This window comes from Reinekea sp. (assembly GCF_046710285.1).
Lineage (GTDB): Bacteria > Pseudomonadota > Gammaproteobacteria > Pseudomonadales > Natronospirillaceae > Reinekea.
In genome coordinates this window covers 1-115,343 of sequence record NZ_JBKEGY010000013.1, presented here as the reverse complement: position 1 = coordinate 115,343, position 115,343 = coordinate 1, and the positions used below count along the sequence as shown (strand labels likewise).

The window sequence follows — 115,343 nt, the reverse complement described above, 5'->3', positions numbered from 1 at the left end:
TTCGTCATTCTAGTGAATGGTGAGAATTGTGCCAAAACGCCCGACAACCAAATATTCAGCATTGATTCTGTTAACGATAGAGCAAATTACCCACCTGTTTATGGACAGAAAGGTGCATCCTCTAATGCAAACCTATACATAAATAACGATCCGGGGATTGATGTTTATAAAAATAATGTTGAAGATTCTAAAGCACCTTATGCTACCGAGATGGATGGATTTACGCGGAAAATTCGCTGTGTCGCCGACGTTCATGCAGGTGTGACTAACAAGATTATTATCGGCATCGTTGATGATGGTGATGCAAAACTAGACTCGTGGGTTTTCTTCCGCGCTAATAGTCTAAGTTCAACAGTCATTCAAAAAAGCTATGACTCTGACCACGACGGTATTGCAGATATTATTGAAGGCAACAAAGATACTGACAACGATGGAATTCCTGACTATTTAGACTTGGATTCTGATAACGACGGCATTCCCGATGCTATGGAAGATATCGACTCACCCGTTTTGCTAGGTTTTGATCATGATAACGACGGCATAGTAGATGCATTGGATGTCGATTTGACTGGTGGGCTCGATGAAAATAATAATGGCATTGATGATGCGCTTGAGCCCACCGATACAGATAAGGATGGGATACCAGACCATATTGATTTAGACAGCGATAACGACGGTATTCTAGATGCAATAGAATCAGGAAGGTTACCTGAATTAACGGGTGTTGACACCGACTTGGATGGGCTAGATGACGCCCTCGATGTTGATCAAACCAAAGGACAAGATGCTAATCATGACGGTATTGATGACGCATTCGCACTCAATGATTCAGACAATGATGGAATGCCAGACGTTTACGATTTAGACAGTGATAACGACGGCATTCCCGATAGCGTTGAGTTTCAAGGTAATCCAAACATTGATGCAGACTTAGACGGCAGAATTGATGACGCAACAGACAAAAATAATGATGGCTTGGCCGATATCATCTCTCTCAATGCAGTCCCCGTAGACACAGACTCAGATGGTTTGCCAGATTACTTAGATTTAGATAGCGATAATGACGGATTAACAGATTTAAAAGAATCGCTACCGCTTGGTATCGTTCTAAGCGTTTTAGATGCAGATAAAAACGGTCAATTAGACAGTACCGAAGATAGAGATCACGATGGCCTGATAGATGTTGTCGATTCCATTGTTGTAAATGGTAAGGCGGGGTCATCGGTCAGTTTAATTGATATCGATGGTGATGGTCTCCCAGCCTATCGAGATGTTGATACTGATGGCGACGGGTTCACTGATGATATGGAAGATGGAGATTTCAATAACGATGGTATCAACGATCGTTTACAAAAAATGCCATCGTTAAAGACCGCCGTATCGGGCATAGGAATAGGTAGTTTGGGAATAGAATACTTAATGCTTTTGCCATTGCTCATACTATTGCGTAGAAAAAATGCAGCTAAAATTTAATATGAAAGCTGGCAATATCACAGGGTTATTATTGGTTTTGGCATTACCTTTGAGTCAGCTCCAAGCTCATGACTCTATCGCTGCAAGTTACGTTGTACCTGATGATGAGCTAGTCTGGCTAGTATATGATCCAGATGTTCATGGCGATCTAAGTTCAAACGACTTAACCTTTTTACCTGGGTGGTATGCGGGTCTAGGCGGAGGCTCAACCGAAGTAGCACCTGAAGGTAGCTCAGGTGGCTTTTTTGTTGAAGATGATCGAGATTGGGGTTTTAAAATATTTGTTGGTAGACGATTTTTCCCACATTGGAGTGGCGAGGTTTCATTCGTCGATACTGGTGAGGCAGGTTTAAGTAACAATAACCCTTCTATTGCTGCTACTCTCACAAACGCGACCATCAGCTATAAAATCCCAACGATATCAGGGAGCTATCATTTATTCGGACCGAAGAAAGACGTCGATGTATTTGGACGAGTAGGCTTGTCTGCCATCTTAAATACCGTATCAGATGAACGAATTACCTATGAAAAACAGACTCCGCTTCAGCTAAATATCGGTGGAGGTGTCCAGTGGCGTTTTGCGCCTAAGTGGTTTCTAAGAGCAGAATTTGATAGTTTTGACAATGATGCGAGCTTTATTGGATTATCCATAGGTCGGTATATTGGGCGGCACGATGAGCACCGAATTATTGAGCCTAAAGCGCTAGTGCCGGTAGTTGAAGTGCCCGAGCCGGTCGTTGTAGAGCCAGTTATGACGGTTGAAACCTGTGCAAAATTTAATGGGTCAATTGATGATATTCGTTTTGAAGTTAATTCCGCTGTTATTGTTGAAACAAGCTATCCTTTGCTTATAGAAGCAAGTGAAAACTTGAAGCAGTTCCCAGAAATTGTAATAGAGGTTCAAGCGCACTCAGACAGTACGGCATCAGATAGCTACAATTTAGAGTTGTCAGAGCGACGAGCCGGTGCGATAAAGGAATTTTTAGTACAACAAGGCATCGACTCTGAACGTATCGTTGCTAAAGGCTATGGTGAATCTCAGCCTCGGGCTAGCAATGAAACAGCAGAAGGTCGAGCACTTAATCGCCGAGTAGAATTTAAACTCATTGATAACTTGGCATGTGAATAAAACGTACTTTAAAAGGATGCAGCAAGCATGACTAAAATATTAGTGTTCGTTTGTTGCTTCCTACCCTTTTTTGCCTACGCAGAACGGACAATAGACTACATTCCGGTTTTCGAATCACTTCATTTTGACCGCCCTACCTTGTTAACGCATGCAGGGGATTCTAGTGAGCGGATATTTATTGTTGAGCAAGCTGGAAGTATAAAAGTTTTCCAGCAAAATAAAGAGGTTAAGCAAACCAGCGTCTTTTTTGACTTAGCCAAAATGACAGAAAATAAAATTTCAGTTAGTGGGGAAGAAGGCTTGCTTGGGCTAGCCTTTGATCCTGATTATAAAAACAACGGCTACTTCTATGTCTATTATTCTGCCAAAAGTCCTCGCCGTTCAGTTATCTCGCGTTTTTCTACTAGCAAACAAAATAAAAATATGGCTATGCATGGAAGCGAAAAAATATTGCTTGAGATACCGCAGCCTTATAGCAACCATAACGGAGGAATGATAGCCTTTGGTGCTGATGGGTATTTATATATCGGTACAGGAGATGGTGGTAGTGCGGGTGACCCACAACACTACGCTCAAAACTTAGCATCACTACTGGGTAAAATATTACGAGTCGATGTTAATGGCAAAGCTGCCAATGGCAATCCATTTGAGCAGCATCAAAAAGCAGAGCCAAGGGTTTGGGCTTATGGGTTGCGTAACCCTTGGCGCTTTAGTTTTGACCGAGCCACGGGCCAATTGTGGGCTGCCGATGTGGGCCAAAATGCCTGGGAAGAAGTCAATAGAGTCACTAAAGCTGGAAACTACGGCTGGCGTTGGTTTGAAGGTACACACGAGTATCGAGTCGATGAGCAAACTCACGCCAAAGTCATTGACCCAATATTTGAATACAGTCACAAAGACGGTAATTCTATTACGGGTGGGTATGTCTATCGCGGCAAAACCTACCCAGAGCTCGTTGGTTGGTATCACTTTGGTGACTTTGTAAGCGGCCAAATGTGGACATTGAATACGGCTGATTCCAATGCAACAGCTATTAAAACTGGCCGAATTAACAACCCATCTGGGTTCGGAGAAGATGAGCAAGGCGAGCTTTATGTTCTCAGTTATCAAGGAAAGCTGTTCCGAGTCGTCTCCCAGCCCTGAATCAGACCGACAACGTCGGCATGGCACCTAAACCTCTATTAGGTTAGAATTTCCTGCTTGTTATGATTGTGAAATTACCACGCTGAGACCTTTTGAATGACCGATTTGCACGATGATGATCTTCTTGGTGAAGATCAAGAAGTTTCCCGAGTAAAAGCACCACCACACTCCTTAGAGGCCGAACAGTCAGTTTTAGGCGCGTTAATGGTCGACAACAGCCAGTGGGATAACATTTCTGAACTGCTCGTGCCCGATGATTTTTTCCGCAATGAGCACCGTCAAATCTTTCGTATGATGATCAAGTTGGCTGAATCCTCTTCGCCAATGGATGTCATTACCCTTGGTGAGACCTTAGAGAAAGAAAAGCAACTGGAAGCAGTCGGTGGCATGCTGTATTTATCCGATTTAGCGGAAAATACACCCTCAATATCAAACTTAGTTGCCTACGCTAAAATTGTTCATGAACGGAGCTTGTTACGACAGCTGATTACCGTTGCCAATGATATCGCCAGCAAAGCCTATGACCCACGAGGACAGGACGCTAGTACTATCTTAGATGCGGCAGAGCGTGCGGTTTTCCAAATTGCAGAAGATAGGCCCAATCAAGGCGGATTAGAGCATATTAACCCATTGGCTGACGCTGCATTAAAGCGGATAGAAGAGCTCGCTAAGCAGGACTCCGATATTGTTGGGGTTTCGTCTGGGTTTAGTGATCTAGATAAAATGACCAAGGGCTTTAAAGGCGGTGAGTTGATCATTGTCGCGGCTCGACCTGCTATGGGTAAAACGACCTTTGCTATGAACTTAGTCGAAGAAGCTTTTTTGAACCAAAGCAAAGCCGTGGTAGTGTTCAGTTTAGAAATGCCATCTGAGCAGTTGGTAAACCGTTCATTTGCATCATTAGGGCGTATTGACCTAGGTCGAGTATCGACCGGTAAGTTACAAGATGATGACTACCCTAAACTGGCAAAAGCCATCAACTTAATGAAAGATAAAAAGCTATTTGTTGATGATACCGCAGGGTTATCGCCTTCAGATATGCGTTCACGTATACGACGGCTCGCACGTGAACATGGCGATATTGGCATGGTGATGATCGATTACCTTCAGTTAATGAGCATCAAAGGCTATACCGAAGGTCGAACTAACGAAATTTCAGAAATATCTCGCTCTTTAAAAGCACTCGCCAAAGAATTTGATTGCCCAGTCATTGCCCTGTCTCAGCTCAACCGTTCATTGGAGCAACGTCCAAATAAGCGGCCAATTGCGTCTGACTTACGTGAATCGGGCGCTATTGAGCAAGACGCCGACTTAATTACTTTTATTTATCGAGACGAAGTGTATAACGAAGACTCGCAAGATAAGGGCACGGCAGAGATTATTATTGGTAAGCAACGTAACGGGCCGATAGGTACTGTCCGTCTTGCTTTTCAAGGTCAGTATTCAACCTTTTCAGATCTTGCACCTGATTATGAGGGTTATAATCAAGACTAGTTCGAGCGCTGTTCGTGGTTCGTCTACGTTGTAATATCGCAAATTACCCTTTATACATTTTTTATATGCTGTATATCCATTTAGCATTATAACCCAAATGTATGATGGGTATTTCCTCCATTCATCAAGACTTTTGTGACTTAATCCGTATAATCTGCTCAAACTTAAAAATAGATGCTTAGCTGTGAAAAACAGGCAGTTGAGTGTATTTTGAATGAGTAAAAGGCGGTATTGATGAGTGTACGATCGGTAGATGTATTGTTAGTCGGTGGCGGTGTCATGAGTGCCACTTTGGGAATGCTACTGAAACAACTAGACCCAAATATCCGAATTTTAATGGTTGAACAAGGTGAGAAAGTTGCTCAGGAAAGTTCAGATGGTTGGAATAATGCCGGAACCGGACACGCAGCTTATTGCGAACTTAATTATACCCCTCTTAAAGATGGCGTGATTGACACCACTAAAGCGCTAGCGATCAATGAAGCCTTTGAAACCTCATTGCAATTTTGGTCCTATCTCGTTAAGAAAGAAATTTTTCCAAAACCAGAGCTCTTTATTAACCGCACCCCGCATCAATCATTTGTTTGGGGTGAAGAGAATGTTGAGTTTTTACGTAAGCGTTTTGAAACCCTCAGTGCGCACCCACTGTTTGCGGAAATGGAATATTCAGAAGATCCTGAGGTCTTGAAGTCATGGATGCCCTTGATCATGCAAGGCCGAGATCCTGAAGAGAAGGTTGCTGGTACTCGTATTGCTCATGGTTCAGACGTGGATTACGGCGCAGTGACGCGCGAGCTTATTTTTAAACTCAGTAAAATGCATGATTTTGAATTGATGGTTGGTCATAAAGTCACCGATATTCGTAAGCGGGGCGATAATGGCTGGTCTGTTGAGGCGAACAACTTGTACGACAGCGGTGGTGAATACATCAACGCTAAATTTGTCTTTTTAGGGGCTGGAGGTGCATCACTCAAGTTGTTGCAAGCTGCCGGAATTGACGAAGGTTTAGGATATGGTGGATTCCCTGTCAGCGGGCAATGGTTAGTATGCCGAAAACCAGAAATAGTTGAGCAGCACCACGCTAAAGTTTATGGTAAGGCGCCTATAGGCGCGCCACCAATGTCGGTGCCGCACCTCGATACCCGAGTGATCGAAGGGGAGAAAGCTTTATTGTTTGGTCCTTTTGCGGGCTTCACTATGAAGTTTCTGAAGAAAGGCTCTATTTTAGATTTAATTTCATCGGTTCGATTCAATAATATTTTGCCAATGATGCAAGTGGGTCTGCGTAACATGGACTTAACACGCTATTTGATCAGTGAAGTTATGCAATCGCATGAAAGCCGCATTGAGTCATTAAAACGCTATTTTCCAGAAGCTAAATCAGAAGATTGGCATTTGTCTTATGCTGGCCAGCGGGTTCAAATAATCAAAAAAGACCCTAAATTAGGCGGTAAGCTAGAATTTGGAACCGAAGTTATTACCTCGGCAGACAAGAGCTTATGTTGTTTGTTGGGTGCTTCACCAGGTGCGTCTACTGCAGTTCAGACCATGGTTGAAATTATTGAGTCAGCGTTCAAAGACAAAGTCGACACACCTGAATGGCAAGCTAAATTAAAAGAGATGTTGCCATCTTATGGCGATTCTTTAGCTGATAATTCAGAGTTGTTAAAAGAAGTGCGAGATTATACAACGTCGACTTTACATTTGAAGCCACAAGAATAATGTAACGGCAGTTGTAAATAAAAATGAGGAGTAATTAAGAACTCCTCATTTTATGTCTACTCAATAAAAATAGTCAGCTATCACTTCGCTCGGAACGTTTTGTGGCAAGAACCGCATGTGCTGGATAGCGTCTTAAAGGCTGCTTCAAACTGATCTGCCGAGTTGATTTTTGATAAATCGACAGCAGCTAGGTTTAGCTCTTCGGCTATGCCTGAGAACCTGTCCCAATCTTGCCAAATTTCTGCTTTCGCATCACTGTCACCGCCATCCGTGCCTTCTACAAAGAGCTCTAGTAATGAATCGCCAGAATGCTTTGCAATTGTTGCAGCTGCACTGGTGACGGTGTCTAAATCGAAATCCATACGACCCCGTGCAATACTAGCGAGTGATTTGTTAGCATCACCAATAGCTGACATGGCATCCATGCGTTGCTTAACAACACCCGTGGCCTCACCGTGGGCCATGCTTGCTGTAATAGACAACGCCAGAAAGGCTGAGCTAATAGTCACTAAATGTAATTTATTCATTTGGTACTCTCTTTTATCCAGAAGGTATTATTGTAGAATTAAACAAGCTTCGAATGAATATTAGTCAATATATGGATCAGGTGTTATGACAGAGTTCAAATCTTTACGTATTTTTGTTGAAAAGGGTGTAGTGACTCGCCGAGTCGAGCTGTGTCGGCTAGAAGACTTACCTGATCATGATGTGCTTATAAAAGTTCATTTTTCGAGTCTAAACTATAAAGATGCTCTGTCAGCCAATGGTCATACAGGCATTAGTCGTCACTATCCACATACACCGGGTATAGATGCTGCCGGCGTGGTAGTTAGTGATCAATCACATACGTTTAAAGACGGTGAGCAAGTAGCGGTGATTGGGTTTGACCTTGGTATGAATACCTGGGGCGGCTTGAGCGAATATATTCGAGTACCGAAGGAATGGGTCATTTCTTTGCCTGCGGGTATAAGCCTAGCGGATGCCATGCGTTTAGGGACGGCTGGCGTTACAGCAGGGTATTGCTTAGAAAAGCTGCTGCGTAATGGGCTTGCCGGCAGCCAAGCCAATGTTTTGGTAACAGGGGCAACGGGTGGCGTGGGTAGTATTACAGTGCATTTGCTTGCTTCGCTGGGCTACAAGGTGACAGCATCGAGTGGCAAGACGGATCAATACGAATGGTTAACCGCTTTGGGAGCCTCTCAAATAATTGGCCGACAAGACTTAAGTGCTGAAAGTGTTAAGGCTTTGCTGCCTGAAACCTATGATGCTGCTGTTGATACGGTCGGCCAAGATACCTTAGTCAATATTTTGAAGTCATTGAAATACGGAGGCTCAGTCGCTGCTTGCGGTATTGTAGGCGGTACTGCGGTGCCGCTCGATATTTATCCATTTATACTTCGTCATGTGAACTTACTCGGTGTCGCCAGTGCGACAGCGTCCTTGGCCGATAGGCAGCGAGTACTGGCTAAATATGCAAGCCACTGGCGGTTACGCTTACTAGAAAGCTTATGCGAGGAAATTAGCCTCGAGCAAGTGTCAGAGCGAGTTGATGCTATGTTGGCTGGCACAATAACTAGACGAGCCCTGGTGAAACTATGTTAGTGGAATCGTTATTGGCGCTCGTAACGGACACAGCTTGGCGCACAGCATTAACGCAAAAGGTACCCAAGCCAGTTTTTGAACATCTAGAAAGTTACTTAAATAATCGCCATCAACAAGGAGAAACAATTTTTCCAGATGTTTCCCATTGGTTTCGAGCTATTAATGACCTTCCGTTATCAAAAGTGAAGGTTGTGATCATGGGCCAAGACCCTTACCACGGTATTAATCAAGCTCAAGGTTTAAGTTTTTCTGTGCCTGAAAATGCAAAAATACCACCTAGCCTTAGAAATATATTTAAAGAAATCGAAAATGACTGTGGCATCAAAAATGTATCGGGTGATTTAACCGCTTGGTTAGAGCAGGGCGTATTACTATTGAATGCGACATTAACCGTTGAGCAAGGTAAAGCCGGCGTACATCAGAAGCAAGGTTGGGAGGTGATAACCGATGCCATTATTTCTATCGTCAATGAACAACAAGAGAGTTGTGTCTTCTTACTATGGGGAGGCTATGCTGAAAAAAAGATTGCTTTGCTCGATACCAATAAGCACCTAGTGTTAACTGCGCCTCACCCATCACCCTTGTCAGCACATCGTGGCTGGTTTAATTGCCGTCACTTTTCTAAAGTGAATGAGCATTTGAGCAAGTTGTCACAAGAGACTATAAGCTGGCAAACAGGCTCCATTGTTCAAGATTCACTTTTTTGAGCGATTGATATAAAACTGCTTTCCAGTTTCAGGTGGCTAATTCACCATTTATCGTCAAAAAGAATAGATAATTACCCTTTTTGCGACTTACCCCATTTAAATATTCAGTGACAGTCTCTATCATGTCGCCGCTAGTTCGATTGAGACTAACACATACAATTACTGCGTATTCAATTACGCCACACTTTAAGGAGTCGTTATGAAGAGGAACTTCATACAAACTGCCGCTATTGCTATTGCTTTAACGACAGTCTCATTGCCAAGCCAAGCCTTTAGCTTGTTCGGTTGGTTAAGTTCAGATAAAAACACTGTCGAGGATATGATTGAGTTCATTCCGGCATCTACACCTATTTTCTTCGGTTCTGTCAGTACCAAAGACATGGTGAAGAGCAGCGATGAAATGATGAAGTCTGTTGACATGGGTGAAGTTGGTGAAGAACTCGCCAGTATGATCTCAGAGTTAAGTGACGGTCCTACTGCAGAATTCGTTGAAACCTTGATCACGGATTACTACGCCAGTGCGAGCGAAGGTGGTGTTGCCTTATATGAAGCATACGGCTTAGATGTTGATGGAGCTTCGGTATTTTATATGAATGGCTTATACCCTGTCGTACGTATGGCAGTGGAAGATGAAGCCGCATTCTTAACTATTTTGAAGCAGGCTGCTGCCGATTCGAACTTCGAATTGACAGAAAAAGCGATTAACGACGATATTATTACACGAATAGAGCTTACTGAATTTGATGGTACAACACTGTCTTTGGGCTTTTTAGCTAAAGATGGCGTACTAACTATTTCAGGTTTTTCGAACCTAGATACCGATGGGTACATTGCTGAACGTTTTGCGTTAACAAAACCAGCATTGGCTTTAACTGCTAAAGATTGGAAAAATGATGGTAAAACCTATGGTTTCGATGAAACACTTCGCGGTTACTTTAGTCTTATTAAGCTAGCTGAAACGATCTTTGACCCAAGCTCGCTTGCTCATTCTCAATTCTTGCTTTTAACCGATTCAAATGAGCGTATATCAAATGTCGTGAGCGACCAATGCCGGTCAGAGGCACTCGCATTGATAGCTCAAGCCCCAAGAGTTGTATTTGGTACAGAGAATTACTTGGTTGAAGACAATCAAATGACGGTTGATTTCAGCTACACCTTGGAAATTAAACACCAAAAAATACGTGAACAGCTGTCTATGCTGCAAGGCTTTCTACCCGCGTTTATTACCAATGATAGTGAGCTAACTACGGGTTTAGCGTTGGGCTTAGATATAGACAAGCTGACGCCAGTACTTACCGAATTGTGGACTATGTTTACCACGGCCACATACGAATGTGAGCCAATTGTTGAACTTCAAAACCAGTTAAGTTCAACTAGCCCAGCAATCATGGCTATGTTCACGGGTATGGCTCAAGGTTTCAAAGGTGTCAGCATTGGTATTTATAATCTAGAAGCTGATGAGACTTCAATGTTAGGCGGCACTATTGATGCAATTGCAACCGTTTCAACTGAAAAGCCAGAGCTGCTTTTATCTCTACTAACTAGCTATGTACCAACGTTTCAAGGTCTTGAAATTGCAATGGATGGAACCCCTACGTCGTTAGAATCTCTGGGTTTGCCATTGCCAGCCAGCATTGCGGTACAAGGTAAGCATATCGTTCTTTATACCGGCGAGAAGAGTGAAAAAACAGCTTCAACCCTGAAAAACGAAGCGTTAAATGCGAAAGGCCTGATTGCAATCAATTTAGATTACACTCGTCTGGGCGATTTGATGATGGACGCTGCGCAAGCCTATGGCCAATTTGGCATGGGTGGTTCTTCTGAAACTTGCACCCAAGCTTACCAAGGTGCGCTTGCTCTGGGTCAGCTGCCAATGAAGCTAACCGCAATTGAAGGGTATAGCGAACACGGCATGCAGGCTAAATGGTCCATGAAAATGGACATGCTAAGCATGATGCAGACTTACAACAAAATTGATGGTGAATATGAACTTTCCTATTTAGATTATGATTGCTCATGGACGCCAATAGGTGGTGAAGATATTAATGCAGATGGTACCGGCCGTTTCTACGAACTTGATGAGTCAATGAGCTGTGAAGTAAGTGAATCGACCTATACTTATGAAAAGTCGATTAACTTTATGAATCAAGTGGGAGTTTCATCAAAGTATCGTGATACGTGTGACAGCGAATGGGTTGAAGATGAGCCGTTCGATTTCGATTGCATTATTTTAGGAACCACCGATTCAGGTTTTTACTGCTTAGAAACCTATGAAGGTGAAGACACCTTATACCGCTATACAAGAAAATAAACCCTATACGTTGATGCGAATCAACACTGTGTTTTTCTAGCATTAAAGAGTGAGTTTAACGACTTACTCTTTTTTTTGACTTTAAAAAGCACCAAAACGCACAATAAGCTTGTTCTCTTGGCTTGAATCAACTTATCCGCTTGTAAATTACGGGAACTCTTGGCTATTCTATCGTTAATTGATGTAATACTTATTTTTTACCCCTTTAGAGGTATTAACACGAGGCTAACTAAGAGTATTCTATAGATTCGAAACACCGAGCTGTATGACCCTAAGTCACTCCGATATGGGCATTTAGCCTCGCACCTAGATGCGACAGGGTAGTATGTAGAAATGCTATTACCTCCCGATATTAGGAAAGGTGAAATATGTTAGAAGATTCCTTTGGACGCAGGTTTTACTACTTGCGTCTTTCTGTAACTGACGTTTGTAATTTTAGATGCACCTATTGCTTACCAAATGGCTATGATGGGCTACCTGCTGAAGCCTTTTTGACGGTGCCAGAGATCGAAAAAACAGTACAAGCTTTTGCCCAGTTGGGGACGGAAAAAATCCGTATTACAGGAGGCGAACCTAGCCTGAGAAAAGACCTTTCTGAAATCATATCTAGAGCCCGCGCTGTCAAGGGCATCAAAAAAGTCGCCCTGACGACAAATGGCTACAAACTCGATAAAAAAATCGACGATTGGTACCAGGCTGGCCTAAGCCAAATAAACGTATCAATAGACTCCTTTGATCAAGAGACGTTCAAAGAAATTACTGGGCATGATCGCATCGAAGAGATTATGTCTGGTATTGACCGTGCAATCACCTTAGGTCTAAAAGTAAAAGTTAATGCTGTTTTAATGAAGGGTGTTAACGATGACTTAGCGCCTATTTTCCAATGGCTAAAAACTAATCCAGTGACATTTCGTTTTATCGAAGTCATGGAAACCGCAGACCAAGATGTATTTTTTCGTCAGCACCATGTCAGTGGTGGCGATATTAAGCAGCAACTAATTGAGAGTGGTTGGCAGTCTATTATTAGAGAGCAAGCTGCCGGACCCGCACAAGAATTTTGGCACCCCGAATACCAAGGTCGCTTTGGCTTGATCATGCCTTACAGCAAAGACTTTTGTGCCAGCTGCAATCGCTTGCGGGTATCAAGTTTAGGAAAAATGCACCTGTGTTTGTTTGCCGAACAAGGGATCGATTTACGCCATTATATGGCAGCAGATATTCCACTTGATGACATGGTAAGTGCCATCGTTGAACATGTGTCAGGCAAGGCGCTCAGTCATGAATTAATCAACCATAAAAGTGGTGCAATGAAAAACCTTAGTATGATTGGGGGCTAGCATGACACAAGCTGTTTTAATTCTAACGGGTGGGCAAAGTCGTCGAATGGGGCAAGATAAGAGCCAGTTGCAATATAAGGGCCAAGCTTTAGTTGATTGGCAGTGCAGTCGGTTTTCTGCTGTTGGTTTTCAAGTTGTGAGCCAACTTGCAGACCGATTCCCTGGATTTTTAGGGCCATTGGCAGGAATAGATGCTGCACTTGCGCAATTTCCACACATCAAGCATTGGGTAGTGGTCCCTGTTGATATGCCTAAACTCAGTACTCAAATAGTCGATACGTTATTTACTCAAGGTGCGCAGAAGAGCGCGCCAGTTGCCTTTGAAAATGCACCAATGCCCATTTACCTGAATAATAACCCTGAGTTAATTCAAACCTTAGAATCGTGGTTGAATGATGAGCAAGGCAAACGGTCAGTTTATGCTTTGTTAACACAGCTGAAAGGGCATTGGTTGCCGAATACAGATAAAGCAGAAGAGCTAGAGAATTTTAATACCCCAGCAGAGTGGCAAGCTGCTTTGTCGAATTAGTTTTAAAAATATTTAATAGTCTTAGAGAAGGAACAAACCATGAGTCATGCTGCTAAAACATTCGTACCATTAAATATTGCCGTACTCACAGTGTCAGATACCCGAGATGAATCAAACGATACTTCGGGTGCGCTACTCGTTGAGCGCGCAGAAGCTGCCGGTCATAAGATCAGTGAGAAGCGCATTGAAAAAGATGATGTGTTTCAAATAAGGTACCAGGTGTCAAAATGGATAGCCTCCGCAGATACGCAGGTTGTTCTTATCACCGGTGGTACAGGCTTTACAGGACGTGATTCCACGCCTGAAGCGGTAACGGTACTGCTCGATAAGCAAGTCGATGGTTTTGGTGAGCTGTTTCGTCAATTATCGTTTGAAGACATAGGAACCTCAACTGTCCAGTCACGGGCACTTGCAGGAATTTCAAATGGAACCTTAGTTGCTTGCATGCCAGGTTCAACCGGTGCTTGCAGGACGGCATGGGATGGTATTTTAGGCACTCAGCTCGATGCTAGAGCCAAACCTTGTAACTTTGTTATGCATTTAAAGCAAACCGATACAGAATTATGCGAGACACGAGGATGAGTGAGTTTTCTCATGTAAACCAGAACGGCGAAGCCAACATGGTCGATGTGTCTGGTAAGACCACTACGGTACGTGAAGCTCGTGCAGAAGCCTTTATTTATATGAATTCAGAGGCAATCTCACTGATCGAGCGTGGCGATCATCATAAGGGTGATATATTCGGTGTGTCTCGCATTGCAGGAATTATGGGCGCAAAAAAAACCAGTGACTTAATCCCTCTTTGTCATCCGCTAATGTTGAGTAAAGTGGGGGTTGAACTAGAGCTACAAGCAGACCAGCAAAGAGTGCGCATTGAAACGCTGTGCAAACTTGAAGGTAAAACGGGAGTTGAAATGGAGGCGCTAACGGCAGCCTCCATCACTGCACTCACATTATTTGATATGTGCAAAGCGGTAGACCCCAGCATGCGAATAGAAGGCATTAAGGTACTGGAAAAAGTAGGTGGTAAAACAGGACATTGGGTGGGTGAATGATGAACGAGTTTACATTAAAGTTTTTTGCAAAGTTACGTGAGGATATCGGATTAACTGAGCTGCATATTCCATGCAGTGAAGTTGCAAATTTATCTGATTTATCTGATTACTTAATTGAACAAAACCCGAGTTGGGCTCCGTTTCTAGATAAACAACTGTTAAGTGCAGTGAATCAAGAGATGGTTACCAGTGATAGAGCTCTAAAAGCCGGTGATGAAGTTGCTTTATTCCCACCGGTTACAGGAGGCTAATGTGCGTTGGGTTTCGGTTCAAGAAGCTGATTTTAATATTCAAGATGAATACGATGCGCTCGCATTAAATAACGCAGATGACGGTGCAATTGTATTTTTTGTTGGTCGCGTTCGTGATCTGAATGAAGGTGATGAAGTTAAGGCGCTTACCCTTGAGCATTACCCAGGTATGACGGAGAAAAGTTTGCATACCATTATTGACCAAGCAAGTAACCGTTGGGCGTTAAATCGAGTCAGGGTCGTACATCGAGTGGGAGTATTACTGCCCGCAGATCAAATCGTTTTCGTAGCTGTTTCTTCACCCCATCGTGGTGACTCCTTTCAAGGTGCGGAGTTTATAATGGATTATTTAAAGACTCAGGCTCCGTTTTGGAAGAAGGAAAACACATCAGCGGGTGATCGCTGGGTAGACGCCAAACAGTCAGATAACGAGCAGGCAGGGCAATGGTCAGAATCGTTTTAAGTTTTTACATTTTAGCAGGGTTCATAAGCAGTACTCTGTTTGCAGAATCATTGAATGTTGCTGTAACTGCAAGTTTTAAACCTGTCTTAGAAGAGCTAGAACCTCTTTTTAAGCAGGCAAAAGGCCACGATTTGGTACTATCGTCTGCCTCAACGGGAACTCTTTACCAGCAAATACGACATGGCGCGCCTTTTGACATTTTTTTGGCCGCGGATGATTTACGACCAAAGCAGTTGCAGCAGTTTCTAAAACTGCCCATAGAACGCGTATTTCTTTATGCCACCGGGCAGCTGGTTTTGGTGAGCAAAGATCCAAGTATTAAACAGCTTGAAGATTTGAAGCAGTCCCCCCATCAATTGGTTGTTGCCAATCCAGCAGTAGCCCCCTTTGGTGTTGCCGCGGAAGAAGTGTTAAGTAGTATTGGTTATCAAGGTGAAAAAGTTTTTGCCAATAATGTTAGCCAAGCGCAGCAATATTTAAACTTAGGGTTATCTCCGGTCGGTATCGTTTCGGCATCAGTAGCCACAGAGTTACCGCACATTAAAATTGACTCCGCACTTTATAAGCCAGTTATTCAGCAAGGTATTGTTTTAACTGACTCTACTGCCGCCCAAGAGTTTGTGTTATTTTTAGCATCACAAGAAGTCACAGAGCTATACCTACGCTTCGGCTATAGCCTGCCTGTTTCTAGCCAGTGATGATTCAACCTATGATGACAGACGCAATATTGTTAACCTTGAAACTAGCAGCTGTGACCACGCTATTGTTATTAGTATTGTGTTTACCGTTGGCGCATTGGCTTTCAAAAACACAGTCCATTATTAAACCTTTTATTGAAGCGATTGTTGCATTGCCGTTGGTATTACCGCCGACAGTCCTTGGTTTTTATCTGTTAGTTTGGATGTCACCCAACCACCTGTTAGGCCAGTGGTGGATTGCGGTTTTTGATCGACCATTAGCATTTAGTTTTGCAGGTCTCGTTTTTGGTTCGGTACTCTATTCATTACCTTTTGTTGTGCAGCCATTGCAGCGTACATTTGAAGGGCAATCTGCCGCTTTAAAGGAAGCCGCTTTCACACTGGGTGCGAATCCTTGGAAAACTTTTTGGCGTATTCAGTTCCCTTTGGCTAGGCCAGGTTTAATAGCCGCTTCTGTTTTAGGGTTTGCTCATACTGTCGGAGAGTTTGGAGTGGTGTTAATGATTGGTGGAAATATTCCAGGCTCAACCCAAGTATTGTCTATCTTACTCTTTGATCAGGTTGAGAGTTCGCATTATCAAGAAGCACATATATTAGCCGGTGGTTTAGTGGTGACATCGGTGATCACACTATTTAGTTTGTATCGTTGGAATCGTTACGCAAGCGTAAGAGTCGGCGCATGAAGGTTTCAGTAACGGGTACACTAGGTAAACAACCTGTGCATTTACAAGCTCAATGGCAGGCAGGTAGCCGTATTGCCTTGCTCGGTAGCAGCGGTGCCGGAAAAACAACGCTCTTACGAGCCATAGCTGGGTTCGACAGTTCGCTCAATATTACCAGTGACTTTAGCGGGCAGCCCGCGTGGCAGAGATCTGTTTCATATATTCATCAACAATCGGTGATGTTTCCACATTTAACAGTAGAGCAATCGTTCGAGTTTGCGGCAACACATCGTCATGCTAGTCATGGAAATCTACCTTTTGATGATTGGATACAATGGTTGGACCTAACCGAGCTGCTAAAAAAGAAAAGCGCGCAACTATCTGGTGGCCAACAGCAACGAGTTGCGCTTCTACGTGCATTATTTAGCCAGCCTGAATTGTTATTGTTAGATGAATCATTTTCCTCCCTTGATGCTGAACGAGTTACCCAGGCATGCCGAGTTATTGATGACTATTGCCAAAAAACTAATGCAGGTTTTTTTATGATTAGCCATCAAGATAAACCGGTCAGAATGTTATGTCATGAGGCAATACAAGTAGAAAATCTTCAAAGTAGCGGCGTTTTGCCAATTTTTGATGCATTAAATAAAGGGCAACCTGATCAATTAAAGACGACTTTGGTGGGGTTATGTACTGGCCAAGAACATCATTTCTTAAAGTCGACACTATGTGACCAAGTTGTTTATTCATCGTTGCCTATCGAATGGCAACCAGGTGCAGCACGCTTTACCATTGATGCTCATGCCATCAGTATCTCATTGGCTGATCGGGCACAAACATCTTTGGTTAATCGATTAGCTGTGATTGTTGGAAGCCACGAGCTACATGGGCTAGAGCATTATCGACTTTGGTTAACGTTGGGTGATATTGGGTTTTGGGCTATCGTGTCACACTGGTCATGGCAACGGCTTGGCTTAGCCGATCAGCAAAAGGTATTTGCTGAATTTAAGGTGGGTGCGTTAGAGTGGGCAGGTCAGTTCTCGGTTTAGCAGCCATTAACAGGAAGGAATCATGGAAGAGTTTTTTGTTGTCGTATTTGGTGGCCTCATGTTGGTTGCATGGGGTTTTGGATTAATTGGCGTGCCTATGTTATTTCGGCGCGTTAAAAAATTAGAGCAACAGGTTCAAGAGCTAAGTGCTTTTGAGAAACCCAAGGTTGAATTTCATACTGCCGTAGCAGAATCAGAATCAAGATCTACGTCCTCGCTGGCAACAGGGCCGAGCTACGACAGCGCAGTATCCGATACAGCAGATGTCGATTACGAAACGGAATTGGCTAACGCTTATCAAGCTATTTCAAAAACGATTCAAGAAGAATCAAGCTTGGAGATATCGGAGCACGCAACACCAGTGCAGGCTGTTGCTGAACCAGACGTTGAATCTCAGTTAAAATCGCAAGATAATGCGAAAACTCCTTCATGGTTGGAGCGACAGCTGTCAACCAATTTAACCGCCAAGATCGGCGCCATCGTATTAATTTTTGGCGCCGTCTTTTTAGCAAAATATGCAGCCGATATCGGCGTCTTTACTATTACAGCCCGCCTATGGGTGATGGGTCTTACTGCTATCGCAATTACTGCTGCAGGCTGGAGACTGGTCGGGTCACGCCCGTTGTATGCCGATATAATACAAGGCACAGGCTTTGCCGTTTGGCTGGCTACTTGGTTTGCGACCCACGTTTTATATGAGCAAGTTGGTTGGGTTATCACGTTAATTGCTTGTGTATTGGCAGTTATCTTTATCGGCTTCCGGGCACTCAAGCAAGACTCTCAAGTGCTTGTCTTTATTGGTTTGTTGGGCGGTTTTATTGCGCCCTTTATCGCGAGTTCTGAAGTCAGCTCTTTATGGCGATTGTTTAGTTATATGCTAGTGATGAACATTGCAGTGGCGCTGATTGCAGTTAACAAACCCTGGCGCTGGTTCTTGCGCTTGGGTTATTTAGGCAGCTTTCTTTTATTGTCTTTGCTTATGACAGCAGAGTACTTGCAAGGTGATTTAACAGCGACTGCCGTGCAAACGCCTATGTTAATTTTTATTGCTGGTTTAGTCGTGATTTATTCATTGTTAGCGACAAAATGGCTGAACAGTGAAAAGCTAATTTATCAAAGAGTCTTATCAGGCTTGCTAATCAGTGTGCCGAGTATGGCTGCATTGGCTGTTTATGGTCTATTTAAAGAACAAAGCTTGGCTACGGCGATAGTGTATATCTCTGCGGCGCTCTGGTATGCCGTGCTTTGGTTTAAATCTCGTCATTGGCCATTAATGGCGACAGCCATCGTTGCAGCCAGTATCGCCATTCCATTTGCATTAAATGACTCTTTATCGAGTTTGATCTACTCAATAGAAGGTGCTGCCTTCTTTGCTTATGCCGTGCGTCAGCAACGTTGGGTTTATATAGCTTGGGCCAGTGCCATACAAATAGCGGCGGCTGCATTTGCATTATATGTCTTCACCGATACTTCAATTCTTAATAATAGCCTGTATCTGGCATGGCCTTTGTTTGGTGCCGTCACTGCAGCAGGCTTGTTTAGTGCCTGGGTCTTGTTTAAGCAAAATAGCTTTGAGCGCTTTAATAACCTGATGCAAAAAGTACTCATCGGTTGGAGTATTTTTTGGTGGCTTTATTTGTGGGGCTTCTATTGCGCAGAAGTATTAACGCGTGAAAACCTGTTGCTACTATGCATCGGGATCATGCCTGCTACCTTGCTACTATTAGAGTTAGCGAACTTTAAATTTAGATGGCCTAACCTAGTCTACTTTCAAGTCATTTTTAGCTTATTCGTTTTCATAGGCGGCGTATTTTATTATTTAGATTACGATTGGTCTGGCACTATCGGCACTAAAATACTTGTCGTTCTTATGTTGGCGATACACTTTACTACGCGCGTGTATTTCAGCCAAAGACGGGTCTATTTATGGCTAGGTGAGGGTGTGTTTTTGTGGTTTGGGATGATCGGTTTAATGGGGCTGTTGCTCTCAAATTTAGGCAAAGTCAATACCGATTGGGATGTTGTTTGGGCATTACTGCCTCTGGTAATTGTATTTACTCTACACAAAAAACTCATCCCGATGTTATTTGAAAATACTAACGTGCGAGCTTGGGTCGTTAGGTACAGCGTCGGCGCGGCCTTGTTAGGCAGTTTAATGACCATGGTGTCGTTAGGAAACTATGCGCCTTGGCCGTTTATTTTCCTTATTCACCCAATGTCATTGTTAATTATGGTAATAGGGTTTGTGATATTTAAGCTAAGACATCAGGAGCCGTCAGTGTTACTGCCTGGTGTGATATGGGCTGCGCTCATGCTGACACTCGAAGCGAATAGGTTTCTATTTCACTACCTAGGTGTCGATTACGATGTTGATGCATGGTTAACTTCGGCTCTTACTCAGACAGTATGGTCATTAATGTGGTCAATAATGGGCGCAACTTTAATGGTTGTTGGCAGTCGCTTTCATATCAGCCGGCGAGCTTGGATTGCGGGTGCCATTGCATTGGCCGTTGTCGTGGTCAAGTTGTTCTTACTCGATTTAAGTAATGTCGACACCCTAAATCGAATATTGTCGTTTATTGGTGTTGGCGCCTTGTTGCTTGCGGTGGGTTATTTCGCCCCATTACCACAAGTAACTCATGACGAAGATGCCGCTGTTAAACCTTAAAGAAGGCGATAGATTTAACCAAGTTCTCACTGAGCGAATTTAACGATTCCGTTGATGCCAGTGACTGCTTGGCTCGTTCGGTGTTTTCCTCAGTGATGGTATTTACATCCGCAACGATGGTAGAAATATTCGACAAGGTAGCCGTTTGCTCTTCAGAGGCGTTCGCTGTTTGATGCGTCCATTGCGTGATTTGGGTAACTGATTGATCAAATGCCGAAATGGCTACCCCCGCTGCGCTGGCTTTTTCGACGGACTGGTTTGATTTATCATGGCTGCCTTCAATTACATTAACTGCGATTCCGGTTTCGTTTCTTAAATCGCCAAGCGTCTTTTGAATTTCTTCGGTAGATTCATGTGTTCGCGCTGCTAAGTTCCGCACCTCATCTGCAACCACGGCAAAGCCTCTGCCTTGTTCTCCAGCGCGTGCGGCCTCTATGGCTGCATTTAATGCCAGAAGGTTAGTTTGCTCGGCAATCGCTTGGATTGAAGAGATGACCGTTGTAATGTTTTCGGCTTGGCTATCTAGGTTTTTGATCACTTCAACAGACTTAACAATATCATCGGCAAGAGATTCTATAGATTTTACCGTATCGGTAACTGTTTCACTGCCAACTTGGGCTGCTGTACTGGCGTCCTTAGCAACAACCAGAGATTCTGCAGCTGCGGTATTGACCTGCTTCGAATAGGCGTCTAATTGCTCAATCGCAGTGGATAGCTGATGTAAATAGTCTTGTTGATTCTCGGCGTCTTTTAAGCGTGCTTCAGTATCACTTAAAATACCCTGACTCGATGCTCGTAAATGGTCTGAAATGTCGATGACGGACTCAACAATATTACGCAATTGTTGGTTCATTCGGTAAACCGACAGCTTAACCTCGTCGACTTCGTCGCCATTTTCTTGCGCGTCAACATGGGTGGTTAAATCACCATTGGCGAGTTGATTGGTCATCGCTACGATATTAGATAGGTCAGATTTTAATTTGCGTAAGACGATGATTGAAACAGCCAGTGAAAATAAAATCATAATCACCAATACAATGATCATATTTTGGATCGTTGCGCTTTGTGACGTAATGAGAGCTTGTGAACGCAAAGAAAACATATTGCCAAAGTAACTGCGAAAGTCATTTACATTGATATCAACCGGCTCCAGAGCCGCCGCAATACCCTTGTCGGCTGCATTACGTTGATTCCAAGAAGCGTTGTTAGTCCAGGCAGTTGCGGCATCGGCTAACGAAACCGTTAATGCCCCCCAGTCAGTATTAAATTGACTCAAGTAATCATCAAGCGGTAACTCAGGGTTTGCCTGAGTCCAAGCATCTGAAATACTCAAATCCAACGAAGCGAAATGGTTCGATAATGCAGTAGTGAGTGTATCGCCTTGGGCAATAGCCGCTAATAATTCATCTTCAGTGATGGTTTTAGAGAAATATTCAGGTCCCATGACTCTAAGCAAAGCTATTTGTTTTTTAAGGTCATCCCAGTTATCTGATAAAATAGTTTCAAATTGACGTAATTGAGCGTCTTTTTGATTACCCTCTATAACGGCACTAAAACTTGTTACGAAAAAGCCAGCCAAAATCAATAGGGCAGCAATAAGGCTCGTCACTAAGATGCTTATTTTTAGGGTAATGGACATTTTTCTCATTTTGCACCTGTTATCTCTTAAAAGTCATTGGTCGACACTAACTTATCGGCCTTGATTAATAAAACATTAGGTTCGTCAGTTACTGAGTGTTAGTTAAAATTCTCATGAACAAGGAATAGTTTCTTATGCCTACCAACCCCCGAGCAACATGGGGCTTCGTTGAATTTGTTGTTGTCTTGGCGTTAATAAATGCATTAACAACGTTTTCGACAGAATCAATTGTTCCGGCCCAAATTGCAATCGGTGCTGAGTTTGGCATTAATGACCGAATCCCGCTGCAATACATAATCAGTATCATGTTTTGGGGGATGATGGCTGGTGAGTGGCTTATGGGCCCTTTATCTGATGCCTATGGTCGGCGGCCTATTATGAATTTAGGGTTATTGCTGTTTGTGCTTGGTACATGTGTTGTTTTGTTGAGTCATTCATTCGATGGCATCTTGTTCGGTCGGTTTATTCAAGGGCTAGGTATGGCAGCCTGTAAAATTACGACTCGGGCAATCGTGAGAGATAGCTACTCAGGCGATGAAATGGCACGAATTAGCTCTTTCATGGCCATTATTTTTATATTTGTTCCGATGGTTGCCCCTGTTTTTGGTGAAATTGTCTTTCTTGCCTATGGCTGGAGGGCGGTCGTTTGGAGTTGGCTGTTTGGCGCATTGTTGCTGATTTTCTGGTTCTTCATTCGACAAAAAGAAAGCTTACCAATTGAAGATCGTCGACTCATAGCATGGCAACCTATCAAAACTGGCGTATTAAGCATCATTCGTAATCGTCGGACTTTAGGGTTCACTTTAACACTAGGTTGTTTATGGGGCTTTCAGCTGCAATATTTGTCGAATGCTAAATCTTTGATTACTGATATCTACGGTATTGAACGAATTGGGTTTGTTATGGGGCTGATTGCTGTGGGTATGGCGTTTTCCGCCGCGATTAATGGCAGTATTGTCCGTCGGTTCGGCAGTATTCGGTTAGCCAAATCTGCAATAATCTTAATTTTCCTGTTGAGTATAGTGGACCTAGCCGTTTTAAACGTGACGAATCACGTACCGTGGATATATTTTTTAGGCTCCTTGATGATCAAGTTCAGTTTAATGGGCTTTTGTTATGGTAATTTAACGGCTGCAGGTATGGTATATGCGTCAAAAATAGCGGGCTTAGCGGCGAGTTTTATGTCTGCATTGTCCAGTGTCATAGGACTCGTGCTATCTAAGATTGCTGGCATGTTTTACAATTTGCACCTTGATACTTTTTATTACCCGATGGCCATAATGAGTGCATTAACTTTGCTTGCATTAATGTGGTCATTGTCTGCACCTGCGACCAAAAATTAGTACTCACTTAGAGGATTATTATGTTTGATCTGTACTGGTTACTTGCAGCCATTGCATTGTTTTTAGGTTGCGCCATACAAACAGCCCTAGGCTTTGGCATGGCGGTGATCGCAGCTCCGATCATCGTACTATTTAAACCAGAATGGGTGCCGACCATCCTCACAATGGTAGCCTTGGTGTTGAGCCTTCAAAATGCATGGAATCAACGGAGCGGAGTGCGTTGGCGCTTAATAGCGCCTGCAATGGTCTCTCGAATTCCAGGAACGATTCTAGGTGCCTGGGTTTTGTTGTTGCTCCCCGTTCAATTGCTTCAGGTGCTTGTTGCATTGATGGTCTTTGTAGCGATTTTCGCGACAGCCTTAGCAAAGCCTTTTGCAGCATCAACTCTGAATTTAAGTCTGGCTGGTTTTGTATCGGGTTTAGCTGGAACGACGACGTCAATTGGTGGGCCTCCCATGGCTTTAGTTATGCAGCATGGCAGCACCCATACGACACGAGCCAATCTTTCAATTTACTTCGCTTTTTCCTGTATCACCTCTTTAGTGAGTTACCAAGCCGTTGGCCTATTAAACAGTTCCCTTTGGTTGACCGGAATTTCGTTCATTCCTGTTGCCTATCTTGGTTTTTTTGCTGGAAAAGGTCTACGAAATTGGGTTGATGAGCGTTTTCGGGTTATATTGCTGAGCCTGTGTTCAGTTTCAGCGCTAATTGCTTTATACGGGGCTGTATTCTAACTGAACGAATCAATAAATAGCCTTTATCAAGGTTTATTGAAAATAAAAATTGAGTGTCTTGCGGAGTCGTGTGTGAAGCGTTTTTTTCAAGCCCTATTAGGGGCGTTATCCATATTTATGTTGGTGGTTTTCACCTTATTTATCGGAATTTTTGTATTTTCAGCGATTCTATTACGTGTCATAACGCCAGTGTCGCTGCGGCATAAAATTGCCAGCCCAGTGATGGTCGGAGTAGCCAACTGTTGGATATCGACAAACTTATGGTGGATGCGCCATGTCTTGCGCATTAAGTTCATTAATGTAAACCCTGTGCCTTTAAGCATGAATCAATGGTCTTTAGTGATATCTAACCATCGCAGTTGGGTCGATATTTTCGCACTGTTTGCTGTTTTTCATCGAAAAATCCCTATTTTAAAATTTTTCATTAAAAAGGAAATGGCGCGTTACCCTGTTGTAGGGCAGGCATGGTGGGCATTGGATTACCCCTTTATGCAGCGACACTCAAAATCGTATTTAGCGAAAAACCCAGGAAAAGTAAATGATGATCTAATTGCCACGAAAAAGGCATGTGAAAAGTTTAGTTTGCAGCCAACCAGTGTAGTGAATTTCTTGGAAGGCACGCGTTTTTCTGCTGAAAAGCACAGTAAGTCGAAATCACCCTTCAAACACCTTCTTAAGCCAAAAGCAGGAGGTATTGCGTTTACCATTCAAGCGTTAGGTGAAAAGTTTTCTACCGTCCTAGATGTCACAATAGGGTATGAAGGGCAAACACCGAGTTTTTGGGATATGGCCTGCGGCCGGGTGGGCAAAGTACTTGTGCACGTCGAGCCCACCGATGTTCCCGCTAAGTTTATTGCCATGGATTACCGTTCAAGCAGCGAAAACCGTGTCGCATTCCAAGAGTGGCTGAATCAACGTTGGAAAATAAAAGACGCCTTGCTAGAGAAGATGTCTAAGTAGGCGTTTCTTCATTAGTGGAACTAGCAATAGACCTAAAACAATACCGGTTAAAAGGCCGCCAATATGAGCAGCGTTATCGACCGGTAAAATGAACCCCATTCCTAAGTTTAAAATTAAGATAGTCGCAATGTTTTTGGCCCAGGCATTGCGGACATCAGGTCGAATCATCTTTCCTAACAAAATTGCGATAAAAACTCCGAATAAACCAAAAATAGCCCCAGATGCTCCCGCACTTAATACGCCAGGGTTAAATAGATAACTGGCCATACTGCCCGCAATACCTGCGGCTATATAGACACCTATAAATGCAGTTGTGCCCAATAGTGGCTCGATAAAGCGTCCTAAAATAACTAAAGATACTGAATTAAAGAGTAAGTGGGTAACGCTTAAATGCAAAAAGACGCTGCTTAGTAAGCGCCATATTTGACCTTGTTCGACTAAGCCCGAATAGTTGGCTCCAAACTTCAACAAGGTAAGCGAGTGAAACTGGCTAAACGATTGGCTCACTAATACCAAAGCGATAAAAACCAAACAATTGGCGATCAGTAACAGTGGGGTTACTAAGTAACCAGGACGTAGTTTAAAATAATCCATATCAGCTTCTAAAAATTGAAAACCTCAAGGTAAAGGAGCTGGTTGAAGGGGGCAAGTGCTTATACAGAAGTTTTAATACAGGCGATCTGTGTTTTTATGCTGCGAAGTTCGAATTTTGACCAAGACTTCGCTATACTCCGAGGTCCTGTTGTAAATTGACTCCGTTATGAAACTACGTGCGACCTCCAAAAAAGATATACGAGATGACTTAGACGCTGAAGTCCAAGCGTTTTTGCAGCATGGTGGTAATATTAGTGAAGTAGAGCGAGGCAAAAGTGGCCTTGACCACGCCAAACCTTGGATAAACCCTTTTAAGTCATCAGATTCAGAAAAAGCCCAATCACGCACGCCAGTGCCTGAAGTGGTTGCGGCAATAGATCAGCGCAAACAATCCAAAAGTAAAAAATCTGTTCGAACTAAACGTGCTGAAAAACGCTGGATTTACGATGATTTTGGCGAGCCAGTGCGCTGGGAATGGGTGGAAGCACCTAAATAATTGTTTAGCCAGATGTCTACCGAAAGTTATGACATGTGGCAATTATTTGATGTAGTCACATAAATGTAGCTAATATTTCATAGAATCAGTTGAAATTTACTACCTAAGCGCAGTAAGGTAGCAAAGCGATCTGACCAATCGGACAAATAATAATATCTCTCTGGGAGAAAAAGATGAAAAAATGGACGGTAGCTAATACATCAATAGGCCTTCTAGCGGCAAGCATCCTACTTGTAGGTTGTGCAACAGGGCCTACATACGAGCAAGATAAAGAATATAGCCTGACAATTTTGCACACGAACGACCACCACGGTCGCTTTTGGCAGAATGATAAAGGCGAATACGGCATGGCAGCACGCAAAACGCTTATTGACAACATCCGTATGGAAGTTGAAGGCGAAGGCGGTGCGGTTATGTTGCTATCTGGCGGTGACATCAATACTGGTGTACCAGAGTCTGACTTGCAAAACGCAGAGCCAGATTTCAAAGGCATGAAAATGCTTGGCTATGATGCTATGGCCTTAGGTAACCATGAATTTGATAACGCACGTGACGTTCTCATGATGCAGTCAGAATGGGCAGGTTTTCCATTTTTGTCAGCCAACATCTACAAGGGCAACAGCACGCTTTTCCCAGCTTACGAAATGTTTGAAGTTCAGGGTAACCGCGTAGCCGTTGTAGGCTTTACCACAGAAGATACCGTAAAAATTGGTAACCCAGAATTTATGGGTGATCTAACCTTCAAGACGCCAGTAGAAGTGGCTGAGAAGTTAATCCCTAAACTGAATAAAAAAGCCGATCTTGTTGTTGCGGTAACGCACATGGGCCACTACGCTGACGCCAAATCTGGAAGCAACGCTCCTGGAGATGTAACCTTAGCGCGTTCAGTTCCTGGTATTGATGTTATCGTTGGCGGTCATAGCCAAAACCCACTGTTCGAGCCAGATGAGCAAAATGGCACGTTAATTTTGCAAGCGCACGAATGGGGTAAGTACGTAGGCCGACTAGATCTAACGGTTAAAAATGGTGAAATTACTAGCTATAACTACCGTTTGATCCCAGTTAACTTGAAAGACCGTGTTAAAGACGCCGAAGGCAATAGCACATACGTTCTTCAAGAAGCTGAAATCGCACAAAATCTAGAAATGTTAGCCATGTTATCGCCTTACCAAAAGAAAGGTGCTGAACAGTTGAACGTTGTTATTGGTAGCTCAAATGGCGACTTTATTGGCGATCGTTCAGTGGTACGTAGCCAACCAACAAACCTAGGTGTATTGATTGCACGTGCACAAAAAGAAAAAGCAAAAGCCGATCTTTCTATCATGAACTCTGGTGGTATTCGTGCCGATTTAGAAGGTGGTGAAATTTCATACAAAGATGTACTCACTGTACAGCCTTTCGCGAATATCCTGTCTTATGTCGATTTAACCGGTGCAGAGTTACTAGATTACCTTGCGGTTGCAATGAGCAAAGAAGCAGGTAGTGGTGCATTTGCACAGTTCGATGGCGTTGAAATTATGTCAACGGACGGTGTGATTAACGCTGCTTATATTGATGATCGCCCAATTGATGTCAATAAAACGTATCGATTAGCGGTAAACTCTTTCACGGCATCAGGGGGTGATGGTTACCCGAAATTGACCGATCATGAAGCTTATGTGAATACAGGTTTTGCAGATGCTGATGTAATGGCTGAATATATTAAAAACAACAGCCCACTAAACATCGAAGATTTTGATCCAGGCATGATGATCGATCGTATGTAATTAGCTTTAAATTTAAAGCTTATAATCTGAACCGGGCATTGCCCGGTTTTTTTATGTAAAAAATAAACAGGGTTAACTGAGATAACTTTTAAAATAAGATCGCTTTGATGACATTATTAGCTGCCTAAATACGATTGAATCTAGTTACTGCTTCTCGTTAAGTGAATAATCAAGAGATCTAAATATTAAATAGTACGGTTTAGTTTGAGTGTGTTCGGTTTTATTACTTAAGCTATTGATTCTGAAGTGTCAGTTTATTTTACAGTTTAAGTCTTTCCGAATTAAAATAGTCATATAAATCAATAACTTAGGCATTGGCCTGGTTTTTGCTATTCCATACTACTGCAAGTATATTAAATTGAGATGAAGGAGTATTTATGAAGAAGAGTATTGGACTGCTTATTGGTTGCCTAGTTAGCTTCGCGGCAAATGCAGCTTTATTCACGGGTGAGTTAGACAATGATGCATTCGTGTCGTTCGGCGGCTATGAATTAGCATGGGCATCTCCGTGCGCAGATGGCGCGCTAGAAAATTCTTGTGGCGTTATTGATATGTCTGAGCAATCTGGCTATGGCTGGAATGTGATGACGGCTGATTTGTTTGGCTCATTGGGTATTACTGCTGACACTTTCCGTGTGGATTACTCATCTGCTAACACTCAGCTTTACAATGGTAACAATTACGCTAAAGCGACGGGTTGGTTTTCGAATTCTTATACGCATATTGATGTGAACGATGGGATTGCTGGTCGTTGGTCTTTTATTGATGTTGCAGAGCATAGTATGCATGAGACTATTGTTTTCCGTTCTGCGAATGTCCCTGAGCCGGCTTCAATTGCTTTGTTGACGTTAGGTTTAGCGGGTTTAGGTTTGTCACGTAGAAAGAAAAAAGCTTAAGCTAAGTATGGGCCCTTAATACGAGTCTCGATTCGGGGGGTGTCCCGAAAAAGGAGCTCTTTTCTAAGAGACATGTAATGGCCTGATATCGATATTGAATATCTATTCGGGCCTTTTTTGATATAATGACTAATCTATTCCTTAAAATTACTGAGTAAGCTGATTATACCTTCATAACTCTGCTGAAATTGTATTTCTGTTTCCACTGAATTGCTTCTGCCGCTGAAAATAATGTTTGATGAAAGGGGGTCTAAGTAGGTGCTTACCTAGCCTGCCGATAAACCTTGCTTCATTATCGTATTAATGGCTTCTGCTCTAACCTCAAGTACCTTCTAATTTAATAGTAATGGGATCAACATTTAATACCTTTGATGGCATTTAGCTTTTTAATTAGAGCTAGTTCTCAATTGCAGTTGAAAAATATTTTAATCATCGTTCTATTTTATTAAAATAAATTTCATTAGCCCCTTTGGTTAAGGGGAAAATCTAAACTTTAGCATATTTGAATTTATATCTTAGTGTTATATTTGCAATCTAGGGATAAGTATTCAGATTGGAGAGCATATTCGGTGCGTATTTTAATATTTAAACTTCTAATTATGTCTGCCATGCTGCTATCTGGCTGTGTTGATCTAAGAGATTTTTACGGTGATGGTTCATCGCATGTGAACGTCCCAATTCAAGTAGTGCTGCCGAGTGCGGTAAGTGATGCGGCTTATCGTACTCAGCCGGATTATAGACTTGAGGCTGAAAGCGCTCATTTTTTTTCGAGTGACCTGCCAGAATGGTTAACGTTAAATAAAGAATCTGGAGAAATATCAGGGCTAGCTAAAAGTATAGAATCTAGTATTTCATTTAATGTGGAAGCGGATATTAGTGGAAAAAGATCTGAATATGAGTTGTCGTTAGTTGTCGAGCCTGCAAGTAAGTACCGCTATAGTGAAAACAATGATTTCTATGATAAAGATTACGATGGTAATGCCCGACACTACCGCAATGACCTAATAGGATCATTTGCCGCAGAAGTACAGTTTGTTCAAAGCCACTCTGTGGCTCCTAATAATAATTTCCAACAAAACAAACTCGATGAAACGCAAAGCCGGTATATGCCTAGACCTGTCGCGTTGCGAGATGCTTTGGTTGTGGCCATTCCGCTAAATGAAATAACTAATGATGTGTTGTATATAGAGGTATTGCAAAACGGATCGGTAGTATCTAAACAGCAGATGCATCGCCCAGGAACATTACCCAAAGCAGATTACGCCAATGGTCAGAAGCTGAGCTACTCAAATAAAGCTTGGTGGGTACCGGTACCTTGGGACCAAATGAAGAATGGTTTAGAGTTGCGCTTCTCCACCCGGTTGAGTGAAGGTGTTTTACCTGCTGCTGATATTGATATTGGGCTTGCCACACAGTTGGTTTTCCAGACAATTCGTTTAGGTATGCTATCAGAGCCTCCTGCTGTTTCTGACAGTCAATATGTCTCTAACGACCCGATAGCAGCAGCGGCTGATTATTTTCAAACATTACCTGTTTCTCGTTTAGTTATGGCCAATTACGCAGATGCTAAGCTTGATAAAGTGATGGTTAGAAGCGGGAAAATATATGATACGGTCAGTGATACTCGAGGTGATGTTTACAGCGGTGATATGAGAGGTGATGTTGCCAAGTCACAAGTCAGTGTTGGAATAAATATGGCCAACTATGGTGTGACTAGCCATGACATGAATCAAAGTTACTTACATGTTTTCAAGCAAATAACGAATCACCATGCTAGAGGAAACTATAGCAACGGTTTTATTAATCATGGGCTCAGTGGCGGTAACGGAATTGGTACGCTCTATTCATCGTCTGGTAACGAAGCGAGTCATGAATGGGGTCATGCTTTTGGAATGGGGCATTATCCAGGCCAAGGGCTCACGACGGATGGTCGGTGGGCAGTGCATCATGCGGACAGTGGCTGGGGCTATATTGCTCACCGCAATAGAATGCGCGCCAATATTTCAGGGGTATTAGATGAAGGCGGTTATAACTTCCATCGGGATTCTATGTCTGGTGGTAGCGAAAACTCATTAATGTCACGGTACACTTTTTACACAGGTTTCACCGCACGGCACATTCAGAGTAACCTCGAAAGATTCCCGATTCCCGATATAAACTATGCATCGGGTTATAAACGTTGGAATACCGACATAGGTGACTTTGAAAATGCAGAGGTGAGCGCACTAGCCCCTGTAGCCGTAGGTGTACCAGTGGCAACGTTGTTGGGTGCACATAACCCAGATGGCGATACGGCAGTTTTGTACCCAGTTTTTCATGGAAACTATGGTAATGTTTTTGACCTACCATCGCCAAACCTAAACAATGCAGAAGACCAATGTTGGGTTGAGGTGCGTAATAGAAACAATGAACGGAAAATGATTTCAGTAGCATCGGCGCGACATCGCCAAGACTCAGCCAATCAATTACATTTTAATTTACCTGCTGCATTTAAACCGACACTCGCAGTGCTCTCTTGCCAGCGCGAAGGTCAGGTGAGTGAAGTCACGCGCATGGCATTTGACGGCGAAATCCCTGCTCTTCCTCCCGTCGCCATTATCGGTCAAGAAGCAGGCTATCAGCAGCTGCTTGATCGCGAAGTCAGTGAAATAGAAACCTCTATTGTTGAGTTGCCTATTGAAGCGCAGCAGCTCCCCATAGATGTTAAACTCAAGGTTGAGAGTCAACATATAGATAGCCTACTAAATAAGCTGTCGTTCGAAGCACGTGGCCGTCTAGAATCCATACTTACACTTGAAAAAGCCGCAGATTCGGTTCAGGTTTTGCTGCGTCATGCTCAGTCACAAAACCTGTCATCGTTAGAGATTGCTGAGCGACTAGAGCTGCATCTTTCTGCCACTGGCCTCGCTAGCGGCGATATTGAAGACGTACCGACCGCGTTGATCAACGGGAATGGCTACTACTTTGACGTGAGTGATGATAGTCAGCCGATGGTACTACTGACTGAGGACGAAGCTATCGCAGCAGAACAAGGCACTCAGTGGGTAATGGACAGAATAGGTCGGTTGCACTTAAAAGATGCCATTGCATTGTGTATGCAGCCAGCAGGTAATGGGCGACTTAACGTAGCAGATTGCGATGTTAGCAACTTAGGGCAGCGCTGGGTTTATAACCCAGAAATTGGCCAGCTGAAAAATGTGGCTTCTGCGAAATGCCTAGACTTTGATCGGGCAAATGTCGCATTAATCACCTATGGTTGCAGTGGCGCTTGGAATCAAAACTGGCAGGGTGTTGTGCAATATAATGAGCCATGGTTAGTCTTGTTAGATAACACATCGCTGAAAGCAGCTTGGGCGTTACTTGCCACAGGTGATATCTAACAGGCTATAAGCTTTAAGTAGCAAATAAATTGCCAATGGAGTACTAAACGTCCATTGGCAACCTACCTATAAACTTAATGCCTTATTCACCAGCTGTTCCTTGGTCGTATAGTCCGTAATGTCTATCCCTCAGGCCATTAGCTCGTCTTTAACTTCTTCCATTTCAAGTGCGTTAATGGCATCTGATGTCATGTTTATGAAATTAATTCGGGCAATACCCCTTTTGCTATGGCATTTTCGATATATTTTTGTCGGATTTTCTCGGTCATGTATCCAGTTGACGTTGGGAACGCAGGGTAGTCGTATTTAGCCATAGCCGTACTTCAATTCTCTCATATTAGATAAACCTGATTAACTGATTATGGGACTGCCAGCCCGAATATCAAGGGACGACTCAGTTTTAGTTCAATGGCGCTAACCTTTTGTTTAAATGTGCGCGAAATGAAGCGCAGAAGCTTTGCTTTGAAATGCTCAGCCTTTTAAAATGGTTTTTTGGTCAGGTTCCCTTTATAAGGAGTTCGAGAATGAAAAGTACAGCCCATCATGATGATAAGTTCGCGAAGATGACGTTTGCATCGGTCTATCCGCACTATGTCACGAAAGTTGAAAAGAAAGGGCGAAGCAAAGAAGAATTGCATCAGGTGATAAAATGGCTGACGGGATATAACGATGATCAGTTGCAAGAGCATCTAAACCAAGCGGTAACCTTTGAACAGTTTTTCAAATTCTCAACCATGAACCCCAATGCAAAGCTTATTAAGGGCGTGATTTGTGGTTATAGAGTAGAGGAGATAGAAAACCTCTTAACACAGCAAGTGCGTTACCTAGACAAGCTAGTTGATGAGCTAGCAAAAGGGCGGAAAATAGAAAAAATTCTACGCTCAGATTAACACTAAGGCGCAGAGACTAGGATTTGTGCCTAGTTTATCTATTTCCTATCTTACGGACTGTGCTAATTTTCATTAAAAATTTATACCGCGACAATAGCCAAATAGCGAGTATTGGGTTTCCTAGCGTCGGCAGTGTTAACGATATTAAGATTTTAACCCAGAGCTTAGGTTCAAAGATCCAAACAAAGACTAAACTCAGAAAAAATCCCGCATAAAGGTCGACTAGAGATATCCTACCCCACGCCATAGCCATTAGCTGGCTGCCTTGAGTATTGAAGCTAGCCCAGGGTGATGTTGCCAGCAGTAAATAGGTTAACCACCCTGAAAGAACGGTTCCCACAATCATAAATAGTGACGATAGAGTTTTCATAATGGGTTCCTAGTAGAGCTAAATTAAAAGTGTAGATAGACAAGCTATATACAGTGTCGGCTGATATTTGGATGACATAAATTTAGTCTGCTATTTACCAAGGTTAGTGCTCATGATCGTTGCTGTTGCCCCCTACGGAAGGGTTTACGGTGACCGAAATTTTAAGCGATAGGTCGCTTAACTCCGCGTAAACCGTGAAATATTTATAGGACAGTATTGGGAATAGCCCGATTGTTATGTCCGTCTAAATTATTCTGGGGTGTTTGTTTTATCGACTGGGGGGTGGTGACGATCTAAAAGGCCGACATCTAACACGGGTGAGGCATCAATGTGCTGAGCGTTCATCATTTGAGCAACGCGTTGCAATGACGCAATGATCATGGTTTGTTCCCACTCTTGAAGATCGGCGAATTGCTTGGCAAAGGAATCTTGAAGAGGTGTAGGGGCATCCTTAAGGACTTCTACACCCAAGTCTGAAAGCAATGCATGTACCTTTCTTTTGTCTGTTGTAGAACGCTCTCGATAAACCAGCGAGCGTTTTTCTAGGCGGTCAATAATCGTTGTAACCGTCGCCTGACTTAGGTTCATGCTGTTGGCTATTTCCCCTATTGTTACATTACCCATTGTGCGGATGGTCTGTAATAACAATATTTGTGGCGCAGTAAGCCCAGTTGTCTTAGCTAGGTGTTTAGAGTGTAGATCGGTCGCTCGAATCACACGTCGTAAAGAAACAAGGACTTCATCTATCTTATTCACGTCGAATTCTTCCAGGTTAGGGGGTATTTGGGAAAAATTATACATCACTCACTCCAATAGCCCTAAAACTCTAGGCATTGTTTCGAAATTTCAGCCGTTTAATTTCATATTCTAAGAAGTTTTTATGAAAAATAAGCACTTTATAAATAATTTATTTAGTGTACTATATATAAAAATTAAATATTAGGCCTATTTAACGCCTTTTAAGATATATATGCCTTTTAAATCACGTTTATATGGTTAGTGAGCTAAATATTAGTGTTGAGAGTGAGATATGACAATTAAAACAGAGTTAGCCGTACCTAAAAGCCAAGATGGCTATGCCGTGAATCAGTTAATTGGCCGGTGCGCGCCACTAGATGAAAACTCGATCTACTGCAACTTGTTGCAGTGCGATCATTTTGCACAAACATCTGTCATTGCTAAAAAAGACGCCCAAGTGGTTGGTTTTATTAGTGGTTATCGTTTGCCGACACGTTTGAATACCTTGTTTATATGGCAGGTCGCGGTAGATCAAAGCGAGCGAGGAACAGGCTTGGCAACAAAGATGCTCTTGGATTTACTAGAGAGATCAGCGATGGAGGGTGTTTCGATGCTTGAGACAACCATTACGAAAGATAACGAAGGTTCATGGGCGCTATTTACACGCTTAGCGGACCGTTTAAAGGCGCCGCTTGAGAAATCTCAGCATTACGAGTCCGAAGCGCACTTTAATAAAGTACATGATACCGAGTGGCTAGTTCGAATTGGCCCGTTCTAAATTTAAATTAGATATTGGAGTTTATAATGAAAGTTTTTCAAGATTTTGAATCAGAAGTACAGTCTTATGCTCGTTCTTTTCCTGTTGTATTTAACAAAGCACAAGGCGAATACCTGTATGGGGAAGATGGTAAAGAGTATTTAGACTTTTTAGCCGGTGCTGGAACGTTGAACTACGGACATAACAACGCTCACATTAAAGGTGCGTTGGTAGATTACATCGCAGAAGATGGTGTGACGCATGGTCTAGATATGCACACTAAAGCAAAAGGCGAGTTTTTACAGGCCTTTAACGATATTATTTTGAAACCTCGTGATATGAATTATGTCATGCAGTTTACTGGTCCAACGGGCACAAACGCAGTTGAAGCCGCATTAAAACTTGCACGTAATATTACGGGTCGTGAAAACATTATTTCTTTTACTAACGGTTTCCATGGCGTGAGTATGGGGGCTTTAGCTGCAACAGGTAACTCACATCACCGCGGCGCTGCAGGGGTTAGTCTATCGGGCGTAAGCCGTATGCCATTTGACGGTTACTTAGGTGACGATGTCGATACCAATGCCTATTTAGATAAAGTGCTCAGCGATTCAAGTAGTGGCATTGATAAGCCAGCAGCTGTCATTGTTGAGACTGTGCAAGGTGAAGGTGGCGTAAACGCTGCCAGTGTTGAATGGTTGCAAGGCTTACAGGCAGTTTGTAATAAGCATGACGTGCTATTTATTGTTGATGATATTCAAGCAGGTTGTGGCCGTACAGGGACTTTCTTTAGTTTCGAAGAATCTGGTGTTTCACCAGACATTGTAACCTTGTCTAAATCTCTAAGTGGTTACGGCCTGCCATTTGCAGTTGTGCTAATGAAACCAGAGCTAGACCAATGGAAGCCAGGTGAGCATAACGGTACTTTCCGTGGTAATAACTTAGCCTTTGTGACTGCAACAGCGACACTAGAGCATTACTGGCGCACAGATGAGTTTTCAAAAGATATTATGCAAAAGGGTAAGTACATCAATAAACGCCTTTCTGCCATGGTAGAGAAATACAGTGAAGGTAAGTTTGATGCCCGCGGCCGTGGTATGTTCCAAGGCATTAACTGTATTGACGGTGAGATTGCCTCTAAGATTACCAAAGAAGCTTTTCGCAATGGCATGATTATCGAAACCAGTGGTGCAGACGATCAGGTTGTGAAAGTATTCTGCCCATTGACGATCAGCGAAGGCAACTTAAAGCGTGGTATGGATATTCTGGAAAAGGCAGTCGAAAGAGTGTGCTCACAAGCAGATGTGATTCCACATGAGACTGACTACTTTGATAATGTTCAAGTTGATGATGAAGACGCCCAATGGGTTAGCTAAGCTGTTTGGAAATTTGAATAGGGTTGAAATGGAATTGTTTCAACCCCTTATTTAATTAAGGTTATTGAGTTGAGGTAACGATGATTTATAGAACGCTAGAAAGCGCTGAAAAAGAAGGCCGAAAAATTGTTTCTCCAGATGGTAATTGGGATAGCACCCGGTTGTTATTGAAAGATGATAATATGGGTTTCTCGTTTCATATCACAACAATATTTAAAGATGCTGACTTCGAAATGCATTATCAAAATCACTTAGAGTCAGTCTACTGTGTCAGCGGTAGAGGAGAAGTAGAAACTCTTTCTGATGGCAAAAAGTATCCGATTAGCCCAGGGACCATTTATATTTTAGATAAGCATGATAAGCATATGTTGCGTGCTTTTGAAGAAATGAAGATGGCTTGTGTGTTTAATCCACCACTGAATGGTAAAGAGGTGCATAACAAAGAAGGTGCTTATGAGCTAGACGCAGAATCAATTGACTAAAACTGTCAGTTAGAATCGCGTAACCAGTCAAAGTAGGTCTTTGGCTGGTGGTTATTTAACTCATAGCAATGGAGCATTAGATATTATTATGCATACAATAGAAAAGATTGGCGGAACCTCAATGAATGATTATGAGTCGGTCCGAGACAATATTATTTTCAAACCAACTCAAGCCGAGCTGTTTTATAATCGAGTATTTGTAGTATCTGCTTACGGTGGCATTACCGACCGATTATTAGAGCATAAAAAAAGCGCTCAGCCTGGTGTATTCAAACTATTTTCGAGCAGTATTGAGGATGATGGTTGGTTAACTGCATTAAATAACTTACGCAGCGACATGCATGAAATTAATCGTGAGTTCTTTGAGCAAGATTTAGAGCAGTTATTAAAGGCCAATGAATTTGTAGATGAGCGTATTGAAGAAGCTCAAACCTGTTTATCAGATTTACAAAGTTTATGCCGTCACGGGCACTTCGCATTAGAAGCTCATCTTCATACGGTGCGAGAAATGTTAGCCAGCATTGGTGAAGCGCACAGTGCTTGGAATATGGCCTCTTTGCTAAAGCGCGATGGCATAAATGCACGCTTTGTCGATTTAACGGGTTGGCGTACTCAAAGTCATCTGACATTAGATGACCGGATAACAAATGCATTTAGTGATATCGACCTTACGAAAGAAATGCCGATTGTGACGGGCTATGCCCATACTGAAGACGGCCTAATGTCGACTTTCGATCGTGGTTATAGTGAAATGACTTTTAGCCGGCTGGCGGTACTAACTCAGGCTGAAGAAGCGATTATTCACAAGGAGTTTCACTTATCCAGTGCAGACCCTCGATTAGTGGGTACCGACAATGCAGTCCCGATCGGGCGTACAAACTATGATGTAGCAGATCAACTAGCCAATTTAGGAATGGAAGCTATTCATCCGAAAGCAGCTAAAGGCTTGCGCCAAAATGATATCGCTCTTAGGGTGAAGAATACCTTTGAACCAGAACACAAAGGCACCCTAATTACAGGTGATTATATAAGTGAATCTCCCTGTGTCGAAATAATCGCGGGTAAAAAAGGCGTTTATGCTATTGAAGTCTTTGATCAAGATATGGCTGGGCTCTTTCATATATACGACCCACAAATAGTTGCCGTTATTAAAGAATACAAAGCACTTATTGTATCGAAAGACATTAACGCTAATACGGTTACACATTACTTATCGACAAACTTAAAAACCATAAAACGAATTCGTAAAAAACTGGAAACGCTCTTTCCTCAAGCAGAATTGGATCAACGTAAAGTTGCCATCGTTTCAGCGATTGGTAGTGATCTAGCCATTAAAGGGCTTCTAGCCAAAACTTCAAAAGCAATCGCGGATGCTGATGTAGGTGTACTTGCTGTTCATCAATGTATGAGGCAGGTTGATATCCAGTTTGTTGTAGAAGAAGAAGATTACGATAAGACCATAAAAGCGTTACACTCTGCCCTCGTTGAAATATTCGATCATGGTAGGGCCATATGTTTAGCATCGTAAGTAGAGCTAGTTTCATTGTGTTGTTAGTCATCTCGATGTCGGTTTGGGCAGAAGAGGGGGCTAGTTCCACTGAACGTCCTACTGATGAACAAATAGCTGCGCAAAATATGGAAGTCATTGACGCGTTAGATGAACCATTATATTCACCTTTCGTGGAGCGTTATGTTCTCGATGAATTGAGACTGTTGCGCTCTGACATGGCCTTACAAAAACATGAGTTGATGCAACAAGTGTTAGATCGAGAGCATAGATCTGTAGATCGAGGCGTAGCCTATGCAACAGACACCATTACTTACTTTTTTTACCTTATAGCGGCAGCCAGTTCCATTTTAGTAATTGTTGGTTGGACTTCGATTCGGGAAATTAAGGAGCGTGTTCACAGCTACGCAAACGATGAGATCACTAAACTGGTGTCAGAATACGAGCGGCGTTTAGAAAAAATAGAGAAGCAAATTTTAATAAAAACTCAAGATATCGAGGAAAATCGCGAGGGTATTGAAGTTGCGCGTGAGGTGCAATCTTTATGGATGCGCTCTCAGCAAGAACTTAATGCTTCTAGTAAAATTCGTATTTACGATCAAATTATTGCGGTTAATCCAGACGATGTCGAAGCTTATACTTATAAAGCAGATGCAGTACTAGAGATGGAAGAGCCTCAATGGGCTATTAATTTATGCCAGTTAGCCTTAGAGAAAGACCCAGACAATGCGCACGCATTTTTTCAACTAGCCTGTGCCCACGCAACGTTAAATAACTTAGATGAAGCCTTGCGATACACATTAGAAGCTTATCGATGTGATGAGAACTACCGCGAAGAAATACTCAAAGAAGAGTTATTAAAGCCGTTATGGTCGCTACCAGAATTTAATAGTAAATTCTCTTAACCATTAAGCGCCTGTTAGCCATAACAGGCAGCTAGAATTAACTGTTTATAAAGTTGTTAATCTGTTCCATTGGCATATGGTCACTGGTGTCTCGACCGTACCAAACATGCTCCACCTTACCTGTCGCATTAATTAAAAACTCAGCGGGCACCAATTTAACGTGTGGGTTAGGTTGAGGATAGCCACCTTTGAGCATGCCTTTTATGATTCTAGGCAATTTAAAGAATATGGCTTTAAACAAAGCTGAAACGCTGTGTTCAACACCATACTGACTATATAGGTCCAAGTCGGCATCACTAATAATTCGGAAAGGCCGTGGATATTTAGCGACATATCGGCGCACTTCATCTGCAGGCGAACTAAAGACTGCAATTATTTCAAAATCTTTGTCGTGCCAGTTTTTATATTTTTGAGTGAGCTCATAAACGCGAAAGTTACAAAAAGGACAAGCGGCATCTCGAAAAAACGCCAACATGACCTTCTTGCCTTTATAATCGCTGAGTTTAATCGGTTTGCCATAAACATCATTTGTTGAGAAATCGATACTGGGGCAAGGAGGGGTAAGGCGCATACAGATCCTGTTTGTTTAGTAATTTAGTAGGACTATACACGCGCTTTTCGATTATAGATCTATCAAGTTTAGTGACTTAACAAGTATTTTACGCAAAAACTATGATTTGAGATTGCTCAATCTCCTTAACTGTCTTTGGTGTGTGCTTGCATGCGACCACGAAGCTGGTTTTCCCATTCTTCCATGAGCTCACCAATACGCTTCATATAGGCTTCATTTTCGGTTGTAGGGGTGTTGATATCGTGCAAGTCAGCAACTTCTAGCATCGAAGCGCGGTCCACAGTTTCAAACTCTTTGGCCATCAAATATGCAGATTGCTCACTAATTCCCATAGCTTTAATGGCACTTTTACCCATTCTTATTGAGCTATCGTAGTGTTCTCGGATAATATCTCGACAACCAACCGCCCAAAGATCGTAAACATGGCTTCGGTCACATGCTCGCGCTACAACATGTACGGTTGGGTGGTTTTTAACGACGTAGCGAGTTAGTTCGGTGATTTTTTCTTTATTATCTATGGCTATAACTAGTAGCTTAGCATTTGCTAAACCAGCTGAATTTAGTAAGTCTGGGCGGGTCCCGTCACCAAAATAGATGCTGAAACCAAGTTTGCGCAGAAAATCGAGCTGGGCAGAGCTATAATCAATGACTGTTGTGTTATAGCCGGCTCCACGCAACATTCGGTTGACTATACCACCTATTCGCCCATGACCTACGATAATGACATCACCTTGTTCAGTGATTTCATCCATGACTGGTTCAGGTTCCACAAAATGTTTAACTATAACTTTGTCGTAAAGTATAAATAGCAGTGGTGTTAACAACATTGACAGTGCAACCACGAGCATCAACTGATCGGCAACCGCGCTTGGAATAACAGAGCTTGCGACTGTGAATGATAGCAACACAAAACCAAACTCACCCGCTTGCGCCAGTCCAAGTGCCATCAGCCACCTATCTTGTGGTTTGAGTTTGAAAACGTAGCCAAGTATTGCCAAGACAATAGCTTTAAAGGTTAATAAGCCAATAGTTAAAGCAATTACATTGATCAAATTATCGAATAGCAGAACAAAATTGATACTCGCACCAACGGTAATAAAAAAGAGGCCAAGTAACAGGGCTTTAAAGGGTTCAATATCGGCCTCAAGTTCGTGGCGGTATTCACTATTGGCCAATACGACACCAGCCAAGAACGTGCCTAACGCTGGAGATAAGCCAACCAATGTCATTAGTAACGCAATACCGATAACCATCATTAGAGCGGTTGCAGTAAATAATTCACTCAGTTTTGCTTTGGAAATAAAGCGAAATAAAGGTCCTGTTAAGTAACTTCCTAAAAACAACACAAAAGCAACGGCGGCTACCGTTATTAAGGCAGTTTGCCAGCCACTGAGCCCTTCAACTAGGCTGAGTGTTGCGCTGTGACCCGTACTTTCAACAGTTGAATGTCCAGTTGCTAAAGAATTGATAGTGAGCAGTGGGATAAGGGCGAGCATAGGAATCACGGCTATATCTTGAAACAGTAAGACAGAAAAGCTAGCTTGACCGCCATCACTTTTCATTAAGCTCTTTTCATTTAAAGTTTGTAATACTATCGCCGTAGATGAAAGCGAAAAAACCAAGCCGATTGCCAGCGCAACTGTCCAGGGCTGGCCAAGTAACATGGCCGCAGCCATAACACCCAAAATGGAGATTGAAACTTGTAAGCCGCCGAGCCCAATGAGCTTATGCCGCATAGCCCAAAGCATTTTTGGTTCGAGCTCAAGGCCGACCAAGAATAACATCATCACCACCCCGAACTCTGCGAAGTGTTGTATTGAGACAACATCCACGTTTAACGCAATTAACAGAGGGCTTATTAAAATGCCGGCGAGTAAGTACCCTAATACTGAACCAAGCCCGAGTTTACTTGCGATAGGGACAGCAAAAACGCTCGCAACTAAGAATATAAATGCTAAAAGTAAGAAGTCAGTCACTGGATTGCCTAGGTTATATTTTTGAAGTTGCAGTATAACCCGACGCTGTGGCTATATTACATTAAGAGTTTTGCGATATTTGAGTGTCACTGAGGTTTGCATTAAACTGTTTCAATACTTGGAAAGAGTGAATTGACCGAACCTTCGCTACAAATGTAAACCAGCCTGCTAGCTAAAGTAAGGCTACAAATAGAGGTACAGGTGAGTCCTCGGCCACTGCTTTCAGTCGTTCAATGAGAAGATAACAATGACATTTGAAGAAATAGTTTCAATTACCCCCTACAGTTGGACATCTATCTTATCCGCTATTGTTTGTGGCCTTATAATCGGTTTAGAACGTCAATTAAGAGGCAAGCCCGTAGGTATACGGACATCTTCGTTGATTGTCTTAGGGACATACATCTTTATTGCCTCCTCAATGGCCGTTGCAACGAGCGTATCTGACCCTTCAAGGATTATCGGGCAGGTTGTTACCGGCGTTGGTTTTCTAGGAGCCGGCGTTATGATGGCGAAAGGAGGCATGGTGGTTGGTGTAACTTCTGCAGCTGCTATTTGGTCCTTAGCGGCATTAGGGGTATGTATTGCAGCGGTCGACTCTTTCATAGCAATTAAACTGTCTATTGTCGTCGTTGGGATTCTATATGGCGTTGATTTACTGGAAGACTATTCTTCTAACTTTACTCGAGGAGCGCATCGTAAACTTAAAAAATGGCGTAATAACCCATAATCTAAATTAAAGGTTGTATGGCGCCGGTGCTTAACTAGGTCTAATCTGATATTAGATAATGACCGAAAGCACAATAGTGATGGCCCAGTTTCAAGCAGAAGGTATAGACACAGATAGCATTCAAGATTTCATAGCCGAATATGAAGACTTATATCAAGCTGCCGAAAAAACAATATTAGACCTAGAGCATCATCCAGAAGACAGCGAATTATTAAATGCTTTGTTTCGAGCGATTCATACGATAAAAGGCAATTGCGGTTATTTGGCGATAACGCCTTTGATTGAATTATTGCAAGAGCTTGAGAGTTTACTTCATCTTATTCGCACGGGGGATATGGTGTTTAGCCCACTTGTGGGTGATATTACATTGCTCATTATGGATCGTTGCTCGACATTTTTAGCACAGTTACAACAGTATTTCTCTGTGAACTATGATGCCGCATTGTTTAAACTTATAGAAACTCAATTAAAGGATGTTTTCACCAGCGCGTCAGAATTGCGACCTACTTTTTTATCCCACCTTTTAATGACACTAGATCCCAGTACTGTCGGCGATGTTGCACTGACGGACACTCAAAACAGTGCACTTGTAAACGGCTTCTCGGACGATCTTCAATTTGTCTACGAAGCTGCACTAACTACTCAAAACCGAACCTCGTATTGGCATGGCCGGTTAGATCGAGTTATTAGTTTGCTGTTAAAGTTAAACGACAGTATTGAGAACGGGCTTGATCATGAGTCACTAATCGCAGCCGTTTGCATACACGATATCAGTATGGCATTTTTACCTTCAAGCCTTCTCAATAAACCAGAGCAATTAACACAGCAAGAATTTTTGCAAATGCGAGAGCATGTGCCTTTGGCTGTGCGCATGGCGAAAAACTTTCAATATTGGGATCAAACTCGACAAATCTTGGAAGATCATCATGAGCATTTAGATGGATCAGGATATCCTTATGGCAAGCAGGGCGCTGAAATATATATTGGCGCGCAAATGTTAGCGATTGTGCATGCTTATGAAGCAATTACTCATGGTTATTCGCGTGATATCAGCCGAAAGCGGCCATTGATGAGAGCCGTTATGGAGTTAAATCGCCATATCGATTATCAATTTAACCGAAGTTTGGTTGAAGCCTTTATGAAGGTAATACGACCTTAACTAAAACTATGTCTGCTTTACTTACTTTAGCCTCCATTATTTGTTCCGCTAATGCTACAGAGATCCTAATAATGCACTTCTACTAAACGAAAGTAGTGTATTCACGATAGCGATAAAACGCCATGCCAATACTACTTAGTGAATCATAGTAGTTATTAAGCTTAATCTGCTTTAAAATGACTTGAGTCCAAAAAATACTTAGGATACAAACCATTGTATAGCTTATCCAAATACCCTTTTCTTGCGTTAAGGTTAATCACCCTTTTCGTTATATACACTACCTGCCGCATCATATTCTTCGTCTACAATATTGAATTTTTTCCTAATACCGATATTGATGCGCTGGGCTATATGCTGTTTGGTGGCATGAGGTTTGACCTTACGGCGATTCTTTATACTAATGGTTTATACCTTTTGGCAGTCGCAATTCCATTTCCATTTAGACTTGAATATACCAAATATTATCAATGGTTCTGGAACTTGTATTATCTGGTCATTAACACTATTGCCATTGCCGTTAATTTTATCGACACCATTTATTATCAATATACCTTGCATCGATCAACTTTCATGGTCATTTCAGAATTTGAAAACGAATCCAATGTTGGAGGCATAATCTTTAGCGGGTTATTTGATTTCTGGCCTTTGACTCTTGCATTTCTATTGGTCATGGGACTTTTTGTATTCTTATTTAGACTAATAAAACTGGCACCTTCGAACATGGGAAGCGTTGCATTTTACTCCATCTATTTATTGTTAGTTATACCTCTATTGTACTTTTCAATAATTGGTATCCGTGGAGGTTTTGGCTCACATACTCGACCGATTGCAATGAACAATGCTGGGGAATATGTTACGCGAGCAAGCCAAATGTCGATTGTGCTCAACACGCCATTTACGTTAATCCGAACTATTAAAAAGAAAGCTTTCACGCGTTACTCCTTCTTTGAAACCGAATCCGAACTTAAACAAGTATTTGATCCAGAACATCCAAAACGTTTCACTCAAGAGGCTCAATTAGATACAAACGTAGTTATATTAATTATGGAAAGTTTCGGTGCGGAAGTTTCGGGGTTCCTAAATAAAGAATTAGACAACGGAACCTACGAAGGGTTAGTGCCATTTTTGGATACATTGATGGCGGATAGTTTGACCTTTGAATATGGTTTTGCACATGGGCGAAAGTCTATCGATGCCATTCCCGCTATTGTTTCCGGCATTCCTTCAATGATCGTTCCATATGTAATTTCTAATTATGGCACAAATAAAATTAATGGCTTGGGCTCAATTTTAGACAGCCAAGGATACTATACTGCTTTCTTTCACGGTGCTCCAAATGGATCAATGGGTTTTAATTCAATAATGAACTTGGCTGGATTTCGAAGCTATTTTGGCATGAGTGAATTCAAGCAAGCAGGGCTATATAATGAAAACTCGTATGATGGCACATGGGGGATTTGGGATGATGAGTTTATGCAATACATGGCATCAACAATTAACGAACTTCCCCAGCCGTTTGCAACAACTTTCTTTAGCTTGTCTTCTCATCACCCAAATGTTATTCCTGAGCAATTTGAGAATAAATTTAAAGAAGGGGATACTATTGGCAATTATACTTTTCAATATGCTGACTATGCGTTAAAACACTTCTTTGAAGTCGCTTCGAAAATGCCTTGGTATGACAATACGTTGTTCGTAATTGTTGCAGATCATGCAACAACTAATTATCACTCTGAGTATAAAAGTGATTTCGGTCGTTACAGAATTCCAATTGTATTCTATAAGCCTGACGGCTCATTGCGCAAACTCAGTCAGACTGTAGCGCAGCAGTCTGATATATTTCCAACTGTATTAGATATTCTTAATATTGATGAAGAATACTTCTCGTATGGAAACAGCCTAATTGACAGCGATTCACCAAAGTTCGCAGTAACTTATGTTAATAATAATTATCAACTAGTGATGGGTGACTGGGTTATGCAATATGATGGGGAAGTTGTTAATTCGTTTTATAATTATAAAAAAGATATCGAGCTAACGACGAATTTGGTTGAAAGCACAGAGCCAGCGGTATTGCAGGATCTTGAAAAGATGACAGTTTTTCTCAAAGCCTATTTGCAGCAATATAATAATCGGATGATTGAAGACCGCTTAGTTCTAGATAATTAAACTAGGCGAGAAGGTTTCAACCCAGATCAGCTAAGGGGGTTAAGGACTAGATAGGGCGGTTCCGCCCTATCTAGATGAGTACGACTAAACGTTGAATCGGAAGTGCATAACATCGCCATCTTTCACGATGTATTCCTTTCCTTCAAGTCGCCACTTACCTGCGTCTTTTGCGCCAGATTCGCCATTGAATTCAATAAAGTCTTCATAAGCGACTGTTTCTGCACGAATAAAGCCCTTTTCGAAGTCTGTATGAATAACACCTGCAGCATTAGGAGCTGTGGCGCCAATTTTAACTGTCCAAGCCCGAACTTCTTGAACACCAGCGGTAAAGAAGGTTTGTAGCCCTAGCAAGCTATAAGAAGCCCGAATAACCTTGTTTAAGCCTGGTTCATCCATGCCAAGGTCGGCAAGGAATTCCATTTTTTCTTCATCATCTAGCTCTGCAATTTCAGACTCAAGCTTATTACAGATGACAACAACTTCTGCTTTTTCAGCCGCAGCGATCTCACGTACTCGATCTAAATAAGGGTTATCTTCAAAGCCATCTTCATTAACGTTTGCGATGTAAAGGGTCGGCTTTGTTGTCAGTAGATGAAACTGATGTAAATCTTTTCGCTCATCATCGGTTAAATCAACCGAACGCACAGGCATTGCTTGATCTAATGTAGGTTTGATTTTTTCCAGTAAAGCCACCAATCGAATGGCTTCTTTATCTTGGCCCTTGGCTTTTTTAAGCAGCTTATGAAGTTGCTTATCAACAGCATCTAAGTCAGAGAGTGCCAATTCGGTATTGATTACTTCAATATCTGATGCCGGGTCAACCTTGTTTGAAACGTGAATAACGTTGTCATTATCGAAACAGCGAACAACATGAGCAATGGCGTCAGTTTCTCGAATGTTTGCTAAAAACTGGTTACCAAGACCTTCTCCTTTTGAAGCACCAGCAACTAAACCGGCGATGTCTACGAACTCCATGGTCGTTGGCAAAATGCGCTTAGGATTTACAATGGCGGCAATCTTATCTTGACGAGGATCAGGTACGGGAACGACACCAGTATTAGGTTCGATAGTACAAAATGGAAAGTTCTCTGCGTCGATGCCAGCTTGCGTTAAGGCGTTAAATAAGGTGGATTTACCGACGTTTGGTAAGCCAACGATGCCACATTTGATACCCATATTCGGATCTCCAAAAATTATTCAGCTTTAAAACTGTGAAGGTTATTCATTGCTTTTGACCAATTGCCATCAAAAGCCAGTTCAGTTTGTTCTATTGCGCAATCGATAGCGCGCTCAAGAGATATTCTTTCTTCTACTTTGGCTTTAGATAACACAAAGTCAGATACATCTTTGGCATGGCCAGGGTGCCCAATACCAAGACGTAATCGGTAAAAATTCTTATTGTTGGCCAGTGCCGAGATTATATCTCTTAAACCATTATGGCCACCATGACCTCCGCCTAATTTGAATCTAGCTGTACCGGGTTCTATATCGAGTTCATCGTGAGCAACTAAAATATTTTCAGTAGAGATTTTATAGAAGTTTGCAAAGCTACCAACGGCTTGACCACTCCGATTCATGAAGCTCATCGGTTTAATCAACCAAACTTTAGTTTGATTCACTAATATATGGCATATCTCGGCACCGTACTTGGATTCGAACTTCCAATTACCTTGATATTTTCGCGCCAGTTCGTCAACGTAGTCAAAGCCGGCATTATGGCGAGTAGCGCTATATTGCGCGCCTGGGTTACCTAAGCCAACTACTAACTGAATATTGTCATTCATATCTTGAATCGTTCTTTTAAGCTATAAAAAAAGGGCCTGAGAAGGCCCTTCTTAAAGTGCCGCTGAAATTACTCAGCTGCAGCTTCATCTTCTTCATCGTCTTCTGTCTTAGCAATAGGCTTAGAGATAGAAACAACAGGCATATCGTGAGATGCGCCCTTGTTAAGATCTACCAAAGTAAGGCCTTTAGATAGCTTTAATTCAGACATATGAATAACTTGACCTGGCTCTAGGCCGCTAAGGTCAACTTCGATGAACTGTGGTAAGTCACTAATTTTACAAGAGACTTCAATTTCAGTTGCAACATGCTGAATCTTGTTGCCAGCTTTCAAAATTGCTGTTTCGTTGATGAAATGTAGTGGTACGCGCTTACGTACGGTTGAAGACTTAGTTACACGCTCAAAATCGATGTGAATTGGAGCATCAGTCGCTGGGTGGCGCTGTAGGTCGATTAATACGGCCTGCTCTTCTTTACCATCGATGTTGACAGTTAACACCTGAGAATAGAAAGATTCATTTTCTAGTGCTTTTACAAGCTCTTTCAATTCAAGTGTTAGGCTAGCGGGTTTGCGGTTTTTAGCTCCGCCATAAATAACGCCAGGTACTTTATTTTCACGACGCAGGCGGCGGCTCGCACCTTTCCCTGCTTCCGTACGGACGGTGGCATTAATTTCAAAAGTTGACATTTTATTGCTCCAAAAATACATAACCAATAATATCGCGACCATATCATTGGTAATTAAAAAGTGAGTCGTAGTTAGGTAAAATACGTTAACTTGCAGCTAAATGTTTCGAATTAACGGAACATTGCACTGATAGACTCTTCGTTGCTGACTCGGCGCATCGCTTCTGCAAGGATGCCTGCCATCGAAAGCTGGCGGATACTATCACAGCTTTGAGCTTCAGGCGAGAGTGGAATGGTGTCTGAAACCACTAATTCTAGTGCAGAATTCGTGATTCGTTCGACAGCAGGTCCACTAAGTACAGGGTGGGTTGCATAGGCCACCACTTTTTTTGCGCCGAACTTAATCAAAGCTTCTGCGGCTTGGCAAAGAGTTCCGGCAGTATCGACCATATCGTCGACTAAAATACAGGTGCGACCACTGACATCACCGATAATGTTCATGATCTCTAGTTCATTCGCTTTAGGACGACGTTTATCAATAATGGCAAGGTCAGCGCCCAATTGCTTTGCTATGGCACGAGCGCGTACCACGCCGCCGACATCGGGTGATACTACGATCATATCTTGATAGTTTTGCTTTTGAATATCATCCAATAAAATTGGTGAGCCATAAATGTTGTCAACTGGGATATTAAAGAAGCCCTGAATCTGCTCGGCGTGTAAGTCAACGGTTAAGATTCGGTCTATACCAACCACAGTGAGCATGTCTGCAACGGCTTTTGAAGAAATAGGCGTGCGCGAACTGCGTGGTCGTCGATCTTGCCTAGCATAGCCAAAATAAGGCATAACCGCGGTGATTCGGCCGGCTGATGCGCGTTTCAGAGCGTCTGCCATGAATAAAATTTCCATTAAATTGTCGTTGGTGGGCTGGCAAGTTGGCTGGATGATAAAGGCATCGGCACCGCGAACATTTTCAGTTATTTCGATGGCCACTTCGCCGTCGCTAAATTTACTGACTTCAGCATCTCCCATTGGGATGCTAAGTCGATCGACGACGCTTTTGGCAAGGGCGGGGTTGGCATTACCGCTAAAAACCATCATTTTTGACACGTTGAATCCACCTTGTTGGCTTGAGCTAAGTTTTTAACAAGGTGATCGCTTTGCCACCTCGTCAGGGAATCGAGTTTGGCTATGTTGCGAGCTGGAGTTGTTCATGGGCGGTCGACACATTGACGCCCCTTGCAATATAGGCCGTTAATGTTGGGTTGCTTTTGTGTAATAGTATTTTCACGTTTTCGGCTGCTGTTTTTGAGTCGGTTGAGATAAATAAACACGATCCTGTACCAGTCAATTTCGCTTTGCCTATGTTTTGGCAAGTTTGAAATATAGTTTCAATGTCAGGATGCAGCTTTCGTACTAACGGCTCGAAATCGTTATGACCAGATACCGCTAAAGCGGGGCGTATTGTGCTAGTTGGTGTATCTCGTGTCAATTCAGGATGTGCAAACAATTGTGCCGTTGAAATATGAATATTAGGGTGAATAACGACAAACCACTGTTCGGGTAGTTGTAACGGTGTTAATTTCTCGCCGATGCCTTCTGCCCATGCGCTGCGTCCACGAACAAAAACAGGAATGTCCGCGCCAAGCGTTAAGCCTATGTCGGCAAGCTCAGCTAAACTTAGGTTGCACTGCCATAGTTGATTTAAGGCTAAGAGGGTAGTTGCTGCATCAGAGCTGCCACCTCCAATACCACCCCCCATGGGCAATAGTTTAGTCAGATGAATTCTTGCGCCTTTTCGAGTATTAGTCGCACGTTGCAAAGACTTAGCTGCTTTTATCACTAGGTTATCTTCGGATTCTAAAGCTGCGTCTGAGCAAGTGAATTCAATTTTGGTATTAGTTAGTTCGGTGAACTCTAGCTCATCATTAAAGTCGAGGAGCTGAAAGATACTTTGAAGGGCATGGTAGCCATTGGGCGTTCGCCCAACGATATGTAAAAATAAGTTGAGCTTGGCAGGAGCGCTAACCTTTAGCGACATAGTAATTTCACATTAGCTTAAGAAGGCGGTAATTGTAACAAGCTCCACTCTCGGATGACGAGTTTTCCGCTACTATCGGCTTTAATAAAATTTAATTTCTTTGGCATAGATGGTGTGCCTTCATGATAGCTATCATAATGTACAAGCCAGCCTGCTTGTTTAAGCTGAGTAACTTGTCCGGAGTCTGAGTTCAACTCACGGTTAAACGGCTCAGACGGTTTGGGCAATGCACGCACCCAATACTGCAAGTAATCTAACGGCAATTGAATTTCTTGTAAGTCCCAAAGCAGGTCTTCAAGGCTGTTTGCAGTCCATTGATCCTTACCTTGAGTCAAAGTAACTGAATGTTTATCACCATGAATGGTTATCCGACCTTGGCCAAGAGGACCGCTAAGTTCAATATCAAACTCTTTGCCAAGTTGTTGCCATATAACATTGAAACTGCTGGCTTCAGAATTGTTTTTGATCGCCATTTTGCCCTGAAACGCCCAGTCGGCTGCTTCATTTTCAGGCAGGCCGGTAAAGGTTGCGCAACTTGTCGCAATTAAAGTAACGCATGTAGCCAGAAACCACTTAAATCTGCTAATCATTAAACAACTGCTCTAGTTTTTCAATAAACGGGCTCTGTGGGTTAAGCTCAATTACTTTTTGATAGTACTTCTGCGCTTCGTCGGTTTCATTTAATGCCCATAAAACTTCCGCTAAATGCGCGGCGACTTCATCGTTCTCTAGCTGCTGGTAAGCTTTTGATAGCCAAGAAAGTGCCTCGCTAACGTCACCTTGCCTATATAGCAGCCAGCCTTTTGAATCCATGAAAGCAGGGTTGTCGGGTTGGTCGTTTAGCGCGCGATCTATATATAGGGTCGCTTGCTCTAGGTTTTTATCTAAATCAGCCCAAGTGTAACCCAAGGCGTTCATTGCGTTAATATTCTCTGGTTCCAAAGTTAAAACTTTGGCAAGGTTGCTTTCAAGCGCATCGTAGTTGTCGATGTAAGCATAGAGTAGCGCTTGCTCATATAAGTAGAGTGTATTGTCGGGTTGCTCTTTCAGTGCTTGGCTATAAACATCGATAGCGGCGTGGTCGTTGCCTAGCTCATGCTCTAGGCTGGCTTGTATTTTCCAATAAAGGTCTACTTGGTCTGGATCTACAGTTCGGGCACTGTCTAATGCGATGATAAGCTTTGAGTGGCTGGCAGAGTCGCCCATTCTAGCCCATTCAGAAAGTGCAGACGCAAGGTAAGGTGCGGCAGTCACTTGTGAAAAGTGTATTTGAGCCGCATCGGGTAAATTATTTTGTAAGTTAATTATGCCCAAAAAGTAATGGCCTTCATCTTCAAAGCCCTGATCAAGTAAATGTTGAAACATCGCAGTCGCTTCATCGAGTTCATTTTGTTCAAATGCAACGCGAGCAAAAGTACGTGCTATTACGGGTTCACCAGCGAAGCGTGAATGTAATATGCGCAACTGTTTTAGGTTGGTGCGATCAAATCGATAAAGGTGCCGTGCATAAGTGACGCCTACTTGAGGGTTAGTAGGGTGCCTCTTAATAAGTGACTCTATCAACACAGTAGCGGGTTTCACCTTGTGATCCTTGATAAACGTCTGATATTGAAATAATTGATAAGTTAATTCAGGCTTGAGCTTGATCGCTTTTTGAATGGCGCCTTCTGCATTGTCTTGGCTATCTAGAAGTGAGCTCAAGCGCGCGTGGGCAAAATAAAGCGCATGTGACTTTGGATAACTTGGAATCAGCTCTACAAGAGCAGTGTTAAGTTCGCTAGCGTTTGCCTGAGTCAGTTGCCTTGAGTGTGGTAGCGCAATGCTTACATCGGCTTCTGGGTCTACTGCAAGCCACCGTTTGAGTGCAACTATTGCGTTATCAAAATCGCCGGTATTCATTGCTGCAACAGTGAGGGCTTGCCAAGGTCCCGCGGAGTTTGGTTCGATAGCGACCCACCGGTCTGCAAGTGCTGAAACGGCCTTGTAGTTACCGATACTTTGATTGAGCGCAATAGCACGTTCAAATACCGCTGGGTCAGATTCGTGTTCACTCACCAAACCGTAAATGGACGCTGCACTGCCTAGGTCGCCTCGGTTAATGGCAATTTCAGCCAGCAACAACTCAAAGAAGGTTTGCCCAGTTAATGGTTTGGCTGCAACAGGAGTAGCTTGCAATTCATGTGAAGGGACCTTAACGGTAGCCTCTGCGTTAGCAACTTGCGCGGGTGTACTGGCACAACCGAATAGCAAGCCACTTAAGATAACAGGGCTCAATTGAGTTAGTTTAAATCGTATTTGCATAGTCAACCTAGTGTCACCGTATCCCGTTTATAGGGCTAATTCATGTAAATTTACGAATAGTTAAGAATATTAGCATAGCCGTTATCGCCTAATTTAGGTAAAGCCGTTAGAATACGGCGTTTTTACAAATGAGGCACCACCAAGGCATGTCATTATTGGCCATTGGTATCAATCACAATACAGCATCTGTTGAAGTTCGCGAAAAAGTGAGCTTTATGCCTGAAACCATGTCTGAGTCTTTAAGATCGATTCTAGACTTACCTGGTATTTCAGAAACAGTGATACTGTCGACTTGTAATCGAAGTGAAATATACTGTCAATCGGATAAAGCCACAGAATCTGCAGATGCTCTTGTTAACTGGTTGGCAGCGAGCCATCACCTAGATCCGGCAGAACTAAAGGCCTGTACCTATGTGCATACCGATGACCGCGTCGTAGATCATATTAGTAAGGTCGCAGCCGGTCTCGACAGCATGGTCTTAGGCGAACCTCAAATTTTGGGCCAATTGAAATCGGCCTATGCCGTGGCACAAGAACACAAAGCAGTCGGTTCAATGCTGAACTTTGTCTTCCAGCACAGCTTTAAAGTTGCTAAAAAGGTCCGTACAGAGACTGCCATTGGTGAAAATGCGGTCAGTGTGGCTTATGCGGCGGTGAGCTTGAGCACGCGTATATTTGAAGATTTATCGACCTGTAAAGCCTTGCTGGTAGGTGCAGGTGAAACCATAGATTTGGTCGCGCGGCATCTACGAGAGAAAGGCTTAACCCAAATAACCGTTGCTAACCGGACATTAGCTCGTGCTGAAAGCTTAGCAAATGAGTTTAATGCTAGAGCCTGTTTGTTGTCCGATATTCCAACGGAACTGCCGCATGCAGATATCGTTATCTCTTCTACTGCAAGCCAATTGCCATTAATAGGCAAGGGAATGGTTGAGCGAGCTTTGAAAGCACGAAAAAATAAGCCTATGTTTATGGTCGATATTGCGGTGCCTCGCGATATTGAACATGAAGTAGGTGATTTAAACGATGTGTTTTTATACACCGTTGACGATTTACGCTCGGTCATTGAAGATAATCGACGTTCTAGACAGGTTGCCGCCCAAGAAGCAGAGCGTATAATCGAGAACCAAACAGAGGTGTTTTCCTCAAACGTCAATATACGAGCTGCTGGTTCTGTCATTCGAGTTATGCGTGAAAAAGCCCATAGGGTGAAACAAAAAGAACTAGACAAAGCAAAAAAATCATTAGCAGCAGGTGAAGATCCTGAAGCTGTTATGCAGTTATTAGCGCATAACTTAACCAATAAACTGATGCACAGTCCGACAGTCGCGTTACGAACGGCCTTTGAAGAAGGCGACCCGAACGCAAACGATTGGGCATTAAAATTATTTGAAATTAAACCTTAGGTTTCTATGAAAGAGTCAATACGTTTTAAATTAGAAGAATTGTCTGAGCGCTATGAAGAGTTGGGTATGCTGTTGTCGCAGCCTGAAGTCATTTCTAATCAAGATGAGTTTCGTAAATATTCCCAAGAATATTCCGACCTTGAAGATGTAGTGAAATGCTTTGCTGATTATCGAGTCAGTGAAGGTGACTTAGATGAAGCTAAAGCGTTGCTAGATGACTCAGATCCAGACATGAGAGAGATGGGGAAAGAGGAGTTTAAAGCAGCGCAGGAACGTATTACACAATTAAATGATCAACTACAAATCTTGTTACTACCTAAAGACCCGAATGATGGGAAAAACGTTTTCTTAGAAATTCGTGCTGGGACCGGTGGTGATGAAGCCGCAATTTTTTCTGGCGATTTATTTCGAATGTATACTCGCTTTGCTGAAAAATCGCGATGGAAAATTGAAGTGCTCTCGACCAATGAAGGTGAACACGGTGGTTTTAAAGAGATTATCGCCCGTGTTACCGGTGCGAATGTTTACTCTCAATTAAAGTTTGAGTCAGGCGCGCACCGAGTTCAGCGCGTACCTGAAACGGAAAGCCAAGGCCGAATTCACACCTCAGCTTGTACCGTTGCGGTTATGCCTGAAGCAGATGAGCTAGAAGCCATCGAGATTGATAAAAACGATTTACGCGTTGATACCTTCCGAGCATCCGGTGCCGGTGGGCAGCACGTTAACAAAACAGACTCAGCAATTCGTTTAACCCACTTACCGACCGGTATGGTGGTAGAGTGTCAAGATGAGCGTTCGCAACATAAGAATAAAGCTCGAGCAATGTCATTGTTAGCGGCTCGATTAAAAGACTCGCAAACATCAGCCGCTGCAGCTGAACAAGCTGAACAGCGTAAATCTCTCGTGGGTAGTGGTGACCGCTCTGAACGTATTCGTACTTATAACTACCCACAAGGGCGAATCTCAGATCACAGAATCAACCTAACGCTCTATAAGTTAGATGAGATCATGCAAGGTCAATTAGAATATATAATTGATCCGCTAGTGCTGGAACATCAAGCTCAGTTGTTTGCCGATATGGGGCAGGCGTGAGCCTATGCATTGGTGAGGCAATCGCCAATGCTGTTAACCTTGGTGTTGATAAGCTCGATGCCGAGGTTTTGCTTTATACAGCCCTCAATAAAGTCAGAACTTATTTAATGGCTTTTCCTGAACAGATATTAACGGCCGAACAATCTGAAAACTATTCTAATTGGATATCACGTCGCCTCGACGGCGAGCCCGTAGCCTACATTGTCGGTGTGCGAGAGTTTTGGTCGCTGCCCATTAAAACGACTAACGTAACCCTAATTCCTCGTGCAGATACTGAAGTGCTGGTTGAAACAGTTTTGGATCAATTCGATGCCTCGCCATTGGCGGTTGTTGATTTAGGGACCGGCACAGGTGCAATTGCACTGGCGTTAAAATCAGAACGACCAAGCTGGCAGATGTTAGGTGTTGATCGGATATCCGAAGCAATAGAATTAGCGCGGACGAATGCAGCATCATTACGGTTAGACGTGAGCTTTGAAGTTTCATCTTGGTGTGATGCGTTGGCAGATTCATCACTGGATGTTATCGTCAGTAACCCTCCCTATATAGATTGCAAAGATCATCATTTAAACGAAGGTGATGTGCGCTTCGAACCTAAGTCTGCATTAGTGTCCGGTGAACATGGGCTAGCCGACATTAAGCACATCAGCCATGAAGCTGTACGATGTTTAAAACCCAATGGCATGGTTTTTTTTGAACATGGTTGGACACAAGCTGAGGCGGTACAACAAATACTAACAGATGTTGGTTTTATTCAAGTTCGAACTGTAAAGGACTATGGCGACAACGATCGTGTCACCATGGGAGTGTTACCTTAACGTCTAATACACTAAGAGCAATAAGGTTTGCGCAACACAAGCAGGGCGACGGCAATTTTCTATTTCAACCGTTATTTCTTCGGTCACTTCTAAGCCACGACGAACCGGTGTTACCGCAATGATTTTTTTGGTCGCGCGAACATGAGAACCTGCTTTTAATGGGTACGGGAATCGCACCTGATTTAACCCCATATTCACGACCATTTTTGCGCCAGGGTAGGGTGGCTGATCTGGATCTACAGCATTAGTTAGTTTAGGCAGCAAAGACAAAGTTAAAAACCCGTGTGCAATTGTGCCTCTGAATGGCGATTCGACCTTAGCTCTTTCTGGGTCGGTATGGATCCACTGCTGATCTTCAGTAACTTCTGCAAACTGATTAATGCGATCTTGCTCAACCGCCATCCATTGACCGGTATAAACAATTGAGTCTAAATCGCTAGATAATTTTTCGAGCATCGCCAAGGCATCTGCATTGTTATCATGCAGCCAGCGATCATTAATAGTTTCTTGTGCATCAGAACCAGAGGTTAGTATTTTTTGATCGAGTGCCCAATTCATCCACGGGCTGTTTTTTGCTGATTGAAAAATCTCATTGAAGTAGCCACGTAATTGCGGCTGAATGAGTTCAACTATTTCATCTCGGTTTTTTGCTAATCGATCACTTTTTTCTTTCAAAAAATCAATGACGCTCATTGGCTTCCTTTTTTGGTCATTCACTCTTTATTTAGAAGAACTGTCCACGGGTAAGTTTTAATAAGTGCCTATTGTATTCCTTACAAAAAATAGTTGAAAGGTGCATCAAATTAATATACGGGCGTACTTTAACCTGTCTGTTCAGCGATGTATTGCTAACCTGCTAAATTATCAATCGGGCGATGCTCGACGAAATCTTCAATCTTGGTCATAATTTGGTTTATTAATCGTTGCATGGAATCATCTGCAGCCCAAGCCACATGAGGTGTAACGATGACATTAGGCAGCAGTGCTAATTGCCAAATAGTGCCGTTAGGGCTTGGCGGTTCTGTCTCTGCGACATCAAGTCCGGCCGCTAGAATTTGCTCACTTGTGAGCGCTGCTAACAAATCTTTTTCGTTTACGAGCCCACCTCGGCCAGTATTTATCAATATACAGCTTGGCTTTAGGAGCGCTAATGTAGCTTTATCAATGAGATTCGTCGTTTTTTCGGTTAACGGGCAGTGCAGGCTGAGTACATCGGCTTGCTTGATGGCTTGGTAAAAATCGGTATAGCCTTCCCTAATTTGCTGTGCATCGGGTTGCTCGGCGCGGATGATGTTCATGCCAATTGCGCTGGCTCGTTCAGCAACAGCACGTCCTAAAGTTCCATAGCCAACAATGGTAAGTGTTTTTCCTGCGAGTGACTGAATCTGGCCTGCGTAATGATAGAAAAATGGGCTTTTACTCCACTCTTTGGTTTTTAAGCTTTCTAGGTAACGCGGTAAATTTCTAGACAAAGCGAGTATCAGCATTAGGGTATGTTCTGCAACCGATGCAGTGCCGTAATTGGTCGCATTAACCACTGCGATGTTGTTTTTGCGACATGCGTCTAAATTAACGTTGTTGGTGCCCGTTGCAGTTACGCAAATGAGTTTTAATGCCGGTAATTGATTTATAATGTCTTTTGTAAGTACAGCCTTATTCGTCAAAATGATGTCACTACTCATACACTGATTGATGATTTCATCTGACGCCAAATTGTCAAAGTTTTCCCAGGTTTTTATCGCATTAGGGGTGGTGAGGTCAATGTGAGGTGGAATAGTTGCCCTATCTAAGAATGTAGCTTTCATTGTAAGTACCTATTATATAAACTGCGGCCGATTGGTTGGTTAAGCGATTTCTATAGCTTATCAACTTCGTTCGATTATTTGGAGTAACTTTAAAATGCACTTGGTGGTGTTTGATTTGGACACAGCTTTATGTCCTACAAATACCATGGATGGTCTGGCCTTAGCGAAGGCTTTACAGGATGTAACAGGAAATAAAGTAAGCCCTGAGCTTCTCGTTAATAGCGTAGATTTTCGGAACATATTCTATAAGTTTGAAGAAAGAGTCGCCTCTCAATTGGAAATCGTGGAGTTTAGAACTCGATATAGTTTCCATTTACGGCGGCAATATTTAATTCGACCAAGCGTGATACCTGCAAATTACAGTCTAATTGAACGAGCTAACTCACTGCAAAATAGAAAAGATACCGTTGTTGGTATTGTTACCTCCACATCATTGTCAGCGCTGCAACTTAAATCACGGAACATTGGCTTATACAGCGAGTTAATGCCAGTGGCCACAAGTGAAGATTCGGACTCGCTTGAAGGCATTTTAAGTGCCATAAAAACACGTGCGCGACGTAGCTTTGGGTTTCAATTCGAAAAAGCGTCATTAGTGTCAGGTGAACATTGGATTGCCGCTGCCAAGCAAAGCAATATGCTAATAATTACCCCTGAAAACATTGATGTAAACAATGCAAAATATTTCGATTACATACATAAAGCATCAAATACAACACTTGCCTAAAATAATAACCCCAGTGAATGTAATCATTGCACTGGGGTTAGCCTTTTAGCCTTGTTAGATCCTAACGTCTAAGACTTTTCCATTTGTCCGGCTTGGATTGCTGTCAAAGCAATGGTATAGACAATATCTTCAACTAATGCTCCACGAGATAAATCGTTAACCGGTTTTCGTAAGCCTTGTAGCATAGGGCCAATTGAAATGACGTTGGCGCTGCGCTGTACTGCTTTATAAGTTGTGTTACCCGTGTTGAGGTCTGGGAAAACAAAAACAGTGGCTCTACCTGCTACTAAACTGTTTGGTGCTTTACTTGCTGCTACACTCGGAGTGCTGGCTGCATCATATTGCAAAGGCCCGTCGATTAATAAATCAGGGCGACGCTCTTTGGCGATGCGAGTCGCCTCGCGCACTTTGACTACGTCACTGCCACTGCCTGATTGACCTGTAGAGTAGCTGATCATGGCAATACGTGGCTCAATACCAAAGGCTTTCGCAGAGTCACCTGATTGAATGGCAATATCGGCAAGTTCTTCTGCATTTGGATCTGGGTTAATAGCGCAATCACCATAAACAACGGCTTGGTCGGGTAAGAGCATGAAGAAAATGGAAGACACCAGGCTAGCATCAGGTCTAGTTTTGATTAACTGTAAAGCTGGACGTACCGTATTTGCTGTCGTGCTAATCGCGCCAGAAACAAGGCCGTCGACATCATCAAGTGCCAGCATCATAGTCCCTAATACAATAGGGTCTTCTAGTTGTGCTTCCGCCATAGGTGCAGTTAAGCCTTTGTGTTGCCTGAGCTGAACCATGGGCTCGATATATTTGTGTAGTGCATCGAGTGGGTTAATAATTTCAATGGTTTCAGGTAGCACAATATCTTGACTCAATGCGACACGTCTAATTTCTTCTGCATCACCTAGTAATACACAATGCGCAATGCCTTTCTCATGACAAATAGCCGCTGCGCGAATAGTTCTTGGTTCATGGCCCTCGGGAAGAATAATACGTTTATTCGCTTTACGAGCTTGTTTAACCAACAGGTGCCGGAAAGCAGGCGGTGATAGGCGACGTTCTTCGATGACCTCAGCTTTTTCTGCAAGGTATTTAGCATTAATGGCCGCAGCAACGGCATCCATGACACTTTCCATGCGCGTTACGTCATCGGCAGGTACTTCAGTGTTCATATTGTTTAGCATTTGAGCGGAGCTAAAGGTGTTGTTTTTGACCGCCATGACTGGCAAGCCCGTTGCGAAAGCTGAGTGGCATAATTCCATCACGGGCGCGTTAGGCATTAAACCACCCGTCAGTACGAGACCTGCCAGCGGCACTCCATTAAGAGCGGCCATGCAGGCGGCGAGTAAAATGTCATCTCTATCGCCAGGTGTAACAACCAAAGTTCCTGCTTTCAAGGTGTGTAGCATATTCTGCATCGTGCGTGCGCATACCGTTATGCTTTGCACCCGACGCTCATCAATTAGCCCTTCATTAATAATGCTGGCCTGTAAGTGGTTGCTAACATCTCGCGTACGCGGCGCAACCAGTAACGGGTTCCAATTAACTGTACCTAGAAGCTTAAAAGTCTCGTTTTTGAAAATAGGCATTCGCTCAACGATGTCTTCGAATGACTTCGGCGTTTTCAGTTCAAGTTCGGGGTCTTCTTCAGCAATTACTTGTTGGCTGCCTGGTTTTGGAGCACCAACTTTATTTAAGATACTGCCGATAACTTTTTTGCTGTTAATGCCGCCGTACAAACTGGCTGACATTTTGATACGCTCGTTTAATTGCGCGGTGCTGTCGTTGTTTTTGGCAGAAACCAAGATCACATCGGCATCAAGTGCTTTGGCCATGTTGCGGTTTAGTTCGGCAATATAGTTTTCATCGACAACAGGAACTAAACCTTCGACGATTAGGATGTCGGCTTCTTCACCAGACGATTGGGTGATGGAAATGATTTCTTCCATCAGCTTATCGGCTTGGCCCAGTGCTAATTGCTGTTGAGCATAAGTCAATGTAACTGGTTTTGCAGGGTTGAGGCCAAGCGTGGCGTGTATCAAATGGGTGGAGCGTTCAGGACCGAGATCAAAACCATCTTGCTGCGCAATAGGTTTACTGAACGCAACGCGAACACCGAGTTGTTCTAGCGCACGAACTAAGCCCAAGCAAATGGAGGTTAGGCCAACCCCAGCGCTGGTCGCACTAACAAAATATGTATATTTCAAAAATCTATCCTCTTAGTGTGCAGTGACAAGTGCATGCGACTTCTTGGCGATCATCCACTCTTCTTGGGTGTTAATCACTAAAACCTTAGGGCTTTGATCCATAGAAATGCAACCAATCTCATCACCGTTCTTCTGGTTAAGTTGCGCATCAAGTTTAAATCCAAATAAGGATAGATTATCAATCACTTGTTGGCGAATGGGACGAGAGTTTTCACCAATACCGCCGGTGAAGACGAGTGCGTCAAAAGTAGACAAAGATACGGCTAATCCGCCAATTTGTCGTGCTAACCGGAAGCAAAAGACATCAACAGCAAGCTTGGCTTGCTCGTTACCCTGGTCAGCTGCGTCGAGAAGGGTGCGCATATCATTGGAGACCCCCGATAAACCAAGTAATCCGCTTTCCTTATTGAGTACAGAGGTGATTTTGGCGATATCCCAACCTTTCTGTACAGATAGGAATTCGTGCAGCCCAGGGTCTACATCACCCGAACGGGTTCCCATGACTAAACCTTCTAGTGGAGTCATGCCCATGGTCGTGTCGACAGATTTTCCATCTTTTACCGCGCAAGCACTGCAACCATTGCCCAAGTGAGCGGTAATAATGCCGTGATTAGACGGCAGTTGAAGGCGCTTTACAGCTTCTTCGGCAACGTAGTGGTGGCTGGTGCCATGAAAGCCATACCGGCGAACGCCATTGTTCGTATAGAGTTCATAAGGGACGCCATATAAGAAAGCCTCTGGCTTAAGCGTTTGGTGAAAGGCGGTATCAAATACCACGACTTGAGGGATTTCAGGGTAGAGTGCTTGTAACGCTTCGATGCCTGCAACGTTAGCCGGATTGTGTAATGGAGCAAGTGGTGTGCAAGCTTTAATGCTATTTATGACGTGTTGATCAACGATGACTGAATTGCTAAATGCTTCTCCGCCATGAACGACACGGTGTCCCACAGCGATTGGCAGGGTAGTTAATAAGCCCAATGCTTTAAGCTGTTCGATAATAACTAATAGTGTACTTTTATAATCGCTTTTTTCTAAATTGATGGTTAATTTGTTAGCATCAGATTTGATTGTCAATTCAGCATCATTCCCGCCTAACCGCTCGGCTAAGCCACTGGCTCTTTCGATACCTTTGAGCATGTCGAATAATGAAAACTTAATTGAAGAACTGCCAGAGTTTAAAACTAAAATATTTTGAGACATTGATACGCCCGTCGAGAATTGGAGTAAAGTAGAAGCATAAGCGCTACATAGTAACTTGAATTACCCTATACTTTGAATCAAACAGAGTTTAGAGGAACCTTGTATTTTGTTTATGATGAAGATCAATTTGTTGAGAATTGTGCCGTTTTTCATGGTGTTTATCACCCTTTTTCTAAATACGATCAATGCGAGTGCCATCAAAGAAATTAAAGCCGAGCTAGTCAGTGGCGGGCATTTAATTGGTCAGTTGCAAGTATCAGCTGCGCTGCGCTTTAATGGCAAAATGATCCCAACAGACGAAACAGGTTATTTCCAGCTTGGCTTTTCACGAGAATTAGCCGGTTTACATGAGATTGAGGTCATTACCCCGGATCAACCTATAAGCTACTATCCAATTTGGATAGACGTACGTGAATTTAATGTTCAGCGAGTCAATGGCGTTGATCAAGCGAAGGTTACTCCGCCAAAGAGCTTACAAGCGCGTATCGAACGAGAGTATTTCTTAGTTAAAGCGGCTAAAGAAAAGCAGACAAGTATTGCTGCATGGCGAGAAGAAAGTTTTGTTTGGCCTATTTTTGGGCGAATAACCGGGGTTTATGGCAGTCAGCGTTTTTATAATGGCATTCCGGGTAGCCCGCATTGGGGCGTTGATATGGCCGCTCGGCAGGGCACTCCAATATACGCCCCGGCTTCTGGGCTCGTTACCTTGGCAGAGAATGATCTCTATTTTAGTGGCGGCACAGTTATTCTAGATCACGGTAACGGCTTAACAAGTAGCTTCTTACATCTATCTAAACTGAACGTTGAACCAGGACTCTATTTAAAGCAAGGCGAGATTCTTGGCTTTGTGGGTTCAACTGGGCGTTCCACAGGACCGCATTTGGATTGGCGAATGAATTTAGGCGATACACGAATTGATGCCCAGCTTTGGGTGCCGAACATGGACTCCCTTTGTGTATTTAGCACTAAAGCCTGTCCTACCCCTAAAAACATCAGCCAACAAGAAGAATTACAGTGGCTACACAATAGAAAGGCCTTCTTAGCTCGTTCTTTATCAGGAAGTTGAACGTAATCTGAACAGCTGAGCAGTTTCAGGCGATAAAAGCACCCATTTAGCTTGTTTTTTTGCTCAAAAGTACGCAACATGAAGAAGTCCCATGGGCATTAGAAAAATTATAAGAGAGATCAAAATGAATAAAAAATTATTATTAAGTACTGCAATCGTTGCTGCATCATTAATGAGTGCAGCCCAAGCAGAAGTAAAAATCGGCTTTTTAGGTGGTTTCACGGGTCCAATTGAAAGTTTAACTCCGCCAATTTACGCTGGCGCTAAATTAGCTGTTGCTCAAATCAACCTTGAAGGTGGTATGTTTTCTACTGGTGAGATCCTAGCGATGCCAACAGCAGACACAACCTGTGTTGATGCATCTGCGGCTTCTAATGGCGCAGATCGACTCATCAACTCAGAAGGTGTTGTGGGTATCGTTGGTGGCTTATGTTCTGGTGCAACAATTGCTGCATCTAATAACGTAGCTGTACCTGCGGGCGTGCCAATGATTACACCAGCGTCAACTTCGCCAGCAGTGACTGGCTTAGATGATAACGATTTAGTTTTCCGTACTACACCTTCAGATGCATACCAAGGTGAAATGTTGGCTAAGTTGCTTACTGCGAAAGGGATCGATGAAATTGCGATTACTTACGTAAACAACGATTACGGTAAAGGTTTAGCCGATGCTTTAGCCAGTGCTTATACTGGAACAGTTGCGGCTAACGAAGCACATGAAGATGGCAAAGCGGATTATCGCGCAGAGTTGGGTTCTTTAGCTTCTACGGGTGTTGAAACCTTGGTTGTCTTGGCTTATGCCGATGGATCGGGTCAAACTATTTTACGTCAGGCTTATGAGAGCGGTGATTTTGGTCGCTTTGTGGGTGGTGATGGTATGGTTGGCCAAAACATCGTTGATGCAGTGGGTGCTGATGTACTAGATGGCATGATTGCAACTAAACCAGGCATCCCTCAAGTTGCAGGTTTATCTGCCTACGCAGAAGCAATGACATCATTAGGCCAAGATCCTACTGCGATTTTCGCAGGTCAATCTTATGATGCTACTTTTATTCTTGCTCTAGCATTAGAGTCTAAAGGTTCGGCTGATGTTGATGGTATGGCAGCGGCTATTCGTATGGTATCAAGCGCTCCAGGTGAGATTATTTTACCAGGTGAGTGGGCTAAAGCTAAAAAAGCATTAGCGGCTGGTAAAGACATCAACTACCAAGGTGCTTCTGGCGACCATGAGTTCGATGCTAACGGTGATGTACCGGGTATGATTGTAGAGATGCTGGTTGAGAATGGTGCATTTGTACAGAAGTCTGTCCTTAAGTAAATTATCCTAGTATTCAAAAAACGCGGCAATTGCCGCGTTTTTTTTGCGAAGAATAATAGCTCAATTATGATCTGTATGATTTTAGTTTAAAACATTGCTGGCCCTCAGCTGAGAAGCGGTCCATTGCTTGGAATTTGGGTGTTAGAAGCAGAAACAGCATAAAGAGTAATACAATCTTTGATATTAAATTACCGTAGATTTTTTTTAACAAAGTAGGGTAGTTTGGCAAATGGTTTTTAACCTGCTGCTTTAAGAGCATTTTCTAACCCTGCGGCGTAGGCGAAATGTCAGGGAATATACTGCATTACTGCGTTTGTTTTATTTCTAAAATTTCCTGATCGTATAAATATTGGATCAAGTCCATTGACATTGGATTATTCAAATTGACATAAAAGGCAAGTGCACCAAAGCTTGTTAATTTGTTGTCATCGGCAATTATTTCGTCTGCCATGTCGATTTTTTCTGCAGCATTGTAAATAGTTTGATCAATGCCTAATAAAAAATCGACCCTCCCAGCATGAAGCATTTTCAAACCAGATTCGAAATTAGGAATGGTTACTATTTTCGCACCTTGTGTTTGGAGGTTTTGAGCGTAACTCTTGCCGAACCTAAAATTTAGAGTGCCAATTTTTTTATTGAATATATTCTGCCAAGGCTCATTGCGACTCTTTAATTGAAACAAAGTATAGTGAAGATCGGTTTTTATGAGCTCAAAACGCAGGTGATTAGAGCTGGCATGGCCTGGCGGTAAAACACTAATAAGGTAATCATCCTTGGCCATTAAGAGATGCGCCCTTGCCGGCGGAAGATTTAGTACTTGGTAAGACTGGTTAAATGGTGCTAAAAGCGTAGTTAGTAGTTGCAAGGAAATACCACCACCTTTGGCGTTCTCGTCAATAAAGGGTGGGTAAGTGGTCACTATTATATTAAAACCAAGTTCATCTTCAGCTGCGCTAAAAGTCGAAATGCTCCATAGTAATATGCTAGCCGCAATAAGGCTCAAAGATCTCAACCACACATTAATGGTGTATCTAAGTGGCAAAATTAAGCTGCTGCACTCGCCTTGTTTAGTCAAGTGTTTTCCTCTGAAGTGTATTGTGGTTTTTAAAAGCTGGAAAATGCCCCTTCTTGGTAGAAGCAACCTTATTGGTCGTTTACAAAGTATAGCTAGTCTTATTTCACTTACCAGTATTAGGGAAAATGTCTGTAGTGTTGGAAAAGATTTGGGTTTAAATTTATTTCATTTGTTCCTAGTTTCTTCTAGGGCAGGCTGATCACGGTTTTATAAATATCATTAAGAGAGAATTTCTGACGGTCGTTCTAAAAAATTGTCATTTTGGCGGGCATAGTAGCGATCATTTTAACATTAGATGTCATCGATGCGACGTCAATGAACTTGTCTAGACAGTTTGTTGCTTATATTGGCCGGACTAGCGTTGATACTGTCAAGTTTAATTCAGAAAAGTGTTAAGACGATTGTCAGGCCGATGGAGAAGGTATCTAAGGGTTATTGGCTTTTACCCAAAATGATCCAGCCCAGTAATAAATCAAGTAAACCAATACCTGCTAGTATGGCGCCTTTCGTATAATCATATTTTACATCAGATCCAATTAAACTGCTCAAGCCGCTGACCAAACCACCTAATGACTCGTCCACTTGATTCATTTGTTGGTTGTAGTCATAAGTTAAGTATAGCTCGTATCCACCATAGGCTAATAACGCCAAACCTGAAATGGCAAGGACGGATCCAATTAGTTTTTTTTGTGAATTATTCATATTTGATACCCAATAAAGAGGCGGCATACCAGCCACTTCTATCGCATAGTATAGAAGCGGCCCATTGCTTGAAATTCGGGTGTTTGAAACATGGATGTTTCAATCAAGCCCCCATGGACGGGTTTATGGCGACCGAAATTTCAAGCTGTGGGCCGCTGAACCCCACGTAAAGGCTGAAATATTTATGGGCCACCAAAGGTTTAACAGCCGCCTTTATTTTATAAGTTAATCAACTGTGCTGTGCGATTCGTTCAGGAATAATCCCTTTAGGAGCATAGCGTAGCACTAAAGTAATGGTTAGCCCGATGACGAATACTCTGGCTTGAAGCGCACGGCTGTCTAAGTCAGATGGGGCTTGCCAGTCAAACCAGACTTCACCAATTTGTCTAATAGCGTCAAACAAATATAACGCGACTGGTTCAGACATTGTCCAGATAATATAAACAAATACGGCGCCGAATAGGGTGCCTAGGTTATTACCCGCACCGCCTAGTATGACCATAACCCATATTAGGAATGTATGGTTCAGTGGAATGTAACCAGAAGGGTCAAAAATACCATTGAACGAAGTTAGAACGGCACCGCCAACACCCATCAAAAACGAACCGATAACAAAGACTTCTAAGCGTCGCTTATTGACATCTTTACCCATGGCAAGAGACGAGGTTTCATTATCGCGAATCGCACGTAGCATTCTTCCCCAGGGTGCGTTGTAAGCGCGGGTGAGAAGAAAGAAAATACCCGCAATCATTAATGCAGTTACAGATAAATAAGCCGCTCGTGCTAGCTCAAAACCTATGTCTGCTGGCCCAGGTACCGGCCATTGCATAGGCGATACAGTTAATGTGCCATGCGTTAGCCAGTCTGCATTTTTCAAAAAGGCTTTAATGATTTCTGCAATGCCTAAGGTCGCAATAGCTAAGTAGTCACTGCGAAGGCCTAAGCAAATGTGCCCGACACCGTAAGAAATAACGCCTGCAATAACACCGCCAGCAACCCAGCCGATCCAAACTGGTAAGCCAAAACCGCCAATAAATCCGTGCTCACTCTCAATAGCGGAGGCAACAGGATCTAATTGAGCCATAAAGATGATATACACAACTGCAATTAAGATAATCGTAATGAACCGTTGCCACTTTTGAGTAACGCCTAGCTTTCCGAGCTTTAAAGAAGCAGCAATGAGGGCGATACCAATGAGCAATTTAAAAAACACTGAGCCCAAGTTACCGGGTAATTCAGAAGCCCAAAACTCTTCATTGGTCGGGAATGAAAACAGCATGGTCATAAAACCACCCATGGCAATAAAGCCCATAATACCGGCGTTAAATAGACCGGCATAGCCCCATTGAATGGTCAAGCCTAGTGCAATAATGGCATAGCAAGATGCTTCAACAAGCATACGTAAGCTATAGGCAGTGCCCATAAATGCCATAATGGTAAGAATGATTAGCAGTAAGCCTGAAAAGAGAATGGCTTCTTTTTTATATGTCATCAACATTAGAGAACCTTCCCTTTCAATATGCCCGTCGGTTTAAGTACCAAAATTGCTATTAACATGAAAAACGGCACGGTAATTTTATATTCAGTCGGTACTAAGGCAAGGTTGTTTGGTAAGTCCCAGCCCGTTGCTGCTTCAAGAGGCCGAAGCAATACAGCCCAGTTGAAAACGGCTAAAGTTTCAGACATGCCAACAACAAAGCCACCAATGATCGCGCCATAAGGATGACCCACGCCACCAACAATCGCTGCTGCGAAAATAGGTAATAGTAAGATAAAGCTTAAGTCTGGCTTCAAAGACACATCTAGAGAAAGTAGAGTACCTGCCGCTGTCGCGAGAGATCCGGCGATCACCCAGGTCACCACAACCACCATGTTAACGTTAATTCCAGAGATGCGCGCTAGGTCAGCATTATCTGACATGGCGCGCATGGCTTTTCCTAAACGAGACCTTGTTAAGAAAAAATGCAATGAAACAACGGCGAGGATCGTAAACACAAACAAAAGTATTTGCGGTTCGGTAATCACCAGTTTGCGTGACGCTAATTCCCAAGGTAATTCTAAACGGAAAATTTCTTTGCGATCATCGATATACATGTTTCTTGAGCCAGTTCCGAAGAACAATCGAATGACACCTTGCAGCATTAGGGTGACACCAATAGATGCCATGACTAAAACAATGGGTTTAACATTGTTGTCGCGCAGAGGCTTATAAAACGCCTTATCCATACCAATAGCGAGTAGGCTGGTAATCACCATGGCGACCGGCAACATGACAAACGCGGTAGGTAAACCAATCGCTTGGCCAGCTGCAGGAAATAGAGCCGTTAGGAAGAAAGTGATAAATGCCCCTAGAGTCATTAAGTCACCGTGCGCGAAGTGAGCAAAGCGTAAAATACTGAAAATCAATGTTACACCAATCGCACCCATCGCATAAATAGAGCCGATCACCGCACCTGAGATGACGACTTTGTTCATAAAAAATATTAGTTCGTTCACACTTACGCTCCAGTTTAGTGGCCGCCGAGGAAGCTTTTCGCAACTTCCGGGTCATTTAACAAATTTTCACCGGTATCGGTGAAACTGTTTCGGCCAGCGGCCAATACAAAACCTTTATGCGCAATACGTAACGCTTGCTTTGCATTTTGTTCAACCATCAAAATACCAACACCTTCTTTGTTGATCGCTTCGACACGGTCGAATATTTCATTCATGTACAGAGGTGATAAACCTGCGGTCGGTTCATCTAGTAATAACACCTTCGGTTCGATCATTAGAGCGCGACCCATTGCAACCATTTGCCGCTGACCACCAGAAAGTTCGCCAGCAGGTTGGTAACGCTTATCTTTTAAATCAGGGAAGTAGTGATACACCGAATCTAAGGTGTTTCGGAAGCTGCCTTTGCGTAAAAAAGCACCCATCTCTAAATTTTCTTCGACGGTCATGCTAACAAAAACGTTTTGCTCTTGCGGTACAAATGACATGCCGTGACTCACTAAAACATGAGGTTCGGCATTGGTTATATCGACACCATTAAGCTCAATGGAGCCTTCAGTTACGTTGAGTAAACCGAAAATTGCTTTTAACGAAGTTGACTTACCTGCGCCGTTAGGGCCGATAATGACGCCGATCTCGTTGGCGTCAACAGACATATTGACGCCATTTAATATGTTCATGCCGCCGTAGCCACCATGAATGTTCTTTGTTTCTAAAATAGCCATGATTACTCCAAGTTAGGCGACGTCGGTGCCAAAATAAGCTTCGACTACTTTCTGGTTGTTACGGATGTCTTCAATAGCGCCTTCAACCATGACGCTGCCTTGAGCAAGGACAATGACGGGGTCACATAATTTGGCGATCATATCCATGTCGTGCTCGATGACCAAAAAGGTAATGCCCAGCTCTCGGTTCATGCGCAAAATATTGTCGGTTAAGTCTTTTAGTAGAGTTCGGTTAACGCCTGCCGCTACTTCGTCGAGTAACACAACTTTGGCTTCGGTCATCATAGTTCGGCCAAGCTCCAAAAGCTTTTTTTGACCGCCAGATAAATTCCCGGCGAGCTCGTTTTTAACGTGATCGAGACCGATATATTGAATGACGTCTTGTGCTTTTTGACGAACTTCAAGCTCTTGCGCCATAACTTGCTTAGGCTTAAGCCAGGTGTTGAAGATGTTTTCGCCCAGCTGACTCGGTGGCACCATCATCAGGTTTTCAAGCGCTGTCATCTGCGAAAATTCATGTGCAATTTGGAAAGTGCGTAATAGGCCTTTACTGAATAGCTGATCTGCGGTGAGTGCAGAAACATCCTCACCGTCTAATATAATTTGGCCGGAATCAAGCGGTAAGGTGCCCGCGATGATATTAAAGATGGTTGATTTACCTGCACCGTTGGGACCAATCATGCCCGTTATTGACCCTTTCTCGATGTCAAAACTGCAATCATTAATTACTTTCAGGTGCCCAAACGCCTTCTCGACGTTTTTCACCTCGATCATGGATGACATTGACTTCTCCATTGTGGCTTTTAGCCACTCTCTTTTTTATTGTTCATCAGTGACAAGGGTAGCTCGTTATCTGTGAACTATTTTATTGCAGTTTTTGGTGACTAATTTCAATGAGGTCATGAAGAATCTCGGACCATCAAAGAGTAATTAAGCTTCAAAAACTGCTTATTTTGATTTGCGGAGTAGTTTACCTATTCTTCATAGCTAGGTCAGCCGCAAAGGGCTAAATTTGTATTTAAATGGTCGCATTATCGCTATTTTTTCGGCTTTCGTTGATAACTTATAAGCATAATCAACAAAATAATGGTCGCTAGAATTGGAATGATTGAGCTGTGTAGTCTTTGGAACGGCGTTAATCCGTTTCGTAAGGTTAAGGCTCCCACTACTTGAGCTTCGGTAAATTGCTCTGCAAAGTTGACTAACTCGCCGCGAGCATTAATTAATGCTGATATACCATTTTGAGTCGCTCGTGCCATATCTCGACCATTTTCAATCGCGCGCATCCGAGTTATTTGTAGATGCTGGTGCGGGGCAATTGAGTCTCCAAACCAAGCATCATTACTGACAACCGTTAAAATTTGAGCATTTTTTGCCAGCTTGCGAACAATGTTGGGGTAAGCCGCTTCATAGCAGATAACTGGTGCTAAAAAGAAAGGCTCGCCGTTCAGTGTGGATACAATAGGGTTTTGCTCTGTCAATGCGGGCGACATACCCGAAATAGAAATATTAAAAAAGCCAATGAAATTACGCAGATAAGGGTCGAATGGCACGTACTCGCCAAATGGCACTAAATGCTGCTTACGGTACTCCTCACCTTTGGCCATGCCATAGCCTTGCACGGCGTTAAAATAGTTCGGACCGTCTTTGGTGACAACGCCAGTCAGTAATGTTTGGTCTCGTTTCTCGGTTATACTTTGCACTTGGCCAATAAAGTTAGGGATTTGATCTGCACGACGGGTCATCGCAGCCTCGGACCAGAGCATTAAATCGACATCTTTTAAGGTTTCAATTTGCTTGCCATAAAACTCTAACGTTTTTATTTGTTGCGCTGACTTCCATTTATCTTGTTGTGCAATATTGCTCTGAACTGCCGCGACTTTGATGGTTGATGAAGGCGTGGTCCAGGAATCTGCAGGCAATAACCAGCCGACAATATTTAAAGCAGCAAAGGCAGACAGTGATACTCCGACTGCAAATATGGCGGCATTTCGTTCATGTCGGCTGATTTTTTGAATGCCAATAAACAAAACCGCACTGATAAATGCGAGGCACAAAGATAAACCATAAACACTGAATACAGCGGCCAATTGCGCCATAGGCAAATCAATGACGGAATACCCGACAAATAACCAAGGCATTCCTGTTAGAAACCATTCACGTAACCATTCAAAGAATAACCAGCTAAGCGGGCTAGCCAAAAGTAGGCCCATTGGAAGTTTATTAATAAAGCGAACATGGAACCAAAGCTGAATAGCGCCTAAAAATGCAAGCGCCAAGCAAAAGGTAGCGGTTAGTAATAAGGATAGTAATACAGGGGTGTCTACCGTACGCATACTGCCGTAAACCCACGAAACGCCCAGGCCAAAGAAGCCAATACCGTAAACCCAGCCCAGCCAAAACGCGGATTTAGAGCTTTGAATGGCCGTTTGTAGCCAAAAAAAGCCAAGAACCCCTACAATGGAAAGTGGCCAAAGGTTAAACGGCGCCAAAGATAATGGAATACATAGACCAATGGTAAAAACTAGGGCGATTCTAAGTGCAAGCGGTTGCTGCTGAAACATAAGGAATAGGGTCCAGTGATTAATCGAGCGAACTGTACCTTGTAATAGCAGTGAGCGACAAGCCTGAAGCTTGTTGACTATGGCCTCACGAGCCCGCAGACTATCGCAAAACCCCATTAATGAGAGCACAAATGTCCACAAAGAGCGATTCTGAATTTCAAGCACAGGCATTAAAATTACTAGATCGAGGCTTAGTGAATTGCACGTGGGAGTCAAAAATTGATAAAAAGCGCATTTTGGCCCTCTATACCGAGGCTAAAACTATTACGGCAAACACTGGCAGCCACAAAAAATTGGTTGCATTAGCGCAAACCCTAATTGACACCATGGTACGTATAGTTCGTTGTGTGGCGATTGATGAAGAGGGTGCGAACTCGACAGAAATCAAAGGCAGAACAGTCGAACTTGAGGCCGATTTCCTGTTTTATAATTCAGATAACGAATATAAAGAAATGCGCCAATTTGCTGGCAAAATGAAGCGTCACAACAGCAAACCTAAGACAGGGTTCCGCGGAAAGCCATAAGAGCCAATAAGGTAGCATGACAATAAAAACAAAAATAAAAAAAACATTTCCAATACATAGTTTAACGGCTCTGTTAAAAACAGAGAAACATGAAGAGCCGGTGATAGATGGGCTAAGAGGCCTGTCTGTTATAATGGTCGTGGTTTTTCATTCGCTATTTACCGTGTATTTTATCTTTAAATCACGACCTGAGCTTTTTCAAACATATATCGAAGGCTTTGTGCTGCCGAGTCGATTTTTGTTTGGTTTCGATAAAGCTGTCGATATTTTCTTTATGATCAGTGCTTACTTGCTGGGCAAAAGTCTGTTAAGGCAGGCAAGCGAACAGCATATACGTATTCGTACCTTCTATATTAATCGGGTGTTCCGTATTTACCCGCTGTTCCTACTCGCTTTGCTGATTTTTAGTTTGGGGAGCTGGCATCTATTTGAGCGAGATTTTTGGTTTAACCTGATTTTTGTCGATAACTTCATGCACAACACAATAATTCCGGTCGGTTGGTCGTTATCCGTTGAGATGCAATGCTATCTATTGTTGCCGTTCGTAATTATATTGGCCAATAAAACTAACAGCCCTGTGCTGTTTTTCTCTGCTCTGTTAGTTTTCGCTATTGCGCTTAGAGCCTATATGGCGCTGCAAAACCCTGAGGTTTATCAAATTCCTTTCTACGCAATTTTACTCAACCCTGAAATCGATTATCAATATATGGATGTGATGTATTACTCAACACCCAGTCGAGTTGCGAGTTTTGTAGTTGGTTTGCTATGGGCGAGCATTGTATTGCATCCACGTTACAGGCATGTTTGTAACTATTTGGTGAAGAATAAAAATCTAGCCAGTATGCTGGCAGGAATCTGTGGAATATTAATTCTTATTAGCTTTTACTTCCCAGTCTATGATCAATTGACATGGGAGCGTTGGCCGCTGTTGCAAGAGTTAAACTTTGTCTTTGTGAGCTTTCATCGATTTATTTTTAGCCTAGCGTTATTAGCTCTGATTTTGCTGAGTAATGGCAAATTGAGTTTAACGAATCGCTTTCTATCGAGTCGTTTTTTTCGACCCTTTTCAAAGTTAGCCTTTCCTATCTATTTATTTCACTTCCCGGCGTTAGTCATTGCATGGCTCTTGGTTTTACAGACGACAAAAATTAAGACTATTGTGGCTATTACACCGTTGCAAACAGGAATGGCGGCGGTTATTGCAATGGTAATTGTGGTCTGGATATCATTGCCATTGCATTACCTTTTGGAGAAGAAGTTTATCAATCTAGGAAGAAAGCTATGTCGAAGTTAGGGCCAATGCGGATAAAGCCTCTAATGGTTCGCAAGGAATCGTAAGAGGCTTTCTATTAGCTGTTAACTACTTTATACCGTAGCGTGAGACATACTGGCTTCACTCTGGACTTCACTTAACAGCTTTCTATTGAGATGGCTGTAAAGGCGAACGGTTTTATACTGTAAATAGATGAGCGGTATATACAGTATGAAATAAGCAAGATCGAATTTACTAAGGACATCTGCAGGCATTACCGGTAATAAGCCTTTGTTAATCCAGAAGCTAAGCAATACAAACCCTGCGACACCTGGGCAAATAAGTGCAAAGCTTGAGGGTGACTTTGTTGTACCGTAGACATAAGTACTGAAATACTTGGTGCGTCTTTTCAACGATAATCCCATGATAGCGAATAAAGCTTGTGTTGCGATGAACGCCGTTAACCACATAAAGTTATTCCATGATTGCACCTCATTTAAAACTTGTGTTCCGTGATTGATGCGTAAAATAGAAATACCGACAATGGTTAAGATCGGAATCATAATTAATAAAGTCGGTAAGCTTTCAGTTGCTGCACCGTGTTCAAACATCTCTCGGAAGCCAATCACTAATTTTATGGCCGCAAGAATTAAGGCAGTAACCGAAAAGAAGATTGCGCCGATCATACCAAGCACAACCGTGACTGTAACATCACTCATGGCAGCGGAAGCGGCAAAGCCCACGCCTACCATTGCAAAGGCAAATGCGGGTAACACTTGAGATAAATTGTTGTTCTTAGTGCTGTCGAAATCCCCTCTCGACATAACGCGCGCAAAAAAGTCTAAATAAATGCGAAAAGCGAAGAAACCTATGACGCCAAAGGCGATCAGGGCAAGCGGGAAAAGCCATTCTTTAATAGACCATAAACCAGGAACAAAAACGGCGCCTAAGATAAACAAGACGTTTACGCCCATGCTCAATGTTAACGGAATGGCCATTAGCTGAGTTTCAGCGTTTGAATTAACCAACGCATGGTAATCATCGGTTTTTTTGAATTTACGATAGCTAACCCAATTCCACGTAAGCATGCGTAAAAAGTTGATAGCGAACACAAATATGAAGATTAAAGCAAGAATGACGACAGCGCTTAGCCAGGTAAAATTTTTACTGAGAACTTCAGTTAAATAGCTAAAGGTTGGAATGGGGCTGTTTTTATCAGGAACCCAAAACATGAGATACATAAAGAAGCTAACAGATAGTCCGCCGCTACCTAGGGCCGAAAGAAAAAATAAAGGCGAGAAATTATGGCCATCGGCCTTTTTGAGTCGGGAAAACATTTTTTATCCTCATTAATTAGATTTGTCTAATATAAAGAAAAAGATTATGTACTGAAATATATAGATTAGTATTTTCTAATATTGTTGATTTGTGTCAATTTTTTCAATTACATCGCCTGCCCCTTTCCCCAATTATCTCGGCTATCAATATTTTTGATGAATATATTAAAAATTATCAAATTTTATTATTGCCTGTTAGACGATAACTTAACCCTTGTTCGAACAATTCATTCAATCGACGAGGGTAGGAATATGACATTCTTAGTTTTTTTCCAGTTTGCGAAAACGCTCTGTTTTTTTATAAACAGGGATAGATCATGAATCAACAACAGAAATTAAAAATAGCGGCGATACCCGACATTACAGCCTTGGCTGTTAAGTCTTCTAACCCATTATTAGAGGCAGTTAATGATTACGGGACTCGTAAGGCGGTGCAGGGAGCGTATAAGTCTTTTGGTCATGCTGTGTTTGCTGGAGTTTTTATTGCAATAGCATTTATTTTTTACATAACCGTAACGACGGGGGTAGGCGACCACTGGGGGACTATTAAGTTACAAGGCGGAGTTGCGTTTAGTTTAGGGCTCATTTTAGTCGTAGTCGCGGGAGGTGAACTTTTTACTAGCACTATGTTGAGTTCAATTAGTCGTTATTCTGGTCGTATTAGCACCTATCAGCTGATTGTAAGTTGGGCGCGCGTTTACTTAGGTAATTTGATTGGCGCTGCCTTTATGGTGTGGTTAGTCATAGGCGGTAAAATGTACCAACTGGACCATAATATCTGGGGTCTTAATGCGCTAACCGTTGCACAACACAAGCTCCAACACACTTGGTGGCAAGCATTCTCGTTAGGCGTTTTATGTAATTTATTAGTGTGTCTTGGCGTTTGGATGACCTTTAGTGCAAAAGATACCTTATCTAAAGCCTTACTGCTGATACTGCCTATTGCGATGTTTGTTAGCAGTGGCTTTGAGCACTGTGTTGCCAATCTTTTTATGGTGCCGCTAGGCATTGTTATTCAGAACATCGCACCTGCAGAATTCTTTGCTTCCCTAGGTATCAGTGCAACTCAGTATTCTGATTTAACTTTCAGTCGCTTCCTAGTAAGCAACTTAGTACCAGTCACACTTGGCAATATTGTGGGTGGAGCGGTCATCGTAGGGTTCGGCTACTGGGCCATCGATAGACCCAAGCCCGTCATTATCTCATCGGCGCCCTCTATGAATACCACCCACGCTCAAATTGAACGACACGCCCCAGTTATATTGAAAAAGGATTCTAAAATGAAAGATGCATTAATAAACAAAACGGTTCGAGATATTATGGCGACTACTTACACGGCGCTCCATTCTTCTGCATCTATAGCCGAAGCACTGACGCACCTTGCTGCAGAACATTCTGCTTTGGCCATGGTTGTTGATGTCAAAAACTGTTTACTAGGTGTTGTTAGCGAACAAGATCTATTGCGTCACCTTTGTGTAGTTGACTTTGAACTTGAGTCAAGACTCAAAGTACAGGATGCAATGTCGGTTGAGGTGATTACCACCAATCCAAATGATTCTGCTATTTCACTGATTGAGTACATGTCCGTTGATCAAGAAAAGTTATACCCAGTCAGTGGGTCTGGTATTTTAATGGATATGGTGAACTTAAGTTTTGAAAGCCGCTTAAAAAATGCGGCTGCGGACAAACCAAGAGTTTACCCTGTTATTGAGAGCGGCCAGCTAATCGGGATAGTGCAACGTCGAGATATCATCTCGATGCTGGCCTCTATTGTATCTGAGCGCAAAGAAATACCCACAATGCAGCCTACAAAGGAGACAGCAGAAGCCTAAAATGACGTAATAGGCCCCAGCGAACAAAGCCTTTAAAGGCGTTTGCTGGGGTGTTATTAACGTTGAATTGGTATTTTTTGCTCTTTACTAAGCCTAGTTGTTAATCGACGGGCTTCAGATAACACACAATCTCGCAACGGATTATCGAGAGCATCAGTTCGCCAAATAAAGGATAGCGAGCGTGACATATTTAGTTGAGGTGTGTTCAAGATAATCAGCTTACCTTCCTCAACATCTCTTTTTACATCTAAATAGGGAAGGCAGCTTAAATAGACGCCTCTTTCAACGAGTGATTTCAATACTGAAACAGATTCATATTCTTTCCAAACATTAATGTGCTCAATTAATCCGTGAATTGCCGCATCAAAAATACGGCGCGTACCCGCACCTTCTTCTCGCAGTACCCATTTGGCTTGTTCCAATTGAGCCAGGCTGACGGTTTCATGACGCGCAAATGGATGGCGTGGTGAAGATATGACAACTAAGTGGTCATCAATCCAGCTCTTTTGCTGGATACGGTTGTCATCACAACGGCCTTCAATTATTCCTAATTGATATTCATAGTTAAGGACCCCTTCAAGCACGTTCTTGGTGTTTTTTACCGTAAAACCGATTCTTAGCTCCGGAAAGTCCATATCAATTTTACTGATAAGCTCTGGTAATAGATGCTTTGCTGCGGTTTGGCTGGAACACATCTCAAATTGGCCACTAATGAGATGCTCATCATGTAAACCCAGTTCGATCTGTTGAGCGTCCTGAAGTAGTTTTCTGGCCTTTGGGCGTAACCATTCACCCCAATGACTGAGAATAAGCCTGTTTCCATGCCGTATGAACAGAGGTCTATCGAGTAGGGTTTCCAATTGTGATAATGACATGCTGACAGCTGATTGAGTTAGCGACAACTTGCGAGACGCAGCGCTGACGCTTTCTAAGCTGGCAACCGCATCAAAAACAGCCAGTTGTTTTAATGAATATTTCATGGGCCCTCATATTTTATATCAAATGCTTAATATAGATTGGCTATTAGTATCATTTTTTTTGATGATTTTGAAGTAGACAATATCAACATCTTTTAGCTACTTCTCATTAGTGGATTAAATTAAATTCCTTCAATATTTTTTATGCTAGCCCCCGCCCTAGCTGGTAATACTCCATAGCAATCGGCTGTAAAGACGCCTGCACACTGGCATCTTCAACCAAGGTCGAAACTAACGCTTGCTTGAGCACTAGGCTTGGTATTTCAGGGCGAACATGACACATGTCATGATCTGATAGCTGATGGTATTCGACGTTCGAATTGCCTGTTAAGGTTATGCAATTAGTATAAATTGGAGCGTTGCCTGTGAATTTCAAACAATTGAGCGTGTTGGCCATATTAACCTTATTCAGTGCAGCACTGGTGCTAGCTGAGAGTGAATCAAAGGCGATTGAATTATTAGAGCGGGTTGATAATTTATATCAACAAGATAACGCCTACGCCAAGATGACTATGGAGATCCAAACGCCTGATTATCAGCGTTCGATGACGCTAGAGTCTTGGTCTATCGGTTTAGATTATTCACTGATGCGAGTCTTAGCACCCAAAAAAGAGCAGGGTGTCGCTACTCTAAAGCGAGGCAATGAAATGTGGAACTATTTGCCCAAAATTCGTAAAACCATCAAAGTACCGCCTTCTATGATGATGGGTAGTTGGATGGGTTCAGATTTTACCAACGATGATTTAATGCGTGAAGGATCGTGGGTAGAAGAGTTTGATGTTGCTCTTGAAGAAAAAAACGGTGTTTATTTACTTGATTTAGTTGCCAAAGAAAACACCATTACGGTATGGGGAGCAATGCAGATCCATATCAATGTGGAAACGCTATTACCAATTAAGCAGCTTTATATTGATGAAGATGGTGCTGTTGTTCGTGAAATGACTTTTAGCGAGATCAAAACCTTTGGCGAGGTAACATTACCCACGGTGATGACGTTAACGCCGCTGAATAAAGAAGGGAACCTTACTCGTGTTATCTATGATGATATGCAGTTTAATGTTGATATTGATGAAGGTTTTTTTACGTTACAAAACCTGCAGAAGCGTCGCTAAGAGGTTATTGCTATGTTGATGCTTAAGTTGGCATTTAGAAATATTCTAAGAAATAAGCGCCGAACAATTCTAACTATGTTGAGTATGTTCGGTGGCTATACATTGCTTGTTCTCTCTATTTCTGTGCAAAACGGATCTTACGACCAAGTCATTAAGTTTTTTACAAAAGACTCAACCGGGCATGCCCAAATAGTTGATCAAACCTATCTCGATAGACCAACCTTGTATAAATCGGTACCAGCGACCGATCAGTTTTATCAGCAGTTGATGGCTCTAGATTCTGTTACTCACGCGGTACCTAGAATTGTAAGTGGTGCCTTAGCTTATGGTGAGGCAAAAAGCTTTCCTGTACAGGTGCTGGGTGTTGACGTGGAAAAGGAAGCGAGTACTTCGTTTCTAACCGAGAAAATCAATCAAGGTCGATACTTTTCAGCCAACCCAAATAACGAAGGTTACTATGAAGTAATGGTGGGAGGGGCAGTGGCTCGACAGCTCTCAGTTTCGGTAGGTGATGAATTAATATTAATTTCACAAGGCTCCGATGGCTCTTTAGCCAATGATCTCTATCAAATAGTTGGTTTAGTGGGCGCAACAGATGGTGCCGATGCACGGAATGTTTACTTACCCTTAGCCGCGGCTCAAGATTTTTATGTGATGCAAGATAAAGCACATTACTGGGCGGTATTGACCTATGATTTTGCAGACAGTGATCAATTAGCTCAAACATTAAATACATGGCTTTCTAATCAACCCGACACAAACCTTGAAGCCGCGAGTTGGAAAGTAGTTTCAAAAGAGTTTTATGAGGCTATGACAGCCGATATCGAAGGTGGCTACATTTCTTACTACATCATCGTTATTTTAATTTGTATTGGTGTGCTGAATACCGTCTTGATGTCAGTGTTAGAACGAACAGGTGAATTTGGCGTTTTAAAAGCCATTGGAACCTCACCAAAACGTATCTTCTCTTTAATCGTACTCGAAACACTCATGCTTGCCGTTTTCAGTTGTGTCGCAGGTTTTATAGTGTCATTGCCAATTAACTACTATTTGGCCAAGGTGGGTATTACTTTACCCGATCCTGTTGAGTTCTCAGGTATTACTATGTCGCATATGCAAGGATTATGGAATATATCGGTGTTCACTGATCCAGCGCTGATTATTATTGGTTCTGCTGCGTTTATATCACTTTTTCCTGCACGTAGAGCAGCGAAGATTGTTCCTGTTGAAGCAATGAGGAGTTTATAATATGGGCTTAACATGGACCTTAGCCATACGTAATATTTTTCGTAATAAACGCCGTACTTTGCTGACACTATTACTAATTAGTATGACCCTAGCGGTCATGATTTTTGCCGACGGTTTTATGCGCGGAATGTCTGACGTTCTAATTCGATCAGCGACTCGCTTATATCCTGGCGATGGTCAAATACATCATACGGAGTATTTGGCTGAGCGCGATGGTGAGAAGTTTATCGGCAATATTGCGCAAACTATTGAACGTATAAAAAATGAACCTCTAGTCGAGAGCTATACTATACGAGCCACCGATTTTGGCATGGTTTCCAGTACCGCCAATAATTTACCAGTTCAGGTGGTTGGTGTTAATGCAGATTTAGAAGCGACCGTTTCTAAGCTTAAACTCAGTATAGTCAGCGGTGACTATCTCAGTACCGCTGGAGTCGATACGCAAATTCTAATAGGTCAAACCTTAGCAGATTTGCTTGAAGTGAACCTGGGTGATCGCTTAGTTGTATCAGTGAATAATTATGAACTCAATGAGTTAGACCAACGGTTGTTTCGTGTCAGTGGCATTTTCAGCATGAACTCAAAATTTTTCGATGAAGGGTTAGTTTTTATTCAGCTTCCGAAAGCCCAAAAGATGATGGGAATTGGTAGTGGGGCGCATGAAATTGCCTTTAACTTTTATGACGAATCATTATCAAGTAACAATGAGTTGCCGTTATGGAAAAACTTATCGAGTACTGATTCCATTGCGGAAGGTTGGAAAAGACTCATGCCTGACTTAGCCGCCATCGTTGGCATGATGGATTACAGTATGATCATTGTCGGCAGTATTTTATTTATGGTGGCCATACTGGGCGTAGTGAATGCGATGTTTATGTCGATCTACGAACGAACCTATGAGTTTGGTGTCATTATTGCGATAGGTACTCGGCGTAGCAGTGTTTTTGCTTTGATTATGATCGAAGGGTTGTTACTGAGCCTCATAGCCATTGTTTTAGGTGCTGGTTTTGGTGCGCTCGCAAATTACCTTGTTGGTATTAATGGGATAGATTATAGCTCGATAGATGTTTCTGGGGTGGCGCTGGCGGAAGTGATTCGAACCGATCTACATATATCACAGTTCACTGCATTGCCTTTTTATGTGTTTATGATGGTTATGGTTGCTAGCCTCTATCCTGCAGCCCATGCCGCTCAAATTATACCAGCCAAAGCGCTGCACAAAAGTTTATAGGAGACGGGTACATGAAGGCAGTAATTGAAACACGAAATTTAGGTCGGTTTTATGGTGAAGGCGATACGCTGGTAAAAGCCTTAGATCAAGTGAATATTGTTATTGAACCTGGTGAGTTTACCGCGATTGTTGGACCATCGGGTTCAGGCAAGTCTACACTTTTACAGTTAATTGGTGGGCTTGATATCCCAGATGAGGGCAAAGTTCTTTTAGCAGATAAAAACATTTCCGATATGTCAGGGCAAGAGCTATCTGATTTTCGTCGCGACCATATCGGCTTTATTTTCCAAGCTTACAATTTAATTCCCGTATTGACCGCCGCTGAAAACTGCGAATACATAATGCTGCTGCAAGGTATTTCTGCTGGCGAGCGTAAGGCACGAGTGTATCAAATGTTGCAACGTGTGGGCTTAGAAGGTAAAGAAACTCGATTGCCGAATCAGCTATCCGGTGGTCAACAGCAACGTGTCGCAGTGGCACGTGCGATGGCCAGTAGACCCGATATTATTTTAGCCGATGAGCCGACGGCAAACTTAGATTCTAAAACGGGAACGGATCTGTTAGATATGATGCATGAGCTAAATAAAAACGAAGGCATGACATTTGTGTTCTCAACTCACGATCCAAAGATTATGGAGCGAGCAAATCGACTCATTCATATCGAAGATGGAAAGGTAATTGAAGATGAACGCCGTAACTAAGTTAAGTTCCATTCTCCTCTTGGGTTATTTGTCGACGTTAGCTAATGCCATTGAGTATGACCAAAACATAGATGTGAGTTTTTCAGCCGCGGCGATAAAACCAGACAACACAGAGCAATGGCAGCAGCAAGTTAGCTTGTCGCCAAAGCTTAATTTGTGGCTATACCCTAGTAACGATATTGAAGTTTCAATGCGCTATGGTTTAAATGTTGTTTCTGTTTACCCGGCTGCAAGTGCTGGTTCTATATTAGCGAGTCCAGAAATGGGTGCAGATTATTTACTCGGTAATATCGATGCTAACTTGTGGCGTAGTAGTAATAATCAAACAGAAATTTCACATCAGCTTGAGCAGTTTATGTTTACCTATTGGGGTGAAAGTAGCAGTGTGACCGTGGGTCGACAGGCGCTTAGTTTTGGTCTTGCTAAAGTATACTCTCCTGCAGATGTAATTCAGCCAACCAGTGTTGATTTTAGCCAAGCAGGATATCGGCAAGGTGTTGATGCCATTCGAGCAGCGTGGTACTTAGGGGCGACCAGTGAATTAAGCGCAGGCATTGTTGTCGGAGATGATCAAGCAGCGTTTGCTCGCTTTAAAACCAATACCCAATCAATAGACTTTGATTTAACCGCCATTCAAATTAATGAAGACTTACAAGTGGCCTCTGTTGGTATTTTAGGCGCAGTAGGTGTTGTCGGGCTCTGGCAGGAAACGGCATTGCTGAGAGAGCAAAATGATGTTTTCATCAGAAGCAGTATCGGTGCAGACACCACCTTCTTCAGCGACCTCTATGTGATGGCAGAATATCATTACAATGGTATAGGTGAACCTCAATCTAACTATAGCAATGTGGCTATCTCTAAATTTTATCAATTAGGAGCGGTGCAACCGATCGCTAAACAGTATGTGAGTGTTTTAGCGAGCAAGCCCATGACTGCTTTACTTCGAGGCAGCGCAAATTGGGTCACTAATCTTAACGATCAATCGGGTGCTGGCTTGCTCAGTGTAGAGGCGAGTGTGACTGACAATATGTCAGCCAGTTTTGGTTTAACCTTACCCTATGGAGAAAGTTCTGACTCTGAGTTTACAGAATATGGTGCCTATCCATTAATAGTAAATACTTCAATTAATTGGGTATTCTAAACGTCAGAATAGGTTTGTCTTACTTTATCGTATGCGGTACGAGTGGCGGTGGGTGAAAATCCTTCGGGCACTTCATTGCGGGCAAAAAAGGCAAAAGCCAATACACTCGCTACCCATTCAAAAAGTTCTGGCGGCACCGCATTGCCAACATTTAGTTGCGCCAAGACATTTACTAGGTCTGCATCTTGATATACAGGGATATTGTGTTCTCTCGCTATTTTTAAAATGGCATCGGCTTGCTCATTCTCACCAAAAGCGGACACAATCGGTGTTTGTCGGCCTTTGTACTTTAAAGTGGCGACTTTGGGGCCGTCGTTTTCTTCGTTATCAGGCTCATTTTCATAATCAGTCATGTTTTAACGTCCACTAGATGATGGTTTGTACGTTTCAATTGCTGCTCGCTGGCTCGTTTTGGCATGCCATGTCGTGTTTGAATTATGCTCTCGTTGCTTAGGCCTTGAGTCCACTCTTTTAAGGTTGGAACTAAGGTATTTAGATGTGCAAGCGTTGTAGAATCTTCTGACCAGAATACTAAATGTGTATCATTAGGGTGCCAGTCAATATCGGCACAAAATTCAGATAAAGGCGCTACATTTAAATAGATACGCATTCGCCAACGACGTTTGCTTTTTTCTTCAGCCTCGTCATCAGACTCTTTCTTTTTCTTTTCCTGCCACCATTCAATATCGGCCCAAGAAGTAAGACCTAGCCAAATTAGCGGTAATTGCATTTGTTGAATCACGGGTAAGTCGGGAGTTTGCCATTGGGCAGAAGCTGCCTGTACTGCTTGATGTAGGACTTTGGCTTGCGTTGCCTCAACCCAGCTGCGTAATTGATTTAATGCATTTTCTTTATCTGGTTGACTGAGTGAAGATTGAAGTCTTGGGTCGCTTTGAATTTTATCGCTCGAGTCTGCTTGCCCAGACAGAATGTTCATTGCTTTTGATTTTAATAGATACGCAAGGTCCGAAGAGTCTTTAGCTTGGACTTGCTCTATTAGAGCCAACCATTGACCAAGTTTTATTTCAATCAAATTACTAGCCGTGCTTGATGCGGTTTGTTGGGCTTGGTTGGTTTTAGATAAAGTTAGGCTCAGCAATTCATTGGTCATTTGTCTGAACGTGCTCATTGTTGTCGTGGCGGCATCACCTGTCGACATTGGTGCAGATGCAAGGGCTGAAAACTGATTATTCCCACTAGGGTTGCTAAACATCTGGTTTGCTGTGGTGCCTTGGTTAATTATTCCAGTGTTAACTGCGGCCTTAATATTCTGATTCTGTTCGGCAATATAGTTGGACAAAACTCTTGGGCTCACAGTAGGTAGAAGTCCGACCATAGGAGCCCATTGCTTACTTCGAATAGCACTAGACACAAAGGCTTCACCAAATTGACCTGATGCTGGCTTAGCTTCGGAGGTGTTCATTGGTAATGCAAAGGCAAACTTTAAAAATGCCTGAATGGGTGTTTTAGGCGTGAGCGTATTAATTGACACGGTTCCTATTTGGGTTCCTTGTGCCAGACCGAGTTGATTGATTACAAGTGGGTTCAGATTAATAGCACTAGGGCTTCGGCCAGCCACTTGGCTACTGACAAGTGAGTTTAGTAGGGTTTTAACTCTTGTACGGTCGGTAATTAAGGGGTCAATTGCTAACGTAGGAGCATTCGTTTTACCCTGCTCTGTGGCAGTGGGGCTTTGCGATAAGCTAAATTGTTTTGAGCTTTGAGTATTTGTAAACTCTCGCAACGAAGAAAGAGGACTGTTCTCTTGCAGCAATTGGCGAATTATTTGGCTGTTGAGTTGGCTTGGGCGTTGAACTAGCCATTGGATAAGTGGTTTTAATTGTGGAAACTGCTTGGCTAAGGCAACCAATGTATCTGTCGCTGGCAAGGTATGTTTGGAATTACTTGCTGCTTTAGGAAATAAATGAGCTTGCCAGAAATCAAGGCCCAATTCTATTAGCTTGCCAATTTGAGTATGACTCGGAGAGTCAACGGGTTGATATTGACCTTTTGCGTCTAGTTCAAGTAGCAAGGGCGTACCTGGGCTGATATTGGTATCAGCATAAATCTTAATGGGCGGAGCACTTTTAGGGTCGTTTTGAAGTAATAACTGAAATAGCTCACTGCGGCGGCCTTCGAGAATTGCTTTAGACTGCAGCACGACTGTTGCCAACGGGTTCGGCGGAGGTGATTGACTGGCTTTTTTCGAATCAGCCATAGGCGCGTCAAGCGGAGCAGAGGAGCTGCGGCGTATTTTTTGACTTGCCATCGTGCTGTCACTTGGCAATTTGATGCCCTCTGGAGCCATGACAATTGAGCCTTAACGTTAAAGTGCCGTGATTATTTATACTACTGTAGTGGTCACTTTCTATACTATCGGCAAACTTTACCGAAACTTGATGAAACAGTCACTGCGAATGTTTGCCTTTACCCCATCGCCAGCCGTTATAATGGGTGATTAATTTGTATTGGATGTTTTATGGGCCAGTTGCTCAGTGCCAAACACTTGTTTTGTGAGCGTGATGATCGAATTTTGTTCCAAAACCTAGAGTTTGTGGTCAATGAAGGTGACATTCTGCACATTAAAGGCCCTAACGGTTCAGGTAAAACAACCTTGTTGCGCCGTTTGGTCGGCTTAAGTGGTGTTGTTGAAGGTGAATTGGTGTGGCAAACAGAATTAAGCCAACCTAGTGGCAAGTTGAGCACCGATTTATGTTGGTACCTAGCACACCGCCCAGCTGTCACTATGTTGCAGACTCCTTTGGAAAATTTAACGTTTAGCTTGGCTTTGCATAATGCATTGCCAAAGCAAGAAGAATTATGGCAAGCGCTCGAAACGGTGGGCTTGCGTGGCTATGAAGATGTGCCGGCCAGTAGCTTATCTGCCGGTCAACAACGTCGAGTTGCACTATCTAAACTGTATATTGCGATGCCAAATATTAAGTTATGGGTGCTAGATGAGCCGTTTACCGCACTCGATGTCAGCGCGGTAAGCCAGCTTGAAGCACGGATCGAGCAATTTGCAGAAGCAGGCGGAACGGTGATCATGACCAGTCATCATGGTTTAAACCATACCGCCGTCAAAATTTTAGATTTAGGTGACGCTCAATGATTGCGGTTTTAAATCAAACATTTCGCCGCGAGCTTACCTTGGCGTTTCGGCGTCGCTCGGATTTAGCAAATCCATTATTTTTCTTTTTAATAGTCGTTGCTTTGTTTCCAATTGGCGTAACACCCGATTTAAAAGTCTTATCCGGTATGGCGCCTGGCGTGTTATGGGTAGCAGCTCTACTAGCAGCACTGCTTTCCTTAGATTTAATGTTTCGACACGACTTTGATGATGGCACTTTAGAGCAGTTACTAATGTCATCCGTACCGCCGCAGTTGTTGGTGCTTTGTAAAATCATCAGTCATTGGCTAGTAACGGGCTTGCCCCTAGCCCTGCTGTCACCGGTGTTATCGGTCATGTTGGCGTTGCCCTCCAAGGCAATCCCTATTTTGGTGGTGTCATTGTGTATCGGCACTTTTACGTTAAGTTTAATAGGCAGTGTGGGTGCAGCTTTAACCGTCGGCTTAAGAAAAGGTGGGCTTTTATTGACGGTACTCATTATGCCAATGTTTGTACCTGTAATAATTTTTGGAACCTCAGCCGTACAGGCTTATTCAGTGGGTTCGCAATGGAGCGCTCAGTTAGCGTTTTTATCGGCAATATGTGCTGGTGCATTTGCCATAGTTCCTTGGTTAACAGTTGCTGCCTTAGATATAGCAGTCGGTGACTGAGAAATAATTGTACATTGGAGTATGCGTAATATGTGGCGATGGTTTGTAAAATGGTTTCACCGTTGGAGCTCACCAAAGTGGTTTTACCAGGTGTCTAAACCGTGGAGCTTAGTACTAGGGGCGCTTGCGGTGCTGTTGATAGGCGCTTCGCTCATTTGGGGTTTAGGGTTTGCGCCAACCGAACGCTTACAAGGGAATAGCTATAGAATCATCTTTATTCATGTGCCTGCTGCCTTTATGTCGCAGGCAATCTATGTCGCAATTGCGCTTGCCGGCGCTGTTGGACTTATTTGGCGTATTAAATTAGCTTTTTATGTGGCTAAGCAGTGCATTCCAATCGGCACGAGTATGGCAATTTTAGCATTGGCATCCGGTGCGATTTGGGGAGTACCTACTTGGGGTTCTTGGTGGGTGTGGGATGCTCGCTTAACTTCTATGTTGATTTTACTGTTGCTGTATTTAGGTTTGTGGGCATTACAAAGCGCCATGGAGAGAGAAGAAAGTGGTGATAAAGCCGCGGCAATTTTAGCTCTAGTGGGTGTAGTTAATATCCCTATTATTAAGTTTTCGGTGAACTGGTGGAATACCTTGCACCAGCCTGCCACGTTAAAATTCACAGAAGCACCGCCTATGCATATTTCTATGTTATTACCCTTGCTAGGGTCTATTTTGGGCTTCTACTTAGCATTTATTGCCTTGGTGTTTATACGAACACGTTTAGAGATATTACATCGTGAGCGAAAAGCAACCTGGGTTAAAGAAGAGCTTAAACGGTTAGGAGGCAAAGGTGGCATTTGATACGTTCGGTGAATTTATAAACATGGGCGGCCACGGGTTCTATGTTTGGCTGGCCTATGCAATTGGCGCAGGCATTTTTCTATTTAATGTTCTGAGCCCAATCTTATATCGGAAAAAACTAGTTAAAGATAATCAGCGCAGACTGCGTCGGGAGCAATCATGAATCCAAAACGTAAACAACGATTAACCCTTATTTTACTTGGGGTTGCAGGTGTATCGGCGGCCGTACTGTTAGTTTTGTTCGCTATGGGCAAAAACGTAAACTATTTCTATACACCCACAGAGCTAAATGCAGGGGCTGCGTTGCCAGGGTCCATCATTCGCGCCGGCGGTATGGTCAGTGTTGGCTCAGTAGAGCGTAGCGATGACTCTCTTTTAGTTAAGTTCAAAATCAATGACACGGCTAAAGAAGTTGGCATTCAATACGTCGGTATTCTTCCTGACTTATTTCGTGAAGGTGATGGTGTCGTCGTCATTGGTGAAATGAACGAAGATAACGTCTTGGTCGCACAAGAAGTGTTAGCAAAGCATGATGAAACCTATATGCCGCCTGAAGTAACAGATGCTTTAGAGCAGGCGCATCAAAATTCAACCTCAAACTATTGACGGAGTTACCCATGCTGCCTGAATTTGGATTGTTTTCTTTAATCCTAGCCATGTGCTTTGCACTTCTTTTAGCGGTTTTTCCATTGTACGGATTGCGTACTGGTAGCGTCGGTTTGATGCGCATGGCATCGCCGCTAACATGGGGGATGTTTTTCTTTTTGACTGCCGCTTTTGCCATTTTAGTGCATGCTTTTATTACCGATGATTTTTCGGTTTCCATTGTGAGCCAAAACTCAAACTCTGCGTTACCTTGGTATTACAAATTCTCGGCCACTTGGGGTAACCATGAAGGTTCAATGGCATTGTGGATTTTAATGCTAGGCGGTTGGGCGGTTGCCGTTAGTTTATTTGCACGGTCTTTGTCTTTGGAGTTGAAAAGTTCGGTATTAGCAGTCCTTGGTATTATCGCACTTTGTTTCTTGGCGTTCCTTATATTCACCTCTAACCCGTTTGCCCGCCTTTTGCCGATACCGCCGGTTGATGGAACAGATTTAAACCCATTGCTACAAGATATTGGTTTGATCATTCATCCACCAACGCTTTATATGGGCTATGTTGGTTTTTCAGTTGCGTTTGCGTTTGCTGTTGCGGCGCTGTTAACTGGGCGTTTCGATGCCGGTTGGGTGCAGTGGTCGAGACCATGGACAAACGTTGCATGGGCATTTTTGACAGTCGGTATTGCGCTCGGAAGCTGGTGGGCATATTACGAATTAGGCTGGGGCGGTTGGTGGTTCTGGGACCCTGTTGAGAACGCTTCCTTTATGCCTTGGTTAATAGGTACCGCCTTAATTCACTCGCAAGCCGTAACAGAGAAGCGCGGGCTATTTAAAGGCTGGTCGTTATTATTGGCTATTATGGCATTCTCGTTCAGTTTGTTAGGGACGTTTTTAGTGCGCTCAGGTGTCCTAACGAGCGTACATGCTTTTGCGTCTGACCCTGAGCGAGGTATCTTTATTTTAGCCATTTTGATGCTGACAATCGGTGGCAGTTTGGTGTTATATGCTTTGAATGTTTCGAAAATTAAATCTGTCGGTCAATTCAAAAGCACATCGCGCGAAGCCTTTTTGTTAATGAACAATATCATTTTAGTTGTTATCACCTTTGCTGTTTTATTTGGGACCTTGCTCCCGCTTATTGCAGATGCATTTTCATTGCGGAAAATGTCAGTGGGTGCACCGTTCTTTAACTTAATTTTTAATATATTAATGGTTATTTTAATAAGCCTATTAGGCCTTGGTCAGCTGTTACGCTGGAAAAAAACCAACTTAAAAAATTGGCGATCGTTTTTTATGATTGCGATACCTGGCGCAATAGGCCTTGCTTTATTACTCCCGATAGCCTTAACAGGTGATTTCCACTGGCAGGTTTGGCTGGGTCTTACATTGGTATTTTGGACGGCGGCAGGTCTTATTCGATTAATATTAGAGCGAGTCAAAAATAGCAACACGCCGCTTAAAGCGTTGCGCCGAGCAGGCGCAGGTTTCTGGGGTATGTGGATAGCCCACCTTGGTCTAATTGTCACAACAACCGGCGTTGTATTGGTGTCAAATTATGACATCGAACGTGACTTTAGAATGACCGCAGGTGACACGGTAGAAATGAATAACTACCGCTTTGAGTTGCAAGAAGTAGAGCATCTTGAAGGTCCAAACTACATAACGGATCATGCAATTATAAATGTCTTCCAGGGTGATAACTTTATTGCAGAGTTGAACCCAGAGAAGCGTTTCTATCAGGTTGCATCGAACGTTATGACCGAAGCAGGCATCTCTGGAAACCTTACCCGAGACTTATACGCTTCTTTGGCAGAGCCATTAGATGACGAGCGGCAAACTTGGTCTGTTCGATTGCAAGTGAAGCCCTTTGTTCGTTGGTTGTGGATCGGCGCATTTTTAATGGCCATTGGTGCAACCTTAAGCATTACAGATAAACGTTATCGCAGTATTTCAAAGGGGAAGCAACATGCCTAGAGCATTAATAATTGTGCCATTGGTTTTAGTCGGTTTACTTTTTTCTTTGTTTGCTTACGCGCTGTTTGCCGGTGTTGATCCTAAGCATGTGCCATCCGCTTTAACGGGCAAGGAGTTTCCGAGCTTTAAACTCACCGATGTCAGCAATGAAGATGTGTTTTTAAACCGTCTTGATGTCATTGGTGAGCCGATGTTAGTCAACGTATGGGCAACTTGGTGCGGCTCATGTAAGTATGAGCACCCGTTTCTAAATAGTTTGGCAGCTTCAGGTGTGAAGATTGTTGGCATAAACTATAAAGACGATCGCCAGTTAGCGCTGACATGGTTAGCCGACTATGCCGACCCGTATGTAGTCGACTTGTATGACCCTAATGGCGTGCTTGGTTTTGACCTGGGGGTTACAGGCGCACCAGAAACATTCTTTGTGAATTCTGAAGGTGAGATTGTATTGAGATTCCAAGGGCCAATTAACGATCAACTTTGGCGTGATAAGTTAAAGGTAGTCTACGATGAAATGGTTTAGTTTTAAGCTATCTACTTTCGCTTTTTTGTTCATGTTAGCGGCGAGCTCAGTGTATGCCGCTAATGAACTGCTGACATTTGATAACGAAGAGCTAAGAGAGCGCTATTTACAACTCTCATTTGAGTTTCGTTGCCCTAAATGCTTAAACCAGAATGTCGCCGATTCAAACGCGCCAATTTCTGAAGATATTCGTCAAAAAACCTATGAAATGCTTCATCAAGGTTTCAGTGATCAAGAAATTGTTGATTACATGGTCGATCGTTATACCGAATTTGTTATTTATAAGCCGCAGATGTCATTTTTAACTATTTGGTTGTGGATACTTCCTTTTGGGCTGCTATTTGCTGGGTTGTTAGTCGTTTGGCAAATTGTATCGAAGCCAAACTCTGAAGCAACAGAGACTATATCGGCAGAAGACAGCGAGCGACTCAAAAAACTTTTAGAGGACCAATAAATGCTAACCTTAAGTATATGGTTAATACCGATATTGATATTCATGCTTTTCGCGGTACGTCATAAAAGTGGTAATAAAACCGAAGTAGATTCCGTTGAAGCTGCAATTTCGATTCATAAAGCAAGATTGCAAAGCCTCACTGAGCAGTTTGAAGCTGATGAAATTGAAAAAGAAGAATATGAAGGCTTAACACTAGAAGTTGAAAAGGCATTGCTTGCTGACACCAGTAAGCAGCAAAAAATTGCGTCAGACTCAGGGCAGCTCCCGTGGCTTTGGGTGCCTTCGTTAGCTGTGATGGTCTTTGCTGTTGCATTTTGGTTGTATCAAAATGTTGGCGCCGCTGATGCTGTAGACGTTCGAACGCAATTTAGACAATTAGCAGGACAGTCGGAGCTAGACGAAGCATCGGTTCGGGAAACATTAGGTAGTTACCAAAAATTGCTAGAAAACGATCCATCAAATATTGAAGGTTGGTTTAGGCTCGCTCGTATGCAGCTCGATATGGCTAGCTATGATCAAGCCTTGGTATCGCTTAATAATGTCTTAACTCAACTGCGTTTGGTTGAGCGCAATGCCGAAGACGAAGCCGCAATTCTTGCCTATATGGGTCAAGCTTATTTAGCATTGAACCGCCCTGATAGTGCCTTGGCCTCTTTCGAAGAAGCGCTCGAATACTCTGCACAGAATACAACGGCACTGGGAATGGCCGGTCGAATTAACTTTGAAAATGGCGATTATCAGCAAGCGATTGACCATTGGACACAGTTAAAACTACAAAACCTGAACCCTGAGAATGCACAAGTTATCGACAGCTATATCGATCAAGCTAAGCTAGAATTGGCAAACCTAGGTATCGACTACGAGCAAGCCCAGCCACTACGGGTATTTGTCAATGTTGCACTGCCTGCAGCGTGGGAAGGCTTACCTCAAGGTGCGAGTTTATTTGTTTATGCTCGACCGGTAGGGCAACGTATGCCAATAGCAGCTAAGCGAATTCGAGTTACTGGCCAAAACATGGTTGCCGTCTTAAGTGATGCAGATGCAATGGGCCCCGCTGGCGTGTTAAGTAACTACGAAGAAGTAGAAATAACGGCTCGTGTATCAATGAATGGAACCGCAAATACAGCCCCAGGCGACTGGATTGGTGATGTAACAACGGTCGATATTGACAGCAAAGAAGTGAATGTCAGCATTGTTGTCTCTCAACCTTAATTACTCTGCTTAGAAAACCGGTATTACTTGAAAATGCCGGTTTTTTTTTACCTCAGTTCAATCCTTTACTTTAAGTAGACTTCAGCAACAAGCCTTTCAATGGGCGGTTATGTCGTGTTTTTTCGTTAAATGTGATTAAGTCGTTGAATTTAAGGGGGAAATACCCCGTGATTAGGTGTTTCACCCGAGCCTGAATGACGATAGAATCTAAACTTATTGCGTAAATTAAAGAACTGTCATCTATGCGCTTGAAAAGCATTAAGTTAGCGGGTTTTAAATCATTTGTAGACCCGACCAAAATTCCTTTTCCCACCAATCTTTCTGCGATTGTTGGGCCTAATGGCTGTGGTAAATCAAATACCATTGATGCTGTTCGATGGGTCATGGGTGAATCTAATGCCAAACATCTGCGTGGCGAATCTAAAACCGACGTAATCTTTAACGGCAGTAACTCACGCAAACCTGTCAGCCAAGCTAGTGTAGAGCTGGTATTTGATAACTCTGATCATACTCTACGGGGTGAGTTCGCGGCTTATAACGAAATATCCATTCGCCGTAAAGTGACACGTGATGGTGATTCGAGCTATTACCTCAATGGCACTAAATGCCGCCGCAAAGACGTAACCGACATATTTTTAGGTACAGGTTTAGGGCCGAGAAGCTACGCGATTATTGAGCAGGGCATGATTTCTCGCCTGATCGAGTCAAAACCTGAAGAATTGCGTATATACATCGAAGAAGCGGCCGGAATATCACGTTATAAAGAACGACGTCGTGAAACAGAAAACCGTATGCGACGCACACGTGAAAACCTAGAACGTTTAACCGACTTACGCGAAGAATTAGAGCGGCAATTGGCGCACCTTCATCGTCAAGCGCAATCGGCTGAAAAGTACAAAGCCTATAAATCTGAAGAACGCCAAACCAAAGCACAGCTTTCTGCGCTTAAATGGCAACGTTTAAATAGCGAAGTTTCAGAGCAAGAACTGAAAATTGCCGAGCTTGAAACCAAATACGAAGGCTTTGTTGCCCAGCAACGGTTTATTGATGCGGAGCTAGAAAGCTTGCGTGAGCAGCACCACGAATCTACTGATGCCTATAATAGAGTGCAAGAGCAGTTCTACCAACTGGGCAATGAAATCGCCCGTTTCGAACAATCAATGCAGCATCAGCAAGAGCAAAGTGCGCAAATTTTACAAGATATCCAAGAAGCTGAACGCCAGCTTCAAGAAGCCATCACTGAAGCAGAGACCGACACTGATCGCGTAGAAGAAAAACGCGAAACTCTCGAAATGCTCGAGCCTGAAATTGAAATCGCCTCTGAAAAAGTCGAGCTAGCCAGTGAAAAACTGGAAGCGCTTGAAGAGCGCCAGCGCGGCTGGCAAAGCAAGTGGGATGGCTTTAACCAAAACGCACAAGGGCCTAAACGGCAAGCAGAAGTCGCACAATCGCGCATTCAGCATCTTGAAAAAGTGATTGAACAGCACCATCGGCGCCAAGAAACATTGCATGCTGAATTACAAGAAATAGCAGACAACCCTGAAGCTGAAAATCTCGCCATGCTTATGGAGCAAAGCGAAACCTTAGAAATGAAAGGCGAAGAGTTTGAGCAGCGTCTTGAGCAACTATCAGAGCGCCAGCAAAATCACCGTGACATGGTTGAACAAAAGCGTACTAGCCTAGACACAGCTCGCAACGACTTACAGCAAAAACTCGCTCGACAGGCCACCGTAAAAGCCTTAATCAAAGCCTCTAAAGGTGATGAATCAGAGGGTGTTCAAAACTGGTTGGCCAGTCATCAAATGCGAGAAGCAAAACGTTTGGCTGATGATCTGCAAGTAGAAGCAGGCTGGGAAAGCGCGGTAGAAACGGTGTTGGGCGAATCATTACAAGCAATATCTGTTGCCGATTTACAGAGCATGGTTGAGCCACTTGAGCGATTCAAAGAAGGTGCAATGACGCTTATTTCCGGACAGTCTGCCTCGTTTAGTGGTGATGTTACCGGGACTTTACTTGCTAAAGTAACCAGTAAAACCAGTTTGCACAGCTGGCTAGCGGGTGTGAAGACGGTCGATTCATTGGTTGAGGCATTAGCGCAGATAGACAGCCTCAAACCAGGAGAAAGTTGTATTACTCGTGATGGTGTTTGGGTAGGACCCAATTGGGTACGCCTACGCCGTGGCGATGAAAGCGCGCACGGCTTGTTAAGCCTTCAACAAGAATTGGATGTGCTTGTCGATGAAATTGATGAATTAGAAATTACTGAAGAAGATTTATCCGTCAGTATGGACTCGGCGCAATTGCAATTAAAAGCTATTGAAGAAGAGCGTGAGCAACTGCAAGTTGAAAACCAGCAGCTTAGCCGGCAACTTGCTCAAGTTAATGCAGAATTAAGTGGTAAGCGAGTAGAGGCAGAAAAACTAAAAGAGCGACGCACACGTTTAGAAAACGATATCAGTGAAGTCGAAGCTTTAATGACCGAAGAGCGTGAAACCATAACGATTAATCGCGAAGAGCTACAGCAGTCATTAGACGCCATGGAAGATGATGTTGATGAGCGTGAAGCTTTGCTTGGTGAGCGCGAAGAGTTACGCATTGACATTGACGAGCTACGTGATCAGGTACGTCTGTTACGTGAGCAACAGCATCAGTTGCAACTTAAGCGTCAGCAGTTACAAGCAGAGGTCGATTCTTTCCAGACAGCATTTGAACGTGCCCAAGCGCAAAAGTTAAGAGCGACTGAACGCCTCGAAAAGCTTAAAGAAAAACTAGGCGAGCGGGACGAACCTTCCGATGATGTAAAAATTGAATTAGAAGACCGGCTAGAGCGCCGTATGATTATCGAAGAAACACTAGCCGAAAAACGCGCTTTAGTGGAGAGCGCCGATGCTAAAATGCGTGAGTTTGAACGGGAGCGATTAACGTTAGAACAAAATTCTATGGCAACACGCAGTGACCTAGAGCAAAATCGTATGGCTGCACAATCAATTATGACCCGTAGAGCGACCTTACAGGAACAATTAGTTGAGCAACAATTTGATCTAGATACTGTATTGGAAACCATGCCAGAAGAGGCCAATGAAAACGAATGGACAGAAGCGTTAGAGCGGTTAGCCATGCGCATTCAACGTTTGGGCCCAATCAACTTAGCTGCCATTGAAGAGTATCAAACGCAATCAGAGCGTAAGCGTTATTTAGATGAACAAAACGATGACCTTGAACGAGCGCTTGAAGTACTCGACAATGCAATTCGTAAAATTGACAAAGAAACACGAACACGATTTAAAGAAACCTTTGATCGAGTAAATACCGGTTTACAAGAATTGTTTCCGAAAGTGTTTGGCGGCGGTCACGCCTATCTTGAGCTCACCAGTGAAGATTTACTCGACACCGGTGTGAGCATTATGGCGCGGCCTCCAGGTAAGAAAAACAGTACTATCCATCTGTTATCCGGTGGTGAAAAAGCACTGACAGCCATTGCCTTAGTCTTCTCAATTTTCAGGCTGAATCCGGCACCATTTTGTATGTTAGATGAAGTTGATGCACCATTAGACGACGCAAACGTTGGCCGATATGCAAAATTAGTAGAAGCTATGTCAGAGCACGTACAATTTATTTATATCACTCATAACAAAGGCGCAATGGAAATGGCGCATCAGTTGATGGGTGTTACCATGAATGAGCCAGGTGTTTCACGCTTAGTAACCGTAAACGTGGAAGAAGCCGCAGAATTGGCTGCGTTGTAATTTATAGGGGCGACTATATGGAATTTCGCGAAATTATTGTTTGGTTTGGACTCGTCGCAATTCTCATTATTTTATGGGATGGTTTTCGGCGCATGAAATCAAAACCTAGAAAGCCAAAAGTGAAGGTCGAACCAGAAGACGATTGGGAAGATCCTGAAGAGGCTGCAAGGAAGGCACAAATCGCTCGCGAACTGCCAAATGGCGGTGCACGAATTCGAGAGATGACCGAAGAAGAAAAGCAAAAAGTTAGCTCTAAGTTCAATTTAAACCTACGCGAGCGTGTCCCAATGTTAATGGAGCGTGTGGTAGTCGAAGGTGAAGAAACCGATGCCGAGCGCTTAGAGAAGGAGTCGGATAACACTTCAAAGAAAGACGATGAAGCAGAGGCAGTAGTTCAATCAGAAATGGATTTCACCAGTGCGCCTGAACAGCCAGAAGTTGCTCCTGCGCCGGAAGCAGAGCCAATATCTGAGGTTAAATCTGACCCAACTGTTTATGAAGAAAAAGTTCATATAGAGCCGACTTTTGGCGCGCTGGATGACGAGCCTGAGAGTTCTAAAGAAGATGTGCCGTTTAGCTCTGATTTTTCAGGTTCTGATTACGAAGATGAAAAACAAACGGATGACATTCCAGAGTCCAATGAGCAGGAACAAGAAAACTCCGCTGACACTGATGACGAATACGCTAGCGAAGTCGTAGATGCAAAGCAGAGTTCCGATGAAGAAGAATTTGAGTCGAGCCCAAAAGAAAAAGAGCCAGCAAAACTAGCTGAGGATCCACTGCCAGTTGAAGATCTTATTGTGGTGCATTTAATGGCCAAAGAGGGTGGCGAAATTAATGGTCGTGCTCTGTTAGAGCTGCTCGTTCATGCTGGCTTACGTCATGGACCGATGGATATATTTCATTACCGAAACCCGCAAGGCAAAACTGAATTTTCATTAGCAAACTGTGTACGCCCAGGAACATTTAACCCCGATGCAATGGCTGATGTAAATACACCAGGCGTGACGTTATTCTTGCAGTTGCCTTGTACCGCAGATGCAATGGAATCATTCGAGCACATGATAGAAATGGCACGATTCATGGCCGCTAACTTAAACACAAACTTACTCGATGAAGAGCACAGCACGGTTACGCCACAAGTCGTTGAGTATTACCGTGAGAAGTTGCGTGCTTTTGCCCGTAAACAACTAATACCTTCTTGATAAGAGTTTAAGATGAACGCAGCCGAACAGAATTATCAAGAGTTGATTGCCAAAATAACGCAACTCGATCACGAGTATTACGTCAGTAATCAATCATCGGTACCCGACGCGCATTACGATCGTCTTATGGCTGAGTTACGACAACTTGAAACCGATAATCCGCACTGGGTAACCCCAAGCTCGCCGACACAACGAGTTGCCGGTCAGGCAGAGTCTTCATTTAAGAGTGTCGGGCATCGTGTACCTATGCTGTCTTTAGACAACGCCTTTAACGACGACGACATGGCAAGCTTTGTGAAACGTTTGCAAGATCGATTAAATTCCATTGATGACATTGAATTTGCCTGCGAGCCAAAGCTAGATGGTATCGCCGTTAGTTTGCTATATGAAAACGGTCTGTTGGTCCGTGGGGCAACTCGTGGTGATGGGTCAACGGGTGAAGATATTACCGCTAATGTACGTACCATTCGAAGTATTCCGTTGGCACTTAAAGGCGACAACATACCCGCAGTGCTCGAAGTACGCGGCGAAATATATATGCCTAAAAAAGGCTTCGAACAACTCAATGAAAATGCCCGCGCGCAAGGCGAAAAAACCTTTGTAAATCCTCGTAATGCCGCCTCTGGCAGTTTGCGTCAACTGGACCCAAGACTTACAGCCAAGCGGCCATTAGAAATGTGCTGCTACTCGGTGGGTTTTTTTGAAGGTGGCGAATTACCTTCAACTCAAGCCGAATTAATGACTCAGTTCGGCCAATGGGGTTTGAAAATCAATGCAGAAATGGCGGTTGTTACCGGTGTTGAGGGCATAAATGATTATTACAGGACCTTAGAGCAAAAGCGCAATGAACTAGCCTACGATATTGATGGTATTGTATTCAAAGTAAATGACTTTGGTCTGCAGCAGCGCCTTGGGTTCGTCTCGCGTGCTCCGCGCTGGGCGATTGCCCGTAAGTTTCCAGCCCAAGAAGAAATGACAACATTGCTTGATGTCGAATTTCAAGTAGGACGAACCGGTGCAATAACACCCGTCGCGCGGTTAGAACCTGTATTTGTTGGGGGGGTCACCGTCAGTAATGCTACCTTGCATAATATGGATGAAATTGAGCGCCTCGATGTGCGAATTGGCGATACGGTTATCATTCGCCGAGCAGGTGATGTCATTCCACAGGTGGTGCAAGCGGTGCTTGCCGAACGACCTGATAACGCAAAGCCCATTGAATTGCCGGTAGAGTGTCCAATTTGTGAGTCTTCAATAGAGCGTGTAGAAGGCGAGGCTGTAGCGCGTTGTACGGGTGGGTTATTTTGTGGTGCTCAGCGACGAGAAGGGTTGAAGCATTTTGTTTCACGCAAAGCGATGGATATAGACGGCTTTGGAGTAAAGCTAATTGATGCATTGCTAGCAACCCAGCAAGTGCATTCCGCCAGCGACCTTTTTGAATTGAAGGTAGAGACACTGGCAGAGCTAGACCGCATGGGTGAAAAGTCTGCACAAAATGTTATAAATGCGATTGAAGTCAGTAAAAATACCACTCTAGCTAAATTTTTGTTTGCCCTGGGTATTCGCGAAGTGGGCGAAACAACTGCGCGTAATCTCGCCAGTAGTTTTAAGACGATTGAAGCCATAATGTCGGCAACCACAGAGCAACTACTTGAAATAGATGACGTCGGCCCTAAAGTTGCGGCCCATGTAGTAAATTACTTTGCTGAAGAGCAAAACCGAATGGAAGTTGCTCGGCTCATTGCTCTAGGTGTGCACTGGGATGATGTCGAAGCGTCAGAACAGGAACTTCCACTGGCTGGGCAAACCTGGGTCGTGACAGGCAAAATATCTGCCATGAGTCGTGATGAAGCGAAAGACTATTTATTGCGTTTAGGCGCCAAAGTAGCAGGAAGTGTCTCTGCGAAAACGACGCAAGTCGTCGCTGGACCTGGAGCAGGCAGTAAGCTTAAAAAAGCATCCGAATTAGATATTCCGGTTATGGATGAGGCTGAGTTTATTAAATGGCTAGCCGAACAGGGTTTGTGGCAGGATTAAACTTCCTGCTAAATAACAACCTGCGAAGCAGCGCACGCGTTTTTTTAGCGGTTTAGGTATACTGCCTAGCAACCTAACATAAACAGATAGGACACTGTCTTAAATGGCGATACAGATGGATCAAGAGACAATCGTTTACGGTATTATCAAAGATGTACCGTCCAATGATCAGCAATTGCTCATTCGTAGCCGTTTGGCGAACTGTGATGCCATTTTAGAGCTCAATGAATATGACAGCTTCCCATACATTACCAGTAGTATGTTTTCACTTCCCTCTGAAGACCTAGAGCAGGGTACTTACCAAACTCAGGTGATACATTTTGCCGCCTCTTATCAAGCGGTAGAGTACCATTGGGAAGAATGGATGGAGAAATTTGAAGCCCTGTTAAAGCAAATGTACTGGGTTTCAGCAACCGTTCACCTTGAAACAGAATTATCTGGCAAGCATACTTTTATATGGGAAAGTGCGGGCAGCTATCACGCACCCAGTGACGAACTCAGTGTTCGATGTGAATGGGAACAAGAAGTTTCTTTTAGAGTGAACCGTTAATAATATGATTATCCCTCCACAGCAGTTACAACCTGACACACTTGTTGCTCTAATTGAAGATTGGCTATCTCGTCAAGAGCAGTCTTGGGCATTTGACATGGATAACAATGAGCAGCTGATCGAGCAAGTAAAGCAAAGGTTAAGCACAAATGATTTGCTTATCACTTGGGACGAAGAAGGGCAGTCCCTGAATATATTAGATGAAGAACGTTACGAACTCTATTTTGCAGAACAACAGAAAACACAAGGTTACTATGATTAACTGGATTATTATTTCATGTGCGCTAGCGATTATCGCAATTCTCACCGTCATTGCCATTCGACTGACACTAAAAGTGAGAGCAGTAGAGACTGAACGTGCTGAATTACTCCAGCATCGTGCTGAAAAACAGCAAGCGCAACGCAATTATTTAATAGAAAGCTTAAATGTAATAGCAATAACCTTTTTAAATGAAGAGCTTACTCCTTCAGAAGCTGTCATCCGCAGTAAAATGTTGCTTGATGGTTTGTTGTTGAGCGAGCAAGAGCGCCAACCTTATGATGCGATTGAAGCGGTATACCAACTCGTTAAAAACTTTGACACCCATGATGCCCGCAAAGCACTGCCCGCCAATCAGCGCATGAAGCAAGATTTGCAGCGTGAAAACATTGAGCATGAATACCAAGCACAACTAAAAGAAAGTTTTCAGAAGTTACGCGATGCTAAGTTCTAAAAATAAGCTTAGGGTCGGTAAGTTTAATGACAAAAATACTCCTTTTAAATAGAATTTTACTCAGTATTGAGTTAATTCCTCTCGCTATCTTGTTTTTGCTCTCGTTGTTTTTGCTTGGGGACTCTAGACCTGTTTTTCTATTGCTCTCAGCGCTTTCTGTTTTTAGTATTTTTTCCCTTATGAACATAATCATAAAGCTAATAGGGGGTACTGGCGCAAATATAGATGCTATCTTTATTTATATGGCGCATGTTGGTGTGCTAGTTACTTTACTAGGCGCTTTGTCGTTACTGATTTATGGCAATCAGTTTAAGGAACATTGGTCTGAGGAGCCATACGGCATATTTATTTTTGGTGTCGTTGCGTTCATTCCTTATATTCATGTCATGATCTTGCTGAGCCTAACTAACAGATAATTAGGCTTTTATGGCTGTAGATTGATTAAAACCTAGAAGGCTGACGTCAAAGTAAACCCTGTTTCCCTCTACTGAAATACTCAAACGTGACTTTAGTCACAACTTTTCTTCTTACATGTAATAAGTATTGACTCGTTACATGTAACGATATAATTTGAATTCATGACTACAAAAACATCAGCTCACTATCAACGTGAATACCGTCGGCGCCTGCGAGAGCAAGGCTTAGTTAAAAAAGAGGTTTGGGTCTTACCCGAGCATACAGCCCAGTTGCTGTTAATTGAAAAGCAACTAAGGGTAACTTCTGACGTGCCACTGAATTCAACTAGGATGACTATGAAGCAAGACAGACCCGTGTGGACAGCACAAAGCCTTTTCCAAGCATTACTCCACACCGATCTAGTCAAAAATGAAAACATGGCAGTCGAGCTTATTGAAGGTATCGAACCTGTTTTACTGCTAGAAATGAAAGAATTTGGTGATTTGCCCATGTACCTGTCAGTTTCAGGTGAGCAAATATTAGTCGAAAGTCTATTGTGGCCGGTAAGTGATGTACTAAACCTTGCCGAATTCAATGAAGCCGTTTTAAAGACTCATAAGTACTATCCGCTTTCGGCGATCTGCCTTGAAGCAACGGAAAACTTTGGTGATTGCTATTTTATGTTCGGGGCACTCAGTTATACATCGATGCTAAATAGTGTACTCATTGAAATAGAAACGCTTGCCAGCAACGTATTGCAAGCAACGGAAGCTTACAGTGAGTACCTTGTTGATCACGCTACGAATGAGGAGGTATAAATGAATATTTGGGCTCAGCTTATTCGTGCGTTAAAAGGTGAACAAAATGAAATTGGAGAAACACTGCTTGATTCCCATGCGATTGACATTTTAGACAATGAAGTACGAGTTGCCTCAGTTGAACTAAAGAAATCTAGAGATGCATTAGCAGAGTTAATGGCTAAACAGGTCCTTGCAAATGAACAAGTTGAGGCCGTCGCTAGTGCAATCAATGAGCATGAAAACTATGCGCTAAAAGCGTTAGAGAAAGGTGATGAAGACCTTGCTTTAGAAGTAGCGGAAAAAATTGTCAGTTTAGAGGCCGATAAGGTACAAGAGACGAGTATTCGTGATGCTTATCAGCAATCACTAAAAGAACTACAGCGTATTATTAAACAAGCGGAACTGAACTTAAAACGCTTAAAACAACAAGTTAATACTATAAAAGCGACGGAGAGCGTACAGCGTGCTCAGGCTGCAGTTGCGGCTAGGCATTCAGGCTCAAATAAAAGGCTTCAAACGGCGCAGGAATCGTTAGAACGACTAAAAGAACGTCAGTCTATGAAAGCAGCTCGCTTTGAAGCCGTCAAAGCAACAGATGGAAATGCGCGCAAAGATGCTCTGTTAGAAAAGCTTGAAAAAGCGGGCATCAAAACCGGTTCAAAAGATGCAAATGACGTATTGAATAGACTAAAAAAATAAATAAGGAATCATCATGTTTGCAGTGTTATTTATGAAGGAAATGGATCCTTTTTATCAAAATATTTCGTCTTTCCCTACAGTTATATTTACGGTCGTCTTTGCCCTTATGCTGCTTTATTGGATTGTCGCCGTATTGGGCTGGGTCGATATCGGATTTTTAGATTTCGGCTTACCAGAAATCGATGGAAATATTGAAACCGTCAATGTTTTAGCAGGGTTGTTTCTGAAATTTGGATTAAATGGAGTGCCTGTTACTCTAGTATTGACTTTAGTCTCTATGTTTGGCTGGCTCATCAGCTACTATGCGGACTTCTACATTTTAACCCCCTATACCTCTGGTTTTATTGAGTTTTTATTGGGCGGGTGTGTGTTTCTGGGTTCCCTTTTTATTTCAGTATTAGTAACTGCTCAGGTAATTAAGCCCATTCGAAAACTGTTTGGAGATTCCTTGGCAAATAGCAGCACAAAAATACTGGGCCAAACTTTAGTTGTACGCACGTTACGTGCCGATGCAGCCTTCGGTGAGGCGCGTCTAAATGATGGTGGTGCAGGGCTTGTACTTAAAGTTCGGGCTAGTGGAGACAACAAATTCAAAAAGGGCGACCGTGTGGTCGCTTTTGAATACATTAAAGACAAAAATATTTACCGAGTTATGTCAGAAAACGAGTTTCTTGGCAACTCATAAACTAAGGATGTTGGATATGGAGAGACCATTATGGATTTAGCAAATTTAGCGCAAAACGCCCCGTGGGTTGTGGTTGTTGGTGCGATTTTTATTGGCGTGTTTGGCCTTGCTGCTTTTTTTAAAGCATTTTATGTCAAGGTCGAGCAGGGTGTTGCGTTAATTGTCAACGATCTTTCAGCGACGCCAAAGGTGAAATTCACCGGCGGTTTTGTTATTCCGGTTATTTACAAAAAGGAATTAATGCGCATCTCCTTGATTACCATGGAAGTAGATAGACGTGGTAAAGATGGCCTAATTTGTGCCGACAACATGCGTGCAGATATTACGGTAGCGTTTTATTTACGAGTAAACGAAACCTCAGAAGATGTACTTAAAGTTGCTAAATCTATTGGAGCAGATAGAGCGTCAGACAAAACATCAGTTAACTTACTATTTAATGCCAAGTTTTCGGAAGCGTTAAAAACGGTAGGTAAACAAATAGAATTTGTAAACTTATTTGAAAATCGCCAGAAATTTCGTGAAAAAATCATCGAAGTTATTGGTGATGATTTAAACGGCTATGTATTAGAAGATGTCGCTATTGACTATCTAGAACAAACGCCTAAATCGTCATTAGATCCTTCTAATATTTTGGATGCTGAAGGTATTCGAAAGATTACCGAGCTGACTGCTACACAAAACATTCAAACCAATAACTTCGAACGTGATGAAGAGTTGGCAATTAAAAAGAAGAATGTTGAAACCGTTGAAGCCATGTTGGAGCTTGAGCGTCAACAATCTGATGCCGAAGCTAAGCAAAAGCGCGAAATTCAAACCATCATTGCTCGTGAAGAAGCAGAAACGAAGAGAGTTCAAGAAGAAGAACGCTTAAAGGCAGATCAGTCAACGATTGTCACAGATCAAGAATTAGCCGTACAGACAGAAAATCAAAAGCGTGAAATGGAAGTTGCCGAGCAAAACCGTTTACGTGCCGTTGCAATTGAGCAAGAAAAAGTAACCCGAGCGCGAGATCTAGAAATAGTCTCTCGTGAGCGTGAAGTAGAATTGCAGCGTATCGAAGCAGAAAAAGCCATTGAAGTAGAAAAGAAAGAAATTGCCAACGTTATACGTGAGCGCGTTGCGGTTGACAAAACCGTTGCCATCGAAGAAGAGCGCATAAAAGAAGTTCGTGAAGTTTCTGAGGCCGATCGAGCAAAGCAGACTCAAGTATTAGCAGCGGAAGCCACTGCTGAAGAGCTAAAGGTTAAGCAGGTTAAAGCTGCAGAAGCCGATGAGCTATCTGCGAAGCATAAGTCGATAGAAATTACCGTACTTGCTCAAGCAGATTTAGAAGCTGCAGCTAAAGAAGCAGATGGCAAAAAGAAAATGGCTGAAGGTATTCAAGCTGAAGAAGCTGCCTCAGGCCTAGCAGAAGCCAAAGTACAAGAAGCCAAAGCAGTTGCTCTTGAAAAAGAAGGCATAGCAGAAGCCAACGTAATGAACGCTAAAGCTCAGTCATTAGAGAATGAAGGCACAGCCGAGGCGAATGTTATTCGCGCGAAAGGTATTGCCGAAGCAGATGCTTTACTAGGCACAGGTACTGCAGGTGCCGATGTCACTCGATTGCAATTCAAGGCAGAAGCAGAAGGCCTAGTCGATAAGTTCGAAGCGATGAATTCAATGAGTGATAAAGCAAGAGATCATGAAGAATTCCGTATGGGTCTAGAAACTGCACTTAAAGAAGCTCTAGCGTCAATGGAGGCAGGTAAAGAAATCGCTAAAGAAAATGCAGAAGTACTGGCAATCGCATTGCAAAAAGCGAAGATCGATATCGTCGGCGGTGAAGAACATTTCTTTGATAACTTTGCTAAGTCACTTTCTATTGGAAAAGCGGTTGATGGTTTAGCTGGAAAAAGTAACGTGATACAGGGCTTAGTTAGTAAAATGATGCAGCCGAATCCTACACCACCAAGCGCTCCAGAAAAAGATACAGAAGAAGCCTAAAGTGAAAGAAGGGGTGTGTGACACCCATTGCTGTCCCATAGTTTAGAAGCGGCCCATTGCTTGGAATTCGGGTGTTTGAAACATGGATGTTTCAATCAAGCCCCATGGACGGGTTTATGGCGACCGAAATTTCAAGCAGTGGGCCGCTGAACCCCGTGTAAACTGTTAGATATTTAAGGGATAGCAGGGTGTTTGCCACCCTTATTTTTAAAATCTAAACCGTCAGCCCGAATTTACAAATTAAACGCTTTAAATAACCAAGCATTTTTAAGGATAAAACAATGACACAGCCAAACAGCACTCAACCAAACGCAAGCGACCAAGCCGTTGATAGCGCTGTTGCCGAAGGTGGTGCTTACGAAGTCATTAGTAAGCGTTTAGCTGAGCAAGGGAAGCAGTTGTACAGCCATACTCAAGTACTTAATTCAACAAGGCTAGAGGAGTTTGGCAGTGCAGATATGGCCGTTATTGGACGAACTAGAGTTCGGACTGAAAATAACTGCATAGCGCGAGATATTGTACAAGTTGGTGAACATTTGCTATTTGGCTATAACGTGTTTATTGGCCTTAAAAAAGAAACCAAGGTCGAAGATGTTTTCGCCTTATTCGATATTAAAAAATCCGATGCCGGGGTCGAACTAAAGGAAGTAGAGCACAACAATCATTTCTTGAAAGAAACCAGCTTCGTTAACGACTTTAGTGAGTTGTATCGTTATTACAAAAACACCAAGTTGATTCAGCTAGCCGTGAAAGACGGTAAATTACTCGCGGGCTTTCAGATTGGTGAAAAATTGTCAGATATTCGTGTTTTTCGTTGGTCAGTGTCTTCTGATGGTAAGACGGTTAAATACATTGACAATCGTGGTGAACGAGATCTACAGCCACCACCAGATTATGATTTTGAATGGATAGATGCGACGAGAGACGATATTGTAAATGGTCGCCATCCGCATATTAGTATACTCGATACCGTATTTGTTGAAACCATAGGTGGCGATTTAACAATTAAGATTGAAAACAATACTGACAATGGTTTAGGGATATACAGCGAGCCGGTCGATGATGAAACTCAGTCTTTAGATGATTGTAAAATAGGCTATGCGAAAGTAGGGAATCTGATTTTATTGAAAGTATTACCCTACAAAGAAACCACTACCCGCTATTTAATATATAACACGCTAACTGAAGCTGTGATGCGCATAGACGCCATAGGCGAATCTTGTGTGCAACTACCAGAAGACCACGGTTTGATATTCCCAGGTGGTTTGTATTTACAAAATGGTGAATACAAGCGCTTTGAAGAAAATGTGACTGGACTTAAGTTTCAACGTGCCATCCGGTCTCCGAATGGCGAAGATGTTTTATATGCTTTTTACGAACCAGACGAGGGTCTTGTTGGCTTATTCGGTTATAACCTAATTAATAAGCAACTGCAAAACCCCATTTTTGGCCATGGTTATGCATTAGCGGAAAATGGCCAGCTCGTCATTTTTTCTGCGGTAAATGAAGCTACTCGTGTACATCCAATGCAAGTTTGGCAAACACCCTATGTGAGTGCTGAATTTGCCAGTGCACAGCCCCAAAGTCAGTCATTTTACGGGAAAATTGGCAATGCAGAGCTAGTACGCGGTATTTCAGATATTTTCAGTATATGCCGCAGCATTGATAGCCAAACGGTTTCCTCGTTGCTATACGAAGAGCTTGCTAAAGCGTCTAAGCGAGCATTCGATGACCATTATTGGTTGAATGCACCAGAAACAGAAACTCTTTCGAATTTACTGCAACAAGTAGCGACAACCTCTGAGATGGTGATTGATGAATTTGAAAAAGTTCAATCAATACAGGCCCAATCCAAAAAGGCAATGCAAGAGGCAGAGCAAGTACAAAAAGAATTGATACTACGGGTTCGGCCTGACTCTTGGCAAACCGCTGAAGAGTATGTCAGTGCCTTAAGTCAATTGCGCCACCAGCGTGGACACCTCATTACGATTCGTGACTATAGATACATGGATCTTACACGCATAGATGCTCTAGATAATGAGCTGCAAAAGGTCAACGCAAGCTTGTCGGAGCAAACGGTTGCATTTTTATCCAGCGAGCAGGCACTTGATCCATATTTTGAAAAAATTATTGGGATAGATAGCAAGGTTGAGCAGGCAGAAACCATTGCCGAACTAACGCCAATTATTGACAATATTGAAACAACCGCAGCTGGCTTAGATTTGCTTACTGAGTTAATGAATACGCTCAAGGTTACGGACGCAACAGTACGCACGCAAATTATTGATGCGATATCGAATGTCTACTCAAAGCTTAACCAGAGCAAAGCTAACGCCAACCATAAGAAAAAGGGTTTAGGTTCATCTGAAGCCATAGCGCAATTTGGTGCACAATTTAAACTATTTTCACAAAGTATTGTTAATGCATTGGGTTTATCTACCACACCTGAAAAATGCGATGAACAACTGTCTAGATTATTAGTCCAACTTGAGGAGCTCGAAAGTCAATTCTCAGAATACGATCAATTCCTCACTGATATTATGGATAAACGAGAGGAAATATATGAATCTTTTGAAAGTCATAAGCAACAACTATTAGATGCGCGTCAGCGTAAAGCTCAAAGCCTGACGGATGCTGGCAGTCGGATGTTAACTTCAATCGAAAAGCGTTCGCTTAAGTTTACAGAGGACGATGAACTAAACACCTACTTCGCAACCGATGCCTTGGTTATGAAAATACGTGATTTAGTTGGAAGTTTGCGTGAGCTGGATGCTGCAGTGAAAGCCGACGACATTGAATCACGCGCTAAATCAATAAGAGAGCAAGCGTTTAGATCTTTGCGAGATAAATCGGATATTTTCGAAGACGGCGGTAAGGTCATTAAGCTAGGTCCTCGACATAAGTTTTCGGTCAACACCCAAGAACTCGATTTAACCATTATTCCACGCGACGGTGATCTCAATATACATCTTACCGGCACAGATTTTTTTGAGCTTATTGAAAACGAAAGGCTTATCTCTTTAAAAGACTATTGGGATATGTCACTAGAATCTGAATCGAGTGATATATACCGATCAGAGTATTTGGCTGCTTTGGTTTTAGCAGCGTCTGAGCAAGAAACTAACGGCCTAACTAAACAAATACTTCAGGTAGCCGTTAAAGATGAGACTGAGCTCAGTAAAATTGTCAAAGAGTTCGCGAGTCCTCGCTACAAAGAAGGTTATCAAAAAGGTGTTCATGATTTTGATGCCGTTAAGATATTAACAGCATTGGTACCCGTGCTTGACCAAGCTGAGCTACTTCGTTTTGATCCTCATAGTCGAGGTCTAGCACAGGTTTTCTGGGCAAAGCAGCAAACTAAAACATCTTGTGTTGATACTAAAGGTTGGATGGAACGCGCACAGTCTGCATTGCAGTTAAGTGAGGCTTTAGGGAGTTTTGAAGCGACCAAACTGCTATGCGTTGATATCACACAAGGGTTGATTCTGTTTGCCACTGAGCATGGCATGGCTATAGAGGAGCTAACATTAAAACGTGCTGCAAATTATTTAGTTGAAGAGCTGGCAAAAGACCAACTAGCCTTCATAACCAGCCAATACGCGACAGAATTGGTGGAAGAGCTACAGCGTTCGGTTAATCATGAGAGCTGGAATAAGTTTCAAGAGGCATTAGTCAATTTAGATTCCAGTCCAAACGCTCAATGGCGTTTATCTGAGGCTTGGTTGAGTGCGCTGATTAGCAATAGAAATCTACAATCATTGAGTCGCTATATTCCCGAAGCAATTGCATTGCTTATTGTGCCTACTCGTGTTGAGCGTCGAGCTATAGAGGCGGATGTCGAAATTACTGTGCAAGGTTTAATGGGTGAACATGAGCGAATCCAAGATCGAGCGTTGTCGTTTAGTTTAGATAGTTTTTTACAGCGTACGCAACACCATCGCGAGGTTGTGGTGCCGACGTATCACCATTATCTAAAGGTTAGGCAAGATATTATTTCGACTGAACGAAATAAGTTGCGCTTACATGAGTTTAAAGCGCGGCCTTTGAGTTCGTTTGTTCGAAACCGCCTGATCAACGAATCTTATTTACCGCTTATCGGTGACAACCTAGCTAAACAAATGGGCACGGTAGGTGATACTAAACGCACCGACCTGATGGGTTTACTGATGATGATATCGCCACCGGGCTATGGTAAAACCACCTTAATGGAATATGTGGCAAACCGTTTAGGTCTTATTTTCATGAAAATAAACTGCCCAAGCTTAGGCCATGACGTACTATCACTTGATCCACAGCAAGCACCAAATGCAACGGCAAAGCAAGAACTTGAAAAGCTCAACCTTGGTTTGGAAATGGGCAACAACGTTATGTTGTACCTTGATGATATTCAACATACCCATCCTGAATTTTTACAAAAATTTATATCATTGTGTGACGGAACTCGTCGAATTGAAGGTGTTTGGAAGGAGCAAACTAAAACCTACGACATGCGTGGTAAAAAATTCTGCGTGGTCATGGCCGGGAATCCATACACCGAATCTGGTGAAGCATTTAAGATCCCCGATATGTTAGCAAACCGAGCAGATATCTATAATTTAGGCGATATTTTAGGTGGTATGGACGAGCAGTTTTCATTGAGTTATGTGGAAAACTCATTGACTTCAAACCCTGCACTGGCCCCATTAGCGGTTCGTGAAATGGATGATATATATAAGCTAATTAAGATGGCGCAAGGCCAGAATATCGCCGCCACAGATTTAGCTCATCAATACAGCGGAGCTGAGATACAAGAGATTACCGGCATTTTCAAAAAAATGTTCGTAGTCCAAGATGTAGTGCTTAAAATCAATAAGCAGTATATCGCTTCAGCTGCTCAAGACGATAAATACCGGACTGAACCATCGTTCAAGTTGCAGGGTAGTTACCGTAACATGAATAAGATGACTGAAAAAATATCTGCCGTTATGAATGATGACGAGATGATGCAGATGATCGCCGATCATTACCTAGGCGAAGCGCAGCTACTCACCACCGGTGCGGAAGCAAACCTACTCAAGCTTGCGGAGCTGCGTGGAAACATGACAGATGAGCAAGCTCAGCGTTGGACGCAAATCAAAAAAGACTTCTTACGAAACAAAGCCATAGGCGGAGATGAGGGGGACGTTGGCGGCAAGGTTGTGGCCCAACTGGCAGATATGGTCACTGGGCTAAGCGCGCTGTCTAAATCGGGAAGCGAGCAGAGTAATTTTGAACAAGCGGCTATGAAAGCTCTAATTGCGGCAATCAAAGAAAATAAACCGAGTGATATCGCCATTCCTGATACTAGCGCCGCACTTGTTAGCAGTTTTGACAAAATTGCGAAGGCAATTAATAGTAACGCGCCTAAGGTAGAAGTGATTAACGAACCCGTTCAAGGGTTAGGTAAAATACTTGAAGTACTGGCCGTCAGTATTGAGGAGAGTATTTTCCCGATTATGCACACCATGGACAAAAAGCTTGATATCGACTTACGGACTCATGAAAGAATCAAAGAGCTCACCGATCAAATTAGGTATTTGGAACTCACGGTTAATAAAAAGACACATACTACAGGTTAGCAAGATAAAGTGATGTGTTTAAGGAGAAGGACTTGGTAGTCAATTAAATTGATCCAAAAGCGGCGGTTTACTGTATTAGATGTAAATTAGACATTATCAGGAGACCGCAATGACCAAGTCAGTCCTTATTACCGGTGCCAGCTCTGGAATCGGCCTTCAATTAGCGAAAGATTATGCAAATGACGGTTGGAAGGTGATTGCCTGTGGTCGTGATAAGGCCAAGCTAGATGTCAATTTCTCGGCTGAAAACATAGACACAGTGGTATTCGATACCTTAGATGAGGCCAGTGTTGAAACGGCCCTAGAAAGTTATTCAAGCTTTGATTTGGTTATTTTAAATGCTGGAACCTGTGAATATATAGACGACGCCAAGAATTTCGACGCTAAGCTATTTAAGCGTGTGATAGACACTAATGTTCTCGGTACCAGTAACTGCTTGGCTGCAACAATACCTAAGTTAAATAAGGGCAGTCAGCTTGCCGTCGTCAGCTCAACGGTTACATTCTTACCCTTGACGCGTTCAGAGGCTTACGGTGCCTCTAAAGCCGCTTTAGACTACTTAACTAGAACACTTGCAATTGATTTAGCGCCGCACGGTATAGACGTGTCTTTGGTGCGCCCTGGTTTTGTAGAAACCCCATTAACCGATAAAAATACCTTTAAAATGCCTGGTCGTATTTCTGTTGAGCAAGCGAGCAAAATGATGCGTTCTGGTTTAGGTAAGCGTAAAAAAATTATCAACTTCCCATTTATATTTCACGCTGTTCTTAAAACTTTGTCTTTATTGCCCAATACTATATGGCATCGAATCGCAGTAAAGATGGGAGCTTAGTCAGTATGAAAAAGCTGTGGCTTCTACTGTTATCCTGGCTATTTTTGAACGTTGCACATGCTGATCAAACCTTAGTAGGAAAGGGTGATATGCGGTGGTTTGGAATCCATATTTACGAAATTGAGTTAGCGACACCCACTGGCCGCTATGAAGTTGATTCGCCGTTGGAGTTAAGCATTCGCTATCAGTTGAAAATAGATAGGGATAAGCTTATCTCAATTAGTGAAGAAGAAGTTGTTAAGTTGGGTAAGCAATGGCGCACAGAATGGACTGAACAGTTAAAAGATATTTGGCCCTCTATTAATAAACAAGATGTACTTAAAATTTCAATTAACTCCGAAGGAGCGAGTAAATTTTATTACAACGGGGTGGCGCGTGGCGCGATTGCGGACCCGCTCTTTGGTAGCAACTTCACCGCCATTTGGTTATCACCAAATACGCGCGAAAGTAAGCTGAGAAGGAAACTCATTGGAGATAAAAATGGCTAGAAAATATAATTGGGTGTTTGTATTGCTCGCAGCTTTGATTTTTTCAAGCTGTGCGACAAAAATCACGTCATACCAAGAAACTGAGCCAGGTATGGCTTTAGAGGAGTTTTTTGATGGCGAGTTATTTGCCTACGGTATTGTTCAAAACCGTTTCGGTAAAGTTCAAAAGCGCTTCACGGTCGAAATGATAGCTAATTGGGAAGGCAGCATTGGTATTCTAGAAGAAGACTTTTACTATGCAGATGGGTCAACCGATCGAAGGGTGTGGCGCTTAGTCAAAGAGGCTCAAAATCGATATACAGGAACCGCCGCCGATGTCACTGTCGATGCGATTGGGCAAACCAGCGGCTTTGCGTTTCAATGGGGTTATGTTCTTGATGTACCCATTGATGGAAAAATATGGAAATTCAAGCTCAATGACTGGATGTATTTAGTCGATGAAAAACGTCTAATCAATAGAGCTGAAATGAAAAAATTTGGTTTTGTTGTGGGAGAGATCACCTTAGTGATCGAGAAAAAATAAGCGCACATATCGCTGCAGTTATTTTTCAATAGTTTACGGTGAAATCTTAATTTGGTAAGAAAGTGTGAGTGTATCACTTATACCTAATGCAAAAATTTGCCATTTTATAAAATTAATATCAGCTGCGGCGATCTCGGTTTCAGGCGAGAAAAATGTTTGCCCAGTAGAGGATATTCTGTAGAAACCCCGCTTTGAATCAAGCTTTACAGAATCAGGTATGAATGAGACAGGACCCGTTGGGATGGTATTGACCATCTCTACTTCTTCTACTATCTCATCACTTAGGTTGGTTGCGATAATTTCAATTTCTATGAGGTCGCCCGGTTTGGCTTCTTGAGTTAATGAACGCAGATAAGTACCGGAACCTTCATCGTATTCAAGCAAGTAGTAGAATTCGTTAATTTCAACCAAGTTAACTTTTACATTGGGATCGGTAGCTGTTTCGTTGGATTCTGCAGTTGAATACTCAGTTGAGCTTTGGGCGTCTGCATCTATCTTAAATATAGCTGGGAGTGCAGCTTCAGGTATGTCGGGTACGGGAAGTTGGCTTTCTTCATCGGCTTGATCAGGGTCGGCTTCGAGGCCAAGGTCTTCTAAGTCATCAAGCTCTAACAATTCACCATCAATCGCTAGGGTTTCGATCACTACTGAATCATTAGCAAAGCTAGGGTTGAGTGCAACGGTCAACCCTAATATAGCAATGCCTCCGAATAAAGCGGGCTTTTTCGCTAAGGTGGCGATTACTGATGTCCATTTCAATAGATCGTTGTAGTTCAAGATGCGCTCTCATTTGGTATGTTTTTGACAGTATGGCTGTAAATTAACCAAATTACCAAGTCATCTATAACTATACAACCGCTTGTTCGCCTTCAGCTAATTGTTTTTCTAGTTCTAATAGCCATTGAGTTAGGGTATCTGACATTATCAGAGTATCGGTTCGAGGATCGTCAGAGTCACCAGCCTGGTCCACCAGCTTTTCTTGAAACTTTAACCGCTTCATCTGAAACTTCTCATTTATGACAAACTGGAATTGATCATCAAAAGCAACTGCCATTTGTATAATACGCATACCGGCATCGAGTGAATGCTTTATTTCAGGGGCTTCTAAGTCTAGATTTTTATAGCGAGCTTTTACAGTCGAGTCGGCGGCCATGGCCAGTTCGAGTTCAGCTTCTAACTCTATGCCACTAGGACGGTTGTCTAAATCTAAAAACCAGCCAGTTAATAAATCGGCACCGGAGGTACTTTTACCTAAAGGCGTGACAAGCAGTGTACCAAGCGCTTCACGTAAATTAGCCGTAAAATCATCGGCTGTCTTCTCGCTAGCGGAGTTTACCACCAACCACTTATTTTTAGCGTCAATCCAAGCGCTAATGCGCTTCGTTTTGTGGAATGCCCTTGGTAATAAAATAGCACGGAGGTCTTCTTTCAGTTGCTCACGCTCTTTTTTGCCTGGACGACGACCTTCCGCTTCTTCAATGGCATCCAGTTTTTCGTTAAGTTGCTCATTAAGTACGCTGGCGGGCAAGACTTTCTCCTGAATTTGCGCGCTAAAAAAGAATCGGCCGCCCACAGGCTCAGCGTAAAGCTCGCTGTCTTTATAAGGCGGCACCCAACCAAAGCTGGTTTCCTGCATTTGGCTGAGCGGATTGAAAGGCTTTTTAGCCAATGCATCGTCTAATTGATCGACTGTTAAATTGAAAGATTCAGTGAAACGATAAACTTGTATATTTTTAAACCACATAGATGTCTCAGACCGAGTAAATAGAGGGTGTATGTTACTGGAAATTGGAGGATTTGCATCTTAAAATCGGTTTTGGGCTACGAGCTGCGGGCGACGGGTTTAATTCAAAAAGCGGAGACCTTGACGTATTAGGTGCATGCGTGGGTGAGGGGGTGAATTTAAAAGTGAATGACTGTTTGAGCGCAGCGAGTTGTTATGAACGGCTTAAATTTACACCGGAACCCAAAAGCAGGTATCGTGGCACTAATAGCAGTTAGCGTTTCTCTATCTGCCTTCAAATCATCCACAGAGGCAATATGCGGCGTATATGTTAAGACATTCAACTTATCTATTCCTTGCATCGTTTGCGGCATTGACGTTACTCGCAACAAATCAGCCGTTTTACGAAATACTTTATTTTAATGCGGCACAGGTGAGTGAGGGCCAGCTATGGCGGGCGTTTACTGCGTGGCTGGTACAAGCAAATGTAGAGCATTGGTTGGTTAATCTTTGGGGCTTGATCGTCATGGCGATTGTCTTGCCTAAGCAATTATCCCGAGAAGACTGGCTGGCCTTTACCAGTATCTGGCTATTAAGTAGTCTGTGTTTGTGGCTTTCAAGTTATCAAGCTTATGTTGGGTTGTCAGGAGTGCTGTATGGCTTGTTGTTTTGGTCTATTGCGCGTTCGCCTTTTTATGGTTCACGCATCAAAATTGCAGTGTTGGCTATCATTATCGCAAAAGTGATAATTGAGAATAGTTCCTTACCTTGGTTTAAAGAAGCTTGGTTGTCGCAATGGATTGGTAGCGAGATAGCCCATGAATCCCATGTTTGGGGGCTAGGCAGTGGTCTTATTACTTATTTTGCTTACTGGCTGATTCAGCGATTTCCATTAAATGGCGAACCCCGCGACTAGGCGTGCGCTTACGGTGTGAAATAATCCCTAAGTTGCGAGTTAACTGCACTCTATCAACCTCCAAGGTAT

Annotated in this window: 104 protein-coding genes and 1 riboswitch (1 of these 105 running past the window's edge); of the genes, 73 read left to right on the top strand and 31 right to left on the bottom strand. The window is 42.9% G+C overall.

Translation table 11 applies throughout. The annotated features are described in order from the left end of the window. The 5 genes from ACI882_RS10875 to mqo form a co-directional block, all read left to right on the top strand. A protein-coding gene (locus ACI882_RS10875; protein ID WP_411744389.1) for a choice-of-anchor L domain-containing protein crosses the window boundary here: on the top strand, positions 1-1,473 show its 3' portion. Its footprint begins 489 nt before the window's first position; 1,473 of the gene's 1,962 nt are visible here — the last part of the coding sequence; its start codon lies off the left edge, out of view; it ends in the stop codon at positions 1,471-1,473. Continuing rightward, the gene (locus tag ACI882_RS10870; RefSeq protein ID WP_411744390.1) at positions 1,457-2,602 is read left to right on the top strand and encodes an OmpA family protein; all 1,146 of its coding nucleotides are present in this window, start codon (positions 1,457-1,459) and stop codon (positions 2,600-2,602) included. The genes ACI882_RS10875 and ACI882_RS10870 overlap by 17 nt, the downstream gene beginning before the upstream one ends. Before the next feature lie 27 nt (positions 2,603-2,629). Next, on the top strand, positions 2,630-3,745 hold the full coding sequence (locus ACI882_RS10865; protein WP_411744391.1) for a PQQ-dependent sugar dehydrogenase: 1,116 nt from the start codon (positions 2,630-2,632) through the stop codon (positions 3,743-3,745). Positions 3,746-3,841: 96 nt separating this feature from the next. Further along, entirely contained in the window at positions 3,842-5,239 is a 1,398-nt protein-coding gene (gene dnaB, locus ACI882_RS10860) for a replicative DNA helicase (RefSeq protein WP_411744392.1), read from the top strand. A gap of 234 nt (positions 5,240-5,473) precedes the next feature. Then, positions 5,474-6,961: a malate dehydrogenase (quinone) gene (gene mqo / locus ACI882_RS10855; RefSeq protein ID WP_411746588.1), complete on the top strand. Its 1,488-nt coding sequence runs from the start codon at positions 5,474-5,476 to the stop codon at positions 6,959-6,961. 80 nt (positions 6,962-7,041) lie between these two features. Here the strand turns inward: mqo and ACI882_RS10850 are convergent, their stop codons facing one another. Next, a complete protein-coding gene (locus ACI882_RS10850) occupies positions 7,042-7,488 on the bottom strand; it encodes a c-type cytochrome (protein ID WP_411746589.1) in 447 nt (148 codons plus the stop codon). A gap of 85 nt (positions 7,489-7,573) precedes the next feature. Here ACI882_RS10850 and ACI882_RS10845 point away from each other — a divergent pair, with 85 nt between their 5' ends. From ACI882_RS10845 to ACI882_RS10785, 13 genes are all read left to right on the top strand, one after another. Further along, positions 7,574-8,563 carry a YhdH/YhfP family quinone oxidoreductase gene (locus ACI882_RS10845; protein WP_411746590.1) on the top strand — a complete coding sequence of 330 codons (990 nt, stop codon included), beginning with the start codon at positions 7,574-7,576 and terminating at the stop codon, positions 8,561-8,563. Continuing rightward, the gene (gene ung / locus ACI882_RS10840; RefSeq protein WP_411748476.1) at positions 8,557-9,270 is read left to right on the top strand and encodes a uracil-DNA glycosylase; all 714 of its coding nucleotides are present in this window, start codon (positions 8,557-8,559) and stop codon (positions 9,268-9,270) included. Before ACI882_RS10845 ends, ung begins: the two co-directional genes overlap by 7 nt. A gap of 199 nt (positions 9,271-9,469) precedes the next feature. Continuing rightward, positions 9,470-11,581: a hypothetical protein gene (locus ACI882_RS10835; protein ID WP_411746617.1), complete on the top strand. Its 2,112-nt coding sequence runs from the start codon at positions 9,470-9,472 to the stop codon at positions 11,579-11,581. 242 nt (positions 11,582-11,823) lie between these two features. After that, a riboswitch (molybdenum cofactor riboswitch) is annotated at positions 11,824-11,961 on the top strand. Beyond that, positions 11,950-12,918, top strand: a complete 969-nt coding sequence (moaA, locus tag ACI882_RS10830) for a GTP 3',8-cyclase MoaA (protein WP_411745529.1) — start codon at positions 11,950-11,952, stop codon at positions 12,916-12,918. (Overlaps the previous riboswitch by 12 nt.) Before the next feature lies 1 nt (position 12,919). Continuing rightward, positions 12,920-13,447 (top strand): molybdenum cofactor guanylyltransferase, encoded by a 528-nt coding sequence (locus ACI882_RS10825; protein WP_411745528.1) that lies wholly within the window; start codon positions 12,920-12,922, stop codon positions 13,445-13,447. Between the two features lie 39 nt (positions 13,448-13,486). Continuing rightward, entirely contained in the window at positions 13,487-14,029 is a 543-nt protein-coding gene (moaB, locus tag ACI882_RS10820) for a molybdenum cofactor biosynthesis protein B (RefSeq protein ID WP_411745527.1), read from the top strand. Continuing rightward, a complete protein-coding gene (gene moaC / locus ACI882_RS10815) occupies positions 14,026-14,502 on the top strand; it encodes a cyclic pyranopterin monophosphate synthase MoaC (RefSeq protein WP_411745526.1) in 477 nt (158 codons plus the stop codon). The genes moaB and moaC overlap by 4 nt, the downstream gene beginning before the upstream one ends. Further along, entirely contained in the window at positions 14,499-14,753 is a 255-nt protein-coding gene (locus ACI882_RS10810) for a MoaD/ThiS family protein (RefSeq protein ID WP_411745525.1), read from the top strand. The genes moaC and ACI882_RS10810 overlap by 4 nt, the downstream gene beginning before the upstream one ends. A gap of 1 nt (position 14,754) precedes the next feature. Continuing rightward, complete coding sequence (gene moaE / locus ACI882_RS10805) at positions 14,755-15,216, top strand: molybdopterin synthase catalytic subunit MoaE (RefSeq protein WP_411745524.1); 462 nt, start codon at positions 14,755-14,757, stop codon at positions 15,214-15,216. Further along, a complete protein-coding gene (gene modA, locus ACI882_RS10800; RefSeq protein ID WP_411745523.1) occupies positions 15,198-15,914 on the top strand; it encodes a molybdate ABC transporter substrate-binding protein in 717 nt (238 codons plus the stop codon). The genes moaE and modA overlap by 19 nt, the downstream gene beginning before the upstream one ends. Before the next feature lie 11 nt (positions 15,915-15,925). Beyond that, positions 15,926-16,597, top strand: coding sequence for a molybdate ABC transporter permease subunit (gene modB, locus ACI882_RS10795; RefSeq protein WP_411745522.1), 672 nt, complete (start codon positions 15,926-15,928; stop codon positions 16,595-16,597). Beyond that, complete coding sequence (locus ACI882_RS10790) at positions 16,594-17,625, top strand: ATP-binding cassette domain-containing protein (protein ID WP_411745521.1); 1,032 nt, start codon at positions 16,594-16,596, stop codon at positions 17,623-17,625. The genes modB and ACI882_RS10790 overlap by 4 nt, the downstream gene beginning before the upstream one ends. Before the next feature lie 22 nt (positions 17,626-17,647). After that, positions 17,648-20,293, top strand: a complete 2,646-nt coding sequence (locus ACI882_RS10785; protein ID WP_411746618.1) for a DUF2339 domain-containing protein — start codon at positions 17,648-17,650, stop codon at positions 20,291-20,293. On the opposite strand, the gene ACI882_RS10780 is transcribed toward ACI882_RS10785, so the two are convergent. After that, positions 20,283-21,941 (bottom strand): methyl-accepting chemotaxis protein, encoded by a 1,659-nt coding sequence (locus tag ACI882_RS10780; protein WP_411745392.1) that lies wholly within the window; start codon positions 21,939-21,941, stop codon positions 20,283-20,285. The genes ACI882_RS10785 and ACI882_RS10780 overlap by 11 nt on opposite strands. Positions 21,942-22,066: 125 nt before the next feature. On the opposite strand from ACI882_RS10780, the gene ACI882_RS10775 reads away from it, so the two are divergent. From ACI882_RS10775 to ACI882_RS10765, 3 genes are all read left to right on the top strand, one after another. Continuing rightward, on the top strand, positions 22,067-23,275 hold the full coding sequence (locus ACI882_RS10775) for an MFS transporter (protein ID WP_411745391.1): 1,209 nt from the start codon (positions 22,067-22,069) through the stop codon (positions 23,273-23,275). A 20-nt stretch (positions 23,276-23,295) separates the two neighbouring features. Continuing rightward, positions 23,296-24,009 carry a TSUP family transporter gene (locus ACI882_RS10770; protein ID WP_411745390.1) on the top strand — a complete coding sequence of 238 codons (714 nt, stop codon included), beginning with the start codon at positions 23,296-23,298 and terminating at the stop codon, positions 24,007-24,009. A gap of 72 nt (positions 24,010-24,081) precedes the next feature. Beyond that, on the top strand, positions 24,082-24,969 hold the full coding sequence (locus ACI882_RS10765; RefSeq protein WP_411745389.1) for an acyltransferase: 888 nt from the start codon (positions 24,082-24,084) through the stop codon (positions 24,967-24,969). On the opposite strand, the gene ACI882_RS10760 is transcribed toward ACI882_RS10765, so the two are convergent. Next, positions 24,949-25,563, bottom strand: coding sequence for a rhomboid family intramembrane serine protease (locus ACI882_RS10760; RefSeq protein WP_411745388.1), 615 nt, complete (start codon positions 25,561-25,563; stop codon positions 24,949-24,951). The two genes, ACI882_RS10765 and ACI882_RS10760, sit on opposite strands and share 21 nt — an antisense overlap. 166 nt (positions 25,564-25,729) lie before the next feature. Here ACI882_RS10760 and ACI882_RS10755 point away from each other — a divergent pair, with 166 nt between their 5' ends. The 5 genes from ACI882_RS10755 to ACI882_RS10735 all read left to right on the top strand — a co-directional run bounded on the left by ACI882_RS10755 (position 25,730) and on the right by ACI882_RS10735 (position 32,991). Continuing rightward, entirely contained in the window at positions 25,730-26,059 is a 330-nt protein-coding gene (locus ACI882_RS10755; protein ID WP_411745387.1) for a hypothetical protein, read from the top strand. Positions 26,060-26,232: 173 nt separating this feature from the next. Next, positions 26,233-27,825, top strand: a complete 1,593-nt coding sequence (ushA, locus tag ACI882_RS10750; protein WP_411745386.1) for a bifunctional UDP-sugar hydrolase/5'-nucleotidase UshA — start codon at positions 26,233-26,235, stop codon at positions 27,823-27,825. Between the two features lie 377 nt (positions 27,826-28,202). Beyond that, positions 28,203-28,721: a PEP-CTERM sorting domain-containing protein gene (locus tag ACI882_RS10745; RefSeq protein ID WP_411746619.1), complete on the top strand. Its 519-nt coding sequence runs from the start codon at positions 28,203-28,205 to the stop codon at positions 28,719-28,721. 569 nt (positions 28,722-29,290) lie between these two features. After that, positions 29,291-32,101, top strand: a complete 2,811-nt coding sequence (locus ACI882_RS10740; RefSeq protein ID WP_411746620.1) for a M66 family metalloprotease — start codon at positions 29,291-29,293, stop codon at positions 32,099-32,101. A gap of 524 nt (positions 32,102-32,625) precedes the next feature. Further along, entirely contained in the window at positions 32,626-32,991 is a 366-nt protein-coding gene (locus ACI882_RS10735; protein WP_411745871.1) for a DUF2200 domain-containing protein, read from the top strand. A 619-nt stretch (positions 32,992-33,610) separates the two neighbouring features. On the opposite strand, the gene ACI882_RS10730 is transcribed toward ACI882_RS10735, so the two are convergent. Further along, positions 33,611-34,162, bottom strand: coding sequence for a MarR family winged helix-turn-helix transcriptional regulator (locus ACI882_RS10730; RefSeq protein ID WP_411745870.1), 552 nt, complete (start codon positions 34,160-34,162; stop codon positions 33,611-33,613). Positions 34,163-34,391: 229 nt separating this feature from the next. Here ACI882_RS10730 and ectA point away from each other — a divergent pair, with 229 nt between their 5' ends. The 5 genes from ectA to ACI882_RS10705 all read left to right on the top strand — a co-directional run bounded on the left by ectA (position 34,392) and on the right by ACI882_RS10705 (position 39,126). Continuing rightward, positions 34,392-34,877: a diaminobutyrate acetyltransferase gene (gene ectA / locus ACI882_RS10725; RefSeq protein ID WP_411745869.1), complete on the top strand. Its 486-nt coding sequence runs from the start codon at positions 34,392-34,394 to the stop codon at positions 34,875-34,877. 26 nt (positions 34,878-34,903) lie between these two features. After that, positions 34,904-36,232, top strand: a complete 1,329-nt coding sequence (ectB, locus tag ACI882_RS10720; RefSeq protein ID WP_411745868.1) for a diaminobutyrate--2-oxoglutarate transaminase — start codon at positions 34,904-34,906, stop codon at positions 36,230-36,232. Positions 36,233-36,312: 80 nt separating this feature from the next. Continuing rightward, entirely contained in the window at positions 36,313-36,714 is a 402-nt protein-coding gene (locus ACI882_RS10715) for an ectoine synthase (RefSeq protein ID WP_411745867.1), read from the top strand. Between the two features lie 88 nt (positions 36,715-36,802). Beyond that, complete coding sequence (locus ACI882_RS10710; protein ID WP_411746902.1) at positions 36,803-38,242, top strand: aspartate kinase; 1,440 nt, start codon at positions 36,803-36,805, stop codon at positions 38,240-38,242. Then, the gene (locus tag ACI882_RS10705; RefSeq protein ID WP_411745472.1) at positions 38,227-39,126 is read left to right on the top strand and encodes a tetratricopeptide repeat protein; all 900 of its coding nucleotides are present in this window, start codon (positions 38,227-38,229) and stop codon (positions 39,124-39,126) included. Before ACI882_RS10710 ends, ACI882_RS10705 begins: the two co-directional genes overlap by 16 nt. 37 nt (positions 39,127-39,163) lie before the next feature. Here the strand turns inward: ACI882_RS10705 and ACI882_RS10700 are convergent, their stop codons facing one another. After that, positions 39,164-39,697: a peroxiredoxin family protein gene (locus ACI882_RS10700; RefSeq protein WP_411745471.1), complete on the bottom strand. Its 534-nt coding sequence runs from the start codon at positions 39,695-39,697 to the stop codon at positions 39,164-39,166. Between the two features lie 125 nt (positions 39,698-39,822). Beyond that, positions 39,823-41,673: a monovalent cation:proton antiporter-2 (CPA2) family protein gene (locus ACI882_RS10695; RefSeq protein ID WP_411745470.1), complete on the bottom strand. Its 1,851-nt coding sequence runs from the start codon at positions 41,671-41,673 to the stop codon at positions 39,823-39,825. Between the two features lie 247 nt (positions 41,674-41,920). Here ACI882_RS10695 and ACI882_RS10690 point away from each other — a divergent pair, with 247 nt between their 5' ends. The 3 genes from ACI882_RS10690 to ACI882_RS10680 all read left to right on the top strand — a co-directional run bounded on the left by ACI882_RS10690 (position 41,921) and on the right by ACI882_RS10680 (position 45,728). Then, positions 41,921-42,400, top strand: a complete 480-nt coding sequence (locus ACI882_RS10690; protein ID WP_411745469.1) for an MgtC/SapB family protein — start codon at positions 41,921-41,923, stop codon at positions 42,398-42,400. A 79-nt stretch (positions 42,401-42,479) separates the two neighbouring features. Continuing rightward, positions 42,480-43,559, top strand: a complete 1,080-nt coding sequence (locus ACI882_RS10685; RefSeq protein WP_411746901.1) for an HD-GYP domain-containing protein — start codon at positions 42,480-42,482, stop codon at positions 43,557-43,559. A gap of 213 nt (positions 43,560-43,772) precedes the next feature. Beyond that, positions 43,773-45,728: an LTA synthase family protein gene (locus ACI882_RS10680; protein WP_411748475.1), complete on the top strand. Its 1,956-nt coding sequence runs from the start codon at positions 43,773-43,775 to the stop codon at positions 45,726-45,728. A gap of 84 nt (positions 45,729-45,812) precedes the next feature. Here ACI882_RS10680 and ychF read toward each other — a convergent pair whose 3' ends face one another. The 7 genes from ychF to ACI882_RS10645 form a co-directional block, all read right to left on the bottom strand. Continuing rightward, complete coding sequence (gene ychF, locus ACI882_RS10675; protein WP_411743700.1) at positions 45,813-46,904, bottom strand: redox-regulated ATPase YchF; 1,092 nt, start codon at positions 46,902-46,904, stop codon at positions 45,813-45,815. 17 nt (positions 46,905-46,921) lie between these two features. Next, positions 46,922-47,512 carry an aminoacyl-tRNA hydrolase gene (pth, locus tag ACI882_RS10670; protein WP_411743701.1) on the bottom strand — a complete coding sequence of 197 codons (591 nt, stop codon included), beginning with the start codon at positions 47,510-47,512 and terminating at the stop codon, positions 46,922-46,924. A 68-nt stretch (positions 47,513-47,580) separates the two neighbouring features. Next, on the bottom strand, positions 47,581-48,198 hold the full coding sequence (locus ACI882_RS10665) for a 50S ribosomal protein L25/general stress protein Ctc (protein ID WP_411743702.1): 618 nt from the start codon (positions 48,196-48,198) through the stop codon (positions 47,581-47,583). 110 nt (positions 48,199-48,308) lie between these two features. Continuing rightward, on the bottom strand, positions 48,309-49,247 hold the full coding sequence (locus ACI882_RS10660; RefSeq protein WP_411743703.1) for a ribose-phosphate pyrophosphokinase: 939 nt from the start codon (positions 49,245-49,247) through the stop codon (positions 48,309-48,311). A gap of 79 nt (positions 49,248-49,326) precedes the next feature. Further along, positions 49,327-50,178: a 4-(cytidine 5'-diphospho)-2-C-methyl-D-erythritol kinase gene (gene ispE, locus ACI882_RS10655; RefSeq protein WP_411743704.1), complete on the bottom strand. Its 852-nt coding sequence runs from the start codon at positions 50,176-50,178 to the stop codon at positions 49,327-49,329. A gap of 17 nt (positions 50,179-50,195) precedes the next feature. After that, positions 50,196-50,768 carry a lipoprotein insertase outer membrane protein LolB gene (gene lolB, locus ACI882_RS10650; RefSeq protein WP_411743705.1) on the bottom strand — a complete coding sequence of 191 codons (573 nt, stop codon included), beginning with the start codon at positions 50,766-50,768 and terminating at the stop codon, positions 50,196-50,198. Beyond that, positions 50,761-52,479 carry a tetratricopeptide repeat protein gene (locus ACI882_RS10645; RefSeq protein WP_411743706.1) on the bottom strand — a complete coding sequence of 573 codons (1,719 nt, stop codon included), beginning with the start codon at positions 52,477-52,479 and terminating at the stop codon, positions 50,761-50,763. The genes lolB and ACI882_RS10645 overlap by 8 nt, the downstream gene beginning before the upstream one ends. A gap of 128 nt (positions 52,480-52,607) precedes the next feature. Between ACI882_RS10645 and hemA the strand changes: the two genes are divergently transcribed. Genes hemA through prmC form a run of 3 tightly spaced genes read left to right on the top strand, consistent with a single transcriptional unit; the run spans position 52,608 to position 55,795 of the window. Continuing rightward, entirely contained in the window at positions 52,608-53,885 is a 1,278-nt protein-coding gene (hemA, locus tag ACI882_RS10640; RefSeq protein ID WP_411743707.1) for a glutamyl-tRNA reductase, read from the top strand. A gap of 6 nt (positions 53,886-53,891) precedes the next feature. Beyond that, positions 53,892-54,977 carry a peptide chain release factor 1 gene (gene prfA, locus ACI882_RS10635; protein ID WP_411743708.1) on the top strand — a complete coding sequence of 362 codons (1,086 nt, stop codon included), beginning with the start codon at positions 53,892-53,894 and terminating at the stop codon, positions 54,975-54,977. Beyond that, a complete protein-coding gene (gene prmC, locus ACI882_RS10630; RefSeq protein WP_411743709.1) occupies positions 54,974-55,795 on the top strand; it encodes a peptide chain release factor N(5)-glutamine methyltransferase in 822 nt (273 codons plus the stop codon). Before prfA ends, prmC begins: the two co-directional genes overlap by 4 nt. A gap of 3 nt (positions 55,796-55,798) precedes the next feature. On the opposite strand, the gene ACI882_RS10625 is transcribed toward prmC, so the two are convergent. Beyond that, positions 55,799-56,488 carry a MaoC family dehydratase gene (locus ACI882_RS10625; RefSeq protein ID WP_411743710.1) on the bottom strand — a complete coding sequence of 230 codons (690 nt, stop codon included), beginning with the start codon at positions 56,486-56,488 and terminating at the stop codon, positions 55,799-55,801. 155 nt (positions 56,489-56,643) lie between these two features. Continuing rightward, on the bottom strand, positions 56,644-57,600 hold the full coding sequence (locus tag ACI882_RS10620; protein WP_411743711.1) for a D-2-hydroxyacid dehydrogenase: 957 nt from the start codon (positions 57,598-57,600) through the stop codon (positions 56,644-56,646). Positions 57,601-57,715: 115 nt separating this feature from the next. On the opposite strand from ACI882_RS10620, the gene ACI882_RS10615 reads away from it, so the two are divergent. Next, a complete protein-coding gene (locus ACI882_RS10615; protein ID WP_411743712.1) occupies positions 57,716-58,324 on the top strand; it encodes a hypothetical protein in 609 nt (202 codons plus the stop codon). A 68-nt stretch (positions 58,325-58,392) separates the two neighbouring features. Here ACI882_RS10615 and pta read toward each other — a convergent pair whose 3' ends face one another. Continuing rightward, a complete protein-coding gene (pta, locus tag ACI882_RS10610; protein ID WP_411743713.1) occupies positions 58,393-60,540 on the bottom strand; it encodes a phosphate acetyltransferase in 2,148 nt (715 codons plus the stop codon). 12 nt (positions 60,541-60,552) lie between these two features. Next, positions 60,553-61,740 (bottom strand): acetate/propionate family kinase, encoded by a 1,188-nt coding sequence (locus tag ACI882_RS10605; protein WP_411743714.1) that lies wholly within the window; start codon positions 61,738-61,740, stop codon positions 60,553-60,555. Positions 61,741-61,852: 112 nt separating this feature from the next. On the opposite strand from ACI882_RS10605, the gene ACI882_RS10600 reads away from it, so the two are divergent. Together ACI882_RS10600 and ACI882_RS10595 are read left to right on the top strand one after the other, a co-directional pair. Next, entirely contained in the window at positions 61,853-62,806 is a 954-nt protein-coding gene (locus ACI882_RS10600; RefSeq protein WP_411743715.1) for a M23 family metallopeptidase, read from the top strand. A gap of 124 nt (positions 62,807-62,930) precedes the next feature. Continuing rightward, on the top strand, positions 62,931-64,124 hold the full coding sequence (locus ACI882_RS10595) for an ABC transporter substrate-binding protein (protein ID WP_411743716.1): 1,194 nt from the start codon (positions 62,931-62,933) through the stop codon (positions 64,122-64,124). 304 nt (positions 64,125-64,428) lie between these two features. On the opposite strand, the gene ACI882_RS10590 is transcribed toward ACI882_RS10595, so the two are convergent. The 7 genes from ACI882_RS10590 to lnt all read right to left on the bottom strand — a co-directional run bounded on the left by ACI882_RS10590 (position 64,429) and on the right by lnt (position 71,683). Then, positions 64,429-65,199: a hypothetical protein gene (locus tag ACI882_RS10590; RefSeq protein WP_411743717.1), complete on the bottom strand. Its 771-nt coding sequence runs from the start codon at positions 65,197-65,199 to the stop codon at positions 64,429-64,431. 432 nt (positions 65,200-65,631) lie between these two features. After that, entirely contained in the window at positions 65,632-65,901 is a 270-nt protein-coding gene (locus tag ACI882_RS10585; RefSeq protein WP_411743718.1) for a hypothetical protein, read from the bottom strand. Between the two features lie 229 nt (positions 65,902-66,130). Beyond that, a complete protein-coding gene (locus tag ACI882_RS10580; protein ID WP_411743719.1) occupies positions 66,131-67,399 on the bottom strand; it encodes a branched-chain amino acid ABC transporter permease in 1,269 nt (422 codons plus the stop codon). After that, positions 67,399-68,397: a branched-chain amino acid ABC transporter permease gene (locus ACI882_RS10575; protein WP_411743720.1), complete on the bottom strand. Its 999-nt coding sequence runs from the start codon at positions 68,395-68,397 to the stop codon at positions 67,399-67,401. Before ACI882_RS10575 ends, ACI882_RS10580 begins: the two co-directional genes overlap by 1 nt. 14 nt (positions 68,398-68,411) lie before the next feature. After that, positions 68,412-69,119, bottom strand: a complete 708-nt coding sequence (locus tag ACI882_RS10570; protein WP_411743721.1) for an ABC transporter ATP-binding protein — start codon at positions 69,117-69,119, stop codon at positions 68,412-68,414. 12 nt (positions 69,120-69,131) lie between these two features. Beyond that, positions 69,132-69,902: an ABC transporter ATP-binding protein gene (locus ACI882_RS10565; RefSeq protein WP_411743722.1), complete on the bottom strand. Its 771-nt coding sequence runs from the start codon at positions 69,900-69,902 to the stop codon at positions 69,132-69,134. Positions 69,903-70,156: 254 nt separating this feature from the next. Continuing rightward, positions 70,157-71,683, bottom strand: coding sequence for an apolipoprotein N-acyltransferase (gene lnt / locus ACI882_RS10560; RefSeq protein WP_411746525.1), 1,527 nt, complete (start codon positions 71,681-71,683; stop codon positions 70,157-70,159). A gap of 131 nt (positions 71,684-71,814) precedes the next feature. Between lnt and ACI882_RS10555 the strand changes: the two genes are divergently transcribed. Together ACI882_RS10555 and ACI882_RS10550 are read left to right on the top strand one after the other, a co-directional pair. Beyond that, positions 71,815-72,207, top strand: a complete 393-nt coding sequence (locus ACI882_RS10555; protein ID WP_411746526.1) for a hypothetical protein — start codon at positions 71,815-71,817, stop codon at positions 72,205-72,207. Between the two features lie 16 nt (positions 72,208-72,223). Continuing rightward, the gene (locus ACI882_RS10550) at positions 72,224-73,501 is read left to right on the top strand and encodes an acyltransferase family protein (RefSeq protein ID WP_411746527.1); all 1,278 of its coding nucleotides are present in this window, start codon (positions 72,224-72,226) and stop codon (positions 73,499-73,501) included. 71 nt (positions 73,502-73,572) lie between these two features. Here ACI882_RS10550 and ACI882_RS10545 read toward each other — a convergent pair whose 3' ends face one another. Further along, the gene (locus ACI882_RS10545; RefSeq protein ID WP_411743087.1) at positions 73,573-74,796 is read right to left on the bottom strand and encodes a TsoY family (seleno)protein; all 1,224 of its coding nucleotides are present in this window, start codon (positions 74,794-74,796) and stop codon (positions 73,573-73,575) included. Between the two features lie 317 nt (positions 74,797-75,113). On the opposite strand from ACI882_RS10545, the gene focA reads away from it, so the two are divergent. Beyond that, complete coding sequence (focA, locus tag ACI882_RS10540; protein WP_411743086.1) at positions 75,114-76,628, top strand: formate transporter FocA; 1,515 nt, start codon at positions 75,114-75,116, stop codon at positions 76,626-76,628. A 56-nt stretch (positions 76,629-76,684) separates the two neighbouring features. Here focA and ACI882_RS10535 read toward each other — a convergent pair whose 3' ends face one another. Beyond that, the gene (locus tag ACI882_RS10535; protein WP_411743085.1) at positions 76,685-77,608 is read right to left on the bottom strand and encodes a LysR substrate-binding domain-containing protein; all 924 of its coding nucleotides are present in this window, start codon (positions 77,606-77,608) and stop codon (positions 76,685-76,687) included. 139 nt (positions 77,609-77,747) lie between these two features. Beyond that, positions 77,748-77,888, bottom strand: coding sequence for a hypothetical protein (locus ACI882_RS10530; RefSeq protein WP_411743084.1), 141 nt, complete (start codon positions 77,886-77,888; stop codon positions 77,748-77,750). Between the two features lie 82 nt (positions 77,889-77,970). Between ACI882_RS10530 and ACI882_RS10525 the strand changes: the two genes are divergently transcribed. Genes ACI882_RS10525 through ACI882_RS10505 form a run of 5 tightly spaced genes read left to right on the top strand, consistent with a single transcriptional unit; the run spans position 77,971 to position 83,038 of the window. Continuing rightward, entirely contained in the window at positions 77,971-78,717 is a 747-nt protein-coding gene (locus ACI882_RS10525) for an outer membrane lipoprotein-sorting protein (RefSeq protein ID WP_411743083.1), read from the top strand. A gap of 12 nt (positions 78,718-78,729) precedes the next feature. Beyond that, positions 78,730-79,965, top strand: a complete 1,236-nt coding sequence (locus tag ACI882_RS10520) for an ABC transporter permease (protein WP_411743082.1) — start codon at positions 78,730-78,732, stop codon at positions 79,963-79,965. Position 79,966: 1 nt separating this feature from the next. After that, positions 79,967-81,196 (top strand): ABC transporter permease, encoded by a 1,230-nt coding sequence (locus ACI882_RS10515; RefSeq protein ID WP_411743081.1) that lies wholly within the window; start codon positions 79,967-79,969, stop codon positions 81,194-81,196. Positions 81,197-81,207: 11 nt separating this feature from the next. Next, on the top strand, positions 81,208-81,897 hold the full coding sequence (locus ACI882_RS10510; RefSeq protein ID WP_411743080.1) for an ABC transporter ATP-binding protein: 690 nt from the start codon (positions 81,208-81,210) through the stop codon (positions 81,895-81,897). Continuing rightward, positions 81,881-83,038, top strand: a complete 1,158-nt coding sequence (locus ACI882_RS10505) for a hypothetical protein (RefSeq protein WP_411743079.1) — start codon at positions 81,881-81,883, stop codon at positions 83,036-83,038. The genes ACI882_RS10510 and ACI882_RS10505 overlap by 17 nt, the downstream gene beginning before the upstream one ends. Here the strand turns inward: ACI882_RS10505 and ACI882_RS10500 are convergent. After that, on the bottom strand, positions 83,035-83,391 hold the full coding sequence (locus ACI882_RS10500; protein ID WP_411743078.1) for an EscU/YscU/HrcU family type III secretion system export apparatus switch protein: 357 nt from the start codon (positions 83,389-83,391) through the stop codon (positions 83,035-83,037). The two genes, ACI882_RS10505 and ACI882_RS10500, sit on opposite strands and share 4 nt — an antisense overlap. Then, positions 83,388-85,346, bottom strand: a complete 1,959-nt coding sequence (locus ACI882_RS10495) for a hypothetical protein (protein WP_411743077.1) — start codon at positions 85,344-85,346, stop codon at positions 83,388-83,390. Before ACI882_RS10495 ends, ACI882_RS10500 begins: the two co-directional genes overlap by 4 nt. 171 nt (positions 85,347-85,517) lie before the next feature. On the opposite strand from ACI882_RS10495, the gene ccmA reads away from it, so the two are divergent. From ccmA to ACI882_RS10375, 24 genes are all read left to right on the top strand, one after another. Next, entirely contained in the window at positions 85,518-86,150 is a 633-nt protein-coding gene (gene ccmA / locus ACI882_RS10490) for a cytochrome c biogenesis heme-transporting ATPase CcmA (RefSeq protein ID WP_411743076.1), read from the top strand. Continuing rightward, complete coding sequence (gene ccmB, locus ACI882_RS10485; RefSeq protein ID WP_411743075.1) at positions 86,147-86,818, top strand: heme exporter protein CcmB; 672 nt, start codon at positions 86,147-86,149, stop codon at positions 86,816-86,818. The genes ccmA and ccmB overlap by 4 nt, the downstream gene beginning before the upstream one ends. Positions 86,819-86,848: 30 nt before the next feature. After that, positions 86,849-87,616: a heme ABC transporter permease CcmC gene (gene ccmC, locus ACI882_RS10480; protein ID WP_411743074.1), complete on the top strand. Its 768-nt coding sequence runs from the start codon at positions 86,849-86,851 to the stop codon at positions 87,614-87,616. A gap of 22 nt (positions 87,617-87,638) precedes the next feature. Further along, positions 87,639-87,779 carry a heme exporter protein CcmD gene (gene ccmD / locus ACI882_RS10475; protein ID WP_411743089.1) on the top strand — a complete coding sequence of 47 codons (141 nt, stop codon included), beginning with the start codon at positions 87,639-87,641 and terminating at the stop codon, positions 87,777-87,779. Next, positions 87,776-88,222, top strand: coding sequence for a cytochrome c maturation protein CcmE (gene ccmE, locus ACI882_RS10470; RefSeq protein ID WP_411743073.1), 447 nt, complete (start codon positions 87,776-87,778; stop codon positions 88,220-88,222). The genes ccmD and ccmE overlap by 4 nt, the downstream gene beginning before the upstream one ends. Before the next feature lie 11 nt (positions 88,223-88,233). Beyond that, positions 88,234-90,192 (top strand): heme lyase CcmF/NrfE family subunit, encoded by a 1,959-nt coding sequence (locus ACI882_RS10465; protein WP_411743072.1) that lies wholly within the window; start codon positions 88,234-88,236, stop codon positions 90,190-90,192. Continuing rightward, complete coding sequence (locus ACI882_RS10460; RefSeq protein ID WP_411743071.1) at positions 90,185-90,715, top strand: DsbE family thiol:disulfide interchange protein; 531 nt, start codon at positions 90,185-90,187, stop codon at positions 90,713-90,715. The genes ACI882_RS10465 and ACI882_RS10460 overlap by 8 nt, the downstream gene beginning before the upstream one ends. After that, entirely contained in the window at positions 90,702-91,169 is a 468-nt protein-coding gene (locus ACI882_RS10455) for a cytochrome c-type biogenesis protein CcmH (RefSeq protein WP_411743070.1), read from the top strand. Before ACI882_RS10460 ends, ACI882_RS10455 begins: the two co-directional genes overlap by 14 nt. Beyond that, positions 91,170-92,381, top strand: coding sequence for a c-type cytochrome biogenesis protein CcmI (gene ccmI / locus ACI882_RS10450; protein WP_411743069.1), 1,212 nt, complete (start codon positions 91,170-91,172; stop codon positions 92,379-92,381). A 242-nt stretch (positions 92,382-92,623) separates the two neighbouring features. Continuing rightward, positions 92,624-96,127 carry a chromosome segregation protein SMC gene (smc, locus tag ACI882_RS10445; RefSeq protein WP_411743068.1) on the top strand — a complete coding sequence of 1,168 codons (3,504 nt, stop codon included), beginning with the start codon at positions 92,624-92,626 and terminating at the stop codon, positions 96,125-96,127. A gap of 17 nt (positions 96,128-96,144) precedes the next feature. Next, the gene (gene zipA, locus ACI882_RS10440; RefSeq protein WP_411743067.1) at positions 96,145-97,332 is read left to right on the top strand and encodes a cell division protein ZipA; all 1,188 of its coding nucleotides are present in this window, start codon (positions 96,145-96,147) and stop codon (positions 97,330-97,332) included. Positions 97,333-97,344: 12 nt separating this feature from the next. Next, on the top strand, positions 97,345-99,369 hold the full coding sequence (gene ligA, locus ACI882_RS10435) for an NAD-dependent DNA ligase LigA (RefSeq protein WP_411743066.1): 2,025 nt from the start codon (positions 97,345-97,347) through the stop codon (positions 99,367-99,369). A 115-nt stretch (positions 99,370-99,484) separates the two neighbouring features. After that, positions 99,485-99,919: a hypothetical protein gene (locus ACI882_RS10430; RefSeq protein ID WP_411743065.1), complete on the top strand. Its 435-nt coding sequence runs from the start codon at positions 99,485-99,487 to the stop codon at positions 99,917-99,919. Between the two features lie 4 nt (positions 99,920-99,923). Continuing rightward, a complete protein-coding gene (locus ACI882_RS10425; RefSeq protein WP_411743064.1) occupies positions 99,924-100,181 on the top strand; it encodes a YheU family protein in 258 nt (85 codons plus the stop codon). Then, positions 100,174-100,632 carry a DUF2489 domain-containing protein gene (locus ACI882_RS10420; protein ID WP_411743063.1) on the top strand — a complete coding sequence of 153 codons (459 nt, stop codon included), beginning with the start codon at positions 100,174-100,176 and terminating at the stop codon, positions 100,630-100,632. The genes ACI882_RS10425 and ACI882_RS10420 overlap by 8 nt, the downstream gene beginning before the upstream one ends. 179 nt (positions 100,633-100,811) lie before the next feature. After that, positions 100,812-101,048 carry a hypothetical protein gene (locus ACI882_RS10415; protein WP_411743062.1) on the top strand — a complete coding sequence of 79 codons (237 nt, stop codon included), beginning with the start codon at positions 100,812-100,814 and terminating at the stop codon, positions 101,046-101,048. 162 nt (positions 101,049-101,210) lie between these two features. Then, a complete protein-coding gene (locus ACI882_RS10410) occupies positions 101,211-101,846 on the top strand; it encodes a YjfI family protein (RefSeq protein WP_411743061.1) in 636 nt (211 codons plus the stop codon). After that, on the top strand, positions 101,847-102,527 hold the full coding sequence (locus ACI882_RS10405; protein WP_411743060.1) for a PspA/IM30 family protein: 681 nt from the start codon (positions 101,847-101,849) through the stop codon (positions 102,525-102,527). Positions 102,528-102,540: 13 nt separating this feature from the next. Beyond that, positions 102,541-103,212, top strand: coding sequence for a DUF1449 domain-containing protein (locus ACI882_RS10400; RefSeq protein ID WP_411743059.1), 672 nt, complete (start codon positions 102,541-102,543; stop codon positions 103,210-103,212). Between the two features lie 30 nt (positions 103,213-103,242). Then, positions 103,243-105,195 (top strand): hypothetical protein, encoded by a 1,953-nt coding sequence (locus ACI882_RS10395; protein ID WP_411746694.1) that lies wholly within the window; start codon positions 103,243-103,245, stop codon positions 105,193-105,195. Positions 105,196-105,476: 281 nt separating this feature from the next. Further along, complete coding sequence (locus ACI882_RS10390) at positions 105,477-110,792, top strand: DNA repair ATPase (RefSeq protein ID WP_411743057.1); 5,316 nt, start codon at positions 105,477-105,479, stop codon at positions 110,790-110,792. Between the two features lie 109 nt (positions 110,793-110,901). Next, the gene (locus tag ACI882_RS10385) at positions 110,902-111,624 is read left to right on the top strand and encodes an SDR family NAD(P)-dependent oxidoreductase (RefSeq protein WP_411746695.1); all 723 of its coding nucleotides are present in this window, start codon (positions 110,902-110,904) and stop codon (positions 111,622-111,624) included. Positions 111,625-111,629: 5 nt separating this feature from the next. Next, complete coding sequence (locus tag ACI882_RS10380; RefSeq protein WP_411745122.1) at positions 111,630-112,112, top strand: chalcone isomerase family protein; 483 nt, start codon at positions 111,630-111,632, stop codon at positions 112,110-112,112. Then, complete coding sequence (locus tag ACI882_RS10375; RefSeq protein ID WP_411745121.1) at positions 112,105-112,635, top strand: DUF3833 domain-containing protein; 531 nt, start codon at positions 112,105-112,107, stop codon at positions 112,633-112,635. Before ACI882_RS10380 ends, ACI882_RS10375 begins: the two co-directional genes overlap by 8 nt. Before the next feature lie 33 nt (positions 112,636-112,668). Here ACI882_RS10375 and ACI882_RS10370 read toward each other — a convergent pair whose 3' ends face one another. Together ACI882_RS10370 and ACI882_RS10365 are read right to left on the bottom strand one after the other, a co-directional pair. Continuing rightward, complete coding sequence (locus ACI882_RS10370; RefSeq protein WP_411745120.1) at positions 112,669-113,412, bottom strand: hypothetical protein; 744 nt, start codon at positions 113,410-113,412, stop codon at positions 112,669-112,671. Positions 113,413-113,482: 70 nt separating this feature from the next. Next, positions 113,483-114,379 carry a recombination-associated protein RdgC gene (locus tag ACI882_RS10365; RefSeq protein ID WP_411745119.1) on the bottom strand — a complete coding sequence of 299 codons (897 nt, stop codon included), beginning with the start codon at positions 114,377-114,379 and terminating at the stop codon, positions 113,483-113,485. A gap of 307 nt (positions 114,380-114,686) precedes the next feature. On the opposite strand from ACI882_RS10365, the gene rrtA reads away from it, so the two are divergent. Next, positions 114,687-115,274 carry a rhombosortase gene (rrtA, locus tag ACI882_RS10360; protein ID WP_411745118.1) on the top strand — a complete coding sequence of 196 codons (588 nt, stop codon included), beginning with the start codon at positions 114,687-114,689 and terminating at the stop codon, positions 115,272-115,274. Positions 115,275-115,343 lie beyond the last annotated feature (69 nt).

Coding starts and splice junctions, on each gene's coding strand:
- ACI882_RS10665 (WP_411743702.1), bottom strand. CDS start 48,198: ATGTCAACTTTTGAAATTAATGCCACCGTCCGTACGGAAGCAGGGAAA.
- ACI882_RS10380 (WP_411745122.1), top strand. CDS start 111,630: ATGAAAAAGCTGTGGCTTCTACTGTTATCCTGGCTATTTTTGAACGTT.
- ectB (WP_411745868.1), top strand. CDS start 34,904: ATGAAAGTTTTTCAAGATTTTGAATCAGAAGTACAGTCTTATGCTCGT.
- ACI882_RS10550 (WP_411746527.1), top strand. CDS start 72,224: ATGACAATAAAAACAAAAATAAAAAAAACATTTCCAATACATAGTTTA.
- ccmB (WP_411743075.1), top strand. CDS start 86,147: ATGATTGCGGTTTTAAATCAAACATTTCGCCGCGAGCTTACCTTGGCG.
- ACI882_RS10365 (WP_411745119.1), bottom strand. CDS start 114,379: ATGTGGTTTAAAAATATACAAGTTTATCGTTTCACTGAATCTTTCAAT.
- ACI882_RS10455 (WP_411743070.1), top strand. CDS start 90,702: ATGAAATGGTTTAGTTTTAAGCTATCTACTTTCGCTTTTTTGTTCATG.
- ACI882_RS10395 (WP_411746694.1), top strand. CDS start 103,243: ATGGATTTAGCAAATTTAGCGCAAAACGCCCCGTGGGTTGTGGTTGTT.
- ACI882_RS10870 (WP_411744390.1), top strand. CDS start 1,457: ATGCAGCTAAAATTTAATATGAAAGCTGGCAATATCACAGGGTTATTA.
- pth (WP_411743701.1), bottom strand. CDS start 47,512: ATGAATGACAATATTCAGTTAGTAGTTGGCTTAGGTAACCCAGGCGCG.
- ACI882_RS10700 (WP_411745471.1), bottom strand. CDS start 39,697: ATGCGCCTTACCCCTCCTTGCCCCAGTATCGATTTCTCAACAAATGAT.
- moaA (WP_411745529.1), top strand. CDS start 11,950: ATGTTAGAAGATTCCTTTGGACGCAGGTTTTACTACTTGCGTCTTTCT.
- focA (WP_411743086.1), top strand. CDS start 75,114: ATGAATCAACAACAGAAATTAAAAATAGCGGCGATACCCGACATTACA.
- ACI882_RS10620 (WP_411743711.1), bottom strand. CDS start 57,600: ATGAAAGCTACATTCTTAGATAGGGCAACTATTCCACCTCACATTGAC.
- ACI882_RS10405 (WP_411743060.1), top strand. CDS start 101,847: ATGAATATTTGGGCTCAGCTTATTCGTGCGTTAAAAGGTGAACAAAAT.
- ACI882_RS10500 (WP_411743078.1), bottom strand. CDS start 83,391: ATGACTGATTATGAAAATGAGCCTGATAACGAAGAAAACGACGGCCCC.
- ccmD (WP_411743089.1), top strand. CDS start 87,639: ATGGGCGGCCACGGGTTCTATGTTTGGCTGGCCTATGCAATTGGCGCA.
- ACI882_RS10730 (WP_411745870.1), bottom strand. CDS start 34,162: ATGTATAATTTTTCCCAAATACCCCCTAACCTGGAAGAATTCGACGTG.
- ACI882_RS10865 (WP_411744391.1), top strand. CDS start 2,630: ATGACTAAAATATTAGTGTTCGTTTGTTGCTTCCTACCCTTTTTTGCC.
- hemA (WP_411743707.1), top strand. CDS start 52,608: ATGAGGCACCACCAAGGCATGTCATTATTGGCCATTGGTATCAATCAC.
- zipA (WP_411743067.1), top strand. CDS start 96,145: ATGGAATTTCGCGAAATTATTGTTTGGTTTGGACTCGTCGCAATTCTC.
- ACI882_RS10410 (WP_411743061.1), top strand. CDS start 101,211: ATGACTACAAAAACATCAGCTCACTATCAACGTGAATACCGTCGGCGC.
- ACI882_RS10385 (WP_411746695.1), top strand. CDS start 110,902: ATGACCAAGTCAGTCCTTATTACCGGTGCCAGCTCTGGAATCGGCCTT.
- ACI882_RS10495 (WP_411743077.1), bottom strand. CDS start 85,346: ATGGCTCCAGAGGGCATCAAATTGCCAAGTGACAGCACGATGGCAAGT.
- ACI882_RS10465 (WP_411743072.1), top strand. CDS start 88,234: ATGCTGCCTGAATTTGGATTGTTTTCTTTAATCCTAGCCATGTGCTTT.
- ACI882_RS10600 (WP_411743715.1), top strand. CDS start 61,853: ATGATGAAGATCAATTTGTTGAGAATTGTGCCGTTTTTCATGGTGTTT.
- ACI882_RS10415 (WP_411743062.1), top strand. CDS start 100,812: ATGAACATAATCATAAAGCTAATAGGGGGTACTGGCGCAAATATAGAT.
- ACI882_RS10710 (WP_411746902.1), top strand. CDS start 36,803: ATGCATACAATAGAAAAGATTGGCGGAACCTCAATGAATGATTATGAG.
- ACI882_RS10595 (WP_411743716.1), top strand. CDS start 62,931: ATGAATAAAAAATTATTATTAAGTACTGCAATCGTTGCTGCATCATTA.
- ACI882_RS10745 (WP_411746619.1), top strand. CDS start 28,203: ATGAAGAAGAGTATTGGACTGCTTATTGGTTGCCTAGTTAGCTTCGCG.
- modB (WP_411745522.1), top strand. CDS start 15,926: ATGATGACAGACGCAATATTGTTAACCTTGAAACTAGCAGCTGTGACC.
- ACI882_RS10790 (WP_411745521.1), top strand. CDS start 16,594: ATGAAGGTTTCAGTAACGGGTACACTAGGTAAACAACCTGTGCATTTA.
- ACI882_RS10605 (WP_411743714.1), bottom strand. CDS start 61,740: ATGTCTCAAAATATTTTAGTTTTAAACTCTGGCAGTTCTTCAATTAAG.
- ispE (WP_411743704.1), bottom strand. CDS start 50,178: ATGTCGCTAAAGGTTAGCGCTCCTGCCAAGCTCAACTTATTTTTACAT.
- ACI882_RS10520 (WP_411743082.1), top strand. CDS start 78,730: ATGTTGATGCTTAAGTTGGCATTTAGAAATATTCTAAGAAATAAGCGC.
- ACI882_RS10400 (WP_411743059.1), top strand. CDS start 102,541: ATGTTTGCAGTGTTATTTATGAAGGAAATGGATCCTTTTTATCAAAAT.
- ACI882_RS10845 (WP_411746590.1), top strand. CDS start 7,574: ATGACAGAGTTCAAATCTTTACGTATTTTTGTTGAAAAGGGTGTAGTG.
- ACI882_RS10735 (WP_411745871.1), top strand. CDS start 32,626: ATGAAAAGTACAGCCCATCATGATGATAAGTTCGCGAAGATGACGTTT.
- ychF (WP_411743700.1), bottom strand. CDS start 46,904: ATGGGTATCAAATGTGGCATCGTTGGCTTACCAAACGTCGGTAAATCC.
- ACI882_RS10430 (WP_411743065.1), top strand. CDS start 99,485: ATGGATCAAGAGACAATCGTTTACGGTATTATCAAAGATGTACCGTCC.
- ACI882_RS10835 (WP_411746617.1), top strand. CDS start 9,470: ATGAAGAGGAACTTCATACAAACTGCCGCTATTGCTATTGCTTTAACG.
- ACI882_RS10755 (WP_411745387.1), top strand. CDS start 25,730: ATGAAACTACGTGCGACCTCCAAAAAAGATATACGAGATGACTTAGAC.
- lolB (WP_411743705.1), bottom strand. CDS start 50,768: ATGATTAGCAGATTTAAGTGGTTTCTGGCTACATGCGTTACTTTAATT.
- ACI882_RS10535 (WP_411743085.1), bottom strand. CDS start 77,608: ATGAAATATTCATTAAAACAACTGGCTGTTTTTGATGCGGTTGCCAGC.
- ushA (WP_411745386.1), top strand. CDS start 26,233: ATGAAAAAATGGACGGTAGCTAATACATCAATAGGCCTTCTAGCGGCA.
- ACI882_RS10510 (WP_411743080.1), top strand. CDS start 81,208: ATGAAGGCAGTAATTGAAACACGAAATTTAGGTCGGTTTTATGGTGAA.
- ACI882_RS10390 (WP_411743057.1), top strand. CDS start 105,477: ATGACACAGCCAAACAGCACTCAACCAAACGCAAGCGACCAAGCCGTT.
- ACI882_RS10420 (WP_411743063.1), top strand. CDS start 100,174: ATGATTAACTGGATTATTATTTCATGTGCGCTAGCGATTATCGCAATT.
- ACI882_RS10715 (WP_411745867.1), top strand. CDS start 36,313: ATGATTTATAGAACGCTAGAAAGCGCTGAAAAAGAAGGCCGAAAAATT.
- smc (WP_411743068.1), top strand. CDS start 92,624: ATGCGCTTGAAAAGCATTAAGTTAGCGGGTTTTAAATCATTTGTAGAC.
- ACI882_RS10425 (WP_411743064.1), top strand. CDS start 99,924: ATGATTATCCCTCCACAGCAGTTACAACCTGACACACTTGTTGCTCTA.
- ACI882_RS10625 (WP_411743710.1), bottom strand. CDS start 56,488: ATGAGCGTCATTGATTTTTTGAAAGAAAAAAGTGATCGATTAGCAAAA.
- ACI882_RS10515 (WP_411743081.1), top strand. CDS start 79,967: ATGGGCTTAACATGGACCTTAGCCATACGTAATATTTTTCGTAATAAA.
- moaC (WP_411745526.1), top strand. CDS start 14,026: ATGAGTGAGTTTTCTCATGTAAACCAGAACGGCGAAGCCAACATGGTC.
- ACI882_RS10545 (WP_411743087.1), bottom strand. CDS start 74,796: ATGTTTTCCCGACTCAAAAAGGCCGATGGCCATAATTTCTCGCCTTTA.
- ccmE (WP_411743073.1), top strand. CDS start 87,776: ATGAATCCAAAACGTAAACAACGATTAACCCTTATTTTACTTGGGGTT.
- mqo (WP_411746588.1), top strand. CDS start 5,474: ATGAGTGTACGATCGGTAGATGTATTGTTAGTCGGTGGCGGTGTCATG.
- ACI882_RS10705 (WP_411745472.1), top strand. CDS start 38,227: ATGTTTAGCATCGTAAGTAGAGCTAGTTTCATTGTGTTGTTAGTCATC.
- ACI882_RS10460 (WP_411743071.1), top strand. CDS start 90,185: ATGCCTAGAGCATTAATAATTGTGCCATTGGTTTTAGTCGGTTTACTT.
- ccmA (WP_411743076.1), top strand. CDS start 85,518: ATGGGCCAGTTGCTCAGTGCCAAACACTTGTTTTGTGAGCGTGATGAT.
- modA (WP_411745523.1), top strand. CDS start 15,198: ATGGTCAGAATCGTTTTAAGTTTTTACATTTTAGCAGGGTTCATAAGC.
- rrtA (WP_411745118.1), top strand. CDS start 114,687: ATGTTAAGACATTCAACTTATCTATTCCTTGCATCGTTTGCGGCATTG.
- ACI882_RS10565 (WP_411743722.1), bottom strand. CDS start 69,902: ATGTCATCCATGATCGAGGTGAAAAACGTCGAGAAGGCGTTTGGGCAC.
- ACI882_RS10775 (WP_411745391.1), top strand. CDS start 22,067: ATGCCTACCAACCCCCGAGCAACATGGGGCTTCGTTGAATTTGTTGTT.
- ACI882_RS10770 (WP_411745390.1), top strand. CDS start 23,296: ATGTTTGATCTGTACTGGTTACTTGCAGCCATTGCATTGTTTTTAGGT.
- ACI882_RS10685 (WP_411746901.1), top strand. CDS start 42,480: ATGGCCCAGTTTCAAGCAGAAGGTATAGACACAGATAGCATTCAAGAT.
- ACI882_RS10580 (WP_411743719.1), bottom strand. CDS start 67,399: ATGTTGATGACATATAAAAAAGAAGCCATTCTCTTTTCAGGCTTACTG.
- ccmI (WP_411743069.1), top strand. CDS start 91,170: ATGCTAACCTTAAGTATATGGTTAATACCGATATTGATATTCATGCTT.
- moaB (WP_411745527.1), top strand. CDS start 13,487: ATGAGTCATGCTGCTAAAACATTCGTACCATTAAATATTGCCGTACTC.
- ACI882_RS10825 (WP_411745528.1), top strand. CDS start 12,920: ATGACACAAGCTGTTTTAATTCTAACGGGTGGGCAAAGTCGTCGAATG.
- ACI882_RS10585 (WP_411743718.1), bottom strand. CDS start 65,901: ATGAATAATTCACAAAAAAAACTAATTGGATCCGTCCTTGCCATTTCA.
- dnaB (WP_411744392.1), top strand. CDS start 3,842: ATGACCGATTTGCACGATGATGATCTTCTTGGTGAAGATCAAGAAGTT.
- ung (WP_411748476.1), top strand. CDS start 8,557: ATGTTAGTGGAATCGTTATTGGCGCTCGTAACGGACACAGCTTGGCGC.
- ACI882_RS10780 (WP_411745392.1), bottom strand. CDS start 21,941: ATGAGAAAAATGTCCATTACCCTAAAAATAAGCATCTTAGTGACGAGC.
- ACI882_RS10570 (WP_411743721.1), bottom strand. CDS start 69,119: ATGGCTATTTTAGAAACAAAGAACATTCATGGTGGCTACGGCGGCATG.
- ligA (WP_411743066.1), top strand. CDS start 97,345: ATGAACGCAGCCGAACAGAATTATCAAGAGTTGATTGCCAAAATAACG.
- ACI882_RS10530 (WP_411743084.1), bottom strand. CDS start 77,888: ATGTGTCATGTTCGCCCTGAAATACCAAGCCTAGTGCTCAAGCAAGCG.
- ACI882_RS10505 (WP_411743079.1), top strand. CDS start 81,881: ATGAACGCCGTAACTAAGTTAAGTTCCATTCTCCTCTTGGGTTATTTG.
- ACI882_RS10810 (WP_411745525.1), top strand. CDS start 14,499: ATGATGAACGAGTTTACATTAAAGTTTTTTGCAAAGTTACGTGAGGAT.
- ACI882_RS10785 (WP_411746618.1), top strand. CDS start 17,648: ATGGAAGAGTTTTTTGTTGTCGTATTTGGTGGCCTCATGTTGGTTGCA.
- ACI882_RS10760 (WP_411745388.1), bottom strand. CDS start 25,563: ATGGATTATTTTAAACTACGTCCTGGTTACTTAGTAACCCCACTGTTA.
- ACI882_RS10375 (WP_411745121.1), top strand. CDS start 112,105: ATGGCTAGAAAATATAATTGGGTGTTTGTATTGCTCGCAGCTTTGATT.
- ACI882_RS10850 (WP_411746589.1), bottom strand. CDS start 7,488: ATGAATAAATTACATTTAGTGACTATTAGCTCAGCCTTTCTGGCGTTG.
- ACI882_RS10555 (WP_411746526.1), top strand. CDS start 71,815: ATGTCCACAAAGAGCGATTCTGAATTTCAAGCACAGGCATTAAAATTA.
- ectA (WP_411745869.1), top strand. CDS start 34,392: ATGACAATTAAAACAGAGTTAGCCGTACCTAAAAGCCAAGATGGCTAT.
- prfA (WP_411743708.1), top strand. CDS start 53,892: ATGAAAGAGTCAATACGTTTTAAATTAGAAGAATTGTCTGAGCGCTAT.
- lnt (WP_411746525.1), bottom strand. CDS start 71,683: ATGTTTCAGCAGCAACCGCTTGCACTTAGAATCGCCCTAGTTTTTACC.
- ACI882_RS10690 (WP_411745469.1), top strand. CDS start 41,921: ATGACATTTGAAGAAATAGTTTCAATTACCCCCTACAGTTGGACATCT.
- ccmC (WP_411743074.1), top strand. CDS start 86,849: ATGTGGCGATGGTTTGTAAAATGGTTTCACCGTTGGAGCTCACCAAAG.
- ACI882_RS10645 (WP_411743706.1), bottom strand. CDS start 52,479: ATGCAAATACGATTTAAACTAACTCAATTGAGCCCTGTTATCTTAAGT.